The following is a 115,343-nucleotide window of genomic DNA, read 5'->3' as shown; positions in this document are numbered from 1 at the left end:
GAGGACAGGCAGTATCCATAAGTGTCTGTAAACAAGAAATCCGCAGTATAACAGAGCCAGAAACAGAATCTGTCGTCCGGGGACCGCGTGAAGGCTTCGTGGAGGATTGCTGGCGCAATGTTTCGCTCATTCGCAAGCGCCTCAAGAGCGATAAATTGGTGATTGAGGAGATGTTGATTGGCACCGAAACGAATACAACAATTTGCTTCCTCTATATGAGCGGCATTGCTGACCCTGCATTAATTGAGGAATTTCGGAGAAGGCTGATGGCCATCCGAACGGATAGCATTCTCGAAAGTTCCTATGTGGAAGAATTTATTCAGGATAAGACCCTGACTCCTTTTCCTCAATTCATGTCATCAGAAAGGCCAGATGCCATCGTTGCAAGATTGCTCGAGGGACAAGCTGCCATTATTACGGACGGGACACCTAATGTTTTAGCAGGGCCAATTACGTTTTTTCAGTCATTTTCCACGTCAGAGGACTACTACCAACGAGCTGATATTGCAACCTTATTACGCTGGCTCCGTATGTTGGCTTTTGTTATATCTGTTTTTACACCTGCCTTATTTATTTCCCTGGCAAGCTATCATCAAGAAATGCTCCCCTCGTCGATGCTCGCTAACCTGTCCTCGCAAAGGGAAGGAGTGCCCTTCCCAGGTGTAGTAGAAGCTTTCGGGATGATGGTTATATTTGAAGTTCTTCGGGAAGCCGGACTACGCATGCCAAGAATATCCGGTCAAGCGATATCCATTGTGGGCGCATTGGTGCTTGGTCAAGCTGCGGTAGAGGCAGGGATCGTGTCGGCTGCCATGGTCATTGTCGTATCGTTAACCGCTATTGCTAATTTCGTTGCTCCGAATTATGGGTTTGGCATTGCACAGCGGCTCATTCAATTTGTTTTTATGTTTTTAGCCGGCATTTTAGGTTTTTTTGGGATCATGTGCGGCGTGTTTGTCCTGCTCATCCACTTGGTATCCCTTCGCTCCATGGACGTTCCGTATTTTTCGCCGGTTGCACCGCTTAAGTTATCGAATTGGAAAGACACCTTTATCCGTATTAATCGGCCGTTAATGAAACGTCATCGAAGCAAGGGGAATGGGTAAGGTGATTCGATAGGATGAAAAAACTTCTGATTCTTTTATCCGGCTTACTTGTATGTTCAGGCTGCTGGGACATGAAAGAAATTAACCAACTTGCAATCGTAGATATGATCGCTATAGACCAGGATGAGGACGGAATATTCCATGCCTTTTATCAAGTTCTCAATCCACCCAGCATTGAAGCCCGTAGATCTGGGCCGTCTAAAGCAGCTGTATATACCTATGAGACATCATCCCCAATCATGGGGCGTACGCTGGAACAAACTGGCGCGGTCATGTCCAGAAATTTGTATACCTCGCATCTGCAGTGTTATGTCGTATCAGAGCGTATGGCGAGAGAAGGCTTATTTAAAATGGCTAATTATTTGGAAAATTATAAGGAACGCCGAACGAATGTTTATGCGATTGTGTCGGAAGATCCCGTTTCCAAAGTGATTAATACCTTCACCCTTCTAGACAGGGTTCCAGGGAGAAATATCCGTTTATTATTGGATTGGCATGCTAGAAGACTGGGAATTAACAAGCTGCCAACGAGGATGAAGGATATTGTTGCAGGTATCCCATTTAGCAGACCGACCATCATACCCATGATTCAGTATACAGGGGATACTTCAGCTTCATTATCGGATCGTCTGGAAGACATCAATGCTACGAAGCAGAGTTTAAAATTTAGTGGGGGAGCCGTATTTATTGGGGCTAAGATGGTCGGGAAAATCAGCGATGATATCAAAAACCAGTATTATGTTTTAAACGGATATGCGAACCGGAAACAAGAATCGTTTAAAGTAAATGGCGAAACCGTTGCGGTAGAGATCCGTGATATTCAAGTCAAGCGGAAATGGGTAACGAAGGATAAACTTCAAATTCGCATGTATACCAAAATGGGCATGATTAACAATGAGCAGGATAAAAAGTTAACCGTCCAAAACATTAGTGAAATCGAACAAGCATTTAACAGCTCATTCCAAAAGAAGTGCGAAGAGTTCGTAAGTTTCGCTTTGAAGAAAGACTGGGACATGCTTGGAATCGGTGACACGGATCAAGGCCGAAACAGGTGGAAAGATATCCATGTCGAATTTGAAATCCGTTCTAAGCTTACCTTTCTAGGAAACACTATTACACCGTATGAATAGGAGAATTACGTTGGAACAAACTTCATTAAGCCCATTCCAAATGTTTTGTGTGGTGACATGTTTTATCGTGGGGACTACCTTTATCATGCTGCCAAACGCCACGATCGCAGATGCAAAGCAATATGGATGGATTGTTCATTTATGGGGTGCGGCTTTTGGTGTTCTTGTGGGGACTGTATGGATTTACATTTCTGGCAAACATCCGGGTCTTTCTCTTGTGCAAATATTGAACAAACTATTTGGTAAATATGCAGGCGGGTTGATCTCCGTCTGCTATATTATTTTCTTTCTCCAGATTGCTGCGTGGGTAACGAGAAATGTAAGTGATTATTTACATGTGACGATGATGCCTAGGACACCTCAAACGGTATTTCATCTTATGACCCTTGTGGTGTGCGCTTACGCGGTAGTGAAAGGAATAAGATCGATATCACTCGTTAGTATCTTTATCGTACCCTACATATCCATTTCCTTCTGGCTTCCTTATACGGTTATGTTGAACGAATGGGAGTGGCGTAATTTTCATATTCCTACAGACTTTCATTTTTGGCAAACGCTTGTTGAAACCAAATATGCCCTTGGATTTCCTTTCATGGAGACTGTTGCTTGTATGATGATTTTCCCATTGGTTCGATCAAAGTTGAAATTAGCCGTGCTAGGCGGGACGCTCTTTGGAGGCATTCAGATCGCACTCTCTGTTTTTTTCGCGATTGGCATTCTAGGTGTTTACAGGTCATCCCATCTACTTTATCCGAAGTATACGATATTTCGTGAGATGGAGTTTTCCAGCTTTATTGAGCATCTTGAATCCATCATTTCCATGAACATGCTATTAGTTGTATTTGTAAAATTGAGCGCAATTTATTACTTTGCCGTAACGGCTATTTGCCAAGTGTTCACCATCCGAAGTCGTGCAGTCGTTGCTTTCCCTTTGATCGCATTCATCTCCGCTTATTCGCTATTGTTCTCGAACATCGCTGAGAATGCATTGTGGATTCATGACTATTTGTTTATCTATTATATTCCGTTCGGTCTCGGTTTTCCCATTCTAATGCTGGTGTTTACTTGGATGCGTAGAGGAAGAGGTGAAAGTGCTATATGATTGGTCTCGTTGCAACGTTTATTGCCTTTTTGGCTGTCGGATTCCTAATCTTGCGTTATCTGCGCATGCATGCCAGAGAAGTATGGGCATTCGCAATCATTACGTGTATTGGCTTCGTGCTGTGGGCAAGCATTGTTATCCATTCTCCTCTTGATCTGAACAGAGCAATTGGCTGGATGATTGATAGCATACATTAAAAATAAAACCTGCTCCCTTGCGTGAGAGAGTATGAAATTCAACTACGGAGAGGAATGTATCTATTTTGACAAACAACTATGATAAAACAATGACGGGGCTTCTTTTGGTTGACCCTTACAATGATTTCATCGCACCGGGAGGTAAACTTTACTCACGGGCTCAAGAGGTATCTGAGTCCGTAAACTTCCATGGACATTTAAAAGAGATCGTCGCTGAAGCCAGAAAAGCCGGTATTCGAATATTTTTTGTTCCTCATCACAGATCAGAACCGGGTGATTTCGCTACTTGGTTGTATCCCAATCCGAATCAGGTCAAGTCGCAGAAATCACAGGTGTTTGCCAAAGATTCCTGGGGCGGGGAATTTCATGCTGACTTTCAACCTCAAACGGGGGATGTGATTATTAAGGAGCACTGGGCCAGCAGCGGATTTGCCAATACGGACCTTGATCATCAGCTTAAAATGCATGGCGTTCAAAGGATTATCGTTATCGGAGCGTTAGCTAACACCTGCATTGAAGCGACTGCACGCTTCGGTGTGGAGCTTGGTTATCATGTTACCTTAGTAAAAGACGCGACGACAGCTTTTAGTAAGGAGGCCATGCATGCGGCGCATGAAATTAATGGGCCTACGTTTGCTCATGCTATTTTGACTACGGAAGAACTACTTGCGTCCTTGTAATAGGGGATGCAAGTACACGGCTAGACATGTATGGAAAGGGGGGGCTCATAACATAATGGTTGGTGTTAACTCATACTACAGGTGTACGCAAGGAGCAGACGATGAAGCGGCATAATGAACCTGTTAGGGATTCAACTGAGCAAAATAAAGATCCCCGGCGAACGATAGCCGAGGTTTTTAAATTGGCAAGTAAATCCAGTGATTTTCATCAATTTTCCCCGCTTGAAGGCGACTTTGCTGTTCGCATTCAGATCAGTTATTTTAAAACACTTGTGGATTGTCAAAAAATAAACCGTTACATCGTAGCGGAAATCCAAAAAAATATCGCAGAAATTCATAAACTGGTAGATATTCAAAACATCCTTCCGTTTGAAGATGTGAAAGTGACTCTGGATGCGGCTGAGGTGGAGAAAAATTTAATTAAGGGTTACGTGGTTATCCAGTTAAACGATTCCGATCACGAGTTTTTCTTGATAAACGTGAACCATATAGAGCTTGGACATCGCCTAAGTAATGAAACTGAAAATGAATTTAGTGTCGTTGGACCCAAAGTTGGCTTCGTGGAAAACATAGAGCTTAATATACACCTTATGCGGCAGCAAATTGCTGTGCCGGAATTGGTGTTTGAAGAAATAACGGTCGGGTCCATCTCGAGAACGAAAGTGATGATCGTGTATCTTGAGGGTGTGACGAACGACCAGCACGTGCAGACGGCTCGACAGCGGCTTAAAGCGATTGATATGGATATCGTTTTCGACAGTTCGTTTCTAGATCAAATCATTTCGGATCACACGAACACACCTTTCCCATTGTTTTTATCTACGGAAAGAGTTGATCGGGTAGCCTATGCGATCACATCCGGACAAGTCGCTATTTTCGCTGATGGGTCTCCTTATGCGATTACAGGACCTTCTACTTTTCTGGATTTCTTTATGTCGCCAGAGGACTATTACATGCCTTGGATCCTAGGATCTTTCTTTCGAATTATTCGAATAAGCAGTGTAATCTTCTCTATATTCGCCACTCCATTATATGTTGCTGTATTGACTTATCATTACGCAGTGCTGCCGGAGTCCCTGCTTGAGCCGCTAATCATCTCTCGCAGCCACGTGCCATTCCCACCTGTATTTGAAGCCATCTTTCTGGAAATCACGATCGAGCTGCTGCGGGAGGCGGGAGCAAGGCTTCCATCGAAAATCGGCCAAACGCTGGGAATCGTTGGGGGGATTGTAATCGGGCAGGCAACCGTTCACGCGGCGCTGACTAGCAATATTTTGTTGATCATTGTTGCATTAACTGCCTTAGCTTCGTTTACGACTCCGATTTTCAAAATGGCCAATACGATCCGTCTATTACGATTTCCCTTTATCCTGCTAGCGGCTTTATGGGGTGGTTTGGGCATTGCTGGCGGGTTTCTTTTACTCGTAGGACACTTGCTACGACTGAAATCATTAGGGACACCGTATTTGGTTCCGCTATTCCCGTTTCGCACCGGTAACTTCTCAGATAGTTTCATTCGTGCTTCCCTTCAATTTATGACGAGCAGAAGCAAGCATTTAAAGCCGAAAATTGTTGAACGGTTTCATCCGAGGGAAGATAAGGAGGATATTAACAATGAGTAGTGTGAAACGACTTCTATTGCTTCCAGTAATGACCCTATTTGTTCTTACGGGATGCGGGAATGAAGTTGTTGTCAATCATATCCGCAGCTTAACGCTACTCGGCTTCGATAAAAATGAATCTGGCTATCAAGCATCGGCTTTATATACGGACTATGAGGATAAAGGGAAAATAAAAATGCTTCAAGGGAAATCGAAGCAATCAAGGATGATGCTGAAAGAAATCGCGTTCCAATCCGCACAGCCTATTCGGATGGAAAAGCTGAAAATGTTAGCCTTTAGCAAGGAAGTAGCTAGTGAAGGCATCACGCCATTTTTGAAAACCATTTGCCGAGACCCGATCATCAGTTATTACATCATCATGGCTATTTTTGATGACACGATGGCATCCGCATCCAAAAGTTTGGTAGGCAAAAATAGTCTGGAGTTTCCTCATCATCTAATTGAGCAAAATATGAAGCAAGAAATGATGCCTAGAACGAATGTTTCAAGAGTTCTGTTTGAATATTACGGCCTAGGACGTGATATATCGCTGCCTTACCTTAAGTTAAACCAGAAAAAAGAGATTGAAATCGCCGGTTATGGCATATTCAAAGGCGACCGCTTGAAGCTCGTCTTGAGCCCTGAAGAAATGGTTTATTATAAATTGCTGCAAGGTGATGCCTTGCGTGGAGACATTTCCTTTGTCTTAAACAAAGAATCAAAGCAATCACCAGCTACTTTTACCGCTACTTCCGGCAAGATGGATAGGGGTGTATCATTTGAGCAAAATGAGACGAAGGTTACATTTAACTTAGAATTGAGCGGGATGGCTATTGAATATCCAGATTGGTTCTCATTAGATGAGGAGGAAAATACAAGATCGTTCGCTAAGCAACTGAATGAGCAATGTGAAAGTCATCTTAATGCTCTGCTGCGCAAGTTTGTGAAGGAGGGAGTTGATCCGGTCGGAATTGGTGATTTGGTGAGGTCACGCCAAAGAAACTGGACGGAGGAAAAATTCTATGCATCTGACTATGACAACGTGATATTCGATGTTCATATAGAAACACATTTAAGCAAATCCGGGATTGGAGAATAATTCATCAGGGGGATATCAGGTGGGAAATCATGTAAAGGCTAGCTTAACCCTTTCTCCATATCTTCTATGGATACTACTGCACTGCACCCAGATGCGCAGCACCTTAATTACCTTTCAAAACCACATCATTAAAGGGGCTGGGACTGATTCCTTATTTTCTTTGGCGGCTGTGGGAGTAAGCTTGCATGTGATTGTTGTCATGATGTTTTTCTTGCTGGAGAACTCGCCGGATGGCGATATTATGTCACTGCACAGCCTGTTATTCGGCAAATGGTTCGGCAGTCTCCTGACTTTTGTGTTCTATGCCTATATTCTCTTATTCATTGTAAATGAATTAAGATCATACATAGAAGTTGTACATGTTTGGGTTTTTCCTAATACACAGATGTGGAGTTTATCCGTCTTGTTATTACTGTTTGCCGCGTATATTGTTTCTGGAGGTTTACGAGTCATCACAGGGATATCTCTTCTTTGCGTCATCATCCCGACAATGATCATTCCGTCATTAACTTTCCCGCTGATGCATGCACATTGGACGAACTTTCTCCCTTTATTCAATCATAATGTTTATCAATTTGCCACGTCGAGCTATCACTCATTAAGCACATTTTTGGGCATTGAATTTCTACTTCTCGTCTACCCTTTTATTAAAAATCAACCAAAATCTAAGAAGTGGGCACATATCGCCATTGCTCATTCCACTTTAATTGCCTTAACGATAGCATGTATAAGCTTAGCCTATTTTAATATTCAAGAGCTGGAGCATACGACCTGGCCAACGCTTATTTTGTCCAAAATCATACGGTTTCCAATTCTTGAACGTTTTGATTACATTTATATTTTTGTATGGTTTTTCGTTGTTATTTCCGCTTGCTGCGTTGGAATATGGGGAGGTATACGAATATTAGTGAGAACAGTAGGTTTGAGAGCTAGACCTTCCTTATGGATAACCAGCGGTCTTGTATTTATGATTATGCTTCCAATGAAAAGTCCAATGATTATTGACAAGCTGGATTCTTTATTGAATTTATCCGGGTGGATCCTGTTGTATGGTTACATCCCACTATTATGTATATGGATGGGTCTGCGCAAAAAGTTAGTTAAGCGTCAGAGTGTCCAGACGGAGAGTTAGGATACACCATTGACACCTTACCAACTGGTAAGAAAGTATGGATCCAGTGCCTAAACTTATTAATTAGTAAGTAAAGAATGGGGACTGTCATTACTGCTTATGTATGTATGTCTTGTTCAAAGCAGGAGAAAATAATCCAAGCAGGTTAATCCTACACTTTAAGGAGACTAATAATGAGAAAAGAATTTGTATTTCATTTATATAATGTTGAACATGATAATTTTATAAGACTGCTTGAAAGATGCCCGGTGGATCTGCGTAAAGTGGCGCCTAATGGATTTAACACCAGTCTATATTGGCATTTGGGCCATGTCCTTCGGATCACAGAGTTTCATGTATTTGGACTATCGCAGCAGCCTTTGACACTTCCGGAGAATTATACAGAACTATTCCATTATGGAACGAGTGCGAAAGGCTGGACGGATGAGCAATTGGCTGAGCATCCTGAATGGGATTACATGATTTCACAGCTGAAAGAACAACGAGAATATATGTACAAAACATTGAAAGATAGATTGGATGAGCCTGTACCTGAAAACTTCAAAAAAGGTGAGAATTTCGGAGAATTGATTCTTACTACTGCCGCGCACTTATCCAATCATAATGGTGTTGTTGCTGCCATGCTGCAGGTACTTCAACAAAAATAACTCGCGGGGAGAAAGGCACAAGCTCGATTACACGGTAGTAGGCTATTGAATGAAAAAAAGACCGCTGATTGCGGTCTTTTTTCTATTAAGCACTATTTAGCAGGTGAAACATCGAAGGCTAGAAGCTGAGTCACTTGCGATGCGCCGAAATTGTTGTCAGAGACAAGGATAAGGCTGTCGTGCCCATTTTGGAGCTTCGGTCCCCATGCGATGCCTTCCACATTGTCAAGCTTAGGCAGGCTGAGTGTATTCAGATCCAGCACAAGCTTCTTGGTAAGAGGCGTAAATTGGCTGGCTGGTAAAGCTTCAAGATTGTTCACATTGGTCGCTTGAGTGGAGTCCGCTTCATAAATGCGAATATAATTGGAATAATTGCCATCGGCGGCTTGCACGCCAGACCGTTCCAAGATGAGGAACTGGTGATCATTTATCGCAAGCATTTCCGAAACTCCGTTATCGGCGCTTTTGCCTTGTCCGGGCTTAGCTGGGATGGCGTCAACCGGATAAGCATACTGCGCGATGATGTCGCCGCTTCGATTGTACTTCGTTATACGGGAGTAGGAGCCAGCATCAACAGTCGAAATTTCGCCGTCTTGATAGAGCGCGGCTTCCATGGATGTAAAGTAGTATTTGCCATCGGGAGAGAAGCTGCTACCCTCCAGTGCAAGATTGTTGCGGAAGCCTTTCTGCACGCTGCTACCGCTGTTCGCATCCATTTGGAAAGCTTTGGGAGTCAAAATCGAAGATAAGTATTTGCCTTTTAAAGTTGCTTGGCGGATGAAAGGGTTCAAGTTAAGGCTGCGATCGCCTTCGCTCGTATACCAGATCGTTTTGCCGCTAGGATCAAAGCGAATCGATTCCAGATCAGGGACAATGCCTTGCTTGTTAGCTGTGAAATCTTTTTTGTTTGGATACGTTGTGCCATCCTCTTGCTTGAGCTGCGTCATACCCGTAAATTCGACGCCGTAAAAGCTCTTGGTATCGTATTTCAGCTTAGCGCTGTAAAAACGAGCAGGAGCGTTGTCCGAGCGATCATCGCTGATAAGTATCCATTGATGCGTCCTTGGATTGTAGTCAATACCGGATAATCCGCCTACAAGTGTTTCCTCGAACTTTAGATCGTTTGCAATTCGTTGCTCCCCGATAAATGAAAGTTGTCCGACAGTGTGATTTTGAGCATGCTTATCTTGCTTGTGAGGCTTAGCTCCTTTGCGTTGTTGGCCTTCAGCCATTGGAGCTTGTCCATCAGGTTCCGTCGTGGCGGCCGAAGCGGCAGCGAGTGGTACGGAGGCCAGCAATAAACCGGCGACTGCACCTGCGGATATGAGCTTTCTTACCTTCACGTCAACACCTTCTCTCCCAAATTCATCCATCAATAACGATGACACTCTCATTATATAGAAGTGCTTCGGAGCGGGACAATAGGATATGGGAAAATTTACATAAGCTTAACGGGCATACGACAATCATGCTAATAAGTGCAGCTCTAGCGTGGTAAATTGTGGTACGATATATGAAATCAGTTCTATTGTAATCCATGTAAGGAGGCTCGAATCCCCAATGCAAGCCCGTGCATCTACCAAATCAACCCGAACGAGCAGTTCGTCGTTAGATAAGCAATCACATTCATCCAAAAATGCGGAAACGTCTTCACCATCATCAACAATTGGCATGCCGATGAATACTTCATCTGTTCTTCAGCTCCAAAGAACGATTGGCAACAAAGCGGTAACACGTATGATGTCGCAGGGGCAGCAGGCAGCGCCTGTCACGTCGATGGGGCTACCTGTTATTCAACGCAAACTAGTAGCCCAGTTCAGTGACAGTTTGAAACGGAGTGCAACGACAAGCGACTTATTGCAGGCTTTTGAGCTGATTGGGATGAAAAGTCAAATCCTTGCGGCCAGAGCAAATGCAGGCGTGAATCCTATGACGTTTAATGCGGTATTGGAGCAGGAAATCGATGAAGCGGACTTCACCGTGCAATTAGCCAAAGATAAATTCGAACAGTCCAGAGACCAAATTAGCCAAATAGCAAGCAATGTGCTGCAAAAGCTATACCTGGACCCATCTGTCTCTAATGACGATGGTGAGAACGACATCTTCTATGATGCGGTTGAAGATCATCCAAGTAAGGAAGATATGCTGCCTCGCTTGGAAGATCTGAAATCGCACATGCACATTCTTCCCGGAGATATGAAAACGCGGCTGCTCAGTTACTATTCGATGGCTTCTTTATCCAAACCTGAAACGCTTTTGACGATCGATACGGGAGCCATTGACGAGATGGAGCTTTACGTACTGGACTACTCGAAGAGTATTCTTCAAGAGGTACAAAGATTGACCAGCCGAATTGCCCAAGACACGATGCTTGCTGAGCTGGCTCCTCAGCTCCAAGATTTCTTAAATACCTATCTATATGTAAAAGCTGAGGATTTAAGCGTATTTCCACTGAAGGAACTGTCAGACAATTTGGCATTCCTCTCCCGGCGTATTGAAATCTTGGAGGCGGATTTCAACGCTGAACCAAAGCCAGAGGTTTATATTCACAAGGATGCAACAGATGAAGCGCTCGATAAATATGTTTCCATGGTCCACAATAACTGGAATGCCGGGCGCAACAATCCAACCCGTGATACACCAGCCAAGCATACGCATGTTGATGGATATAGCACAAGCATGATTTTTTCCATGCAAAATGGCAGTAAAGATCTATACATCCATGGCGTCGCTGCCTTCCATATGGACAGCAATATGTCTTCTTCTGAAGCAAGAAGCGCATCGGAGATGGAAGACCGCTCTCAGACGTTGGGGGATTTCATTCCCTACATGCCATCCGGAACTTCCTGGATAACGAAGGAACAGTGGTATATCAATAAAATAAAGCAGTATTTTACAGTTGAATTTTTATGATGGCTGTTACTCATATTTCTGTTTATAACCAAGGAGTCTAGCTAGGGGAGAAAGGATAGTAAAGACGATTTTCTGCACGGACCATGGAGGATTTACCACCTGAATTTCGTTCTGATAATTGAGCATAGGAAGAGACATCCGGACCAAGTTAGGCGTGCCTTTCGCGTTAAGCTTACCGTCTCTTGCAAGAGCGAAATAGGTTCGGAAAAATCCTTCAATTTCTAGTGCTGGCGTGAATTTTTGAATCGTATGAGCTTCTGCAGCATCTTCATTCCAGAAATAATGGGGGACTCCTGCAGGAATCTCCAAGATATCTCCCGGTCCTAGAACCCGAGTCTCGCCGTTTATGTAGAAGTGGATTTTGCCAGTAATCACTTCTAATGAACTTACTTGGTTTGGATGAATATGTTCGGGTTCTTTCTCTTTGGAAGAAGGATTAAAGCTTTCAATTTCCAATAGTGCACCGTTTGTCTCTTTCCCGGTTGTACGGAAAATCATCCTCTGTCCGCTGCGGGGATTCGTTATTTGTCTGTCCGTAGTTGTCATGACAGCCTCCTTATTTAATGGTTCAGAGTCAGCTAACGCCGGGAGCCTTTCCGCTACGATTCCAAGAAAAAGAAACATCCCAGCTTCATGGTAGCTTTCCAATTGTCCATCGTCAAGAATGCTGAATCAATTAACAAAATTAAAATAATCGGGGAGATGATTTCATGGAGATCCACAAAAAAATAGAGGCCAAAAAGCCTCTATTAGGTATTTGCTAGGCACATTTAGTTTTCTACCACATCTCCGCTATTTGTGATAATGCATCCAACCGTCAGATCGGTTTCTAATTTCGGATAATAATCTTGCCGCCAATTCACGAGTTGATCGAAGGGCAGCTTGTTTCTAAAATACTGCCCCGTACCTAAAGCATCGGACCCTACCGTCTTTAGCTGACTGAAGAGCTCCTCATACCGGCTTTTCATATCTTGGGCAAAGGCTTCCTCAATTTGTTGTTCGTTTAAATTCCCGTTATTTTCAATAAGATGTAAGGAAAGCTGCATATTCATTTGAAGGACGGGATGCTCATCACGCCAAGTGGTATGTATACGGTTTTTACATTTTACGATAGCCACACTCGCCCGATTCGTAACTTGAACAACGGAGCCTTGAAATAATTCTTCGTATAAATTGATCAACAGAGATTGTTCCTTTTTGATTTCCCCTATCATCTTCCCTTTGGCCATTACTGCGGAACCCAAAAACTCCAGCATGGTAGATTTCCCTGAACGCAGTATGGGGATAGTAACATCTTCCGTGTCGGAGTGCATAGCGCCATAAATTTTCCAAACATAAGCTAAATTAATCTCAGGACTCCATCCGGCATTTTTATTGAAAAAGTTCATAAGTGCGCTTCCATCCGTTTGAATGACACGACCTGTATGGGCTAGAAAAGCTCCAATTTCTTCGGACGTGATGGCCACGAGCGCTTTGGTGGGTATCTGTTGGCTTCTCGCGATGAAGGCTATCGCTTCTTGAATTCCATCTTCAGCAAGATCACGATCAAAAACGATAAATTGCACATGCATAAAATCGATGCCCGCTTCAATATCTGTATCAATATCAGTAAGTGCTTTACTTATTGTGTCGGCTTCTTTGTAGAAAACCTTGGAGGATAATCCTTGCTTTTCTGGTGATGGAATTTGTATGTGAATTCTGTATGTATTGGTTTTACCATAGGAAATGCCCATGACAATGGGAAGAACCCGGTGATTGACATCCTTAATGTCCCAGCAACCGGTTAACAATACCGCACATGTGATTAGTAGAGCTCCAGTCTGAAGCTTACGCATCATTTTTGAAAACCTTCTTTCTGTAAGCTCTTTGAATGAAACCACCACGTAGATAGACAGCAATGGGTATAATCAAGAAGATAGAGAGACGGAACCAAATATCGGTTGTATAGATCTTCACGTAGGAACTCCAATTTGGAATCATCGCGGATGCAACACACACCAATAAGCAAAGGATCGGCCTAATATAAGACTCCTTCCATCCCGGCATCATTTTGTGCACTAACACAGATGAGGCCCAAAGTGCATAAGAGGTGATTAATAATACGAAAGCAAGCAGTGCAACGGCATAGAATAATGAGATTCGGTTAAATATGGACCACGTAAGATTGACAGTGTCAATACTTGTTACCAGTGGAAAATTCATTAATGTTGCCGCATTAACACCAAATATCAGCATTGGAATATAGATGATCACCACATAAAGTAGAGTCAATGGAATCATTGTAATCAGAAGAGGCTTCATCTGCACTTTGATAACGGGAGGCAGCATACCTAGAAGAATAAAAGGGCAAATCGAAAATAAGGGAACGAGGAACTCTAAATGCTGCATAAAGTCAAAGCTTGTATTTACAAGTGGATAAATGTTGGTAAACCTTGCATTAACTGTGCATCCAAGCAAGGCAAATAAAAGGGCAGGGAAATGCAGAAATGACAATAAGGTGCTTGCTCTTAAGATGCCTCGGGGGCCAATGGATGATCCAAGTAATGTGATGAAGCATAGCAATATCAAAATTGAAATTAATGGTGAACGGACTACGAATACGATAATCATGAGTTCAGCAAAGCCGCGAATTGCCATAATCCCGATGAGGAGTATATAGAGAATAAGTGGCAGAAGCAGGGCTGAACTAACCCATCTGCCGAGAGGAAGAAGCAGATCTGCGTAATCCATATTCCCGGCTTTGTTCAAACCTTTTAGCAGAATGACCATGAGGATTAACTCGATAAGCATATACATAATGGCTGGTTCCCAATGTCCATATTTCGTGGTATGTAACACGGCTCTTGGAAAGAGCAGAAATATGATGCTGCAATGAGATCCGATGAAAAATAAGGGGACTGTCAATGTTGAAATCCATCGAGAACTCAAGGCGCCACTCCTTTCCAACGGTTAGGTTTGCTTTAATTTTTTGAAATCGAAAAAGCTCATAAATGGGATACCAAAGTGTTCAATTCTGCACACATAAAAGCAAATGGTTATAAAACCGGCGAACAAACCGAAAACACCAAAAATGCCTGAGAGAACAACGATGGCAGCTCTCGTAATGCGAATATTCAATGTGTTTAAGTAATTAGGAAAAGCAAATGTAGCCGTAACGGAAACGGACAGCACAATGATAACCAAGCTGCTTACCAATTTTGCATCGACAATGGCTGTACCAAGAACGATGCCCCCGATAACGGTAATGGATGCTGCAATGCTTTTGGGTAACCGTTGTGTGGATTCAATACTGATTTCGCTAACAATCAATAAAAAGGCCATTTCTAAAAAGGTAGGGAGCGGGATGCCAATCCGGCTGCTAGCAACTGAGAGCGCGAGTTCGATTCGCAGCGTTTCCGGATTCACCGAGACTAGAGCCACATAAAGTCCGGGTGTTAACAAGGAGATTAACAAGCTCATTAAACGTAAGTATCGAAGTGCAAACATAATGAGCAGGGGAAGCTGTCTATCCCATTGGATAGAAATAAAATCGCCAAATAGCAGAGGAAGCACGTAAGCTACGGGCTCTCCATCTATTAGCAAAATCACCCTTCCTTTCATCATTGACGAGATTGCTTGCATCGGAATTTCTGTTTTATAGAAAGGAGAAAGTAAGTCAAAATGACTGCTGCCGAGTATTTCCATCAAGTCTTGACCCGTTTGTAAATCTCTGTTTGCTGCTTTTTGCAAGTGACTTTTGACTTGATCCAGCAGTTGCGTATTCACTAGTTCTGAATGGTAAACTAAAGTCGCCTCTTTGGTAGCAGCCCCTGTAAATGTAAACCCTTCAGCCATTAAGTATGGCGAATTCATCGATTTTCTTATAAGTCCGATATTTGTAGTTAATGGCTCCATGAATGCAATTGCCGGAGCAAATGGCATGGATTCGTTCTCGGGCTTATCCATAGCTCGGGAAAGAGAAGCGGGCTTACCTTGAAAGCTGAATGCTTGTTCACCATCGGCACTCAATAGAACGACCCGTCCTTGTTGAAGCTCGTTCATATTCTTAGTGCTCCATGCCTTGCCAGCCAATCGTGTGCATATCTCGTCATAGGAAACGGCTGGCGTGATGCCAGATTTCCAAATAAATTCAATAGTTTCTTGCGAATTCACAACGGAGTCATAACAGACGAACCACACTTCTTCTGCTCCGAGCTGCAGGCGTTCGATTTTCAGATCACGATTGAATTCAGTTATTTGTAGGATGACTTCTAAATAATTGCTCATAGCTAACCTCCCAGTGATATTGTTTACTATAAATTGGGAATTATTCAAGTTGACTCCTGCAGGAGATATGCCAAGGATTCTCAGCGGCCAGTAGGAGACTATGGTATTCGTGTGGAAGTTATCAGATATTACTGATGTTCCCAAAGGAGCTATTACATGAAGAAACGTCTTATTTTATTTGATTTCGATGGCACATTGGCGGATACATTGCCTGCCTCATTCGATGCATTTCGAGCTGTTTTCAAGAAATACGATGGCCAAGATGTAACGAATGAACAGCTCGTTGCCATGTTTGGTCCAACAGAAGATGATATTATTGCGCGGAATTTCAACCATCAAGAATTCGTTCATGAAGCTATTAATGAATACTATGATTTGTATGGACGAGGACACTCAGGAAGAAATGACAGTAATTCAATTCTAGAGCTACTCATTTTGCTGAAAGAAAATGGGTTACAGGTTGGGATAATTACCGGCAAGAGTCGAAGAGCATTTCTTATTTCATCCGAAGCTTTGAAGCTATCGCAATACTTCGATTATGTCGTAACGGGAGATGATGTTGCTAAACCGAAGCCCGATCCTGAAGGGATATATGAAGCTATGGAGTACTGTGGAGCACAACCTGAGGAAGTTGTCTTTCTCGGTGATAGCAACGCTGATATTCGTGCGGGGATAGCTGCCGGCGTTCAAACCTACGCAGTCCAGTGGCTGCCAACCTACCAAAGCACAGCGTATGAGGAAAAGCCGGATGCTATTTTCAAACAACCATCAGAATTTATTCATCTTTTAAAAGAGAACGGTACCTTGAGTTAAGCAGTTTAGGGTGAATAACGAGCGGAGCGGAGGACATGATGTCCTTCGCTTTTTATCATTTCTACGCAATGAATGATGGGGGACGAATGTGACAAAGTTACGGTTAGTTGAGGCTGACCCTGATAGTATCGTAAATGTGAGAAGCACAAACAACACGAGCGCAAGAAACCAACATCCAGTAGAAAAGGGGAGATTGTATATGAATTTCAATACAAATCAATCGAATAAACCTGTTATTGTTTTCATTCATGGCGCCTTTATGACACCGGATAGCTGGTCTCCGATGAGGAACTATTTCATTAAGCAAGGTTTTGAGACTATGGCTCCTGCTTGGCCATACCACGACCGTAGTATCGAAGAACTTAAGAATAACCCGGCAAAAGAACTGGGTAAACTTGGGCTTGCTGAAATCGTTGACCATTATGCCAGCCTTATTCAGGCATTACCTGTGAAACCAATCTTAATTGGGCATTCATTTGGCGGTTTGATTACTCAGATCCTGATGGATCGCAATTTAGGTATTGCTGGTATCGCAATTGACCCAGCTGCCTCTAAAGGGATCAACGCTGGAGCCTACAAGACAGCATCCAAATCGGTGGCATCGATCTTATTAAAGCCATGGAAAAACACCGTAAACCTGACGTTTGAACAATTTCAATATGCTTTTGTCAATAACATGCCTTTGAAGGATCAAAGAGAGGCGTATAGCTATTCTGTCCCTGAAACGACTAAACTATTTTTTCAAAGCGCGCTTGCTTCCTTTCATGCCAATAGTCCATTAACGATCAACTTCGAGAATGGCAATCGGGGGCCGCTGCTGATCATTGCAGGCGAAGAAGATCATATCGTGCCTGCCGCTATGGTGAAGAAAAATTTCGAACTTTATAATCAAAATTCCGGTGCGACAACACAATTCACCCAGTTTCCCAATCGGTCACATTGGATCATTGCCGACAGCGGCTACGAAGAAGTTGCCGATAAGATTATAAACTGGCTTCAAGAACAACTATAAAAACTACTAGAATAGAGGGATTGAGCAATGAATCATTTATTTACACCTTTTCATATAAAAAATCTAGAACTGAAAAACCGCGTGGTCATGCCGCCGATGTGCCAATATGCGATTACAACGAATGATGGGATTGTAAACGATTGGCATTATAACCACTATGTAAGTCGTGCAATCGGAGGGGCAGGCCTCATTATTATCGAGATGTCCGATGTTGAGCCGGATGGCCGTATTACGAATAGTGACCTTGGGTTATGGTCTGACGAGCACATTGCTCCTTTAAAGCGAATCGTCGACGCTGTGCACCAATACGGCGCCAAAGTTGGCATTCAGATTGCACATGCGGGACGTAAAGCGGAGGATGCGGAAGTTCCAGTAGCACCATCTGCCATTCCTTTCGATGACAAATCTAAGATGCCGCGCGCTTTAACGACAGACGAAACGAAGCAAATGGTGGACAAATTCCGTTCGGCCGCGGAACGTGCGATTAAAGCTGGCGTAGATACGATCGAAATTCATGGAGCTCATGGCTACTTGATTCATCAATTCCAGTCTAAATATACGAATAAACGTACAGATGAGTATGGTCAAGATTTGACGTTGTTTGGTAAGCAAGTCATCCAAGCAGTCAAAAGTGTAATGCCTGATCAGATGCCGCTCATTATGCGCATTTCTGCTAGAGAATATGTCGATGGCGGTTATGGGTTGGAGCAAAGCATGGCATTTTCCAAAGTATACAAGGAAGCTGGAGTAGACATTTTCCACGTTAGCTCTGGAGGAGAAGGTCCTATTCTAGCACACGGAAGACCAGGCACCCATGTCGCTTATCAAGTGCCAATGGCAAGAGAAATTAAGAAAGCATTGGACATCCCTGTCATTGCAGTTGGGCGATTGGAAGAGCCGGCTTTGGCAAATTCCGTTATCGGGAACGAGGATGCAGATCTCGTGGCAGTAGGTCGCGGTATGTTGCGAAATCCCTACTGGGCTCTGGAGGCAGCGACGAAACTTGGTAAAGAAACTGAAATCCCAGGCGTCTATGGCATTGGTTTTGGCGTGAAATAAATGGAAATGTGAAGCCTATGGACTGAAGGTATTTTTCAGCTATCTAGAGGGGAAATTACATGTAGGGATCTTAACTGAAACTATTGCAACGGAACTATGGTCCTCTATTCGGAGTAAAACGGACTGTTTGCACATCAAGCGAGAACTACAGGGTCTTATTCAGACTCGGTGGCATGTTTCTCTGGTGAAATTGACAAAATAGATGACCGTAGTTCCCCTACAGGTGGAAAATGTAATTTTTCTGCGAAATAGAGGCCTGCAGTTCCCTCCTCAGGGTAACCTTCTACTTCATAAATAAGGCCTACCATCCAAAAGTAACTTTGGATAGTAGGCTTTTTATTAACTGTTCACTTCCCAGATTTTTGCTTCAAATATTGTAAAGCATCTTGAAGTACTTTAGAAGTCGCACTATCCACATACTTACTGTCTTTAATCATAACATCAAAGTTCGTTGGATCCTTAAGCAGACTTGGACCTAGCACTTTCTGAAGCAAAGCAACCACGTTCTGCAAGCCGTTATAGATGTTTTGGTTTTGGAAATAACCCATATTCCATAATAATCGGAGCAGATCATCCAAATGATCAAGATCCATGATGACCTTCAATATAAAGGTACGTACAATCGTGTTGCCTGCGTTGTCCGTTGCTGTTACTTCAATTGTGTGCTGACCTGGCCACATGCTAAGCGGCGGGAGGTTCATATTAGGGCCGGCAACAGTGCCATCCAGTTTAACCTTAGATGAGGCCACTCCACTTAAAGTATCTGTAATCCCAGCATTCAATACAATCGGATCTGTCCAAAAAACAGTTAAAGGGCCGGTCAAATTAATTGCAGGAGCTTGCGGATCAAAGCGTACTACCGCAGAGTGACTACTTTCTTGATTACCAGCCCCATCAATGCTGTAATACTGAATCGTGTTCTCACCGTAAGTGTTTACTGTAACCGACGTTCCAGAAAGGGGAGCCCCTCCATTTAACGTGTAGTAGGTCATCTGAACACCACTCAGAGCGTCATAAGCCGCTAATGTGACGGTTTGTGGTGTACGCTGCCACCCCTCTAAGGAGGTGTGTGTGGTTATTGGAGCGGTTTTGTCGATGCCAATAATCAAATCTTTCGGCAATTCCTCGTTATTCATCGCATCAATTGAGCGGTACTGGATTTGATATATGCCATCCTCTGCGAAGATGACCGGCTGATCTGTGACAGCCTGCCAGGTTTCAGTTCCACCTAGGATGCGGTACTCTGTCCGCTTAATTCCGACGCCAACAGTCGGATGTGTGGCTGTGAACGCAACTTGCACATTGTGCCTGTTGAATGTTCCTGTGCCCGTCGTTCCGTCCGCAGTTGCTGTTGTCACAGGAGGGGAGACCTCCCGCTTAGTCACCTGGAACGTAAACTCCTTGGTGTTGTTCGTACGATCCATCTCCGTGAAACGCCCGATATCGTTGATATTGACGCTTAGTTGGTACGTGGCGTCTCCGTTAGGCACTTCCCAGTATCCATTTTCACCGCCTGCATTCGTATACAACGTAGCACTGCCACCGACTGGGATCGATTGATTATAGGTATCCGTATAGCCGAACGAACCGCCATTTAGTCCGAAAACAGCTCCAGTTATTAGGCCGGCAGGTGTGGGGAGAAGACCGACATTTTTCACTGTGACATAGAAGCGGACGCCTGTTTGGCCGGCATAAGGATTGGCGGGATCCGTTCCAAGGTCGGTTACGATAAGATCAGGGCCAGGTGTTAAGGGCTGGCGTTCCAAACTCAAAAATTCAAACGATTGATGGATAATACGCCCGTTTTTAGCGACAATTTTGATGATATGGTTGGCCAAAGGCAGGCCCGTTTTTTCGAAAACGAGCTTCTTCGCACCTTGTGTGTTTGCCGTTTTCAAATCAACAGTTGCTTGCAGGACATCATCGATATAAACGTCTGCCAACCCTAAAGTTGACTCAATATCGGAGTACCAACGAATTCCTGTACCTTTGAAACCTATAGCGGCATAATCACCAGGTGTTGTCGTTTCATGAAGATCCGCACCATTTGCACCGGGAGCGAAGGTTGCAGCGGAATAATAGGTATTTGTGCTGGAATGAACGACATTGGTCCAAAGGGTTTGAGGTGTTTCATCCAAGAGACCTTCTTTCAGCTCGAACCAATCGAAGTAGCCGAATACGTTATCGCTGCTCTTGACGATGGACAGCACAAGATTGCTTACGTCAGCAGGCATCATGACATTGTATTCGATTGTTGTATAAACATTAGGCTCTGTTCCAGGCAAATCAATAGATCGAATCACCTGATTGTTAACTACGAGATTGACCTTTTTATTCGCTGCTGAACTATATTTGAGTTTAAGAATATAATTGGTATTTGCTTTGACAGGAGGTTTTAGCATATTCATTCGCCCTTGTGTATAATACATCCCAACGAATGTGCCATGATGGGTCACACCCTCCAGCTCCGTTTGTTCCGCTTCAACATGCAAAGCTCCAGTCGACGTAGTGGTAAAAGGGGAGGCAGGCAAAGATAAGGAAGATATGGCTAAAGGGACGCTTGGCAACGATTCGTTACCCGAATCATCGTAAGCGATCAACGTATAGGAGTGTGCACTTTCTGGACTGACATCTTGATGTGAAAAGCGTGTTACTGCTCTAGGAAGCTTCGCAAGGAGTAAGCCGTTATCGTACAGTTTATAACCGGCTACCTCAGCATTATCCGTAGAAGGCTGCCATGTCAGCTTGATATTTTTGTATGAAACGGCACGTGCTTGCAGCGTTGGTGTGCTCGGTACGGAAGTCTCGTACGGTGTCAGAATGTATTGAACGGCTTCACCAGGCTGGATCGTCTCCGATAACTGCGCACCCGAAGCGGCGTCAACAATGGAAAAACTGCGTGCAGCCGCATACGTGTTACCTGCGCCAAAGCGTTCTGCCGCATATTGAATGTTAGCAGGCAGGGTAACATTGACGTTCATCGTGACTGGAGTCGTTTCGAAATTAACGAAGTTGAGCAGGATTTTATTGGATTTGGCACCGGTACTGCTCACACCAAGGCTCGATGTATCCACCGCACGGAAATAAGCTTTTTTCCCGGCAAGCTCATTCTGATTGGTATACACATAAGGGAGTGGTTTCCCATGCGTACTATAGGCAAGCGCTAAACGGCGGAAAACCTTCAAACGCGTTTCGTCGGGATCGCTGGCATTCAACCAGGCTTCAGCATCGTCCGCTGAATTCATCACGATGTCTTCTTTGAGCAAGCTGTACTCTCGGAAGTAAGCGGCATGCTGCATAATATAGTCCAGATAGCCAATCGTACTGCGCGTTTCCCGATCGAAGATGGAGGCGAAGCGGTGGGTGAAGGTGTCATAACGATTATTGTCGGTATGAAAATCATTCGCTCCCGTTTCAGTCATCATCATCGGCCTAGCCAATCCGTCACCCTGATACTCAGGAAAGGTTTTGAGTGTCTCTACAAGCGCGCCGCCTTCACCACTAGATATCCCGCTTAAGGTATAGCTGTGACCATTCGTCATATCGGTATAATCTTCAATCTGTTTCCGGTAGGCAGGATCACGCTCCCAGCCATCAGGAATGCCTTTGGAAGGCCAATAGGCCCAGCCAGGAGAAACCGCTTTCAACCAAGGGTTTAACAATGGTTTTTGCTCACTAACATATTTGGCGAGCGCCAAATCGGCGGCAAAGGCATTGTTGAACACACCAGGTTCATTATCAAGCTCCAGGTATTCAAATAAATCCCCATTTTCAGCAATGAGGTTGTTGTAGTACTCTTTCACTTTCTCTGGGACAACGCCAGACGAGAGCTCAGGGTCCTTGATGTAGGTACCGAATGGCAGCAGCACAGGGGCTAAATTCAAATCGCGCAAGGCCAATAGCCATTCACGCGAGAATTGACTGGAACGAATGACGTTGCCGCTGTAGGCAAGGCCCAGCCACTTGGTTACTTCCATCGTTTGCAAATCGCGGTCTTTCAAAACATGCGAGACTAGCGCCGTTCCCAGATGGATATATCGCCCGTGAATGGGTTCGGTTGCGGGAGCTCCCAGCGCTTCAAGTTTGGCATAATCCCACTCGAACCAATGAAATTCATCGCCTTCAGTTCCTGCATACAAACCTCGATCGAGTGAGAGTTTCAGCTCATTAGGTCCAACCTTCAGCATTTCCTTAGGAATATACAGCTCGTAAGTTTCTTTGAATTTGCGGGTCGTATTTCCGCCGTTAAGGCCAACAATCTGGATTAATCCAGCCATCGTATCATTGGAAAATACAGCTAACTGCGGAACGGAAACATAGGCATCGAGGCTCCTGAAGCTGAATTGTACGCCATAATCCGGAATCGCGGCGAGGTCGTAAGTGATAGACATCGTACCATTACGGCTAAGCTTTAAGCCTTTGGATAAGGAACTCCAATCTGTGCGAGTAGCCCAGTCAGAAGGGAGGGTGAAGGCCTCAAGAGGAGTCGTGTGATAATCGCTAAATTCAGTTGAAAGCTGATCATCAAGTCCAATCCTCCAAAGCGTCGTATACACAGGTGCGGGTTCCACAGCTTTAGTTAACGTGTAAAAAGAAGTTGAAAACAGGGTCTTGCCAACCGGCTGTGCAGACGTTTCTTTCAACCGAACCTGAATTTGTCCCGTGGTGTAATTGAGATTATCCAGCTGAAGCGGGTTTACGGTTACGGTTTGCCAAGTGTATCCGCGATCCGTGCTGTATTCATAGGCTGCCAAATCCGCATAACCGGGAACAGGCGTCCATCCGAATGTATTGGCTGTGTCATCCTGCACGGGATTCGTTGGTGCATCAGGCAGCACATAAGGTGTCAAGTAGGCCCCGGTTATTACTTGCTGGGCAATTCCCGGACCTTGCCAGGAGACAGCCAAGTTGTCATTGGAGGTGTTCTCCTTGTGCAGCGCCTCGATATAATATCTTTTGCCACTTGATAGCGGAATGACCACAGATTTCTGAGTGGGAGACTTGTTCCACTCCCTAGGCTTGGCGAAGACCGTGTTCCACGCTATTTTCTCCTTGTGCGCAGGATCGCCATCTGGACTAAGCCATAATTCGGAGCTGTCATCTGCAGCAATCCAGAAGGTGTAACCACCGCTAACGGGTGGCGACAGAAAACCATAAACGCGAGAACCATAGAGATCCCCCGTATTGTTAGGGGTCTCAAAGCTTGTGAGTACCCTCGAACCCGTAGGAGGAGCCTTTAAAGGGATCTGTTCTACTTTCCCGCCAGGAATATTATTCCAATAGTCCTGGGTAATGCCTGTTCCCGCAGCCAAAGCGCGGTTAGCGGGGAAGATGGGGAGCAGTGAGACAATGATTGCCGACAGAAGGATTGAAACAAGGAGTTTTGACTTGTGTAGGGATCTCATAATTACCTCCAAATGAACGAGATTATCAATAGGATTCCCTAATCCTATCCGGGGTCCACGTCATGTGTAGGCGGTGCTCCGACACAGCTAGCTCTAAGAGCACCGCTCCTCCTTCGTATTATTTCAACTCATTCTGGGACTGCTCTGCGAATTTGTACAAATCATCAATACTAAATATTTTGGTTTTGTTGCTTTCATACCATTTGGCATAATAATCATCGACTTGCTTGCCGCCAGCTTTGTCCCATACATCCTTAGCATCCTTGATGGCTTGTTGTGCCGTATAGCTTGTGCCACCTACCAAAGCTTTCAACCAAATGTCGCCTTTGTCGATATTGTTGGACTTGCTTGTGCTTTTCACAATCGCTTGGAGGTCATCAGGCAAGACTGGTAAGAAGTCATTACCCAGCGAAGGAACAGGACGCTCTTTGTTGATATAGATTTCTTTGGATTTGAGGTTGATATCGAGCAGTTCTTTCTGCGCAGGTACTTCAGGGCGAAGGTTCACCAGATACACTTCCGCGCATTTGCCAAGCAACAAATCGGATCTCATCATGTTCAAATCGTCGGTATAAAGCTCTTTCTTATTCTTCTCCGTGTCGATAGGCTGCAAACAGCCATTCGAACCTTTCTGTGAATGCGTACCTTCGATGCCGTTCTTCAGTAAGCTGGCATGCTCGGGATCTACCATCCAGTCAATATACTGCATAATGGCTTTCGGATCTTTGGCTTTGGCGTTAACGACACCGACCATTTGCACAGGTGTGCTGATAATCGGGCTGAATTGACCGAATTGGCTTTTTGGCAAAGCCATTGGAATGACCTTAGCCGTAGGATTGTTTTTCTTCAATGTTTCATAGTTCGAGATCGTAAACCAGGCACTATCGATCGCGAAAATCCCTAATTTGCCATTCATGAAATCCTGGATGCCTTTTTGTCCGTTTTTATCCGTGAGAAAATCCTTATCGACTAAACCGTTGTCAAACAGGCGCTTCTGGAATTCGACAGATGCCTGAAGGCGCTCCCAATCATGAACAAATGTCCCGTTTTGTTCGGCCCAATCGATCGAACGACCGAAGATATGGCTGATCACGGAGAAGCCGACACCGCTCAGGTTGATACCGAACGTATCCTTTTTACCGTTGCCATCGGGATCTTGATTCACGAAAGCATTGGCCACATTGTACAATTCCTCTGTCGTTGTAGGTACTTGCAGGTTCAGCTTCTGGAGCCAATCCTCACGGATTAGAAGCCGATGATGCGGTGCAACGACATTTAAACGTCCAATTTCATATAATTTACCGTCTTCCTTAGTGCCAATCTTACGCAGCAGGGGGTACTTCTCCAGAATTTGTTTGTAGGTCGTGCTGTATTTGTCAACCATTTCATCAATCGGCATCAACAATTTCTGTGAGTACCAGCTGTTCCTGTAATTGGCATCATACTCGAGAATCAAATCCGGCGCACTTCCTGAGGCAAACAAGGCATTAAATTTCGGGAACGATTCCCAGCGAGGCACGGGTGTATATTTCACATCGACGGGACCATTCTTGTTGATCCAATCGACCCAGCGGTTTTTATCCCAATTGCCTTCCTCTGGAGGAATATTACCCCGATCATACACGGAAACGTTAATCGCTCCTCTTTTGGCAGCTTCGGCTGCCGGGCTTGCATCTGGACTGGTTTTCGTCCCTGGATCCTCGACTTTGGGTGTGGAGCAGCCGGCCAAAACGGCAGCGCAGACGAGTGTGGACAGGATGGCCTTTCGATGGCCCTTAAGTACCTTAAACATGGAAATACCCCCTTAGATATTCGTATTCATGTCTTCCGTCTTATCCTTTAATTGCGCCGATCATAACCCCTTTTACAAAGTACTTCTGTAAGAAAGGGTAGACGATTAACATAGGCACTATGAGTACGATCACACCGGCCGATTTGATGGATTCTGGTGTCATTTGCTGCAAATCATCCGGTCTCACGGAATTAAGTTCTTGAAGAATGGATTGACTGGCGACCATTTGTTGAATCATAACCGCCAAGTTCATCCGAGTGCTGTCATTGATAAACATGAGTACATGCAGAAAGGAGTTCCAATATCCGACGCCATAAAATAAAGTCAATGTGGCCAAGACTGGGAGAGATAGTGGGAGAATAATCCGAGTAAGAAGTCGCCATTCGCCGCAACCATCCATGCGAGCTGCCTCTTCAAGCTCTTCAGGCACATTCATGAAGAAGGTGCGCAGTACAAGCATATTAAAAGCGCTGATCAGCCCTGGCATCCATATGGCGCCGTAAGTGTCCAATAAGCCGAGACTTTTTACAATGAGAAAAAGAGGAATGAGTGGCGTCCCGAACAGCATGGTAAATACGATCGCCAGTGTAAAAAAACGACGTGCGTAGAAGTATTTCTTGGCTAACGGATAAGCTGCCATGATGGTAAACCACATGCTGAGCACAACACCTACAACGGTTATAACGATACTATTGCTGAAAGCTTTAACCATGTTTGTGCCACTATATAAGGCCTTATATGCTTCTATGGTCCAGCCTTGCGGCCAGAGAGTTACATGCCCGGATACAATCGCTTGATAACTGCTCAGAGATAGAGAAATGATGTGCAGCAAAGGAAGGACGCAGCTTAACGCTGCAAGTCCTAGGAACATATAGTTGATTGTATAAAAGATTTTCTCGTCCCACGTTGATTTCATGAGGGGGAGGCTCCTTTCTTACCACAGTCCTTGATCGAATTTACGGGCAAGTTGATTCGCAAGGACGACGAAGAAGAAGCCGACCAGAGATTCAAATAACCCAACTGCCGTAGTCAAACTGAACTGTCCTCCCTGGACACCTACGATAAAGATATAGGTGCTGATGACACTTGAGACATCTGAAACAGCTGCATTTTGAAGTGTGTATACGTGGTCAAATCCGACTTCCATGACATTTCCCATACTCAGAATCAGCATGAGAATAATCGTGCTGCGAATACCAGGCAGCGTGACATGCCAGATCTGCTTCCATTTGGACGCTCCGTCGATACTAGCAGCTTCGTATAGATGTGTGTCGATCGAGGTCAGAGCTGCCAGATAGATGATCGCTCCCCAGCCAGCTTCTTTCCAGATTCCAGAGCCGAGGAAGATCGCTATCCAGCTGTGTTCCTGATACAAGAAGGCAGTGGTGTGTCCTGTCCATAGCTCTAAGAGTTTGTTAATGATACCGGATTGCTGGGAAAATATCGTAACGACAATGCCTCCGACAATTACCCATGAGAAGAAGTGAGGCACATAGATCAGCGTCTGAACAATCCTTTTGAAGCGCATAGCACGAACTTCATTCAAAAGAATGGCAATAATGATTGGGAAAGGGAAGCCAGCAACGATACTTAATAAGCTCAAAGTAACCGTGTTACGGATGATGGTCAGGGTCTGAGGTTGGGTGAAAAGTGCCTTGAAATGTTTGAGGCCAACCCAAGGGCTTCCCCAGATGCCTTCCATCAGGTTGTAGTTCTTGAAGGCAATGACGTTACCTAATATTGGAAAGTATCGGAAAATAATGAAGTAAGCAATGACCGGCACAAACATCATCAATAAAGGCAGGTTTTGTTTGAAACGTCGACGGGGCTGCAGCAACTTGGCCGTATGGCGAGTATATCTTCGAGTCGTCATCATGGGGGCTGATTGCGTACTGTCTAGTGGTGTTTGCGGCACTCAGTGGCACCTCCTTTCGTGGATAGATTGAACCATCTCGTAGCTCCTTTGCCGTCGATGGAATCAATGTACCTCAGAAGGATAACCAATCTCAATATACATGAATTAGGGCATAAACTCTTTTGAAACCCTTGCTGTACAAGGCTTAAGCGAATTCCTGCAGAGATGAATAAACAACAATTAACAATATACTTTTCTTGATGAACGGCATTGTTCGGATTACTTGCGATAATCGCCAGGAGTAACCCCCGTATATTTCTTGAAAGCGCGAATAAACGAGATGGCATTCGTGTATCCAACTTTAACTCCGATGTCCTGAACGGAATATCGACTGCTTTGGAGCAACTGTTGCGCTTGTTCCATTCGGATTTTAACGAGATAATCGACGAATTTTTCCCCGAATTCCTCCTTGAATGCACGGCTGATCTGCGAGGCATGAAGCTGAAATTGTTCACTTAGCGAGGTAAGCGACAACTCAGGATCTGCATAATGCGTCTCCACATAGGAACGAATTAGGCTCATGATGGCATGCGTGGTTCTGACTTCACGAATAACAGCCATCTGCTGAGAGACTTCTTCCAATAAGTGAAAATAATCCGCATATAATTCTTCAATCGTATCGAACTGCTGAGTAGCGTCGTTCAGCTTGGGCAAAGCAATTTGCAAGGATTCTTGCAGTTCAGAAGATAGCTCCATCATTTCTCGGTGTAAATAATAAGCGAAGTAATTCATGAGATTTCGGATCTCTTCGGTGGAGAATAGACCAACTTTTAATTCGGTGAAAATTTGTTCCAAAGCTGGCTTCCAACCCTTGTCCCCCAAGCGAAACGACTGAGCCAGTGATTTGATCAGCGGCAAGTGCTTATACATTTCCTTCTCTTCGGAAGCTTCGGCTTCCCAGTGGTACAGAACTTTATTCGTCCCTAAGGTTGATTTAAACCGAAGTACATGGATCGCAGCCTCATAGGAATGCACCAGCTCTTGGACTTGTCCAACCACGGGTCCGACACCGAGCGTAATGCGGAAATGCAGATGCTGCTCGACCCAGGAGCGAATATTTTCGCACAGATTGGCTGCGTGCTTCTCACTGCTTTTAACATTCTCATCGGCAAATATCACAACACTAAGCCTATGAGTAGCCATCCACTCCGCCCATACGGTGAGGCCAAGCGATTCCGCTGTTTCATATACGACTCGGCTTAGTACAAATTTCAGCAATTCTTGATCCTTCTGAGAGAACATCCGGCATAGTTCCATGTATTTATCCATCTCAATGACTGCAGCGGCTAGCTGACTGAAGCCAGAAGGCAAGTGCAGCCGATTCATCTCGATCTTCCAGTCTTCATAATTGACCGTGCGGCTGCCTTCCAGCCATTCTTTGAAAAAGTGCCTCTGCCTGAACACGATATCTTCCTCATGCTGCTTCTCATAGCGGCTGGATAATTCCATGAGATTGCTAATGGCACGATCAATATAATGGAATTCATCCTTTTTCTTTCCCTCGAAACTCATCGACTGTAGGTCGGAAAAGGAGTGGATACGCGACATAAGCAGCTTAATCGGCCGGTAATTGCGATGTGTCACATAAGTCATCCAGACACCGCCAAGAACAACCATAACTAGTCCCAAACCGATCCATACATAAGAGAAGACAGAGGTGAACGTGTACAAATACTCATCGTTGAGACCACTGCGGTATTCCCAGTTCGTATAGCCGGAGTGAATACGGGCCAGTTCAGACCCTCTTTGTTTAGATCCTGTAGCTGCATGCGTATTTCCGGAAGCCAACAGCTGATTGCCTGCGGGATCATAGACTTGGATGAAGCTGATCTTTGAATTGGTCATATCACGGATCATTCCAACAATCGAATCCATACTGATATTGACGACGATGATGCCTTTTTGCCCGGATAAAAGTGGAAACTTTCGCACTAAAGAAATGACGACCTTATGTCCATCCATCTCTGTAAATTCTTTGAAGAGCCGCTGATTTGTCAGTTGGTATTGAGAAGGGCTCTTCATCATCTCATCTATAAAAGCTCTATCGCCGAAACGATCTGCTGATATCATCGTGTTGGGGCTAATGACCATTTGATCCGAAGCTCGGTAAAAATAAACGGAGTCAATGAACTTGTTGTAGTTCATCATCCCCCGAATTAATTCTGTGATCTCATAGGCAGAGTAATAGGGGTTTCCCTCTAATTTGTTGTCAAAGAACTGGTCAATCCGCTCATTTGTCTGCAACTCCTTAATGACATTTTCGTCAATCGTCTTCAAGGTATAGTCCACCGACTGCATGATATGTAAAGCATAGGTTTTATTTGCATTTTCAGCTTCTCTTTTGGACAATTGGCTGATGGAAAGAATAATGAGCACAATGAGGACGGAAGTAATCATAAAAAAGACAGGCAAATAAGAGAATAGAAGCCGATAAAACCATGGTTTTGTCATAAAAAACGCTCCTCTAAAATAATACATAGGCCATGAAATAAAACTGCTGCAGTGTACGTAATGCGCTTCACTGTCGTACGTTATATGCCAAATATGCATAGATCATGCTTGTATTCGTTAATCCGATAGTTGTCAATCATAGATTGTCGAATGAATGATTTTGAGAAATTAATACAATATTAAACGATGCAGATGATTTACAAACATTGGAGGAGAATCGATGACTAGCCATCAATCCATAGGAATACTCGACAAGAAAGTAGTGCTGATCACTGGCACTGGAGGCGGAATGGGCCGCGTCGCAGCGCAGGTTTTTGCGCGAGAGGGCGCAAAGGTCGTCGGGTGCGACATCAATGTCGATGCCAACAACGAGACAGTAGAACTCGTTCGTCGCTCCGGTGGTGAGATGAAGGGCGTAGCGCCGATTAATCTCACGATCCCTGAACAAGCCGAGCAGCTTGTCCAAGAAGCTGCGGCAGCGTTCGGCGGACTCGACGTGGTCTACAATAATGCAGCCATGCAGCGCTTCGGTCCTATGCCGGATTTCTCTATTGAAGACTGGCGGACGACCATAACTGGTGAACTCGATATCCCTTTCTTCGTGTCCAAGTACGCATGGCCGCATCTGGTTAAGCGGGGTGGGGGAGTCATCATCAACATCGCGTCCGTAGCTGGTATGATCGCTGGCGAAACCCCGCCGATGATCGCGCACTGTGCAGCGAAAGCAGGCGTTATCGGCATGACGCGGCAGCTGGCGCTTGAAGGTGCGCCTCACGGAATCCGCGCAGTAGCGATCAGTTCAGGGCCAGTCTTGACCCCGGCCAGTGACCGCGACCTTGGTGACAATCAAGCGGCCCGGAATGCGATAACGAGTAAGACGCTCCTGAAGCGATTCGGTCAACCCGAAGAGATCGTGGAGCTCGCTGCATTCCTTGCCTCAGACCGCGCGGCCTATATCACAGGTGTCAACTACGCGGTTGACGGTGGCGCTTCAGCTTGGTAAGCGAGTTATAGAAGGTAGTAGTTCGGATACATATTCATATCGGATCTAAGGAGTAGTGAAATGGGAAAACTGGATGGTAAAGTGGCTTTAATCACAGGAGGCAATAGCGGAATTGGTTTGACAACCACCAAGCTCTTCATCTCGGAAGGCGCAAAGGTCGTCATTACGGGCCGGAATCAAGCGACATTAAATGAGGTAGCACATGAACTTGGTCCGAGCGTCCTTGCCTTCCAAGCGGATGCAACCGATCCTGCAAGCATGGATCATGCGTTGTCTCAAGCCGTCGCAACTTTCGGAGGACTTGACATCGTCTACGCGAATGCTGGCATTTCGTCTGCTACGCCATTAGGAGGCACAGAGTTTTCCGTTTTTGAAGAAGTTCTTAGAATAAATGTGACAGGTTCATTCTTCACGGTGCAATGCGCTTTGCCGTATCTGAAGGAAGGGGCTTCTATCATCTTGACCGGTTCAACGCGAGCAACAGATGGTGCGCCTGGAAGATCCGCTTACGCGGCGAGTAAGGGAGCCATAAGCAGCATGGCAAGAGTGTTGGTTACCGAACTGTCGCCGCGAGGTATCCGCGTAAACACTGTTGTGCCTGGGGCAACTCGCACGCCGATTTGGAAAAAATCGACGCCTGAAGAAACCGCGAAGCTTGAGGGTTCACAGGCGCGTACAATACCGCTTAACCGTATGGGCAATCCTGAGGAAATAGCCAATGCGGTATTGTTCCTGGCCTCTGATGAATCATCATTCGTGCAGGGAGCAGAAATTACCGTTGATGGGGGAGCACGCTCAGCGCCTTTAGGAGCTCCTATATATCGAGGTTAGCAGTTTATTGGTAGTAAAACAACGGCAGCGCGTACTTTCGCTGCCGTTGTTTCATTGTTGGCGATTGTTATTGTGTCACACTTTGAAGGCGCCAATTGTCCTATTAGTATCCAAATATATATACGTAGGAGTTTGAACTTAATGAGAGTCATTATGAAGTGGGCTTTACTTAGCCTCTTTACTATAGCAGCCGTATTTCTAATGAGCCATGTTAATAAAGCCTTCATTCATGCGGTTCCTGGCAAGCTGCAGGAATCAGGAATTTCATTTCATACCTATTGGGTTTCCGTCAAGGCCTCCTTACAGAACTACTCACATGGCAATCTAGGGATCATTCGCACCGGAGCCTATGAGATTGCCGTAACAAGTATTCTAAAGAAAACGATCGTCCGCACTTGCACTTACCTAATACCCGGCCTAATCACTGGTGTGTTATTAGCTGTATTGCTGTCCCTTGTAGCTTCAATGTGGCGGACGATAGGGAGATTGATAGATTCGGTTCACGCCGTATTGAGCGGGCTCCCGGATTTTCTGCTGATTGTTCTCATACAGCTCACATCCATTTATTTAACTCGTATGACAGGAAGGAACGTTATTCTGGTTGCGCATTACGGCAATCATGTCCCGTTCCTGATACCGTTTCTTGCGATCGTCCTTATTCCTGGGGTCTTGATTTACGGCACTTTGCGGCTGGCGATCGAACGTGAAATGTCGCAGGAGTACATCACGACAGCGCTTGCCAAAGGATTGACATGGCGGGAAGTTCTTGTCCATCACATTATCCGCAATATTAGGGTCGACCTGCTGACGGTGCTGCCCAAAGCGACGACGTTGGCGCTTGCAAGCATGGCAGTGGCGGAAGCCATGTGTGATATTCTTGGGCTGGGCGGATACATTGTAAGTCCCAGAATGCAAAATATAAGCGCCACCCCGATTTTTTGCATCGTTCTGGCGATTCTGGCCATTCTTTTTCACATCCTGTATGCAATGCTCGGCAAAGTCTTTGTCGTGCGAAACAGGGAGGGGGCATGACCATGAAAAGGAAATCTGCGAAACCGTTCTATTTCGCATGTGCAATCATCGTTGTCATTGTTATATTAGCGGTATTCGGCGGGATGCTGAAGCCACATGGGCTTACGAATGCGGATAAAGTCGTCTTGCATACGGAAATCATCGACGGTCAAATGACTTTCAGCACGCCACCTTTCTCACCGAATGCTACTTATCTCCTTGGGAGTGACCACAGGGGATTTGATATGCTGAGCTTGCTGTTGAATGGCTTGAAATACACATTGGGTTATGCCGCTTTATTAACGGCTTTAAGATTTATGTTTGCTGTACCGCTTGGCATGTGGTCAGGGACGACGGGGCGTGGTGCCGGCGTATTGAGAGCCATGCAATGGGTCATCTCTGCCGTACCGGCATTCTTGTTTCTGTATCCGCCGCTAGCAGGCATGTTCTTCGGACTTGGCTTAAACGAGATAGACAAAGCGAATCCTCACAGCTTTGTGCTGTTTACGATCGTCTTTTTCGTCATGGTCACCATCATTGGCGTCTTTCCTCTAGCTTACCAGATTGCCGAAAGAGCCCGCTTTTACAATCAGAAACCTTATGTCGATGCTTCTCGTTTGATGGGCGGAACACCTCTGCACAGGATCTTAAAGCATATCTTTACTAGCATGCGACTTGAATTGCTTTATATGGCTATCAGCGAATTCATCCTTGTACTTTTTCTTATGGGGCAGTTGGCGATTTTCAATATTATTATCGGAGGTTCAGAAACGTTGGTGATGGTAGATCAGTTAGTGCCAGGGGAAGTGCCGTACCTGGTTTATCAGACGAAGACTGGCGAGTGGACTGCGATGATTGCTTACGGAGCCAAGTATATCCAAATTTATCCCTATATCGTAATAGAAGCGGGCATAGCTTTCGCTTTATTGATTCTTTCCTTGCAGTTTTTCCTGTATCAATTCAAGAAACGTGCTCAATTGTAGTCACAGAGTGGAGAAAGACGCTCTTCCGCTATGGGAAAGGCGTCTTTCACTTGCTTAATAACCTAATGTAACGTTACACCATGCCCGCTGCATGGAGGGAGTAATGAGCTCGATGCTGAAGCTTTGCAAATTTTTCTTCGAATAGTCCATGGACCCATCTGACTTCCGGGCAGCAGGCTCATAATGTAGCCGGAACTGGTCATCAATCCAGATTTTATCCTTTAATGCCTCGTCGCCAACGCTCCATTTAGGTGGAAATTTATTATCGGTATCAATCGTCACTTGAACTTTCAGCCGATCAAGGTTATCTACGAAGTCCGTGACATAACCATCACTGGTGTTCTGATATTTGTAGCCGAATTGGTCGGTTGCCTGAATGAAATATTTAAAAAAGCCACTTTCGGTTTTCACGCTCTGACCATTATTGTCACTAAATTTAAGGAATTCCCACACGTAAGGATTACTCTCAAGGTAGTCGGAGCCTTTTATTTGTTCCGATTTACCGTCCGCCTTAAGGATGGTATAAACGGTGTTTAAGTTGAATTGAAGGGTCGTATTTTTCAACGCTACCGCTTTTGCTATCGGCTCGCCATAGTCGACAGTCACTTGTTGTTTCGTTAATGTTTTTAATCCGCTAGGTGTGTAAAATGTGACGTTGACGTTCAATAATTCCGTCGGTTGGATGCCATACGCTTTGTACACGGGGATGCCCGATGTATTCACGCTTGAGGCGGCCAGAATCGCATCTTTTGTATCTGCTGAGACTTCTTGAATGAGGGAAATCGACTTGCCTTTCGCATCTTTGCGTACTTTCGTTATATCGATTCTTCTGTTCTTGTCATCCGAAGCGATAATGTTGATTTCTTTTCCATAATAATCATATTTCGTATTCATAGTTGCAACATCATCCGCACTGCCGATTACTTTGCGCTCGAACAAATATTTTCCTGCGGCAAAATGATCATCAAGCATATCCAACTCGTACTTCATCAGGGGATCGTAATCCTTCCAGTTGTAAATCTCTAAGTTAGCAGCGACCGAGGTGATCAATTCTGCGGTGTTTTTATTGATTACGGCTGCTGTGATTGTATAATGTGAGCCTTCTGGACTAACTGCTTGCTGGTTCGGTTTAAATATAAATTTATTCAGATCACCGCTTTTGTCTACAGGCATCTGCCAAGTTAGGATGCGCTTGTCCGACTCGGCGGAACTGGCTTCATCCCATGGAGATTCAAAAATCCCTCCGGCGCTTTGCAAACTAGGCCCACCGGAAACCCTTTCGAGCTTATATTCGATCATGTATGGAGTGCTATCAAGAGCGGAGGCTGCATTGAATGCCTTTCCATATTGATCTTTAATGGTAAAAGCGAATCCTTGCGGCTGCTCATTTTCTGCGAGTACAACCATATCTTTGGTATTAACTTCAATGCTCGTGGGAATGCGCATAGGTGTGACTTTATAGGTCTGGCTTGCGGTTGCATCGCCAACATGAGTAAGGCTAGCTGTGATCGAAACGTCATCTTCGGATTTGACCTCCTTGATGACAATTTTGCCCAGTCCAACATAGCTTTGACCGATAACTGGGTTATCGAGTGCAAGGCCTCCGGAAGCGGATATATCCAAATAACCACATCTGTATAGGGTTTCAATTTGGCTCAGGGTAAACTCGTAGTTATCTGGACCCGTCACTTTCAGGCCGATCACTGGCAGCTGTCCAAGTAGAGATATATTTCCATCAGCATCATAATACCTATCTCCGACGCTAAGTTTAACCGATTCATCGAGTTCAATTTTAGTCGGCAGTACGGTTATGCCAGGAGGTAAACTCTGAGTGATAGATGGACTGCCTAAGACAGGGCTCGCATGCGATTGGAAGGCAAGTCTCGCTTCAAAGCTGGCTAGCGCTAGCGTTTTGCGAGTGGAAGGGGCTTTACCTCCGAAGCTTCCGACGGCTACATTCGTCATGAGCTTATTCTGAATCGCCAGGGTGACGTAGCTTTTGGCCCAGTCGTCTACTGTGCTGTCTGGCGTCGGTGTGATCCCGGTAACCTGCCACTTCAGCCCACGAATCAAGAAAGCAGCTAACTCTTGACGGGTTACTTGGCCCGCTGGGTTGTACAGCTTGCCATCCGCGTCGACGCCGTTCGTTAGTCCGGCTAATCGCAACGCTTCGATATAGGGGACGGCATAGCCGTTAGCGGGATCATCAGCATGCACATCGGTAAACGACGATTGTGCAACTGTTGTTGGAATCGGCAGGGCAAAGATAATGGCAGCAACCTTGGCAAACTGAGCTCGATTCATTTTCTCGTTTAATCCAAACGTATGGTCCGAGACGCCATCGAACACATTTTCTCGCATCAACGTGTCAAATTTGTCTTTGATGTCCTTCGGTAAATCCATCAAATCATTAAATTTCTCTGTCTGTTGTACCATTGAAGTTCGGTTATCATGAACGGCGTCATTCTCCGCATGGGTAACCGGGATTAAAGTTAAGATAATGAGGACTAACGACAATAATGATACAAGCCACTTCATTCACAACACCTTCTTATCCCATAATTTCAATACGATTGCAGAACGTTTAACTGAAACAATTCGTTCTTGGTACAGGATCCAATCCGCCCCTTTCTTCTTGTACTTACAAGCTTACGTTAAAAGTATAGTTAGATAGACGAGTAATTTGTAAGCGATTTCAACCAAAACATTAGGCTGAATCAACCTTTTTTGTGGTCTATTTGTGCTGCGCCCGGTAAACCGTAGGGCTTGCCATTTGATGCTAAGCTAATTGCAGATAGGAAATTTTCATTTTATACTAGTAAAATTGAAACCAGACACCAGGGGGAGAACGAGATGAAAAGAATGCTTGTCATTAGCGATATTCATGGGGAGCTCGAGAAATTCGAAGGTTTACTGGAAACGGCGGGGTATCATCCCGAAAACGATCAACTGATTCTACTTGGTGATTATGTGGATCGTGGTCCGAATGCAAGGGGAGTCCTAGATAAGGTGATCACTTTACAAGAAGCAGGAGCGCTCGTTCTCAAAGGCAATCACGAGGATTTAATGATTAAAGCATTAACGACGCAGGAAGAGCGCGCTTGGAAGCGTTGGGCACAAATTAACGGCGGCGATATGACGCTTAGAAGCTATGGGTTTACTGAAGCTGATTTCGCAGTCGATGAGCAGGCAGAAGCGTTCATAAAACCAACGCTGCAATCGGAAATTCTAACGCAGCACTTGGCATTCATAACGAATCTTCAGCACTATATTGAAACGGATGAGTATATCTTTGTGCATGCCGGTGTACAGCCAGGAACTCCTGTTTCTGAAACGGACCCGCATACATTAATGTGGATTCGAGAAGAATTTCATAAGGGATATTCCGGCAAAAAAATCGTGATCTTCGGCCACTCATCCACAGATACGCTGCATGGCGATTCAGACAACTTTCATGTTTACTTTGGTGTGAATCGGATTATCGGTATTGATGGTGGTGCCGTTTACGGAGGGCAATTAAATTGTCTAGAGTTACCAAGCCAAGTGGTCTATTTGTTTAAGTAAGTCTTTCTTGGAAGGAGTTTATGTAACTTATGGAGAATTTATTTTAGCTATAAGTTACTCTAACTGCCGCTATAGGGGGAAGACCATGCAAAGAAAGTGGTTTTACCGTCTGCTGTTATCGTACATGCCGTTTTTCGTTTTTGTCGTATTGATTCTCAGCATGGCGTTTTATTACAGATGGAACGTAGAAACAAGAGAACGGATTCAAAATACGAACGATGTTTTTACCGCACATGTGATGAATGTTGTGGATTCCTCGTTTCAAACCATTGAAAATTATATCGTTCAACAAATGTTGACCGATGAGTGGATTAGAAATTATTATAATTCGCATGAACCAACGTCACCATTCGCTGCTTATGAAATTACGCAGAGGTTAAACGAACTGAAAACACTGTTTCCCTTTGCTGGAGACGTGTACGTATATAATAAAGAAAATAATGAAGTGATTACAGATAATTCCATGTTTAAGCTCAATCAATTTGCGGATGCCGATTTTGTGGAGAAAGCCTTTCAAGGTACTCTGGGCAGCAAGTGGACGTCCCCACGCAGTTACAATCAGTTCCTCGGCGAAGCACGTCCAGGTCAAGTGGTCTCACTCGCTAAGCAAATTCCGATTACTTCATCTATACCGAGCGGTGTAGTCGTCATTAATATTCAAGTAGGTTCCCTGAATAGCATGCTGCAGACGATTAAGGCGAACGCCGCCGACTCCATTCATTTAGCGGGGGCGGATGGTGCTTCGTTCTTCGAACGGAATACGCCAGGAAAAAATACGAAGTCGGATACCTGGGGCACTAGCAGCGTGGAATCTCCCTATACGGGGTGGACACTTGAGGTCAAAGTACCTCCGTTAGAGCAGGCGAGCTTGCTTTCTGTCTTTTTTGAAGCGTGGATGCTGCCTGTTCTCGGGTTGATGCTTCTCGGTATTTTATTTTTAACGTACATTACTCATAGAAACTATAAGCCGATTGAAGAAATCATGATACGGATTGATCGTTATACGCTAAAGAGAAGCTTGTCGATGGGCAGAAAAACGGCGCATGACGAATTTCAGTTCATATCTTCTGCCCTGGATAATTTAGTGGAAAATTCACATCAGTACGAAAAGAGATATCAAGAGGATCTATCGATTCGCAAAAAATATTGGTTCTATGAGCTTCTGGAAGGAAATTTCTCTTTGAGTCCCGACGAATGGATGTTAGAGGCTGATCAATTGAAGCTCCCTGAGACATTTGAGTCGTCCATCGTTATGATTGTCGAAATCGATAATTATCAAGATTTTCGCAGCAGCTACTCCATTAGGGATCAGAAGCTGTTAAAGTTTGTGATTCATGGGGTGATACAAGAAATAGCGCAAGCTGAGCAGGTGCCAATTTGGTTCGAGTGGAAGGAAGCGGACCAGTTGGTTGCAATCCTATACGTCCATCCGGATCAGTCCTATTCCTCCATTGATGCAATCGCTCAAGCTGTGAAAAGTTGGGTTTCATTGAATTTACAGTTTACGGCATCTATTTATGTGGGGACGGAAGCGAATGACGCAGAGGAGATCAGCCATTCGTACCAAGATGCGCTGAGAGCCGGGCAATTCCGGACCGTTCATGGTTATAATAATATTTACTATGCCAGAGAGTCCCAGCAGCATGCTCGCGGTGATTTGTACCGACAGTTGCAATTGGTAAAGTCTTTGGTGAAAGCGGTCAGAGCAGCGGAGCCGGGCTGGCGAGCCGTTCTTGATGACATGTTTGCGGAGATGAAAAATGATCAATTTCCAAGGGAGAAAGTGCTCGATGTCATACAATACATCTTTGATGAACTCGAGAAATTGAAGCAGGATATGCCAGATCGAGGAGAAGGCAACAAGTCGCTGCAGCTTTCAGCAGAGGTGATGTCTGCATTGACGCACTGCGATCTCATCGATGAGATTCAGGAGGGCCTGATCACTTATCTTAATGAGCTAGTTGCATCTATGCAGCAATGGCAAAATACGCAAGATTATCACCGGGTGATCAGTGAGATTAAGTCCTATCTGCTAGAAGCCTATAGTAATCCGGATTTGTCCCTCCATTATTTAAGCGAGAAATTCGAGCTGCCTTCCCGTGTGCTGAGCAAGTTGTTCAAGGCGGAGACTGGTGAGCGCTTCGTCGATTACCTGATTCACATCAGGGTCGAGGAGGCCAAACGCAGGCTGATTCATACTGCCGATTCTGTCCAGTCCATCGCTGAGCATGTGGGGTATCTTCAGGTCATTTCGTTCATTCGGACCTTTAAGAAAAGCGAAGGGGTTACTCCAGGCGAGTTCCGCAAGCTGAATCAGGCCCATTGACAAACATGATTATCGGGGAAAATTGTTTATTGCCTATTGAGTGGAACCGCCCTTCATGCCTAGAAGGGCGGTTTTTACGTCTAAATAACACTTTTGTTTATCGAGGAAAAATGCAAATTGATGCTTCATTGAGCGTTAACGTATAGTGTAAGAGTGCTCAGGAAAGTACCTGCAGGTGATACTGGGGCATCAAGAAAGAAGGAGGTGAGCCTGATTCGCAGCGCCATCTGGAGACGCAATATTCCGTTATATCTCATGTTTGCGCCGATTATTGTTTTTTTTATTACCTTCAAATATGTGCCTATGTTTGGAAGTATTATGGCTTTTAAACATTACAATTTTGGCGATGGTATTTTGCACAGTCCTTGGGTGGGGCTTGAGAACTTCCGTGTGTTATTCAGCACGCCAGCTACCATTCAGATCATTAGAAACACGCTCTTGCTAAGTTTATTAGCGATTTTCATCGGCTTCCCATTTCCCATCCTATTAGCTATCATGCTCAATGAAGTTAGGGCGATGTGGTTTAAAAAGATCGTACAGACGCTTATTTTCTTGCCTCATTTCTTTTCATGGATTATTGTCGCCGGGATTATCGTTACGGTGTTTTCTCAGCAAGCCGGAACGATTAACGTCTTATGGAAGTATCTCTTTGGAGAATCCTACGCGTTTATGTATCATGAAGGGTCATGGCTTTCGATTTTTGTAGGATCTGGCATTTGGAAGGAAGCCGGCTTCAGCGCCATTGTGTATTTAGCAGCACTCAGCTCCATCGATGCAACCTTATATGAAGCTGCAAGCTTGGACGGGGCGAACAAATGGAAGCAGATTTGGCATGTGACACTGCCAGGTATAAGCTCAACTGTCGTTTTAATGTTTATCTTAGCTATGGGACGCGTTATGGAGGTTGGCTTTGACCAGGTCTTTATGCTGCAGAACTCCACGGTTTCCAATATTTCGGAAGTGATCTCCACGTACATTTACAAGATTGGTTTAATGGGTTCTCAGTTTAGTTTATCGGCGGCTATTGGCTTGTTCGAGTCCTTCGTCAGTCTGATTCTTGTCGTCATCACCAACCGGATTGCACGCAAATTCGGCAATGGATTATGGTGAAGGAGGCTTATCATGCAATTATCTGCAAGTGAACGGAGCATGGTCTTCGTATTTTATGTATGCCTGACGATCGCAGCCCTTGCGTGCTTGTTTCCATTGATCCATATCGTTTCTTTATCAATCAGTGATACGCATGCGGTTGCTTCCGGGTGGGTTTCCTTATACCCGATTGGCTTCTCTTTGCAGTCATACAAACAATTGTTCATGGGAACACCGATTGTGCACGCTTTTCTCAACAGTGTTCAGATAACAGGTGTCGGGGTCGTGCTCAGCATGGCATTCACGATTCTGGCAGCCTATCCGCTAACACGCACCTATTTTTATGGACGCAAATTGTATACGTTTGCAATTGTGTTTACGCTGCTTTTTGGCGGAGGACTCATTCCTACGTATCTAACAGTCAAAGAGTTAGGTTTACTAAATACGTATTGGGCGCTCTGGCTCCCAGGATTGGTCAGTACCTTTAACCTGTTAGTACTCAGATCTTTCATGGAAAATATCCCGAGTGAGCTCGATGACGCAGCACGCATAGACGGATGCGGAGATTGGAAGTATTTAACCAAAATTGTGCTTCCGCTGTCCATGCCCGTTTTGACGACCCTCGCGCTATTCTATGGGGTGGGTTACTGGAATTCTTTCTTTAATGTCCTGATTTATATGAATGAAACAACGAAATACAATTTATCGGTATTGGTTCAACAAATGATTCAGAGTCAGACGATGCTTGCCCAAATGAACAGTTCAGATGCAGCGGATCAAATTCGGCTGACACCGGAAGAAATCAATTCGGCTGCGATCATTGTCATGGTAGTGCCGATAATGATCGTGTATCCGTTCTTGCAAAAGCATTTTGTGAAAGGCGTTATGATTGGTGCCATTAAAGGATAATTCAATTTCACGCAGAGGGGTATGGGGGCAATGAAAACTTGGAAAAAAAGAGCAGTAACGACGGCCACTTTGACATTAGCTTGTGGATGTCTACTGGTTGCATGTTCGAATAACAGCAGCAAGAAAGAAGGGGAAACTCCAGCAGCGACCCAGAAGAAAGGGAACATTTCTGTAACCATTTATGACCGTGGCAACATTCCGCAAGGGATGGGGACGATCGACAACAATCGATGGACGAAATGGTTGAATGAAACAGGGCCGGCAACAGCTAAATATGTGCCGATTCCACGAGGCGAATCTGTTCAGAAGCTGAACATTTTGTTCGCATCCGGCAATGCCCCTGACGTTATCGAAGAATTTGACGCGAACTTCAGGGATCAACTTGTTCAGCAGAAACAGATTATGCCAGTTGATGAATTGATTCAGAAATACAGTACGACGTATAAGGATTTAATGCAGAAATACCCGGAACTTAAGAAAGCCAGTACGAAATCAGACGGCAAACAGTACGAATTCGGGCGTGTACAGAAATTAACCGGCTTCCAGGCTTTGTTCATTCGTGAGGACTGGTTAAAGAAGCTGGGATTGAAAGAGCCGGAAACCGTAGAGGACTTGTTTAAAGTAGCTCAAGCATTTACTGAGAATGACCCGGATGGCAATGGTCAAAAGGATACCTACGGGATTGCGCTTAGCGGTGAAACGGGCGGTTCAATTAGCACCATGTTCCAGGATGTCTCATGGGTTGTAGAGGGCGGCAAGCTCGTCCACGATTGGGAAAGAGCCAAAGCAGCAGTAACGTTCAAGAAGCGGTTATTTGATGCTGGGCTGGCGGACAAAGACTTCTTGACAGATAAAAATGGTCAGAAAGCGCTGCAGGATTGGATTAACGGAAAAACGGGCATTTTTGTCGGTCGTACCGTAGATCCGCTTAACTATTCAACCTACTACGAACCGCTGAAAAAAAATGTACCTAGTGCAGAGGTGAAGGCCATTAAGCTGCCGAAATCCTCCTATGGCCGTTTCGCCGTTGGCGTGAACAATCCGGTGCAGATGACAACAGTTGTCAATGCGAAAGCGAAAGACCCGGAAGCTGTGATGAAATATATTGATTTCATGGCGTCGAAATCAACAGGGGAAATGCTTCGCTACGGTACACCAGAGGTAGACTCAGCGAAGAATGCGAATGGCTGTTATGTACCTAAAGATATTCAGCAGTTCAGCAAAGAAGTTTCGTGGAATAATGACTTCCAGCTTTTGCTTCAGCAGATTGAAATGGAACCGTGTGCCAGCGTTGCAAGTCAACTCGATGCGAGCCAACCGCTGCAGAAAGATTTCATCGAGCTTATTAAGCAAAATAATGAAGCGAATCTAAGCTCTGATGTGCAGTATGCCCCAATTACCTATGGTGAGCATATGCCGGCACTGCCAGAGGACCTCAAAGTTGTGAACACGAATGTTTCCAAGATTTCGGATTTCTACAGTAAAGCGATCGTTTCTGGTTCATCCTATGGTGTTGATCAAGCTTTCACGGATGCCAAAGATATGTGGCAGAAATCAGGGGGAGCGAAGCTAGAAGAGTTCTATTTGAAATGGTATGACGAGAAAAAAGATACGGCATTTTTGGCCAAAGATATGTGGAAATTCATCAAAAACTAAGGGGTGAAAGCATTGAAATTCGCAGATTTGACAGCAGGTATCCCATACGCCAAGGATCCCGCGGTAGTTCGTTATCAAGGAAGGTATCTGTTGTATTATTCCAGAGGTCCATTCATTGACGGTCGTTGGGGAATCGGCATAGCGGAGAGTACGGATTTGGAGAATTGGGCCAAAATCGGGGAAGTTCCCATAGAACAAGCGTGTGAAGCGAAAGGTATTTGTGCTCCTGGGGCGATTGTGCTTCAAGAACGTGTTCATTTGTTCTACCAGACATATGGAAACTTCCCTAAAGATGCCATCTGTCACGCTGTATCGGAAGACGGTCAGACATTCACGAAGAATCAGGCGAATCCGATCTTCGCGCCTAGCGGAGATTGGAACAACGGCCGAGCGATTGATGCGGATGTTCTTGTGCATGATCATCAATTATGGCTATACTTCGCCACACGCGATCCGAAGGGCGACATCCAGATGCAGGGCGTTGCGACGGCACCACTGGAATCCGATTACGGTAGAGATTCCTGGACACAAAGGTGTACAGAATCTATTTTGAAACCGGAGCTGGATTGGGAAGGGAAATGCATTGAGGCTGCTGCGATGCACAAGCGGGATGGCAAGCTCTACATGTTCTATGCGGGCGCATATAATAATGAGCCTCAACAAATTGGTTGTGCAATCAGCCAAGATGGCATTCGGTGGGAGCGGATGTTCCAGCAACCCCTTCTTCCGAGTGGACAGCCTGGAAGCTGGAATGAAAGTGAATCAGGGCATCCCTTTTTCTTCGAAGATGAGGATGGTCGAACGTATCTGTTCTTTCAAGGGAATAACGACAGAGGCAAAACGTGGTATCTCTCCAAAGTAGAAATTGGCTGGGCAGAGGGCATTCCTTACTTAGTGGAATAAGCAGCTTGAAGTTCCAGCTTCCGTATGATATCTATGACCCGAGCGCGGGGCTCTTCATGAGCTCCGCGCTTTGTGCGGCTATCAAGGGGAGGGGACTTTAGTTTGTTGGGATCGTTTCATCTTAAGCCGGACGTTCCCTATTATCCAGAGCAGCAGCGGGATAGCGACTAGGAAAATAGGAAATACGACATTTTTCCAGAAGAGCGGTAGCTTCTCTTGGGATTCGTTCACACTTCGTGGGTACAATGCGATGGTAAATACGATCACTCCGACCACCCAAAGAATTTTTCGCCAATTCCGAATTGATACCAATTGAGCCGTTCCGTAGCTGGTCATGAACATGTAGAGGCATAATTTGATGAAAATGCTAAAGATCGTTCCTACAACCATCAATATATCAAGGTTTTGGATAAATTCCATGATGGATATGTATTGAATGACCGAATATACGGGGTATTGAAGTTTCGCCGGAACGGTATTATCCAGTATCATTAATACATTGAGAACACCATACATAAGGACGATGCAGGTAACTCCCACGCCCCATAAACTGGAGGATAACGCCTTTTTCTTATCTGCAAGAAAGGCAACCAGCATGACGGTGAGGAATGATTCGCTCAGAAATGAAGCCGGCGATTCGCCTCCTTTGAACACAGCTATCCACCCCTCAGTTGGAAGCAGGGGAAGCAGTCTCGATGGCCGTAAATTTGGAATGCTTAGGAGCATAATCAAGACGATGCTCAAGAGTAAGAAAGGCCCGATGAGTTCACTGCAACGGCCAACGATATGCAGGCCTCCGTGCACCGCATAGATCACGACTAACACCATACACACAACAAGGACCCATAGCGGAGTTGCCGAGAATAAAGTCATATGGACAAAATCCGCGTATTGACGGAGGATGAAGCCAGCGTGGACAATCCACAGAAGCAGATAAGCAAAGACAATGGTCTTGCCCAACCATTTACCTACAATTCTAGGGACATATGTAACGAATGTCTCCTCTGGATAGAGAAGGCTTAGTTTGACTGCGATCAAGGTAACCAGCACAGACGCGGCACCAGCCAAGCACATCGCGAGTGGTGCTCCTTGTTTGGCATCCTTGAACATCGGCGCAATTGTAAGCAAGTAAGTCAACCCTATCTCTGTCGAGAACAACAACCAAAACAATTGATATTTCGTAAGCTTCATATCAAGCTCCTTGCGGTTTATTGGATATTGGGAGGAGGCCCTTGAAGCCCAATTTGCTTGATTTTCACATGGGAGTGAACGGTAATTTTTGCATTGGAAAAGGCTTGCTCCCATTGGGAATTCAGTTCTTCCCACTTTTCTGGATGCTGCCTGCTGACTGCTTTTCCGAAATGAAAAACATCAACTTTGAATTGCTTCTGCGCTTTCTGAATAACGTCCAAAATGGCAGTTTCGACATGGTTGTTTAACTCTGTTTCGTAGGTCAGCAGATGATCATCGTTTCGAAGATCCAATGCTGTATTGCTTTCCTGAACGATAGCGTTGCCTTTCAAGTTGACATCGATTTCAACTCTCCCGTCATCGACTTCCGTGAGCACTTTGCATGTCGTTCGTTGGACTTCGACACTGAATGTTCCTTTTTGGTTCGACATGCTTACTGAGATCGGCATGCGTTTCGTTTCACCAACGACCCATAACCGGTAAGCGGATTCCATAGCATTGTAATAGCCAGCTAACTGCTGTTTACGGTTAAGAACTGCACGGCCGTATACATGCAGCGTTTTTTTGCGGAGTTTCGAATCATAAATGATTTCAACGGCAGGAAGTGTTGGACCACTTCCTTCAACGTTTTCCTCGATTAATATCTCCAGTACGGAGTTACCAACTCTCTTGCCGATTATTTCTCTTAGTTTAGACAGAGCTATAGCAGGCATTTTCTCAAGTGGAAAGGACATTTGCATAAACTCGAGGGCGGTCGTCCCTTTTACGACCCAGATATCCGATCGAAATCGGCTGTCGGGATCTCGGGTTACTGAATCTAGTAAATTCGAGATGCCGGACATCGCCATCTTTTCTCCGATGTAGATGTTATGGCGATGTCCACGGGTTATTCTTCTTGACAATTTTAACTGCATATCGAAGAGCCCATCGAACGCATCTTTGCCAATTCCCGTCTCAATAAAGTAGGATTGTTTCTCACCGCTGCTGGATTCTCCGGATTTCGTTGGAATCATGAACTGGCCGATCATCAATACTTTTTCGTCTTCGAGTTGGTCGACCCCAGAACCCAATTCGAATAAGCGGTCATTCAATTCACGGCGATCCCAGCATCCGCTTAACGGAAATATAAGAAGAATGACGGCTAGCAAGCGAAGTCGTTTAATCAGCATTTTACCTCCTTGAATGCTTTCCAATAACGGATGCTTTAAGAGAAGCCAATTTCCACCAAGGAGCGCGGATGAGAACGTCTTTGATTTTGTCAGGCTGAAAAGGAGCGATTGGGGATAGAAAGGGAACACCGAACGACTCCAACTTGGTCATGTGGACTAAGAGAACGAGCGTCCCCATGGCGATTCCAAACAAACCAAGAGCTCCTGAAATAAGAAGAAGCGGAAACCGAAGCATACGAAAAGCAATCCCCATGTTGTAACGGGGAATGGCAAAAGACGCGATCCCGGTTAACGAGACGATGATGACCATCGGCGCTGAAACGATTCCGGCCGTGACTGCTGCTTCACCGATAACAAGGGCACCGACGATACTGACGGCGGAACCAATGGCTTTCGGCAGACGAATTCCCGCCTCGCGCAAGCCTTCAAACAGAAATTCCATTAAAAGTGCTTCGATAACGCCTGGAAATGGGACCCCTTCGCGAGCGGAAGTGATACTCAACAAAAAGTTCGTCGGGAGTAGTTGCGGGTGAAAGGTCGTAATCGCCACATACAACGAAGGCAGGTACAAGGAAACAGAGAACAAGATAAACCTTGTCCATCTGATCAGTGTAGCAAATAGAAACCGTTCATAATAATCTTCGACGGCTTGGAATGCCGTCCAGAATGTCATCGGAACGAGCAGCGCTTGAGGCGTTCCGTCGGTCATAATAGCGACTTTCCCTTCCATCAGATTAGCGGCAACAACATCCGGACGCTCGGTATTCATGATTTGAGGGAAAGGGCTGAAAGATTTGTCCTCGATGAATTCTTCGATATAGCCGGAATCCAGAACGAGATCAATTCGGATGTTGGATATTCGTTGTTTAACGAGCTCTACCAAATCCGTTCGTGCATGCCCTTCCATGTAAGCGATGACCACTTTCGTCTTGGAAAACGTGCCAAGTACGACAGAATCGAGCTTTAGTTTAGGCGTTTGAATTCTTCGACGTATGAGCGATGTGTTGATTATTAGTGTCTCGGTAAAGCTCTCTCTTGGTCCGCGAATGGCCATCTCAGAGGCTGGCTCTTCCACTCCCCGATGCTCCCAACCAGACATGTCCAATAGCATCGCTTCCGCTTCGCCATCGACGAATACGACCAAATAAGCTTGCAAAACCGATTCAACGATTTCTTGCAAGCCACTTTCGTAGCGGATGGGTCGAACCACCGCAAAATGCTCTTTTAAGATCGGATAGTCGAGCGTTTCGCTGTCTTTGTGGGTTTTCTCCAACAACCAGGATTGAAACAAGGGTGATTTGAATGCATTCTTATCGATCATTCCGTCGACGTATACCATAAGAATCCCACATTTATCTGACAATACAACCCGTTGAAAGGCGATATCGAAGCAATGCTCGAATAGTTGCCGAAGCAAGGTTTCATTTTCGTCCAGGTTGGTGCTGATCGTTTCTTGGGGATAGGACATTGGATTCTGCGAGGATATCATGATCCAAGCTCCTTTAATTTTTCCCTATTATCCACCAAATATTGGTTTATTATTCAAGTCTCTTGAATGACAAAACAAGACACCTAATCAAATTTGTCAAAATGATCAGCTGTCTTATTTGGGTTATGGTGTGAGAATTCAGGTTGAATCAAGTGAGTGAAGAAGAAACTCGCTCCAGTAGGATGAAGTGGGAAGAAGACAATTCGGGATGGCGCTGCTGAATGATTTCTGTGATTTTATAATCACCGTGCTTGGCTAAATAAGACATAATATCCCGGTCTAGAATAGTAGGTACCTCCTGTGGCTCTAATCCTGTTGTAATTTTGGTATATAAGACGACCCAACGGTTCGAGCTTTGGAATAGATCGTTGAGAGTTGAGCAGAAATCCTGCTCATCCGTAATATGGTAGAGCACATCCAAACAAACAACGAGATCTGCCCTGAAAAATCCGCGGTTAATCAGGTAGCCAGGTGTATAGAGCATGAAGCTTTTGTTCCTGTCATCCTTATAGAGCTCCTTGCACAAGTTTATGGAGGATTGTGCGACATCCAAACCCAAGTAATGGGCATAATTCATGGTCTGCAGTTGATTGCCGTCACCGCACCCAAACTCGATGACGGTGGTGATCGCATGCTTCTGAATCATATCATTGATAATTTGAGATTTGAATTCAGCCAATAAGCCGTAGGAGCCGCTGCCAGAAGTGCCGCCTAAGCTGTAATTCTGGTTCCAAAAGTCAATATAATCAAAACTCATCCCGATTCCCCCTTAAGGCAATACGCTTTTCTTCAGGACAGCACGAAAACAATACAAGCCACCCCATAAATCGGTGTGAAGCGCATTAGGAGGAAGTTCGAAGTTTGTCTCAGAGAGGAAATTCAGACCAGAATTGTGGACGATGCTTTGAAACATTCCTAAGTCAACGGTTGGATAGTCAAGCGTAATAATCAGGGTTCCATCGTCTTTTAAGGTTCTTCTGAATTCCTCCAAGCTCAGCCGCATATCGTCAGGTTTTAAGTGTTCAAGCACCGAAATACAGAAGATTTTATCAAAAAAATCATTCGCATAAGGAAGTTTCGTCAGGCTTGCTTGACTTAGAATTGTTTCCGTGTAATTTCCCTTGCTTACAATTTCTGCTGCTTCTTCATTGATCTCCGAACGGATGGACGCTATTAAGCTTTGCATGGATACCATTCGAGCATCCCAATCACAAGCATACGCTTGCTTGCATCTACGACCAAGTACAAATTTGAACGGATGGGGGAGACCGCAAGCAGCATCCAAAGCGATGTCGGTTTCTTCGATAAAAGAAGCGCACCAAGTGTACTCATAAGGTCGGCTCCACCAAGTCTCAGGTAAATGGTAAAGAAACTCTTGCTCCATGGGATCAGACTGAATAAAAAAGCGGGATTGGAGTAGGGAATCAGGCATGATGAAAGACCTCCTTTTTCCTCAAGCACTTACTACTGCAATGTCATATTTATGCAAAATTGAATGGCGTTAGAAGGTCTTATGCCTGGTTAAATGGCTCTGGCCGCAGTCGTTTGTGTTTTCGCTGATCCACCAATAAGCGTTCCATATAAGACTGGACGTATGCCTTTTGCGAGTTGGACCAAGCAGGGTGAGCGAGATTGCGTGTCTCGAGTGGATCCTCGGTTAAATTGTACAATTCGTATTCTTCAGGAACTGGAACCGTTTTGCATGTAACATGACTCGTTGATGGATTGGAATCTGCACACAAATCCCCAAATAATTGAATCGTGACATCGCGTACACCTGGATCACTCCAGAACTGTTTATTATCAAAGTAGCGAGTAAATTTCCATGTCTGAACTGGTCGTCCCTGCGGCCCTGGTAGATCGGCGATAACGGTTTCGATGTGGTTAGGCTGAATAACAGCATTGTAAGATTGCCCTAATGGATTAAATTGATGTTGGCCACGTGTGATCTCGTCATCTGTCATGAAATAAATCGGCTCCTTCGTGTAGGTGGTTCCACCGCTCGTATCGCGATGAAGTAAGATCGGCGTCAAATCACGGCCAACGAAGGGGCGAACTTCACTGAAGCTGCTTTTCAGCTGGTTTTGAAGGGAAGGAATATCTATACTCGCAAGTCCAAGCATCGTAGGAAGCAAGTCGACATGGGAAGTTAGCTCTGAGAAATTTTGCCTATGAGGGAAGAGGCGCTTATTGTGAATGAGGAAAGGTACATGCAGAACTTCTTCATAGGCGCAGTACATTTTCTGCCGCAAATGGCCGTGGGCACCCAGCAGATCTCCGTGATCTGAAGTGAAAATGACGATCGTATCATCGTTGAAAGATGAACGACTCAGGGCATCTAAGACTTTCGAAATTTGCTGGTCAGCATTTTTTTGCAATTGATAATACAGCTTGCGATAAAAAGGCTCATTGACGATTGGCTGCAAGGCTAACGGATACGTATCCCTGTAGCTGGCCTGACACCTTGGCTTCGTATCTAACGATTCATGAATCGTTGGCGGGGCAGGGACTTCCGGCATTGGATCAACCTGGAAACGGAACATGTTGGGTAGACTGGCGCTGAGCAATCCATATAGGGTAATATCGTGCGGGTTCACGAAGGAGGCGACAATGAGCCATGGCTTCGCATCAGAGTCGGAGCTTCTCTGATGGTCGAGAGCTTCAATCAGCTTCACAGTCTCAGCACCATACGTGACATCCCTGCCGCTCATGCCTGTAGCTGACGATGAAGCGGAATTATGAGGATTGCGGCCATGTGGTTCAGGCCCGATCCAAGAGGAAAAGCCGAAGGGGTCCAGCGGATCTGCGGACAAATAAAGCTGTTCCCGCGTTGAATCCGGCACACCTGTAGCTGGATCATAGCTGGGCATATCATTATGCGTGCCTGGCACCAAAATATCCTCGTACGAGATATGCCATTTTCCTTTGTAATAGGTTTGGTATCCTGCCTCGCGGAAGTAATTGCCCATCGTTGGTACCGTATGCGGCGGCAACCAGAACATATCCGAATCAAAGGCATCCTTCGCAATACCGTTCGTTTGTGAAACACCATGAAGCGAGGGGTAATGACCGGTAAACATCGTAGTTCGGCTCGGACAGCAGGCAGCGCTGCCGATGTAATGACGGTGGAGTTCCATGCTATTCGCGCGCAACCGTTCGTGGGCAGGGAGATTTGTGGTCCGCCAAGCGCGAATCTCAGGGCTTTCGTAGACCGGAGGATACCGCTCTTCATCGACGACAACCAGGAGGAAGTTCGGCTTTTTTATCATATATGCACCCCCAAATTAACCTAATCTAAAGCTAGTTGTATGCGATGAAGGCGCTGCGCATGCTGAATACGATAGGGACGCTTGTTTCGACAAAAGGATTTATTTAGGAAAAAAATGTATTGACTACAGGAAAATAATGGTTTAATCTTTTGTTGACTGACTTAGTCAATCAAATATAGTCGTTGAGGTGAATCCTATGAATGTTATTCAAAAAGAAGGCAAAGCGATCGTGATCGGAAGCAGCATGACAGGTTTAATGACAGCAAGAGTGCTCTCATCGTATTATGAAGAGGTCATCCTTATCGATAAGGACGAATTTCCAAAGCGTCCCGCAGATCGGAATGGCGCTCCGCACGGTTTTCATCCCCATAGGTTCACACAGCGTGGTAAAATGATTACAGAGCAGCTTTTTCCTGGCTATGAGGATGAATTGGTGGCGCTTGGATCACCAAGCTCGCTTAATAAAACGGTTCATATGATGAATCAATATGGAACCGTGTCCGCACCTTACCCAAGGAACGATATTAAGTTCAGCCGTGCCGTGCTGGAATGGGTCATACGTGGGCGTGTAACGAAAATTCCCAATGTACGAGTGCTTGCGGAGCATGATGTCACTACGCTGCATACGACTCCGGATCATACGGCTGTTACAGGCGTTCAAGTCCGTGCTCGGGGTATAGGCGTGAAGCATGATTATATGGCGGATCTTGTGGTTGATGCTAGTGGCCGCTCCTCCAAATTGACACAATGGCTGAAGGAGTTTGGATATGATGTCCCTCGCCCTGATCGGATGAAAGCAGCTATAGGATACAGTACACGCCGGTATAACGTTCCAGCTCATATGAAGCAGCTGATTGAGAAATGGGATGTGATCAACATCATGGGCCAACCGGTGAACGGAACATTCACGGGGGTATTCTCTTTTATTGAGAACCAGGTGGCAGAAGTGTTGCTGTATCGACCAGGTGGGAATTATCCACCAACGGATGCCGATGCGTTCGAACAGGAGGTCGCGCAGCTTCCTACTCCAATGATTGCAGAAATCCTGTGTGAGCTCGAACCCATCGCTCCGCCGAAGGGGTTTCGTGTACCTGAGCTATATCGTCACCATTATGATTCAATGGAAAAATGGCCGGAGGGATTGTTAGTGTTAGGAGATGCCTACTGCATCTATGACCCCATTTTCGGTCAAGGGATGACAGTTGCTGCCATAGAAGTGGATCTACTGAACACCATGCTGCAGGAACGACAAAATAACCCTGTGCCGCATTTCGAGCAAAAGGTTCTGCGTGAAATTCAAGAAAAAGCGATAACACCTGCTTGGTGGTTAAATTGTGCGGCGGATTTGCAGTGGGACGGCGTCGAATATGAGGCGGGCTCAGAACCCCTCAAGGGAGTTGCTTTTGGCAGCAGGTACATGAATTTGATCTTGAGAGAGGGAACGGCGAATCATAACTTCAAACTTTTCGGTTTGTACTGGGGTGTTAATTCGTTATCCTTACCTCTGATTGAATTGTTTCATCCCCAGATGGTCAAATCGGTACTTGAGTCATCGGAGGAAGGACTGCAATTACTCGCAGATCTGCTGAAAGAATACGACCTTCCATTAGAAGAAGCATTGATCAGATTGATTCCAGGTTAGGAGTGAGGGATGTTTTGTCTCCATTAAATGAAGAACAACAGCTTCAGATTCGAGATGAACGCAGAGAGCAGATTATGAGCGCTGCGCTTAAAGTTTTTGCAAGACGCGGGATTATTGGGACGAAAATGAGCATGATCGCTGCTGAGGCACAGATTAGTCATGGACTACTGTATCATTACTTTACGTCGAAAGAAGAGCTTTTCACAACACTTGTTGAAAAAGCGATGATTGCTTCGGATGAAGCCATGGAGACTGTTTACGGGCTTCCGGGCTCGCCGATAGAGAAGATAAGAGCATTAACGCAAGACATGTTGGATGAAGGTGGAACGGACTATTTTCTACTGATTCACCAAGCGAGAACGTCAGATGGTGTGCCTGAGAAGGTTGTGGAGCTAATGGAGCGTTACTCCATGGACAATTACGTCAAGAAATTGAGGCCCTTATTCCGAGAAGGACAGGAGGCTGGTGAGCTTGTGGAGGGAGATTTGGACGAAATGATTTCCTCGTACTTATCGGTCACGTCCGGTCTGATGGTGCTAAATGTGCAAAAGATTGGCGGTTACCAACTGCCGAGAGTTGACGTGCTGTTAAGAATGATTACTCTATAATAGGTAAAAGGATAGGGTAATTAAGGGCTATTTCCGAGTAGATGGATCTACTTAGAGAGAGCCCATTTTTTTATGGAGCCGGTTCCGCATCAAAGAGTGGGAAAAAATCCCTTTATTTCAAGGGGTTATCCGTTAGATAACCCTAATAACTGGAATGAATCCTGTTAATTCTCTCCTTTTCCCCTGATTCCAAGCTCAATCGTCCGCATTAGCAGGAGAAATTCCATATATTCATTCCTGGAGCTGTGTTATTCACAGATTTAGCGGTAGTATTTCCAGTTCATATAAGGAGTCGCTCCCGGCCATTCAATATCTCTCGGGACAGCCTCTTTCGTAAAAATACCCCTTCCACACTTGGTGGAAGGGGTATGATGTTTACTTTCTCGCTTCAAAGGCAAATATCTGCTCCGCATTGGTCGGGGTTTTGTCAGGGACAAAATCAGCTGAAACAACCACATCCGTAAAGCCTATGCTTTCTAAAACGAGCTTAAATTCCTCGATGCCGTACCAACGCAAGGCAAAGCGCTGTAACTCAGTTTGAATCAATGCACCATTGCGCCACTTCTCATATTTGATATAAGAAACTTTATATTGATTGAATAGATCTGCTTCGACTAGTTTGCCTTCCATCGTGATGACGTCTCCACCTGGTAAGCTGAATGTCGATGTGCCATCCCACTGTCCACACTTAAAGTTAGTATCAGGCAGGAAGAGATCAAGCAGCAGGCGGCCGCCTGGCTGAAGATGTTCATAGAGGCGCTTCAAGGCTTTAAGTGATTCTTCTCTTTTTTCAATTAATAAAAATGAACCTGCTGGAATAATAATTGCCTCATATTTATCTGGTAAAGAAAGCTCTTGAAGACTCGACTCATACAAATTGGTGACTAAACCACGTTCCATGCAGCGCTGACGACAAGAATTCAACATATCAGGAGAATAATCGACCCCATCCACAAGAAGACCTGATTCAAGAAGCGGAATGATTACACGCCCGGAGCCGACCATGGCTTCAAGAATACGTCCCTTACAATGTTGGAGCTTAGCCTCATAATAGGTCATATCACCGTCAATAGATTGACCAATTTTCTTGGTATGATTATAGACTTCTGTACAAAGTTCCCCGTAATAACTAAACGACATAGACGATTCCCTCCGTGAATTGAAATGTAATTAGAAGGGCTAGGTAGTCGTTAACCCTTCCGTACCTCCGTAATGGACGAAACAGTTTTGATCATTTGCATGAGAATCACTCGCCTTCGTTTAAGTTAAATCTATTATAATTTTCATGGTAAAATTTGGTCAATGTAAAAGATAATTAAAAACCAACTTTCCGCTGGAGACTTCGATTGTACTTCAACCTACCCCAAAAAAACACATACCATCATAATAATCTCCATTGTCTGATTCCAATATCAGCAATAGAGTGTAGGTGAAAGCAGGTGGCTAACAAACTGCTTTGAAAACAAGTAAGGGGGGATAATTTTCACTGATTGGCCTGCTGGAATTATGTTTTTGAAGCTATCATAAGGAGGCACTAGGATGCTCACGCAACAAGCTTTGAAGAAAGTTGTAAGCGCTATTTTAACGTTGGCTATGATGCTTACGCTATTGAACCCTTTTGGCTTCTCTGCATCGACGGCGCATGCCGCATCGGGAGAGACGTTAAGCCTTTTTGAAGTCCAAGTCAATAAGCCGGCAAATGCTGTAGTTGACATTCCTAATGAAACCATTGGGATCTCCTTGCCATATGGCTCTTCTTACCAAATGCTGAATGTAACGACGAATCCTGGCGTTACTCCAACCTTTTTCAGAAGCGATGAAACAACAGTAATTCCAATTGCAACCAGTGGCATCAACGTAGGCGATGCCAAGCTGGATCAATTTACGCCAGGTGGATCAAACTCGTACTATCTAGTGCTAACGGATAAGACTGACAGCAGCAGCAGTCGTAGATACACCATTAGCGTATCTGTAGAGAAGGAAGTCCCGGCGTCAATAGCAGACTCTATAGGTCCCAATGACAAATATTCTCCACTGAATATTAAAGCGGGCGAACACGCATGGGACGTGCTGGGCGCTTCCAAAATGGGTTTCGGCAGCACAACAGGCTCGATTGAAGGCCCAGGGAAAGCCTCGTCTTACAGCGGAAAAGATTGGTTTGAATCGGTTTATGACCGTTCTGGAAACTACCCAGCGGCTCAGAGTGTTCCCAACTCCTGGCTGGGAGATAACATGTATCTTCAGACGATTGGCAAAACAGATATGAATGCGCTTACGAAGTACGGCATTGAAGCTAGTGCTGGACTAGACAAGCTTAATACGGACATTTTGCGTTATCATGAATTTTTGCCATTCAAAACGCCAGAAGGGGTAAGTCGGGACGACGGTGATCGGGGCGCGGTTAACAGCGACCGTCAGCGGCTCGAGATTAAGAGCAACACCAGCGCATCGAATATCGATGCCAATAGTGTGGGTGGAGACATAATGACCCATCATTGGAAGCTGATGCTCCCTTCGGAAACGATCAAGTATCAGCTGGATGCCGCCGAGAAAGAAGCCGGTGATTTCATTGCTCCTCGACGCTTCTTTCATATTTTTCAATTAAAAGCGATTGAAGGAGATGAGGCCGGGCAGCCGGTGACCACTCTTACACTTGTTTCTGTCAATGGCAAGGGCTACTTGGAATTCAGAAACAATCCAGATGGGCAAGAAGCGCACCGGATCAAGCCGCTGTTTACAATTCCGCTTGAAGAGGTCGCAGATCGTTGGCTGGATATGGAAGTGACGATTCTAAGCGCCGATAGTGGCTATGTTTACGGCAAGCTCGTTGACGTAGCAACCAATAAAGAGCTATGGAAAGGCGGCATGACGGCGGAAACGTTGAGACGTCCTGAAGTTTTGAACCCGGCAACGGGTAAAAAAGAAAGAGTCGATCTGCCGGCAGTACCTGGCCAACAGAACCGTTCCAAATGGGGATTGTACCGGGGGATGTACAACACCGTGAACGAATCGGTCTATGCCGATGAATTCCAGGCTGCAACGATGTATTTGTCCGATATTTACTTAATCAAGAGGGATGAAAATACCTATGTATTCCCTGACGGTTGGGATCCAAAAATCCAATCTAAGGATATCGTGGCCTGGGATAGGCCAAACGTCGTTTCGGCGGCGCCAGGCACAGCTTTCGATAGTTTGGGCTTGCCTGCACAACTGGATGCTACCCTGAGCACGGGTAAGATCGAAAAGGTAAATGTCACGTGGAACCCGGAGGGTTACAATTCCGATGGCACAGGCACGTTCAAAATCAATGGAGAATTTACCGGAGCTGGGATCACGAATACCAAAGGCATTAAGCCTTATGTCGATGTCAATATATCCGGGATTAAGAACTGGGCCGTTACCCCTGGTGCTGAAATCAAGGTCGTTTCACAAAGTGGAGGCACCAAAAATAACTTTATCGACGGCCAGTCGGATACGGCTTGGCAAGCGAACAGTTCGTTAACCAAGACAGAAGGATATCAATACTGGGCTGCCGTCAAACTGGAGAAAAGTATTGAGGTTAGCCAGATCCAGCTGGAATGGACCAGCAACAGTAAGTTCCTGAAAAATTACCAGCTGTATTATACGAATGATGCTGCGGCATATGACGAACTGAAGGAAGGCACCTCCGTCTCGCCAACTTCATCGGCAACCAGGAAGCCGCTCCTAACCGATCATGGGTCCTCTTGGCGCATAATCCCGGGTGCAGGAAAAGCGTCGAATCTGAGCAACAATGAAAAGGCCGATTTGACACTGAGTGAAAAGGTAGATGCTCAATATGTGCTGCTTGTTGCCGATCTCACTCTCGATAACAGTGCCGGCTCCATTAAAAGCAATGTGTTTAACATTATCGGTCAACCTTCCAGCTCCTTAACAGGGCTTGAAGATCTGAAGATGGATGGCATTAGCCTCACTGGTTTCTCACCAAGTCAAACCAGTTATTCCCAGGATCTTCCTAGTGATGCGCAAACTCTGCCTAACGTGACAGCAGTCGCACCTGCCGGAATCGCAGTGAAAGTCGAATATCCGGCTGATTACCGGCTGAGCCCTGTGAAGATTACGGCTTATGATCCTACAGGGAAACTCAAGGAAAAGGTATACACGATTACCTTTAGCGCTACCTCCCAGGATGTAGTTGCGGTAAGCACAATTCAACTCAAAAGCAGTCAAGACCTTGCCCTTGGCAAGAAAACACATCTATTGGCTGATGTTCTGCCCAAGGATGCGACTTACAAGACTGTAACCTGGGAATCCAGCAACCCTGCGGCAGTAACTGTCGATACCAACGGACTGTTAACTGGCGTAAGCAAAGGGACAGCTGTGATCACAGCCAAGATTGGAAGCTTAAGCCAATCCAGTACGGTTACCGTCATGGATGCAGCAGATATGCAAACGGCAACCGGTTCAGTAAATCTTTTGGCACCATCCCGATTCACACCGCATGATGGCGTGAACCTCAAGGTTAGCTCGGAGCAACCGGAACATCCTGGATCAGACGCTCTCAAATCGGGAGGTACGGGGTACTGGCGGAACTCAAGCTCCAACGTGTATAAGGAGAACTACGCGCCATCCTCCTTGGCGTTAACACTTGACTTGGGAACACCAAAGACAGTAGATAAACTGTACCTTGAAATTCCAAATGCCATTGCTAATATTCAAAAGAATGCTAATCGATTCGAAGTCTACTACTCCAATGATCCGCATTCATGGGAAAGCAGCCCAATAGCTTCGGATACGGCTAGCAACTACGATTGGGAAGGCAACGGCTGGAAGCTGGCCGGAGGCACAGAAACCGAAGGTATGTGGTCCTTTGCTACATACAATGGACAGCAGTGGGGCTTCGATACCAAAACGTTTTTATACCCGTTCACAGCGCGGTATGTCATGATCAACACGGTTTTGGTTGGACCACGTGAGCGTCGTACTGATGATAATCTTTCGACTATGGGGTTATCCGGATTGGTCATTTACGGAAAAGATCCGGTAACCAATATAACAGCGTTAACACCTTCGAAGGCTGTCTATAGCACATGGGATCAAAGCAAACCAATTAGCACGACAGTTAGTCTCGTCAGCGGTCAGACAATTACGGGAATAACGAATGCTCAAGGCAAAGAGCTTGTTAACAATACGGATTACAAAGCAATAGGTAATTCCGTTACGTTCCAACCTTCGTACCTAGCTAAGCTTCCGCTGGGCACGAATGAATTCACGTTCCATCTGAGTAGCGGCACGCCATCTATCTTTGCATTGGATGTGACTGCACGCGGTTTTGGAGAAAATAGTAAAACCATCAAGATGAATGCCATTGACGGTGTTTCTCCTTATAATGTTCTAGGCGGTGCGATGGGCACTGATGAGCCCGTTGAAGGGGTTACCAAGCGGATTCGCGATGCCTATCACGCATATTATGGTGATCGTCCTGAAGCGACTCTAGCGGACGACCATGTTCAAAGCGTCTGGGATAGCACTCTTCAGAAGAATGTGTTCAAGGTTGTAGCTCAGGGCAGAGGCTTGAATACGGAATTCGAGGACAAAGTTCGTGATGGCGAATATGCGCACAAAGGTGTTTTTGACTGGGATAAAGGTTATGTAGTCGGCGGTGCAGCCATCAACGACCGACAACGAATTGAAATTCGTCCGAGCGAAGATTCAACCAAAGATTTTACGGCCTATAATGGCGATATCGTTTCCTATCAATGGCTGTGGAACATTCCAGATGGCAATCAGTGGAATCAGCCTAATTTCAGGCATATTTTCCAACTGAAAGCTACGAATGCCCAAGCAGCCGATACATTGGCAGGTGGCAATAGTGCTGGTGAGAATGGAGCCTATATTCTGGCCATGTCGCTGACTGGAAGAGATACCAGAGAGCTAATTGTCAATCATAACCGCTATGACGGCGATAAAACGCTACTGAGAATCCCGTTGAAAGAAATCGGCAGCCATTGGATTAAGGTTGAGGTTAATGCATTAATCTCCGATTCTGGTTGGTTGACGATCAAAATCACGGATACCGTAACAGGAAAAGTGTATACCTTCGACAGTCCGGATGTGTATCAAACGTTTCCGAAACAAGGCGCAGGCGACGGCGTGAAGGACTTGTGGAGAAGGCCGGAAAGAAGTGTCAAGGTTGGAAGCGCAAGTGTCAACTTCGAGACGGAATACCCAGCCACCTTCGACCAATATTTGCGTCCGAAGTGGGGGATTTACCGTAATTCTAACGGTACGACCAACTCTGCATACGACGCCGAGCTGCAGCTTTCTGACATCACGATTACCAAACTTGCAACAGGGGTATCTTCTACCAACCTGGCGCTGAATAAAAAGGTGTACAATGTTGGTTCAACGGCAGGTGCCAACTCGCTCCAACTTGCATCCGCAAATGCAAATGCATACGGAAATGCAAACAAACTTACAAGCGGTGTTCTGGAAGATCCGATTGTTTGGAATGTAAACAACGTTACCAGTCTCGACCAAATCGGAAATTACTCTTGGTTGGGTACGGATGGAGCAAGGAAGGGCAGTTTTGTAATAGACCTTGGTCAGGCTATGGATTTCAGCCAAATCAGGCTATTAGCCAAGTCCAGCAGGTTGAAAGGTGCTACCCTATCTGTATCTGATGATGTAAGTGATCATTCATCGGCTGCTGAATGGGACGCCATGGCTTTCAAACAAGTCGATCTCAAAACCGCAGAAGGTTACACTTATGCTACAGGCAATCAAAACGGAGGGGACGACTCAGTAGATGCATCCTATGCGTTAGATCTTGGCAGGACCTACCATTCCCGCTATATCAAAGTTATGGTAGAGAACGCATCGGGCGGCAACACTGGCACGGATTTAACGGGTCCTCCTCGGCTTACACAGGTTCAAGTCTTTAACGCTCCTACGCCACCACAGAATCTGACAATAGGTACCAGCGGATCGGCTGCGGTTCTAAAGTGGGATTCCAATGTGCAAAGCGAAGGCTTCACGGTGTATAACGGGACGGCGGTTGTTGCCGAATTGCCGGCAGATGCGACTAGCTTTGCTTTACCGGCTAATTTGTCAGACACGTCCGCTATCTCGGTGAGGTCGAAGGGAACGGATCCGTATTCCCGTAAACGTATGATTTCGGCTCCAGCCATCCCGGTAGCTTCAGATGTTAATCCTGTCCTTGTAAGCATTGAACCGGAGAATATCGTGACGCAAGTAGGGACAGCACCGGTCATGCCGTCGGTAGTGAGCGCTGTATACAGCGACAGATCGACCCAAAAGCTGCCAGTAGCATGGGATTCCATCGATCCAACGCAATATGCGGCACCAGGAAACTTTACTGTTGAAGGAACAGTTACTGGCTCTGTGTACAAAGCTTTGGCTAACGTTGCCGTGACCTCAGGTGCGGTAACTTGGCCGGCGCAATCCCTTCTAACTGCATCGGAAGTTGGCAAAACAACAGCAACCTTGCAATGGACTGCGGCGCAAGCTGTGAGAGGTGTTGGTGGATATAAGCTATTCAGCGTAACCGGCAGCACTTACTCTGAAATCGCTACGGTCGGCGATGTTCTTACTTACCGACTGACTGGCCTTACAGCAGGTAGCAATTACACCTTCACGATTCAAGCGGTAGACAAGGATGGTGTTAAAAGCGAGTACGGACCGGTAGCTAGCTTCCGGACAACCAATGAATCGGATGGTTCTTCCGGTTCTGGCTCTGGATCAGGCGCTGGTTCGCAAGGGACACCAAATAACTCTAATACAAATCCAGGCACTATCGATCTTGAGAAATATGCTAAAGTAACACAAGAAACGGCTGCCGATGGAAGTACAGTAACCAAAGTCGCCGTAGATGCTAAAGCTTTGGAGCAAGCATTAGTAAGTCCACTTGTGCTCATTGACGTGAAGAGCAGCGACTCAGCTATTAACGTGGAGCTATCAGGCAATGCCATTCTTGGTGCTGCGGATAAAAAAAGTAAGTTGGTTATTCAATCGAACGGGATTCGTTATGAATTGCCTGTAACGCTGTTTGCGAATATTCAAAAGGATTCAACCGTCGTTGTCTCCATAGCGAAAGTAGCTGGTAAAGCTGGAGACGATGTGAATGCTGCGGTGAATTACCTGAACGCGAAACAAGTGATTACGAACCCGATCGAATTTACGATTACGGTTAACGGTTCAGAAATGACAGACTTCGGCGGAGCCTACGTCGACCGTACCATTAACTTGGGTCAGTTGACCATAAACCCTGCTACATGGACCGCAGTCTGGGTAGACGCGAACAAAGAATTGCATTTTGTTCCGGCTATCGTGACAACCAAGGACGGTTCCACAGAAATAACGATCCGTTCGCCTCATAATAGCGTTTATACCGTCATCCAATTGGAGAAGCTGTTCAATGATTTGCAAGGGCATTGGGCTAAAACAGACATTGAATTGCTTGCAGGTAAAAGGATTCTTACTGGTATGACCGATGAGCAATTTGTGCCTGAAGCTAACGTGACGCGTGCCGAGTTTGCGGCCATGCTGGTTCGTTCACTTGGCTTAGTGGAATCAAACAATAACGTGTTTCAAGATGTTCAATCCACGGATTGGTTTGCTGGAGCCGTAGGCACTGCCTCAAAAGCTGGATTGATTGATGGCTATGAAGACGGTACCTTCCAACCTAACGCTATCATTACTCGTGAGCAAATGGTTGTGATGGTGATACGAGCCATGAAAGTCGGCGGCAAGGAAATTCAAACCGACAGCTCGGTATTGAGCAAGTTCACGGACCAGATGGAAATTGGCGAATGGGCGAAAGCAGCCATTTCGCAAGCATTGAAAGCAGGCCTTATCCAAGGCATGTCGGACACGGTCTTCGCTTCGAAGGAGCATGCTAATCGTGCACAAGCTGCTGTGGTTCTGAAGCGTGTGCTGCAGTTCCTGCAATTTATCAACTAAAGTTCTGATAATTTTCAAACAAACAACCGCCCCCGAATTCTCGAGGGCGGTTGTTTGGATTCTATTGTGAGGACTATGACATAAGTTGACATATTTAAGACCTATAATAGGCTGTAGATCAACGAAAGGAGTTAGCGAATCATGAGCCGCAGAATCATATTAGATTTAGCCGTTACTTTAGATGGTTTTATTGAAGGGAATAACGGGGAAGTGGATTGGTGCGTGATGGACGCTGAGATGGGGTTCATCCAGTTCTTAAAGCAAATTGATACCATTCTATATGGCAGAAAAAGCTATGATTTATGGGGGCAGTATATGCCTGATTCTGAAATTGATGAGACTGAAAAAGAATTATGGGAATTCGTTCATAGTAAAGAGAAATATGTGTTTTCAAGAACCCAAAGAGGGACGGATGATAAAGCTATTTTCATTAATGATCATATTTTTGAAAGAGTAAATAAGTTAAAGAGGATGCCAGGTAAAGACATTTGGCTATATGGTGGGGCCAGTCTTATTACAACTTTCCTCCATTTAGGACTTGTTGATGAGTTTAGATTATCTGTACATCCTGTTGTATTAGGAAAAGGAAAACCGTTGTTTACGGATATCAATCAAAGGTTGAATTTACAATTGGTTACTACCAGATCGTTCTCCTCCGGTGTTGTGCAACTAATCTATCAAACTAGAAGCTTCCTGCAAGAAAGCAGCAGTGGATAAAAAAACCGAGGAACTAAGCATGAATAGGCCACTTAGCTCCTCGGTTTTTTTTGGTTTTTTATCCGTTTACACGTTACTTACGTGCAAGAAGCTTAACATTATCTGCCGCCTTGAATATCGAACGCTGTTTCCCTTCATAAATAACGGCGGACTGCGCCGGGATCGCATCGTTATCTACTTTCACTTCATGTTCCGAGAAGTTGGCAATGACCTTGATATCGCTGCCATACTGAGCGCTTTGAACAAGCCTATCGTCTGTCAACACAGCGAATTTGCTCATTTTTTGAGAGACAGCTTGTTGATGGAAGGGAGACCATACCTTCAAATAATCAAGGATACTGGCTTTCTCTTGTTCCCAAGTTAAACGGTTCAAATGATACAAGGGAGGCACATTGTACAAAAGTCCATATAGCATTTTGTCCGCTTCCTCCCCCTTAATCTTATAGGTACCCCATTCCCAATGATTCGTTGTGATAATGGAGTCATTATAAACAAGCTTGTATAGCGGCAGGGAGTATACAGGGTCATTATAGACTTTTCCATACAGCGGTTTAATCGGCACTGATTTGCCGTAACGTTCTGGTATGCCAGAAGCGGCGTAGTATCCGCCTACGTAGTAGGGGCTGTTTTTATTATCTCGCATATCCGGGTCGCCCCAGGCGATGACCGGGCTCTCAATGCCTTGCGCATAAGCGATAACGCCACTGGCGTAATCGTTGCCACCCTCCGAACCAACCACCATCTGTTTATCCTTGGCAAAATAGTTGAATCGGTCTAAACGAGCCATCATGTCTTGAAGCTGTGTAGTCGGATGATCAGGGGAGTAATCATCATAGATATCCCCAGTCGCGTCCGAGTCGACGAACCATGAGTTGTAACCAATACCGTCTTGAAGAATCCCTTCAACTCGCTGCTTTACACTAGGCATAGCCAAGGTTGGGTTTAATTTTCTCCCTCTCTGAAGAAAGCCAGCAATCTTTGAACCATCTTTTTTGGCGATCGTTGCTTTATCATACAGCGAAGTGTCAGGAAAGAACGCTGTATTCCATGAAGGATCAGGTTTCTCTTGAATGGAATGATAGGAGTCATAAGGTGCTATTAAATATCCCGCCTTATTCGCGGCTTCAACCATCGGGGGATTGCTTAGACCGTCAGCCCAGTTGGGGAGGCCGATCCATGCTTTTTGAATCCCCGACTTATGAATGTCGTTGATTAGGTCGGTTGAATCCGCCTGCCCCCATGTAGAAATATCAGCCGCGGCGTCTTTCAGGACACTTTTGAGAAGAAGCTTGTTTAAGTCATACAGTTTCTGTTCGCTCAGTTTATCGATTCCTTGATCAATAAGCTTCTGCGCTTCGCTTCCCGGATTCGGAAATACGGTCGGAGAATAGAAATCTTTCAGCTTCAACCCCTGATTTAGTGCACTAAGGATAACTCGTTTCTGGTATGCGTCTAAACTGTTCTGTTTGGCAATGTCCTTCAGCACCTGCGCAAACTCATCGCTGCCACCCTCTAAACCTGAGAGAAGCTTGATCAGCCACGGACCAAGAGTACCCGATAGGAGAGGCCTGATTTTCGGCCACTGGACATCTCGATCGGTGATCATCGACTCGCTCCATAAATATATCTGTGGAGCTCCATACAGCTTCTGAATATTGGGATTATCTTTCGATTTGTCCGCAAGGGTCACGTATTTCCCGCTTTCTTCGATATAGCTTTTGTAAGGTTGGACGATCTGCTGTGGATCATTGCCGGTAACATACAGGCGGAATCCATAGCTTTTGTCTTTATTAATGCTTGGAAATGCATGTGTAAATTGTAGCTGAAGCGACGACGATGTATCGAAATGAACCTCATCATTGAATTTGTTTGTAACCACATAAACGATGGAGAAGGGGTCATTTCTCAAAGCAAAAAAGTCCATTGAGAACGACTCACTCCAAGTATAGGTCTGATCATCTAAGAACGTCCGCCAATTCGTATCCTCAGCAGGAATCATCTTTCCCTCGCCTAAGGGAAGTACGTAACTCTGTGCTTTCACCGATGGCCATTGAAACTGCTCCGCGCCAATAGCGTCGAAGTGAATATCGAGATAATTGTTTTTCTTGGCGATACTAACATTCACTTGACCTGGATAGGTCCACTTTATCGAATCCTTCTCTTTCACTACATTGGTAACGGCAGTTTTGGGCAGCGGACTTGAGGCCGGCATCCGAATCCCATCTTTCATAATCGTCAGAGCGAAAGTCTCGGGGTCGACTTCGAAGTCGAAGGGCTCACCTGCCTGTTGAACGGTTGTTGAAATTGTTTGCTGAGAGCTGGCGGGTGTTAGCTCCTTCACCGCTTGATCGCGGCATCCGGTTAGAGCTACAGTAATAAGACTAGCTGCACAAAGCAAAGCGAGTTGTCGCTTTTTCATGAATAATACCTCCTAATATGTTTGATTCGATGTTCAGTATAAGGAGGCAATGTTACAGGAATGTGCCAAATTGAAATCTCGGACATGTCTATGCCTTGAAGCATTTTGCCATACTGGTGTAACAAATGACTTTTATAATAGAAATGCCGTGTGAAAAGGGGGATGAATATGAATTTGTTGTTAGCTGACGATGAACCACTTATGCTGCAAGTGATTAAAGCCTATTTCATGAAAGAAGGCTTCCATACGTTTCTGGCGCAGGATGGCGAAGAAGCGATAAATGTGTTCTATCAGCACAAAATTGACTTAGCCATTCTTGATTGGATGATGCCAAAGCGGAGCGGCATAGAAGTGTGCCGGGAAATTAAGAAAATGGGTCGGACAAAGGTGCTGCTGCTTACCGCGAAGGGGAATGTTGACGATGAATTTCTTGCGTTGCAGTCAGGTGCGGACGATTTTGTTCGTAAGCCGTTTGATCCTCGGATTTTGTTGTTAAGAGCTCAGAAGTTGCTGCAACTTGGAGCGAAAATGACGTTTGGTGATCTAACTGTCGATCTTGATGCTCAGAAAGTATATCGAGATGGCAACGATGTTCAAGCGACACATAAGGAATTTGAATTAGTGAAGTATTTAGCACAGAATAAGGGTCAAATTATTACCCGCAAAATGCTGCTCGATCAAGTGTGGGGACTGGACTACTACGGGGAAGAAAGGACAGTTGACACCCATGTTCGAAGGCTTCGTGAGAAGATAGGGGAGGGACGGATCAAGACTTATCGCGGTATGGGTTACTCGCTAGTGGCGGACGATGAGTAAACTAAGCCGAAAATTAATCATCCGAATAACCGCTGCCCTCTGTGTTGTTTTCGTCCTTTCCTTCGCCGTGAATACTTACTTTTTGCCGAAGTATTTTCTGTATCAGAAAAAGAATAAACTGGCAGAATTGTCTTCTGAACTCGTATCTATCCCTTATAGCTCATTGGTGCAGCAAATTGGGGCAATGGAGGAACAATACCAGGTTACAATCGCGTACACGACACTATCTGAATCAGCCGATGATGTGAATAATAAGCTGCTGCTCCAATTCAATCGGAAAGGCATTGCACTTGGTAAGTTTTGGCTGACAGAGGAAAGTATTGCGAAGCTGCGCGATGGGGGACAGGTGAACAAAATTTATGATCAGTCCAAACTGAAATCTAGCTTTTTGGTCAATTTCCTATCGGTAGGCGGCTCCGTCTTTGCAGTTGGCGAGTCTATGAGTAACTCATCAGAGACCATCGAAATCGTAAATGTGTTCAATATGTATATATGGCTTGGCATGCTTTTGCTTCTTATCGTTCTTTCAGCTTTGTACACAGCCAGAATTGTGAAGCCGCTAGCCAAATTGAATGAGACCGCCGAAGCGATCTCTCATTTGTCTTTTACCAAAGTAGACATCCAAACAGGGGACGAGATAGAGTCGCTCGCACGGAGTATTAATCGAATGAGCGACAATTTGGAAGAGGCGCATAAGTCACTGGAGACAAAGAATGCAAATCTTCAAACTTTTATTGGGGACATTTCACATGAGTTGAAAACACCGCTCTCGCTCATCAGAGTCTATGCCAGCGGCCTTCAGGACGGCTTGGATGATGGCACATATGCGAATGTCATTCAACAGCAGAGTGATGCCATGTCTGCCCTGATCGACCGATTGCTTGAGCTTTCTCGTCTTCAAGAGGAGTTGTACCGTTTTGAAGCTATCAATTTTAAGCAACTGCTTGTTGAGACAATTGAAGCTTATCGAACACCTTACCATCAATGTGGCTTAGAACTGGAAGACAACATTCTTCTCACTACGGAAACATGGGTAATGGCGGACCGGTCAAAGCTGGAGTCCGTTCTTCATAATTGGCTTACGAATGCAATGAAGTATACAAGTGGTGTAAGAGTTGCCGTCACATCAGTAATCAAGGAGGATTCTGTCTGTTTCGAGATTGCCAATTCAACGGAATTAGGTGAGGACATGCCGTGGGATCTTGTATGGGAGCCGTTCTATGTCATGGAAAGCTCTCGGAGCAAAAGATTCAGCGGTACGGGCCTGGGCTTATCCATTTCACGAACGATTTTACAAAAACACAAAGCACAATTCGGACTTAGGGTTCGGGATGGAGTCATCGCATTTCATTTTCAGATTCCACTATTTATAAAGATAGAGAAATAAACTAATACCCTCTTTTTTGATCATGTAGTTCTTAAAAGGGGTTTCTTTCAAAAGTGACTCAAAATTTTCGGCGGAGTAAGCACCTTGTTTCAAGAAAGTTTTAAAAGCAAATTTGACAAAATGTTTATCAAATCCTTTCATTCCAGTCTCACTAATCTCATTGTTAATATCCTCAGGTGTCGCATCATGATTCATGTCGATAATGAGGGATGTTCCACCTTCTTTGAGCACACGATGCATTTCACACAAGGCCTTTACGGGATCCTTGAAGTTCTTGAAGGCAGCACTGCATATAATAAAATCAAAAAAATGATCCTCACATGGCAAGTCATCCGCGTTACCTTCTTTAAAATCAACGGCCACATTGGCTTCGTCGGCATTCTTGTTTTCAATCTTCACGAAGTCGGGGCTTATTTCAACGCCTGTAACGCTAAATCCTTTCTTAGCGAGTTCTATCGCCAAGTAACCAGGTCCAGGTGCAACTTCCAAAACGTTGGCAGAGCCGCTAACGAAAGAAGCAACTTCATTCGCATATCTCTGCATTTGCGTCATTCGGCTTTTGCGGGAATTTTTGTCGTACCATTTGGCTGTGTAGCCATATATGCCGACGTCCTTGTTTTTCCGCACGTTTTTAATCATAAAAAGGTCTCCTTTGAAATGAATGCCATCTGGTTCTAATGCCTTCATTATATGGGATTGAGATGAACGTCTGAACCATCCGGCGGATGAGATGGATCTCCGTCTACAGGAGGAGACGTCGTCAAATTGAAGTAACAAACGCCTATTTCCTACATAGTATGTGGTAAATCAATGCTAGGAGAGGGGCTTTTCCTTTGCAACACTATTTCTATAGACAGTGCCCTGCAGGTCATTATCTTCATACGCTTCAACCGGGTGATACGCTATATCACCTTGCGCAGATCAATCACATTTCAGTGACACTTATTCTACATGCAAATCCGGGAATCGATCCGTACAATCTTCGAGTTGGCCAGCAATTGTGTATTCCGTCTAATACATCTCCATCAAACAATACCTACATGGAAACGATTCAGGCCATGCAGAACGATATTGATATGTTAAAAGCAGAGAGCCAAGCCCAGCAAACACATGAATCGAACTTTGCGGCATCTCAAAAAACAACACGTGTGGTGAAGGTCACTGCCCAGGAGCTGCAGTTCGACGCTGTCCCTGTGACATTCCCAGGTAATTATACAGGGCATTATACGATGGGAAGCAGTTATCCGTACTATTTGGATGCAGCCATGGGAGGAAAGCGCGGCATAACGGCTAAAGATAATTTTGGCGTGTGGCATACGTTCGTATATCAAGAAACAACTCCTTAGAGGAAGAAGAGGAGGATAACATAGCATACTAGAGGCTGTCCCGAAAGTCATTTAATGGCCGAGGGACAGCCTTTTGTGTGATCTTTTGGGAGCGCCTCTTCAGATTAACTGGAAATGCTACCGCTAAATCGTGGCGTAAGTCAGCTACGGTAGGAATAAATGGAATTTCTCCCGCTAATCCGGGCGATTGAGCTTGGAAGCAGGATAAAGGAGAAAATTAACGGGAATTTTTCCAGTTATTAGGTTGTTATAACCGTGATACACTTGAAATAAAGGGAGTTTTTCCAGCTATTCGTCTCAGGTTCAGAAAAGAGCCTATCCCAAAGTCATCCAATGTGTCTCCTAGCATCCGTTCTACTTACTGGCATGGAATAGTGTGGAACTTTTTACCAACTACTTCCGTCAAATTTAAGTAGTCAATACATTTTAGGGGGGCATCATTTTGCCTAAGTTAATTGGTGCAGCAGCTATTATTTTGAATTCTGAGGGAGACGTATTACTGGTTAAGCATAGCTATGGCAAAAACAATTGGGATCTGCCTGGTGGAAAAGGGGAAGAGAATGAATCCGCGGAGGAAACTGCCACAAGAGAAGTTCATGAAGAAGTAGGGATAGTTGTCGGAGTGGGGGAATTAACGGGCATCTATTACGATCCAAACCATGACATCCATCATTTTGTTTTCATAGGGAATAACGATAATAATCAAATCCCTCATCCAAGCTCGCCTGAGATATTGGCATGCAAATTCTGGCCAAGAGATGAACTTCCAAGACCTATTAGTGATTTTACCTGCAAGCGTATTGAAGATGCCTTCAAGCCCGAGAGAAAACAACTTTTCCATACAATTGGGCCAAGACAGTGGATTGAATAGTTAGGTGGAACCATTGATTAAGTAGGCGAATACCCTATCGTACAAAGAAGTTCAGAGGAGTATTCGAGATGATTCCTATGTATCCTTATTTCGGTTATGAAAAACGCTGCCATCTGCAGCCGTTAACCTTTCCGCCTCAACATCAAGACATGCAACCCGGATTACAGTATTTGATGACGCCAACTCCGATTTCTGATAATCCCCATTACAAAGGAAGCGGCAAATTAGCCGGCAAAGTTGCCATCATTACAGGAGGCGACAGTGGAATTGGCCGTGCGGTGGCAATTGGTTTTGCAAAAGAAGGTTCAGATGTTGTAATTGTGTACTTGTACGAGAAGGAAGATGCCATTGAGACTAAGCAGATGGTTGAAAAATATGGCGGACGATGTCTGTTAATTGAATGCGATTTAAGGCAGCCATCAACATCTAAAGCGGTGGTTAAGATGACCTTAGAGCATTATGGAAGGCTGGATACGTTAGTTTTGAATCAAGGCGTTCAATTCCCACAGGAAAGTATCTTGAATATTTCGGATGAACAATTGGAAGACACGTATCGTACAAATATATTTCCCATGTTTGATATGACGAAAGCTGCGCTTCCCTACTTGCAACCAGGCAGTACTATCATCTCCACGGCTTCTGTTACTGCTTATGCTGGGGCACCGTTGCTTGTCGATTACTCTTCGACCAAAGGCGCGATCGTTTCCTTTACTAGATCTTTATCTCTTCAATTAGTGAGTAAAGGAATTCGAGTCAATGCTGTTGCTCCTGGTCCTATCTGGACACCGCTAATTGTTTCTAGCTACTCAGCTGAGTACGTAAAAACATTCGGGATGGAGACACCCATGAAACGAGCTGGTCAGCCTTATGAGCTTGCACCTACCTATATTTATTTAGCTTCAGACGATTCGTCCTTTGTGACTGGTCAAGTACTTCATGTTAATGGCGGGGTTATGACTGAAACGTGAGGTTTGAAATTAAATTGTTAAGAGCCGCGATTATCGCGGCTTTTGTGTTTTTTTCGATCCATCCAATAACAGATGCAGGATATGGGCAAATGTGAAGGAATTATTTGTAAAAGTAATTTTCGTTATGTAGGAGGACCCAAACATGACTATAACAAATCATATTTTCTGCGAAGACATTTCAAATAAAATGAATATGAATAATTATCAATTATATCTGCCGCATGATTTAGAACGAAACCATGACACTAAATACCCGTTAATTCTATTTTTACATGGTGTTAAGAAACGTGGTGAAGATGTTAGTTTGTTAAATAACTATGGTCTTACTTGGTTAGCAGAAAAGCAAACAGATTTCCCATTTATTGTGGTTACACCACAGTGTAAGGCAGACTCTAGTTGGAGCCAAGAACACCACATTGTCAAGGTGCTTGTTGACGAAATCATTAAGAATTATCCAATTGATACGGAGAGAGTGTATGTAACTGGATTTAGTATGGGTGGAAACGGAGCATGGGATTTTGCTTCAAGGTCACCTGAGCTTTTTTCAGCTATCGTGCCAATTTCGGGGTGGTTTGAGCCTGATAAGGCAAATCTTTTTAAGGATATACCCATTTGGGCTTTTCATTGTGTAGACGATGATGTTGTTGGCGTATCAGGGACCGTAGATATGGTTCATTCGATAACAAATATAGGTGGAAACATCAGGGCCACATACTATTCAGAACTAGGTCATAGCCACAGAGTCATGGAAGAGACATATTCTAATCAAGATTTGCTTACCTGGCTTTTGAAACACAAAAAAGGTGATTCTAACTAACGGAGGCGCAGAATAATGACATTTTGCAATAAATCAATAGAAAATGAACGTTTATTACTAAGAAAACTAACATTAAATGATGCGTCAGATATTTACGAGTATGCGTCTGATGTAGAAGTTTCTAAATTCACTACATGGGAAAAACATAGAAGTATTGATGATACGTACACTTTTTTAAATATGGTTCTGCAGAAATATGAGAACGAACAGCCAAGTGACTGGGCGATCGTACATAAGGATACTAACCAAGTAATTGGCACGTGTGGGTGGGTGTATTTGAATGAAGTACATCATCGTGCGGAGATCGGTTATGCCCTTTCTCGCAAATATTGGAATCAAGGATTAATAACAGATGTAGTACGGACCATTCTGAATTTTGGTTTTAATGAATTGGATTTAAATAGAATTGAAGCGAGATGTATAGCTGAAAATGTTGGTTCTGAGAGAGTCATGCAGAAGGTTGGCATGCACTACGAAGGCTTGATCCGTGAGCAGATGTTTGTAAAAGGGAGATATGTTGACCTTAAATTATACGGCATCCTAAAAAGTGATGGTTAATATAGTTTCTTCGAAGAGTTCTCTTCTTAAATTAAAAGATTAACCTCATCGCAAATTGGTTAATAAATTTGGACTACAGTATGAGAGGGTGTTCCAATATGAAGAAGATCGTGCTTGAACAAGCTGCTCAAAAATTTGTAGAAGCAACTGCCAATCCACCATTCCTCTTTGATTTAGGACCAGAAAAAGGCAGAAAAACGGTAGACGAGGTTCAAAACGGACCTATAACCAAGCAGTCTGTAGATGTGGAGAACGTTACGATCCCTGGAGGACCCAATGGCAACATTTCTCTCACTATTCTTCGTCCGCCAAATAATCCAGGGTCATTACCGGTGATACTCTACACCCATGGCGCAGGCTGGGTCTTCGGAAATGAACACACGCATGATCGATTAATTAGAGAATTAGCGGTTGGGTCGCAATCCGCGGTTGTTTTTACAAACTATAGCCTATCACCTGAAGCAAGATATCCCGTTGCGATAGAGGAAGTATTCACTGCTCTACAATGGGTTGCTGAACATGGACGAGCAAACGGATTAAACGCAAGCAACATAACTGTTGCAGGCGATAGTGTCGGCGGCAATATGAGTGCTGCTATTACCTTAATGGCCAAAGAGCGCGGAGGCCCGCATATCTGCAAACAGTTGCTCTTTTATCCAGTAACGGATGCATCCTTTGAGACAGAATCCTACAAGGATTTCTCAATCGGATATTTCCTCCGCAAGGATGCTATGAAATGGTTCTGGGATCAGTACACAACCAACCCTAACGAAAGAGCAGAAATTACAGCTTCACCACTAAGAGCTTCGATCGAACAATTGAAAGGACTTCCAGAAGCTCTAGTAATCACTGCTGAAGCAGACGTGCTAAGGGATGAAGGAGAAGCGTATGCAAATAAATTAAGAGAAGCCGGAGTGCAGGTAACTGCTGTACGCTTCCAAGGTACAATACATGATTTCGTCATGCTCAATGACTTAGCGGATACTGGTGCAGCAAAAGGGGCTATGCTTCTGGCGAATTCTTGGCTTCGTGAATAAAGAATCTCATGGAAAGTAGGCAAGCAGTCAGTCATCATGATTGGCTGCTTTTTCCGTGCTAGTGGACAGGAGAAGTCAACTTTTAAACGAAATTATTAGGGACTAACGAAAAAGGACAAAAGGAGATCCATACGTTATGAAATCTGATCGTATTAAACTTCCGCCAGGATTTTGGACAGGATTGCAACAGTTGGGAATGAACCCACTCGACATAGCTCGCAAAGCACAGTTGCCACTTTCGATTATTACAGAACCTATTCCAGTCACCACTGCGCAATATTTTAAAGTTTGGCAAGCTTACTCCGACCTCGTTGGCGACATTGCCACTGGAGTCATTAATCTTGTAACGGCCTTTGAAACAACACAATACCCTCCGACTGTCTTAGCAACTTACCATGCTCGTGACTACCGCGACGCACTTATGCGTATGGCTAGATACAAACAACTATGCCCTCCGGAAAGCTTGCAAATTACAGAAGCGGGGGAGAGTTGTTCCGTCGAATTAGCGTGGATGGACAGTGAACAACCGGGTCCACCCGTGTTGGTTGGAACCACTTTAGCCTTTCTTATCGAGCTTGGGCGCAGGGGCACGAATCAGCATATCACTGCACGAAGCGTGGAATTCTCCCAATCGATGGGCGATGTAAAAGCTCTTGAAGCTTATTTCGGGTGCCCTATCCGAATGGGTACAACAAGAAACCGTTTGATACTTTCTCGTACAGATCTAGATCGACCCTTTATTTCGTATAACAAAGAACTGCTGGAGATCTTGAGTCCCGTATTGGATCGATCATTGGATGAACAGAGCGGCCGTACGATCTCTGAGATGGTCAAATGGATCTTGAAGCGCAGCCTGACAAGTGGACGCCTCGATATACGTACAGCGGCGAGTGAGCTCAGAATGAGTGATCGTACACTGCAGCGCCGTCTCACTGACGAAGGGACAACTTTCACAAATTTGCTGTCACAAGCTCGGCATGAACAGTCACGAGAATACCTAGCAGACGATAAACTCGATATCAAGGAGGTGGCTTTTCTAGTTGGTTTTGAAGACCAAAATTCATTTTACCGGGCCTTTCGCACTTGGGAAGGCAGTACTCCTTCAAATTGGCGGTCGAAATATGTAAAGACACACTCGACTTCATAGCAAATTGAATCTAGCAGCGTTCTTAAGTTTTCATGATTTGGCGCGTTAAGCTAGAAATATGGCGTTGTATGCTAGTTACCAATCGATGCTGACAAAGTAATATTATCTCTATCCGGAGCACTAAATTTCCAAGAGTACTTCGAATCAGCTTGCTACGAACGACATCAAAGGAGACGACATGTATGGATATGGGATTAAGGAACAAGACAGCTCTAGTAACAGGATCAACGAAAGGTATTGGAAAAGCAATTGCCATAGAACTTGCAAGAGAAGGCGTCAATGTCCTTGTTAATGGGCGGAATCATGAAGAGGTAGATCGAACCGTACAGGAATTGAAGTCGGAGTTTCCGGATACCTCACCTCAGAATGCTGCAGGTGATATTGTGGATAAACAGCAAAGAGAAGCCTTATTTGCCAAATATCCATCTGTCGATATCCTGGTTAACAATATGGGCATTTATGAAATTATGTCGTATGAGGACGTTGAAGATGAAGTATGGGAGAAATATTTTCGCACGAATGTACTTGCCGCTAATGGTTTATCCAGCTATTATTTGCCTAAAATGTTGAAAAATAATGATGGACGAATCCTCTTTATAGCAAGTGAAGAAGCGATTATGCCTTCAGGTCTAATGCCTCAATACGCTATGACCAAATCCATGTTATTATCACTGTCCAAAAGTTTATCTAAACTTACGAAAGGAACGGAAGTTACATCCAATACGATCATGCCGGGCCCAACGCTTTCTGAAAATGTGTATCAAATTATTGAAAGCTTATTTCCCGAGAATATGGCATTTAGTGATAAAGAGAGAAAGTTTATGGCAGCCAACCTGCCTCAATCCGAAATACAGCGATTTATTCAGCCTTTTGAAATAGGTAGGCTTGCTGCATTCATATGCAGTCCTTATGCGTCCGCGTTTAAAGGAGCTCCAATACGGATGGATGGGGGTATGGTGCCTACCATTTTTTGATACCTGCAGAAGGAAGCTATTCCCATATCTTGCTCTTCGTATTATTCTATTTATGTGGGCGAATGCTCATCTTAGCAGATTATGAGGGGGGCACTTTGTATGATTACACTCAGAAAAATCACACTTGAAAACCGGCGTTCCATATTTAACTTGGAAGTTTCAGAAGATCAACGTCAGTTTGTAGCATCCAATCTATCGAGTGTGGCTTCCTGTTATGTGCTAACTACCAATGGAGGACATCCTTTTCCATTTGCCATTTATGCGGATGAGCAGCCGGTTGGATTTGTCATGATTGTTTATGGTGTAACGGGATACGATGAACCGTCACTTGCTCAGGGCAATTATTGCCTCTTACGACTAATGATTGATAAGCGATACCAGAACCAGGGGTATGGCCGGGAAGCTATGAATCACATTTTGGCATTTATCCGTACTTTTCCAGCAGGACCTGCAACTTACTGCTGGATTCCTTATAAGCAAGATAATGTTGCTGCCAAAAAGCTTTATGAAAGCTACGGGTTCCGCGATAACGGGGAAGTTTTCAACAGTGAGTCAATTACTGTCTTATCACTCTGATTTGCGTATACCCATAAATGGATTAGGGAATTATACCTTGTAAAACGAAAGATTCAGTGTTATGAGGTAATCAAATGCTTTTCATTGCGATGGCAATAATAATAATACTTGCAGCATGGCGTTGGGGAGATTGGCGAAATTGGCAAAAATACCATGCTACGATATTGTATTTCTTGCTTGGAGACATATTTTATTTATTGCTTACCTATCAGTATCCGCTATGGCAGCATCAGCCAAAACCGCCAATTCATAGTTATATCGGTACCGAGTTGTGCTGTTTGGTAGCGTTCGCAGCCACGACACTGATATTTCTAGGTAAATATCCGAAAGGAGCCACGAAGTCAACTTTATGGATTGGATTATGGGTGGTCATTTACTCTTTCATTGAGGTCATTTACTTGCTCACAGGAGCGATTCTACATTTTAACGGTTGGACGATGCTTTATTCCGTTCTCTTCAATATCATTACTTTTCCATTGCTTCGGTTACATAATTGCCGACCATTAGTTGCGTACGCGATCTCTATACCACTTGTTATTGCATTATTATTTATATTTAAAGTTCCCATTCGATAAATCAAGGAAAATGGTGCTTTCATCTAGACGACTTTTATTTTTACAAGTATAATAAAAGGGAATTTCTGGTACGCGTAACTGGCGAAACGTAGAGGACTACGGGGGAGCGCGTGTGACGTACAGCCGATCGCCTGGGCAGAGCGTTTGATCCAATGGGTCAGATGCTCTTTTTATTTCTAGGGAGATGATGACGATGAAGAGGGCAAGGAATGTCGGAGTTCTGTTGTATGAAAAGGTAGATACGTTGGATTTTACTGGACCACATGATGTGTTTGGGGTGGCTGGGTACTTAGGTAGCGGATTCCAGGTCTTTACAGTTGCCGAAAAGGAAATCCCGGTGACAACCGTTAGCGGCATCACGATTACGCCACGGTATAGCTTTGACGACTGCCCAACGATTGATATTCTCATCGTGCCCGGTGGGTTTGGAGCTCGTACAGAAATAACTAACTCAAGACTGATCACCTGGATTCGCGACGTGGCGAGTCAAGCCACAATTGTGCTTTCGGTATGTACCGGAGCTCTGTTGCTGGCGAAAGCTGATTTGTTGAAGGGGCTTCGAGTGACAACGAATCGGAAGGCATACGACCTTTTACGGGGCATGGTGTCTCCAGATACAACAGTTGTTGAAAATGTCCGGTATGTCGATAATGGCAAAATTGTCATGTCCGGCGGCGTAACAACAGGGTTCGACGCTGCGCTACATGTTGTGGCTCGGATGTCTAGCGAAGAATTGGCGCAGGAAACGGCTGCGATGTTAGAATACATCTGGCATGGTAAGTTGGACATCCGAAGAGCGGTGATAGAAGATGGCGAAGCGGTGCGTGGACTATTGGTTAATGCGGCACGTTGGATTGAGCGGACCCAGGGTCTTGTGCAGTGGCGCGAAGAAAGGTTTACGCAGGACTATGTGTCAGGATTAATCGAGCAGTATGAGTTATTTGTGGCGCATATGGATGATGTACCTGTCGGCTGCCTATCCGTCCATTGGAAAGATGAAGAGTTTTGGGGAGAACAGTTTCACGAAGATGCTGGGTATGTACATCGACTGGCAGTTTCCCGGGACTACCTTGGTATGGGAATCGGTACACGACTGCTCAATTGGGCAGAGGGCTATGCCAGAGAACACGGCAAATCTTGGCTGCGTCTAGATTGCATGGCTGGTAACGCCGCGCTCAATCGGTATTACACCCGTGAAGGATTCACGTTTTGTGGTCGTTATGAAGCTCAAGGCTGGGCCGCAAGCTTGTATGAACGGCGTATCGGAGAGAACCGTACACTTGGTTGAGCATGAAAAAAAGCTGTCCCTAAAGTCATCAAATGACCCAGGGGCAGCTTTACTTTTGATTAATTTGGCAGCCTTCTCAAATTTACAGGGAATTACTACCGCTATTTATTGGAGTAACGCAGCAAAAAGGTGAGTAACTGGAATTCCTCCTGTTAATGGGACGATTGAGCTAGGAAGGTGCGGTATTATAGGTTGATTAGCGGGATTTTTTCCAGTTAAAGGGTGAATTACTCCAGTATCTATTAGAAATAACTGGAGGCTTTCCAGTTATATGTTGGACTGGCATAATCGCGGCGATGCGGTAGAAGAATCTCGCTTGATTGCTTCAGCTAATCCGTAGATGCCTTTGTATCACGTTCAAATAATTTTTTCTAATAAATAAGTAATAAACGACCTGAAGGACTAAGAAGATGGCCATGATGATAACTGCGGCCGCGCCGACATCCAATTTAAATATCCTTTGCAGAGCTGCAAGAGCTACAACGGAATGGATAGTTGCCACGAAATACGGAAGCAGGAACAATACACCAATTTCGATCGAAACAACTTTTTTCATTTCTTTAAAAGTGACACCGATGTTATGCAATTGCTTATATTTCTGTTTATCACTTTCTTGATCCATGTAAAACTTGTTGTAAACAAAACTTCCTGAAGCTACGAAGAAGATGACGCCTAAGAATATCGACAAGAACATAATCGTGCCATACGCTCTTTTCTCAGTTTCATAGATATGGGACTTGGATAAAAATAGCGCAGTTTGATTATCGCCGTATTTCTTCTCGTATTCATCAAAAACAACGTACGTATCAGACCAATCCTCGACATTGAACGCATACCGGGGTTGGGCTTGTTCCGCATCTGCCAAGCGATCGAATACTTGATCGGCAACGACATAAATCGCTTGAAATTGATCTTGTAATAACTTCACTCGTATTTCGCCCGTTACTTGGATATTATTTCCTTCCAATGTTAAATGATTTACAAAATCGTTTTCTTCGGGAGGGACGATTTTAATTGCTTCTTGCTCTTGCAGAGAAACGGATTTCAAGTTTAATTGCTTCGCGAATTGATTATAAAGACTTGCTTTTATAACGGGAAAAGAAGATGCGTCCTCTTGAGTAAGATATTTCATAGTTACAGTTATTTTTTCATACTGAAAATGGTGATTATTTAGCTGATCTTCAATAAATCTGATCTCGTCTGCTGTGGATGGATGATGACCGAGTGATTGATAAGTAAAAGCCAGCGGATATCGAGTATCAATAGTATTCAGTGTGTTCGCCCAATAGGCATAAGAGGCGCCGCTCAAAACCACCGCTGCTGTGGATGTGATGGTAATAATGAAGAACATTCTGGCATTGTCCCTTATGCGATAGAACAAATTAGATACCCAGATTAGATTGGTGCTTTTTAAATAATAAAGCCTGTTCTTTTTTAATAAAGCAATTGCAAAAACGCTAATCTGTGAAAATAATAGATAAGTGGCAATGACGATGATGCCAATTATCATTAAAATGAATTTCTCAAGATTCTCCTTTATTGGAGCAAAAGATAAGACATATCCAGCTACAAGTAAAAGAAAACCGACGATAGCAATCATTTTTGAGAATTTAGGAGCAGGCGTAGGTGCATTCGTCGCTTTAAGCAGACGTAAGATATCCTTCTCCTTTACGATCCATGATGTGAATAATGAAACAAGCATCCCTAGCAGCAGGAAGCAGCCAAGTGTGATAAGAATTGCTTTTAACGGAAAATAAAACGGCAAGGACTGAAGCCTCAACAGTTTCTCGATGATGATCAGAAATAACTTGGAGAACACTAGGCCCGTAATGATGCCGCCGATTGTTGCCGCGACACTGATGATCGTATTTTCAATGGTGATCATTTTGAGAAGTTGACTTCTTGTAATGCCGAGAATATATAGAATACCGATTTCTTTATAACGCTTTTTTAGTAATACACTGATTGAATAAAAAACAAAGAAAAACAGAAATAAATAAGCAATGATTTCAGCACCGAATAGAGATATTTTGATGTAGGATTTGAATGTTCCTTTATCTGGATGAAGGATAAACATGGTCAAAGAGAAGAATAAGGTAACGGATATCAGCATACTTAAGAAATACGCGAAGTAGGCTTTTCCATTGCGCAGGACATTTCTTGTTGCAAACTGCTTAAAATCCATGAGTTGCTCCTCCCAAAAGTGAAAGCACATCGATGATCTGTTGATAAAATTGCGGTTTGCTGCCTCCACTATGAATTTCATTAAAGATGGTGCCATCTTTGATGAAAATGATCCTGCCGCAGTAACTGGCAGCAACAGGGTCATGCGTCACCATAATCGTGGTAAGTTGTTGTTCTTTGTTAATCTTCTCAAATAGCTCCATGACCGTTCTTGCTGCTTTGGAGTCCAAATTTCCCGTTGGTTCATCAGCCAATAGGAGAGATGGATTGTGAATAATAGCTCTGGCAATAGCTGTTCTTTGAGCTTCGCCTCCTGAGACTTCGTAAGTTCTTTTGTCAAGAAGATGCTCTATACGCAGAGTTTTGGCGATATTTTGCAATCTTTTATCCTGCTCCATCACAGAAATTCGGTCTAAGGTAAGAGGTAAAACCACATTCTCCCCAACGGTTAAGGTATCAAGTAAATTAAAATCCTGAAATACAAAGCCAAGTTTTCTGCGTCGAAAGAGTGCTAACTCATCTCCCTTCAAATCCATTGGATTGAGGTCATGAATTAAAATATCCCCTGTTGTGGGTTGATCTACCGTAGAAATCATGTTTAGTAACGTAGTCTTGCCGCTGCCGGATGGTCCCATAACCCCTACAAATTCTCCGGGTTCAACGGATATGCTAATTTGATTTAAAGCATGATACATGACATCTTTGCCGTATGTTTTACTTAAATGACTGACTTTTAAGATTTCCATTCACAATCGACTCCTTTATATTTGTCTTCCGTATATAGACTACTTCGTCTTGTCATTAGAAGCGATTCACCTTTCTTACTAGAACCTTACATTGTTGTAAGGTTGGGAATAAGTAAAAAAACATGCACCAGGGTATTAGGCATGTTCTTCTAGTAGTAGTTATGATCTGTTTGGCTATGATCAAATAGAATGCTAACTTTTGTACCTTGGTTCACTTCGGATTGAATAGAAATCTTATGATTTAAGTTTTCGCATATCTTTTTTGCCAGATACAGCCCCATTCCCGTAGATTCTCCCAAAATCCTTCCGTTATCACCGGTAAAGAAGGGTTCAAATACCCTCCTGATATCTTTAGGATGTATGCCAATGCCCTCATCCTTAACTTCCAGCACGGTATGATCTTTCGTTTGAAAGGCGGATACAGTCAAATATTTCCCTTTGCCCTTAGTATATTTGATACCGTTTGATATCAATTGCTCGATTACAAATTTAAGCCATTTGACATCGGTGTAAACCTCAATGGTGTCGTTAACATCTACTTTAGGCAACATATTATTTTTAATAAACAGCTTTTTATCTTGGTTGATACTATCCAAAATTAACGGCTTCAGATGTGATTTTTCAATAACAAAGTCTCTTTCAAAAGCATCGATCCGAGCATAATATAACGCCATATTCAGACCCTTTTCTAATTTATAAACTTCTTCGCTCATACCATGTGCGTATGGTTCGCCTGCATGTGCTTCAAGCTGAAGCCGGATCACCGAAAGTGGTGTTTTCATTTGGTGTACCCATTGATTAATAAAGGTTAAGTGCTCTTGATGGTTTTTGTTGATTTGGTGGATGTTCTTCTCATATAAGCGGTATTGCTGTTTTAATAAAAATGAAATATGGTGCCCCCAAAAGGAGTCGCCTTGTTCCAAGGAGATTTCTTCGATGGCATTGAATTTACGAGATAGTAATCTATAGACTTCCTTAGTCATTACATATTTCCAACTGAGAAACACAAGCAGAATAAAAGAATTGAATAAAAACACATATAGAACATCTATCCATGTAAAATCACTCGCAAGAACACAATAGAAAGTAGATAAAATAACGGAAAAATAAAAAACAACGAGATAACTCGTTTGCTCTTTTATAAATAAACGCATATGAGATCAGCTCCTACCAGCTTTTGTTTAATTTGTAGCCCAATCCTCTTATTGTTTCGATGCCGTTCTCAATATTAAGGTCTTGTAATTTTTTTCTTACCCTGGTGATGTTAACGTTGAGTGTGTTTTCTTCAACAAAATCGGAGTGATCCCACATTTGCTCCAAAAGATAATTTCGGTTAACGACCTTAGGATAGGTCTGGATTAAGCTTTCGAGCAGTATTGCTTCTTTCTTAGTCAATATGGCGGTTTTTCCTTGACATTCCAGCTCTAATCTTTCGGGGTATAATCTTAAACCTTCCAGTTCAATCACCCGTTCATTTAGAGATGGGGCATAATCCCCGAAGACTCGTCTGATATGACTATTTATTTTGGCCATCACGACTTCGTAGGAGAAAGGTTTCGTAATATAATCATCCGCACCGTTCTCAAGAGCTCTCACTTGATCTAATCCGCTCTCCCTCGCGGATATAAAGAGAATAGGCACTTTCGATATTTCTCTTATTCTTCTACACCAATAAAATCCATCGAATTTAGGGAGATTAACATCTAGCAGGACGAGATGAGGAGTGAGAAGTTGAAATTCTTCAATGATGCTTTCAAAGTTTGTCACAACAGTTGCAGCAAGACCATATTTTTCAATATGTTCTTTCATTAGGCGACTTATTGAGATATCATCTTCTACAATATAAATCGTATAATTCATAATAAAGGCCACCTCCAAGTTTAGATCCGCAAATGTTTAATTTTTTGCCAAACAATGTTACGCTCATAGTATCATTTTAACCAATAGATTTAACAATCATAAGATCTAGCCTATTCGGTATCCTAACAGAAGCGAGGGAATAAATATGTCATTAATCGAATTCGGTATTGTTGGTAGAGGGTGGAGAGCTGATTTCTATTTACGTATTGCTAAGGCGCTGCCGCAGCATTTCGCTGTCCGGGCAATGCTAGTCCGTGACGAGGAGCGCGGTAAAGAGATTGAGGATGAGTGGGGCGTGAAAACCTACCGTGATATGGCATCTTTCGCTTCAAGCGGGCCACTCATGTTCGCGGTCGTTTCTGTCCCATGGGATGCTGCGCCTTCCTGTACATTGGAGCTGGCAGAGAGGGGAATTCCGGTATTGACAGAGACACCACCGGCCAGAGACATCCCGGGCATGATTGCCCTGTATGAATCGCTGCGCAAAGTGAAAGGTCGCGTCCAAGTAGCCGAACAGTATTTATATCAACCGATGCATGCTGCGCGTATTGCTTTTACGAGATCGGGTAAACTAGGTGACGTTTCACAAGTTCAAGTTTCGGCCGCTCATGGCTACCATGGCATCAGCCTAATCCGAAAATTGCTTGGCATCGATTTCGAGAACGCTGTCATCAAGGGACAGAGGTTCACGTCTAAGCTAGTCAAGGGCCCTGGGCGTTATGGGCCTCCGGAAAGCGAAGAAATTGGCAATTCCGTGCAGGATATCGCAACACTTTGCTTCGGAGATAAGCTGGCACTGTTTGATTTTACAGGTGATCAGTATTTTTCATGGATTCGCAAGAATCGCATTCTTGTTCGAGGTAGCCACGGAGAATTAACGGACGAATCGTTCCGGTATTTGCAGGACTTCCAGACACCTATATACGGAGAGCTCCGAAGAGTTGATACGGGGCACAACGGTAACTTGGAAGGGTATTATCACCGAGGGATTACTGCTAATCATGAATGGGTGTATGTAAATCCGTTCGTTCTTGGCCGTTTATCTGACGATGAAATCGCCATTGCTTCAAGTTTGGCTAAGATGGCGGACTACGTTCAGGGCGGGCCTGCATGTTACGGATTGGAAGAAGCCATGCAGGATCATTATTTGTCGATTATGATGCAAGCGGCAATCGAGTCGGGTGAAGAGTTGACGACGACAACTCAGCCTTGGGCATATGGAAGTGAACAAGCATCTTCATAATTGAAGAGGGGAGCGATTCATCCATGACCGATTATACGGAACAGAACCGCATACACTGGAACGCCCGTACTGCCATCAATGCCGTCAGTGCGGATCGATATGATATCGCCGGGTTCAAGGCGGGGAAATCTAGCCTTGGCCCGATTGAGCGCGAGGAACTGAGCGATGTGGCAGGGAAGTCATTGCTTCACCTACAGTGTCACTTTGGTTTGGATACTCTCTCCTGGGCTCGTCTCGGCGCAGTCGTTACTGGGGTAGATTTATCCGATGAAGCTATTGCACTCGCTGAACGTTTGAGTCAAGAAACTGGGCTAGACGCGCGATTTCTTTGTACGGACATTTACGAACTGCCACAGGTACTCGATGATAAGTTCGATATCATTTATACAGCAGGCGGCGTTTTGTTTTGGCTTTCTGATCTTGATCGGTGGGCGAAGATCATCGCGCATTTCCTCAAACCTGGCGGCATCTTCTATCTACAGGAGGAGCATCCGTTTCTCAATGTCTTTGATGATGCTGCCGATGTGACCGATTTGCTCACTCGCTATCCATATTGTCATACAAAGGAACCGATTCAGATTGAGGGCCTTCTGCCACATTCAGATCCAGCAGACAATCAGCGCGGCACCGAGTATGTCTGGAGCTACAGTTTCAGCGATATATTGAACGCCTTAATAGCCGCAGGACTTCGCTTGGATTATCTCCATGAGTTCTCCTATGGCAGTAACCGACGATTCCCATTCATGACGCAAGGCGAAGACGGGCAGTGGCGATGGAAGGACTCCGCTAACCAGATTCCACTTACATTTTCGCTGCAGGCCTCTAAAGGTTGATGAGGGCTGCATGACGAAAGAGAATAGAAACTACAAGCCTTTCCCCAATACGAGGAAATAACTTATTTCTATTAAAATAGAAGACCACAGTTCCACAGTAACCTTCAGGATTCCCTGAAGGTTTTTTTGTTTCCATTTAGCGTCATTTCCGTGGAGTCTTCCAACATCATGAGTCAAATCCTATCCAGTAGTGTAAAGATAATGTAACAAACCTTGGGTCGTTCATATAATCTTTAGCTGCGCCAAATCCCCATCTTACATTCACACGGTATGGTAATGCATATCGGATTTCATATTGGAAGGAAATGGAGTGTGGTAAGAGTGAAAGTAGGTTTATTGAGAGTTGGATTGTCGCTAGCATTATTCACTGTTCCCCTCAATGCGATGGCAGAGGAGAAGCCTGAACTGTCCTTCCCCGTTATTAGTGATATTCATGTGCAGTCTTGGGATAAGCAGTCCCAGCATAAGTTCGCTGCCGCACTGCGTGACTTAAACGAGGTGAGTCCGAGCTCCGATGTCCTCATTATCAATGGGGATTTAACGAACGGAATGTCATCCGACTATGACAAATTAAATGAACTACTGAAGTCAAATCCACATCCGAAGAACATGGCGATGACGATGGGGAATCATGAGTTCTATCAAGCGTGGTTCGATACAAACAAAGTATGGAATGCGAATACGTTCCCCAACAAGGAGTCGGAGCAAGCCTCCATACACCGTTTCCTACAGCTCACGGGAGAAAAGCAAGTCTACTATGACCGAAGCATTAAGGGGTATCATTTTATTTTTCTTGGATCCGAGCAATATCGTCAATCCAATGAGACTAACCTAGAAGATGCCTACCTATCACAGACGCAATTAGACTGGTTGAGTGCGAAGCTGAAGGAAGATGTCGATGCAACAAAGCCAGTTTTCGTGTTCTTACATCAACCCTTGCCCTATACGGTTGCGGGCACACATTTCTGCTGTACGAATAACAGAGCAATCGTTCAACATGAAGAATTGAAAAAAATATTATCAGATCACCCGCAAGTAATCTTCTTTTCCGGCCACACCCATTGGGAATTGAAGTTGCCCAATACGATCGTGCGGGATAAATTTACAATGGTCAATTCATCGTCCGTGCAACAGCCCTGGACAGACGACGGACATGGCGGGGAAAAGGCATTAGGGCCAGATGAAAGTGAAGGCCTGTATGTTGAGGTATACAAGGATAAGCTGACAATTAAAGGACGCGATTTTTTCCGACACCGTTTTATTCAAGAAACACAATACTCAGTGGCATTGGGGGGAAATGATAAAGAAACAGAACGCTTTCACAATGTGGAACAATTACCTGTAACGGAGCTGTTTCGTTGGCTAATTTTAGCTGGAAAAGATTGGTTTAGAGGTAGTTAATCCGTGACATATAAATGAGGGAAATGCCGCCAATTTATTGGCGGCTTTTTATTTGAGCGCAAGTGTCGAGTAGATCTATGAGCTTGAAGAGGCATATGATTACTTGAACACATATTGCCCTTATCTAAGACATCTGATAAGATGAACTAAACTTATTAAATCATTTTAATAAGTGGAATAGGTTCTTTTATATGAAAGGTTCTGATCGAAATGACGAACGTCTTTAAAACACCGAAAGAGTTAAGGGAGCCGTTAATTTATCGCATCCGCGCAGGGCTCATTATGTTAGGAAGCGCGACTAAAGCGGAGCTCAGTCAGAGACTCGGGATAAGCTTTCCGACGATCAGTAAATTTATAGCTCAAATGGAGAAGGACGGAGAAATCCGCTATACCGGTGATGATGATTCCAGCGGGGGCAGAAGGGCAAAGAGGTATACCTATGATCCTGAGTACATGCTGGGTTTAGCTATATTTGTGGAAAAGAATGAAACAAGTTATTCGATATTTAACTGCCTTGGGGAGGTCAAAGAGCAGGGGACCAAACCAAGCGTAATCCAACAAGATGCGCAAATGCTGGGAGACCTAATTGAAGCGTTGATCGAGAAATATCCAAGACTTCGTTCCCTTGCAATAGGAGTTCCTGGTGCCGTTAATAATGGCAAAATCATTTTTATCCCCCCGTATCAGCAGTTCTTTAATTATGATCTAAAAGGGGAATTCGAATCCAAATTTCAAATATCGGTTGTTGTTGAAAATGATATGAATGCCTCGGTGCTTGGCTATGCGTCCAACTACGAGATTGAGAACGAATCTCTGATCTATCTGTATTTCGGCCAGAATGGGCCGGGCTCTGGGATTATGATCAATGGCGATGTTGTGCGAGGCAGCACCTTTTTCTCAGGTGAGATTTCATTCGTACCTCAGTATGATCATCATACGTTCCTGGAAGCGCTGCAGAGAGGGGACCGCGATCATCGAATGGCTTTAGGAGAAGAGAGTCAGATCGATGCGGTCGCTCGTTTGATCGCTACTTTTACAGCTATTATTAACCCTCGAACAGTTGTGTTCTGTGATGATGAAGTAGACGAGGAGCTTTTGGATAAAATCACAGCTAGAAGCTCGGCTTATATCCCGCAAGAACATTTGCCTAACCTCCTGGTGAGCAATTGGAGGCATGATTACTTAACAGGACTGCAGCTTTTGGCGCTAAATTCAATGATTACGGATAATTGATTGAAATAGGTGGCTGCCCAGCGACGGTTATCAAGCGAATCATCTACGAAAAGAGGAGTATGCCGCGGCAGCTGCTCTTTTTTGCATAATGTGATTAAGTCACAGACAGATCATTATGGAACTGGTAGTATTTCATGTGAACAAAGAATAATGTTGAGGCGGTTATTGAGTTTTTCGCATTATTTTGGGAATCATTTTATTATTAGTTCATGTAAGCTTCGTCAAGAAGCTAAGCTAAGGGGGAGAACGCATTGGTTGCATCCGTGCAGGCAGAACTGCCTCGTATCCTAGAATTGTACCCAAGCTTAACGGATATTGCTAAGACAGATTGGGAAAAAGATGGCGTTCAATTGGTTGAGCTAGAGCCCAATTTTATGATCGAAGAGGGGCAATTTCTAGAACATGCGGTTCTGCTTTTGGAGGGGACGGTTCGTATGTTCAAAATAAGCCAGAGTGGCAGAGAAGTTACCTTGTATCGGATTAATGGAGGGGAATGTTGTCCTCTTATGATGACAAGTATCTTGGGAGAGACAGAATATGAGGCAACAGCATGTGTCGAAATTACGTGCTTAGCTTTGGTTATCCCTGCAAGCATGTTCAGGCAATGGATGGATCACTACAGTTCTTTCCGGCAATTTATATTTAAAATGGTTGCAAAACGCTTAATCTTAATGTCAAATCTCTTAGATAGTATTAGTTTCAAAAGTATTCCAGGCAGAGTCGCGGAATACTTATATCAAATGACTTCAGACGATAATGATTCTCTCTTGGTTACCCATGATGTAATTTCTACAGAACTTGGAACGGCTAGAGAAGTCATTAGTCGTGCATTGAAATCTTTTGAAAACGAAGGAATTGTTAAATTGTCACGGGGAAAAATAACACAAATTAATCGGCAAAAGCTTGAAGGCTACTTGGAGTACTAAAGTAAATTCGAATAAATGGCAGTAAGTCGGTGGATTCTGAAAATGCATCGTAAAGATAGTTGGCAGCAAAGTCAACGATCTTTACGATGCATTTTTTTTGTCATGCTGCCGACTGGATACCACATCATAAGTTTGATTATTTTAACAAATAATTGGAAATATTATTCATGGCTTGCAAATGCATGACTGAGAATAAATGGCGAAAGGAGGGAATTAAGGTGGAGAAAAGTATGTCAGTGGATGTGCATGAAAAAGTACAGATGAATCATGATGCCTTACAACAAATTTTTAATAACTGTGCGGATATCGTATTTAGACCGTTAAAACTTATGGACCAATCGGAAATTCTTCTTGTTTACATTGATGAGATGACAGACTCCGATCGATTGGAGCAGATCATTTCTGCTTGTATGATTAGTCGTGATTCGGATCGATTGACACAGTATCAAACCGTTTGTCAATTATCGGAAGTTGTAGCAAAGGTTTTGAAAGGCTGTACGGCTATTTTTCTAGACGGTAAGCCATTCGCATATTTAGCAGACCTGGCTTCTATTAAACAACGTGCCATTGATGAACCATCGAATGAAGCCTCTATTCGTGGTCCACGCGAAGGATTTACTGAAGACCTCAGAACAAATTTAAGCATGATACGTAGAAAAATAAGTCATCAAACATTGAAGTTTGAAATGCACCAAGCAGGAGATCTGACGAATACGGATTTTGTCGTTGCCTATGTCGAAGAGCAGGTCAAACCAGAATTGCTCCTCGAAGTCAGGAGAAGGCTTCAATCTTTTCAGACGAATCAACTGCTTGACTCTGGATATATTGAAGAATTTATCGAGGACAAGTCCTTATCCCTTTTCCCGCAAATCCAAAACACAGAACGTCCAGACACCGTAGCATCCAGTCTATTGGCCGGCCGAGTAGCCATTATCGTCGATGGCTCACCGAATGCTTTATTGCTGCCTATGACATTCTGGTCAGGATTTCAAGCCGCTGAAGATCATTATGAACGCTTCTTGTATGTGTCGGCTGTCCGAATTATTCGGTTCTTGTTAGCCCTCATGTCCTGCTTACTTCCTTCCGTCTATGTTGCGCTTACGACGTTCCATCCACAGATGATTCCGCTTGCTTTAATGCTTAGTGTTTCGGTATCTAGAGAGGGCATTCCGTTTCCAACCGTGATTGAAACCTTGTTGATGGAATTGATGTTCGAAGGTTTGCGGGAAGCCGGTCTTCGGCTGCCGAAAGCCATCGGCTCAGCCGTGAGTATCGTAGGGGCGCTAGTAATTGGGGAAGCAGCCGTTCAAGCTGGATTTATCTCTGCTCCAATTGTGATGATCGTTGCGGGGACGGGGATCGCTTCCTTTGCTTTTCCAAGCTATAGCTTGGCTTTGCCATATCGAATTCTACGATTTCCACTGCTGATATTAGGCGGCTTCTTAGGTCTGTACGGTGTCGCCATTGGTGTCATGTTCGTCATGATTCATCTTGTATCACTGAAATCATTTGGTGTTCCTTATTTGAGCCCAGCAACGCCTATTGGACAAAAATTCTGGAAGGATACGCTTATACGCATGAATAAAAAATACGTATCGGCGGGTCGAAAATAATGAAAAAATTGTGGTTAATTCTATGGACGATAGTTACCTTATTCATTTCCGGTTGTTGGGACAGGAATGAAATCAATGACTACGCTTTCTGGATTGGAACTGCCCTAGACTTATCAGAGAACGGAAAAATTACCAAAAGCGCTCAGGTCGCCGTTCCCGCTGATTTCAAAAGCAGCAAAGGGGGAGGAGGCAGCGAACAAAGGGCCAACATTGTCCTTACAGCGACAGGAACTACTATCGTTGATTTGACGCAACAAATTCAAGACAAGCTTCCCCGGAGGGTGTTTCTTGGACACCGCAGGTCCATTTTCATAGGTGAAAAGCTTGCGGAAAAAGGGATCGTTGACATTATGGATCAATTTACCCGAAATACGGATACACGTATGCGCACGGATATTTTCGTTGTAAATAATGGCGAAGGTAAGGATGTATTAAAAATTAACAGTCCGTTTAATCAATTTTCAGCGATTGTGGCTGTCGATCAAGACCGATTTTGCCGTTTAGGGGATACGGCTTTACGAGATGTTCTGCTGGATATAGGAAGGGACGGCATCCGGCCATGCATGCCAATGGTAGAAATTTCACCGAATAATGAACAAGAGAAAAATGAAACCATTGAAGTGAAATCAGTAGCCATTTTTAACAAAAAATTGCAAATGGTTGGCAAAGTGACGGGGACAGAATCGCTGGAAATGTTCTGGGTTAAAGGGGTACTCAAAGATCAATTTTTAACAGAAGAAACGGAGGAAGGCAGCATATCTCTATACGAATCCAACCTTAAGAGATCCATTCGAACCGAAATAAATGGAAATACGATTAAAGCTTACGTGGTGCTAGAAGGAACAGGGAGAGTCGTTGAAAACAACACAGATATTGATGTTTCTGTCACGTCAGAACGTGCTCCATTAGAAAAAAAGCTTAATGAAAATAAAGCAAAGAAAGTAGAAGAAAGCATTCAAAAAATTCAGCTTGAATTTGGTCAGGATGTGTTTGGAATCGGAGAAGAAGTGCATAAAGAGCATCCTTACGAGTGGAAGGAGCTTAAGGACAGATGGGATCAAATATTTCCGACGGTCGAGGTGTCAGTGAAGGTTAAATTGAAAATTCAGAATACGGGAGACATCGGCAAACGCATCCCTGGAATAGGAGGAAGAAAGTGAAAATCACGCCTTGGCAGTTGTTTTGGATGTTTACAACGCTAGAAATTTCAATGAGTATTTGGCTCACGGTATCTCCTACGATCGAGATAGCTAGACAAGATGCATGGATCTCCCTACTTGTAGCAGGTATTATTGGGCTCGTTATAACATTGATTTTAGTTCGCGTGAGCCAGCGGCACTCTGCATACACCCTAGTGGAGTTTGCGCAGAAGCTTTGTGGGAAGTGGGTGGGAAAGTTAATAGCTGCCTTGTATATACTCGTGTGGTTTTCAGTATCTGCAGATATTCTGCGAATATTCTCCTTATTTATAAAGCAATTTCTATTCCACGACACACCAATCTGGGTCATAGCAGCGCTTATGGTTGCCGCAATGGTTTATATCAACTACGCGGGAAGCATCGAAGCGATTGCTCGCTTCAGTGAATTGGCGGGTCCTTTGCTTTTGGTCGGTATTCTTATTACCTTTGGATTAAATGTAACGAATTTGCAGCCAGATTTAATTTTGCCTGTGTTTGCAGACTCTGGTGTCATACCTATTCTAAAAGGTTCCTTCGTGAATGCATCATTTCTAGGCGAGTCCATGATGATTATGATGTTAACACCTTTTATTGCGAACTCGAAAAAGATGCTTAAACCCGCTCTGCTTGCGATTTGCATCCCATCGTTGATTGGTGTAATTACGGCAATTTTTGTAATTATGACGTTTGGAACGAATATCGGATCAACTTTAATCTATCCGTATTTTAGCATGGTTCGATTTATTAACTATTTAGAGTTTATTCAAAATATGGATGTCTGGATCATGTTTATCTGGATTTTTAGCGTGTTCGTAAAGTTAGCCAGCTACTTGTTTATCAACAGCTACGGAACTGCACAATTGTTAGGTGTTAAGAACTGGAAGGTACTTATAGGATTTGCAGCGGTAATCATTTATACGATTTCCTTATTTCCTGCTAATATTATTGGTCTTTTGGATTTTGCGAAAATGGTATGGATTATTTACATATTCCCCATTTTCATCGTAGGAATACCGATTATTTTGTTGCTTCTTTCCTTACTGAGGGGGCGCTCACTTGCCATGAACAGAAATAAATGATGATCTACGCAAGTTACTTGGTCGATTTTTCAATTTGACAGAATCTTTATTTCGAGTGATAATTAGAATGAACGTTCGATCTGGTGGCGATCGCAGTCAGAGAGGAACGTTACATATAACTTAGGAGGCTTTATCATGAGTAAAACAGTTTTTATTACAGGAACAAGTTCAGGTTTGGGTAAACTAACAGCAATTCGATTTGCTCAACTGGGCTGGAACGTAGCGGCTACCATGCGTACACCTGAGTCAGAGACGGAGCTAACGGCTTATGAAAATATAAAAATTTTCAAACTGGATGTCACCAAAGTGGACCAAGTAAAATCCGCGGTTGAACAAGCGATTGCTGCATTCGGGAAGATTGATGTGGTCGTTAATAATGCTGGCATGGGCACTTACGGTCCGCTCGAATTGGCCAAGGAGGAATCTATTGATTGGCAGTTTGCCGTGAATGCTCGCGGTCCAATTAATGTGATTCGTGGCTTTTTACCACATTTCAGAAGCAATGGCGGAGGCATGTTTATCAACATTAGTTCGTTCATGGGAGTTACAACTGCTGTGCCGCTCGGTTCACTTTATAACATGTCCAAGTTCGCTTTGGAAGGGTTGACGGAAGGTCTCTACTACGAGCTGAAGCCGCTCAATATCGAACTTAGATTAATTGAACAAGGTGGTTCAACAGGTAATAATTTCACAGGAAACATCACATGGAACAAAGAAGAAACGATTAAAGATTATGATAGCTTGATGACAACAGTAGAAGCGCTTATGGCTAACCCTAACGCTAGCCAATTAGATGATCCTCAGACGATTGTGGATGCCATTGTAGCTCAAGCGACAGGGGAAAGCACGAAATTCCGTACCGTTATTGGGGCATCAGGCAAGAATCTGTTAGCGCTGAGAAACTCCGTGCCGATTGAAGAATATTTGGAAACAATAGCTAAGAATTATAGGTAACTTCGGGCAACAGAAGAGTTGACTAATGGAAATAGGAAGTGTATTTTAAAATAGATTGATCGTTCAATTCATTCATGGGGAAGGGAGGGGCAGAATGTTTGGTGAATATAATAAGGTGCAGCAGGCCGTTCTAGAAACGACGCTTAACGTCATCATTCAGAAGGAGCTACAGGCAACTTCAATGGCGTTAATTGCCAAAGAATCTGGTGTATCGACGGGCAACATCTATCATTATTTTAAAAGCAAAGAAGATATTGTTAACGAACTATATAAAGCTATTATCACGTTTAATGGAAATTATGTGCGCGAAGGCTTACAACAAGGCGAAACAATCCGTGAAAAATTTGAGCTGGGCTGGCATCGAGTCATTGACTTGGGTAAAAAATATCCGCAGGGTTTTCAATTTATTGAGCAGTATTCCTTCTCGCCATACATCTATGATGAGGTGAAACGAGAGGTTTATACGGGTGGCTGGTGTAAACCCATGAACCAATTATACGAAGAAGCTGTTAAACAGAAGATGTTTATCCCAATGGATGCGAAGATAGTCGTTCAGATGCATTATGGATCGTTCGTCTACATGTTGAAAGGTCAATTGTACGGGATTTTCGAGTTAACCAATGACAGTATTAACGAAGCAATCTGTTCCTGCTGGAATGCCGTTTCTCTTAAGGCGGATACGGTAGTAGATAATTGATAGGTTCGATTCGTCGAGCCTGATTATCGCTCCTCCATTAGAATGAATGTTCGATCTATAATTTTGAGTGCATTAGGAGATTCTCCATCTAATAAGATTACTATTTCACAAATAGCCGCGTATCGCGGCTATTTGCTTTATTAATATTCTAGAATTTTGCTAGCAAGCTCAGCCATTTGTGAGCGTTCTGATGGGGAAAGAACGGTGGTCATTTCATTTATTTGACTATAAATCTCATGACCAACAACTTGAATTAGCTGTATTCCGTCAGGAGTCACTTTAACATTGAATCCGCGACGGTCCTTAGGAGAAACTGTTCGTTGGACGAGCCCGCGTCGTTCTGCTCGATCAATTAAACCGGTAATACTGGATTTATCAAGATTCAGGTATTGCGCTAGCTCTAACATACTTGGTTCCCGATCCCTTAGGATTCCGAGTAAGCGAATTTGAATGATTGAAAGATCATGACCTGCACCAACGCGGCCGAAAATAGAGTGAATGGTGAAAGAGAGTTGCACTAAGGCATCTAGGAGCGATCGATCATTCTGATTGGTTGATTGTTCGGTATTCATTATTTTCACTCCTGAGATGTGAAGTTACATGTGTATTTTAACATAAAGGATATTGATTTTATAAGTCATACAAGTTATATTGTTTGTGTAACAAACTAAATTTACGTGAAGCGTTAATGGAGGTCATACTATGTACGCTGCTATTGTCCGTTCGTTCGATACAACTCCGAAATATGAAATTTTCGATACACCTACACCTTTGAATGAAAAAGAGGTTCTTGTTGATGTCATTGCAGCAGGACTACACCCCCGTGTGCGTTCTCAGGCTAATGGGTCCCACTATACAAGTTCGGATAAATTACCACTAATTCCTGGTATCGACGGCGTTGGACGTATGCCTGATGGGCAGCTAGTCTATTTTGTTGCACCGGACTCATCAATGGGGACTTTCGCTGAGAAGGCAGTCATTGATTTGCGCCGGAGCGTACTTTTGCCTGACGGTGTCGATCCAATTCAAATCGCTGCTGCTATGAATCCGGCTATGTCATCATGGGTTGCTATTCGGCGTCGAATTGATTTACAGCAGGGACACAAGGTCCTTGTTCTTGGTGCAACAGGTAATTCTGGGCAAATGGCTGTCCAGATCTCCAAGTTACTTGGCGCAAGTCAGGTTATTGCTGCTGGTCGTGATGAGAATCGGCTGACTTCCCTAAGGGATTTGGGAGCAGATGTCACTGTTTCTCTTGCGGGCAACCCGGAAGAAGCGGCTAAGATACTAGGAGAGGTTGCCTCAGAAGTCGATGTCGTGCTCGATTATTTGTGGGGGAAACCAGCTGAACTCGCGATGCTACCGTTGTTGACGAAAAGATCCGATCGGAGCAGGGCTCTGTCATGGATCCAGATTGGTTCCGTTACAGGACCAACAGCTGCTGTGCCTTCCGTCGCGCTTCGATCTGCTAACTTTCGACTGCTAGGCAGCGGTCAAGGCTCAGTCTCGGCGTCTGGTTATGTAGCGGAGCTTCCCGCTCTAATCGATGTTATTGCAGAAGGGAAGCTTAAAGTGAATTCAGTATCTATCCCGCTCTCTAGAATAGAAGAGGCATGGAATGACTCCACCTATTCGGGTCAACGGGTTGTTTTTGTCCCGAGCGGCGAATAGGATAGTATTATTAACTAATCAATCATATGGAATCAAAAAAGAACCTGGATAATAATCTCAGGTTCTTCTATATTGCATATAAACAAACGCGATGATATAATCAGTTCACGACTGATTATATGTATGTAGACATAAGTGATTCATCTTACACTTTAATCTTAACATGTCGTTATTCTCTTGTCAAATGTTTTCTCAATTCATCAGTTAGGAGAGATGTTGAATGCGTTCTTTGGTTCTCGGTTTTCAGGAAATGGAGAAAACACAGCTTTCACTCGTTGGCGGAAAAGGGTTGAATTTAGGGGAATTAACAAAAATTCAAGGTATACAAGTACCAGAAGGATTTTGTGTTACGACTGTGGGGTATCAACAAGCCGTCGAGCAAAACGATACGTATCTTGGATTGTTAGAGCGGTTAACCACACTGAAAGTTGAAGAACGGGATCAAATTAGTGAAATCAGCAGCAAAATTCGGCAGCTGATCATGGAAGTCGAAATTCCCACCGATGTTGCCAAAGAAGTGGTACATTATCTTGCCAAGTTTGGCGATGAGCATGCGTATGCCGTGCGTTCCAGTGCGACTGCAGAAGATTTGCCACATGCATCCTTTGCAGGTCAGCAAGACACCTATTTAAATATCATAGGAAAAGACTCAATTTTAGAGCATATAAGCAAATGTTGGGCATCCTTGTTTACGGATCGTGCGGTGATCTACCGGATGCAAAATGGTTTTGACCACAGCCAAGTTTATTTATCCGTTATCGTGCAAAAAATGGTCTTCCCACAGGCTTCAGGGATATTATTTACAGCAGATCCGATTACATCTAATCGCAAGGTGCTCTCGATCGATGCCAGTTTCGGACTTGGAGAAGCGCTAGTTTCTGGATTGGTATCTGCCGATAGTTATAAAGTACAAGATGATGAAATTGTTGATAAGAGGATATCTATCAAGAAATTGGCTATCTATGGGCGTAAAGAAGGCGGAACAGAGACACGACAGATCGAACCCGATCAGCAAAAGTTACAAACACTTACGGAGCAACAAATCTTGCAACTCGCACGCATTGGAAGACAAATTGAAGCTTATTTCGGTTTCCCACAAGATATTGAATGGTGTTTGCTTGATGATACGTTTTATATTGTCCAGAGTCGACCAATCACAACCTTATTCCCGATCCCTGAAGCAAATGACGAAGAAAATCACGTCTATATATCTGTCGGACATCATCAAATGATGACCGATCCCATCAAACCTTTGGGGTTGTCTTTTTACTTACTAACGACGCCGGCACCCATGCGCAGAGCTGGTGGGAGGTTGTTTGTTGATGTCTCCAAGCACCTGTCAACATCCGCGGGTAGAGAACAACTGCTTAATGGGGCGGGACAATCCGATCCGCTCATTAAAGACGCACTTATGAACATCATCAATCGTGGAAATTTCATCCAATCGTCTTCAGATGATGAAAACAATCAGAATCTCCAAAACAGCAACAAAGATGCTCCGTCTACGCCACAGATCGAACCCGATCCGTCAATCGTTTCAGAATTGATTAAGAAGAACCAAACGTCAGTAGAAATATTAAAACAAAACATCCAAACGAAATCAGGAGTAGACTTATTTGATTTCATTTTAGAAGATTTTCAGGAATTAAAGAGGCTATTATTTGATCCGCAAAGTACGGCCGTATTTATGGCTGCAATGAATGCGACATCATGGATCAACGAGAAAATGAAAGAGTGGTTGGGCGAAATAAACGTTGCAGACACGCTCACTCAATCGGTCTCAAACAATATTACTTCGGAAATGGGTCTTGCGCTCATGGATGTGGCGGATGTGATTCGGCCTTATCCAGAAGTAATTGATTATTTACGACACGTTAAAAATGATAACTTTATGGATGAGCTCGCTAAATTGGAGGGTGGACAGGAAACCAGTGACGCTATTTATGCTTATCTTAACAAGTATGGGATGCGCTGCGCGGGCGAAATCGATGTGACGAAAACTCGTTGGAGTGAGAAACCTCTGACACTTGTCCCAATGATTCTCGGTAACATCAAAATTTTTGAGGCTAATGCTGGCAAAAAGAGATTCGAGCAAGGGCGACAGGAAGCCTTGGCAAAGGAACAAGAACTGCTTGACCGATTAGAACCATTACCTGAGGGTAATGAAAAAGTCGAAGAGACCAAGCGAATGATCAGCCTTGTCCGGCATTTCATCGGTTATCGCGAGTATCCCAAATACGGTATGATTAGTCGCTACTTCGTATATAAACTGGCTTTACTGAAAGAAGCCGAAATGCTTGTGCAGGCTAATCTTATTCGTGAGAAAGAGGATATCTATTATCTCAGTTTTCAAGAACTTCACGATGTTGTTCGCACTAGCAAACTGGATTATGAGATCATCAGGAAACGAAAAGAAGATTATAGATTTTTTGAAAAACTAACTCCCCCGCGTGTCATCACTTCAGATGGTGAAATCATAGTTGGTGAGTACAAACGAGAGAATCTGCCTGCCAACGCAATTGTTGGCTTAGCCGTTTCTTCCGGAGTTGTAGAAGGCAGAGCACGTGTCATTTTAAACATGGAAGAGGCTAATCTAGAAGATGGTGATATACTGGTCACTTCCTTTACGGATCCTGGCTGGACACCTTTATTTGTATCTTTAAAAGGCTTAGTCACGGAGGTGGGTGGACTGATGACTCATGGCGCTGTTATCGCGCGAGAATATGGCTTGCCGGCAGTCGTTGGCGTAGAAGATGCTACGAAACTGATAAAAGATGGGCAACGTATTCGTGTGCATGGAACAGAAGGGTATATTGAAATATTGATTCAACCTTAAAAGGAGGGGAAACGTGAAGGTTTCGAAATACGTGGGTGTACTCTCGTCATTAGCATCGATAACGCTATGGTTAATTCTTAACTTCTACAACCCCTACAATCCTGATTCGGTGAGTAATGACCTTATATTGAGAACGGGCTTGTTTCTATTGGCACCAGCATGTGTAGCATTGCTAGGTTCAATTTTTAATAAGCGTCATATCATGATCATAGCATTCATCTGGTCATTTCCTCTAAGCTTATATTTAGCTATGACACCCAGTGTCTTTAAATTGTACATTGTCACTTCCATCTGTTACCTTCTTACCGGAATCATGATAAGGAAACGACAAAGAAGGCAGCTGAGCTAAACGGCTGCCTAAACTCATCATTGAATCAGCGTCAGCATCTGATACACTTGGCGTTGATCTCCTTTTAGCTGGACATAGCGGCACTGCATTTGGGAGGAACCATCGCCATCTAAATAGATGCCGTCGACTAACTTCCGGTCCCCTAGCTTTTCGAGAATAGCTGCTCGGAACTCTGCTATCGTACAGTTTGTAGGTGTAACAATCATATATATGTTCTCATGGTTGTCATAAACAATCGCCGTACGCATACGACTTTCGTCATAAGCAGGCATCTGCTCTAGAATCATATCATTTTCCCATCCAAAGCTATCGTTAAGCCTCATACTAACACCACCCTGAGCCCAGTAATGCTGCTTATCAGTGACATTCAACTCTCCTGCGTGTGTGACTACTTGAATCGAAAAGTGTTTCGTGATGTCATCCCAAACGAGTGTCCCACGTCTTAAGTTGGTGTCAACGCCTGTGTTGTACCAGCCTGAACCGTAATCACCAGGCAAGCCTTTCAGAGGATGATCGTTGATAACCGCAATGCTCAGTAGAGCTCCCTCCCAGAAGAACCCACCGTTAATGCCGTAGTATGGCGTTTGGGTTACATTGGTATCGATGGCTTGAAGCCGGATATTATCCGGGGTTGTCTGAATTGTATGTAATACGACACCGTTAGAGGCCTTCTGCTTTGTAAAATGATAATGATGGGGACGTGCAAAATCACTCTGATAGTAACTAATTATTGAAATAAGCAATAGTACAAAGGCAATGAGAATAAGATGGTTACGATTAAATTTGGTAAGTAACAGTTGAGATAATCTTGAATTGTACACTTGTTACTCCTTAATAGATTGACAGTATTTGTTCCAAGAATATCATGAATTAGCGATAAATGTATATAAAAAGGAAGAGAAGGCTGCCGATCCCGCATCGGCAGCCTTCTTCATATTCTACTTCTTCTCGAAAGAGTAACTCTCCAGAACGAATGACTTGAACATTTGAGCTGGGTAATTTAGTTCCCTATCTTTATTTACAATAATGCCATGGGTGGAAAAAATACCTGAGGACAGCGGCAGCGATTGGAAGTCTCCTTCTTCCAACTCTGTTTCAGCTGCGATCTTTGGAATGAGTGCGAAACCAATACCGCATTGGACAGCTTTTTTAATCATTTCGATACTTGGATATTGAATCGCATGGCTGGTTTCAACCCCAGTCTCCTCTAATATCATGTTAGCGTGCGTATGATACAAACAACTGTTACCAAAGCTGAGCACGGATTCATTGTTGAGTACTTTCAGACCATTTGTGTCGACTTTGCTAGCCAATTCATGTGAGGCAATGAAGATCAATTCTTCCGTCAGCATAGGGTAAAAAATAATGTCATCCCGCTCAGGATTTCGAGGGACAATTCCAAAATCAACAACATGCTGCGAAACATCATCAATAACATCTTGATGATACCCCGTTTCCAGCTTGAATTTGACCATCGGATGTTCAAGACGAAACTTCTGAATGAGCGAAGACATTCTCGTCACAAAAAAGGACTCATGCATACTGAGGTGAATGGTTCCTTTTGGCTGATTGGACTCATTCATGGCTTCTTCCAAAGTTAGCCCTAAATGCACAAATTGATGGGCGAATTTAGCAAGCTTCAGGCCTGCTTCCGTCGGCTTTACGCCTCTTGATAGACGGTAAAAGAGCTTCTGGCCACAAGCCCGTTCCAGTTGTTGAATATGGTTAGTAACGGTAGATTGCACATATCCTAATTTTTCTGATGCGCGATTAAAGCTCTTTTCCTCCATCACGGCAATGAATGTCTTGAAAAATCTCCCCTCTAACAGGTCAATCATAATGGTAGGCATCCCCTTAGCTATTTGGTTTCGCAATAACAGATATTGAATCTTTCCATAACTGAAATAGATGACCATATGATAACATAACGTCTAAGCAAATAAGAAATTTGTAAATTATTGCTTGTAATGTGGGTAGAAAACGTAAATTTTCCAGTGAATTTAAGTGGTTTCACCAAATGCTCCTTTAGTCCTTAATTGCTGTATAACAACGCAACCGGATTGAAAGGAGTTTTATTTTTTGGAGGAAATGGGAGGGAGACAGAATGAAAACGATTGAGGGGCTGCACGCAGAGAAAGAATGGTTCAATAAGGTTATGAAGAACGATAGGGTAACAGGGTCGGAGGCAATTGTTAGAAGTTTGCTAATTGAAGGTGTGGAGTGTGTCTTTGGGATTCCAGGTGGAAGTGTCCTGAATATTTACGATGCCATTCATGATTTGCCAGAGCTGAAACATATTCTGGCACGTCATGAACAGGGGGCGATTCATGCTGCAGACGGCTATGCACGAGCAACAGGAAAAGTTGGGGTTTGTTTTGCAACGTCAGGACCTGGGGCTACTAATCTCGTTACGGGAATCGCCACTGCTAACATGGATTCTGTACCATTAGTTGTGATTACAGGTAATGTTTCGACAGCATTACTCGGTACAGATGCGTTTCAGGAAGCGGATATTACGGGCATCACGATGCCGATTTCCAAGCATAACTTCTTAGTTCGTGATGTTAATGAGCTGCCGAAGATCATTCATGAAGCCTTTTATATAGCTTCCACTGGACGAAAAGGGCCAGTTTTGATCGATATTCCCAAGGATGTAACGAGCCAAGAGATGATCTTTCACTATCCGATAGATAAGCCTGAGATTCGGGGCTACCACCCTGATATCGTTCCCGATTTAACGCAAATCGATAAATTACTCATGGCGATCGAAAAAGCTGAACGTCCTGTTATTTTGGCTGGCGGAGGTGTGATCTATTCAGATGCATCCAAGGAATTACTCGAGTTTGTAGAAAAAACACGTATACCAGTTACGACGACTTTGCTGGGGTTGGGAGCATTTCCAAGTGCACATGAGCTATGGATGGGTATGCCGGGCATGCATGGCACATACACAGCGAATAAAGCTTTACAAAATTGTGATCTTCTTATAAGTATTGGAGCACGTTTTGATGACCGAGTAACGATGAAAACTAGCGGTTTTGCACCAAAAGCGAAAACGATCGCGCATATTGATATTGACCCTGCAGAAATTGGGAAAATCGTACAAACGGCGATCCCTTGTATTGGCGATGTGAAATCGGTCCTTCGGAAGGCCAACGTTCAAGCGAAGCCGGCAAAATCAGAGGCATGGTTAACCGAAATTCAAGCAAGTAAAAGGGAGAATCCTCTTCGTTATACAGATTCCGAAACGGCATTAAAGCCGCAATTCGTCATTGAGATGATTAGCGAAACAAGCAATGGTGAAGCGATTGTTACTACGGACGTTGGCCAGAATCAAATGTGGGCCGCTCAGTTTTATAAGTTTAGACATCCGCGTTCGTTAATTACCTCAGGTGGACTTGGAACAATGGGCTTTGGCCTACCTTCCGCGATAGGGGCACAAGTAGGTAATCCGGACAGACTCGTGGTGTCTGTCAATGGCGACGGGGGGATTCAAATGTGTACGCAGGAGCTTGCGATTTGCGCCATTCATAACATACCCGTTAAGATCGTTATTCTGAATAATCAGGTTCTAGGCATGATTCGGCAATGGCAAGAAATTATTTATGATAATCGTTTTAGTCATATGGAGCTCTCCGGCAGTCCCGATTTCGTAAAGTTAGCAGAAGCCTATGGTGTTACAGGGTTAAGAGCTACGAATAAAGAAGAGGCTTGTGAAGTGTGGAAAAAAGCGATGGACATACAGGGACCTGTACTTATTGATTTTGTCATCAGCCAAGATGAGAATGTGTATCCAATGGTTGCCCCGGGCGGCACGATCGACGAAATGATAATGGGGGATGAAAAATGAAACGTCACACGATATCTGTGCTTGTAAACAATCATCCGGGTGTTCTACAGAGAGTTGCAGGGTTATTCGGACGTCGCGGTTTCAATATTGACAGTATCACCGTAGGCCAATCAGAAGATCCTGAACTGTCCCGTATGATCATTGCGACGTCCGGGGATGATAACATGCTTGAACAAGTGCACAAACAGCTTAATAAACTAATTGATGTCATACAAATAGTTGAATTAACCGCGTATCCACTGGTTCATAGGGAGCTTGCGCTTATTAAAGTAAGTGCAGTATCCAATGTGAAACAGGCTATTTTAGCTTTGGTTGAACCCTTCCGTGCCTCCATTATCGATGAAGGATCGGAAAGTATGATGGTTCAAATTGTTGGAGATCAAGATAAAATTCATTCATTGATTGAGCTGCTGAGACCCTATGGCATCCTAGAACTTACCCGTACGGGTTTGACGGCAATGACTCGCGGAAGCCGCATAGATGAGGCAAGGGAGGTAGAGATATCATGACAACACTTCATCATGATACGGAGTTAGACAATGCTATTTTATTTTATCAATACGTAATGGTCATGAAGGATGGGAAAATGATCGGAGGAGGGCTTATTGAAGGCTACAATGAGTTTGAAATACAGGTGGGCAAAAAATTATATTCACGTGAAGAATCAAGCTTTATTGCTGCACCAGCTCCTCAAGCCACCATTCATTTGTGATGCGTGTCATTAATAGGTCAATCTTTGGTCAAACTGAAATAAGGAACCACCAAAAGGTGGATCCTTATTCAGCAATCCGCTAACTCTCAACAGCAGCTTTTTCCGCCAACTGTAATTCAACAATATGATTGGATAATAAGTCCATAAATAGTCGGGTGGCTTGGCTTATATATTTATCTTTATGATGGATGATGGCTATTTCCCTGCTAAGTGTTGGTTTCACGATCTTTATTGCTTTTAACTGGGGATCGTTGTACAAATTCAAGTAAGTTCTGGATAGCGCAGTAACCCCGGCTCCAGCTTTTACAAGGCCAATAATGGTCTCGATCGCGGTCGTTTCGATGATCGGTTCAATATTAAAGCCAGAGGTGCTGCTGGTTAAATCAATAATTTGCCGGCATTTATGAGATTGTGGAAACATGATGAAGGGATATTTGCTGATTTCGTCAAAATCAAAGCTTTCTCGATCGGCCAAAGGATGGTCCTTAGAAACCGTCAAATAAATATCTTCCTTGTACAAGGGATATTTGACAATCCGATCATCTTCGACAGGAAGAATGGTGATGGCCAGATCGATCTGATTTTGAATGACTCTTTCCACAATATCGTCGAAATTCACGATTTTAATTTGGACTTCCGGATAAATCGTGTGAAAATCGATCAACAGCGACGAAACGAGCTGCGTTAGCTCTCCTGGGAGTGCACCTATGGATAAGGTTCCTCGTGTAACCTTCTGGAGCTCCAAAATTTGCACTTTGACATTTTTCAAAGAAGAAAAAATCAATTTGCATTCGTTTAATAGGATGTGACCTGCTTCAGTGATTGCAATTTTCTTGCCGATTCGGTCAAATAATGGAACACCAAGCTCATCCTCTAGCAGCTTAATTTGATGACTTAGGGTCGGCTGGCTCATTCCCAATTTCTCTGAAGCCCTAGTGAAATGCAATTCTTCACAGATTGCCGTAAAATATTCTAATTGCCGAAATTCCATAGGTATACCTCGCTTTGTATGTTCATCTAGACAAATATTAGTATGTACGATGTGAAATTGATTCATTTCATGAATGATAACAATAGAATATTGAATATTGATACTTTTCATCAATTCATCAATAATGAAACCTATGTTGGCGGAAGGAGTGATTTTATCATTTATACAACCTTTACCTTTGAAATGCAAGATCAACTAAATATTTCTCATATTATCTACCTTTTAATAGGTAAACTCGCAATTGAGATACAACAATAATTTGAATAGAAAGTAGTGACCATCATTTATGCAAACCATAACTGCCGTACAGAAACAAAAAGGCTTAGGTTCCATTCAATTCTTACCCGTTAATCTATTTGCGTCGGTTATGGGAATTTCAGGACTGGCATTGGCTTGGAGACAAGCAAGTAAGCTATTCGGTACTTCACACGTAGTCGCTGATATCATTGGGATTGTTGCCATTGTAGCATTTATCATTTTAGGTTTAGCTTATATATCAAAATGGATTCTATACCCGCAGAAAGTCAAAGCCGAATTTATGCATCCCATCTCGGGCAACTTTTTCGGAACAATAACGATTGCAATTCTATTACTATCGTCCGTAATAGGTACTTATAGTCAAGTAGCTGCAGAAGTGATTTGGATAATCGGAGCCGTAACGACTTTATCACTTTGTTTTATCATTGTAGCACGCTTGTTGAATGGGAATATTGAGCACGGTCATGCGGTTCCTGCTTGGTTGATTCCTGGGGTTGGGACTCTTGATATAGCTGTAGCTGGAGGATCTATGCCGTTCCCGTGGGCACATGAAATTAACATGCTGTCGCTCGCGATCGGCGGAATTGTTGCATTAATTTTTCTAACCTTGATCTTGTCTAGATTGATTCATCATGATCCAATGCATACAGGATTAACGCCCTCTATGATTATTATGATTGCGCCGTTCGAGGTTGGTTTTCTTGGATATGCGAATTTCGAGCACCGCATTGATCAGTTCGCTGCCATCCTGTTTTACTTTGGTTTGTTCTTGTTCATTGTGTTGTTTTTCAAAGTATTCAAGAAATCGATCCCATTTGGAGCATCATGGTGGGGGGTAAGCTTTCCACTTGCTGCTCTCAGCAATGCTGCTTTGCAATATGCGATGTTCATTAATTCATGGCCATTAATCGCTGTTTCTGCCATCATTCTAGTTTTGCTAAATATCGTTTTGGTTGTTCTCTTTATTCGCACACTAAAGGCGTTATTTAATGGGACTTTGCTAAGAGGATAATGGAATGACGACCATAGAAATTCTGCATCATTACGATAGAAAATAGGACATTGATGGTTGGGGAATGGCTTCTTATAATTAGAATACATCGCGCGCAGAAGTCGACTAAGAAGGGGAAAAGAGAGAGAGTGATATGAACGTTGCGGTTTTAAAGAAAATAACAAACAGTTCAAAAAGGAAATCCTTATTCCATTTCACCCGCGTGCGCAACTTAGGTTCAATGGCTCATCTTGATGCGTTGTACGCATGCCTTACAGTTGATCCTAGTTTATCCAACGAAAGACGGGTTGTCCGCAAAGAAATTCAATTTCACGGTCATGTTTTTGTAGCCAACGCTCATCTTCGAATTGCGGATCAAGTGATGAATCCACAAACTACTCATCTAGAGTTTCATCATTATCTGGATCAGCACGTATTTTTTTGGCCGACACAAAGAGATTGCCTGAAGATGCTGCAGATTTATTCAAAAAGAGAGCCGGATGAAGCCTTTGCTATCCTGCAGTTGGATGCGGAAGCCTTGCTCAGTGACTTTTATGATGCTGTTAAGTTGAGTAAGTACGATTCGGGAAGTTCGCCGCGTTACCCCAATCGTTGTTCCTATAAAAAAAGTTTGCAAATGTTTTTGCCACTACACCAATTTGAGATTGCGCGGGAAAATGATGTGCCAACCAAACCTTCAGAGATACGCGAGGTCCTTGTGGAAGAAAAAGTGACGAACTTGTCGCAATATGTAGAGGTTATTTATTGTGAAAGCAGTCAAGGAATTGCGGAAAGATGGTTGAAATATATCCGACCTTTACAGGAATTTTAAGAAAGCCTTCATAATATCGGGTTCATAATTAGCCGAGTATTTTATTGAGTCCGATTGGAAGAATAATAAAAATACGGTAGATGAACGGACTTGTATCGAAAGGGGAATGATAATAATGATTTGGAATACCCTGCTATCTAAAAGGTTCTTGTCAGCATACCTATTAGTTATTCTCATGCTGGTTGCTGCCGTAGTTCTACAACAAAAAGATATTCTCTTCCCTGAAATAGCTGGTATGGTGGTGGGGGTTCTGGTGTTTCCAGTAGCCCATTGGATAAAAAAGCCCGTTCACCTATGGCTTGCTCCCACAATAGGTGCGTTTATTGGGACTGCTTTGAACGGTCTTTCTTTGTCGGCCCAGCCGAAAATACTGCTTGGTCTTGTGATTATTGTCATTTTGATGCATATATTTCGCGTCAATTTTGGACCAACAATTCCAGCGACACTACTGCCCATTTTTTTAGGCTTGCATGACTATGTTTTTGCAACAACAACGGCTATCTTTACGTTTGTGATTATGTTAGCCGCTTTTAGAATGAGAAATTCAGAAAAGTTGCCAGATGGCCCAGAAAAGTTCCGTAAAAAAACGGATACCGTGCTCATAACGATTATTCTAGCTCTTTGGATTGGACTGGCATTCGCAACAAATCTAGAAGTTATCGTGGTTCCTCCTGTATTTGCCCTTATTTTTGAGCTGTTTCATACGGAAGGTTTTAAATGGAAATTAATTCCGGCCCGTGTAGGTGTACTGACGATAACAGCCATCCTTTCCGTTGGGGTCCTTCACTTATTGGCTGGTTCAATCATTTGGGTTGGTGCCATCAACGTATTGATTACACTCATTCTATGTAAATTGTTTAAAGCACCTGTTCCTGTTGCCTTCGGTGTCTCATTGATGCCGCTTATATTCCCAGCATGGGGGACTTGGGCTTTTCCAGTCGGTGTATTTGTCACAACAGGCGTTCTGATGTGCATCTGTGCCGCATATCGTCAGTTTAGAAGTAGACAAGGGGCAGTTTGAAACAAACCTAACTAGAAGAGAAGTGTCGTGTTATGAAAAATGAAGAAATGCTTGCCGTGCTGAAAGCTTTATCCAATGAGACGCGGCTCAATATCCTTCTTTGGCTGAGCGATCCGGATCTCATGAATAAGGAATTGCCGAATACCATCAAAGTTGAATTTCCTGGGGGAGTTTGCGTGGCAAGTATTCAGGAAAAAGCCGGATTGGCACAATCCGTTATTTCTACGTACTTGTCTTCCATGCAGAAAATTGGACTGCTGGAGTCCCGTCGTTATGGCCAATGGACGTATTACAGGCGTAATGAGCAGGCTATTGAGCATTTTTTGGCGGACTTTGCCGCGGGTATGCAGGCTAGGAAGATATAGAGTTATATACTTAAAAGAGAAGGCAGCCGATCAATTCCTGACGACTGCCTTTGTCATATAGGCAGCATAGTTGTGTAAAACCAAACATTATCTTGTAACCCTCATCGAAACAACCCTATTATTGGTGCGAGGGGGAATGAAAAATGTTAGAAAAAATTATGAATACGCTAATTGAAGAAGGCATTATCGATAACAATGCTATTGCAACTTTGAATAAGAGTGGAACTACGGATGGAATTGTTTATGTTCTTTCGGAAGGAGAAGAAGATAAATATGTTCTAAAAATTGATCATCCGGATCAAATTGCTTTGACAGACAATTTTCTTGGAGCTTATAAGCCGATTAAACTTTTTCCAGAAGTTGTTTATACAGATCCCGCAGAAACCTATATCGTGTATGCGTACATAAAAGGTACAACTCACTTTAATCGAGGTTCAAAGATCAATTGGATGACAATTTTGGTAAAAGAACTCTTTAATAAGTACGAAAATGTTGCGGATACGGACAATTGGGGAAGGTTAGGATCACCGATACAGTCTTGGCGCGAGTGGAATTACCGGAGTTTGGTGGGTACGAGAAACGACTGGGGAAGCCTTTTAACCACTCAGGATTATCTTTGGGTAGAATCCATATGTGAGAATATATCGAAAAATGAAGATCAGAAAGTAAGATATTTACTGCATGGGGATATGGGTGTACATAATTTTGTGTATAATGATTGTTCTTTGGTCGGTGTTATTGACCCGTCTCCGATGATTGGTCCTAAATTATATGATTTTACTTATGCTTTTTGCTCATCTCCAGATGATTTGAATTTAGAAACATTAACGGCAGCCTTTGCATTGCTTGATCATGAGCCGATTGAACGATCAAGGTTAATTGAAGAAGTCATTTTCCAACTGTACTGTCGGATTGGGATCTGTATCCGATTACACCCACATGATTTGGAGGATTACTTAATAGCATGGGACTATTGGAAGTCGTTATAGCTTAAAACTATAACAGGGTATAGGAATTAAAAGTTACCTTAGAACTGTTGGTCAATGTTATCATTACTCTTATAAGAAAGATGAGTCATGGGGTACCATAGTTCTGGAGGGTAAAGTTGATATGCTAAAAGATAAAATACTAGGTAAAGAGGCAGGCATTTTGACCTATGGGATGACGCCTCCGAAAATTACAAATAGCTCGGATAAGGTAGCTGAGATTGCACGTAAGCAAGTTGAAAGAATAAATGATCTCGATATCGATGCCTTAATTCTTTATGATGTTCAGGAAGAAACGGATCGTGTTGAACAGGAAAGGCCATTTCCCTACTTGCCGACTATGGATCCTGCAACCTATAGCGATGAATATTTAAATCATTTACGAGTTCCCACAATTATTTATCGTTGCGTGGGGCGGTATAGTGAAGATCAGTTCGTTAACTGGGTACAAGCGGATATGGTTAGAGATAGATATTCCGTATACGTAGGTGCCTCTTCAAGTAAGCAGGAGATCAACTTGGATCTTTCTGATGCTTATAGTCTAAGCAAGAAATTAAGTAATAATTTGACTTTTGGCGGAGTTGTCATCCCTGAACGACATATGAAGAAGAATGATGAACACATCCGAGTTAATAGTAAGACCCAGAGTGGATGCTCCTTTTTCGTATCACAAGCCACATATAATGTGGAAGCTTCGAAAAATTTCTTATCCGACTACTATTACTACTATACGAGTAATGGACTAGAAATGGTGCCTATCTTATTCAATCTTGCACCATGCGGCTCCGAAAAAACGTTAGAATTCATGAAATGGTTAGGCATAAGTATTCCGACATGGCTTGAGAATGAATTGAAATATTCAAAAGATGTTCTGGAGAAATCGCTAAGATTGTCTCTGGGGATCTTTGAAGAGATATTAGATTTCGCATTGGAAAAAGGAATTCCTATTGGTTGCAGCGTTGAAAGTGTCTCAACAAGAAAAGTAGAAATTGAGGCATCTGTTCAACTCGTTAGAGACATCAGAACCATGATGGATAAGAAACTGCAAAGAAACGTGATTAGCTCATTTCAGTAAGGTTTACTGAGTGGTGGTTAATGATAGTAAACGCAATTAGGAGCAGTTCTGCGCGGCAGGAATGCTCTTTTTGCTTTTTCAAAAATTAATGAGAAAGACCAATTGACATTTCCAGGATGTGGGAGTACCATGAAATTAACAGTTGAATGAATGGTTCATTCATTTCGAAAGGAGACAGATTATGGTGGGGAAATTGAAAAGGGAACCGTGGAGTGCGATGGGGAAATATGTGCTCATAACGGGAGCAACCAGCGGCATCGGGCTTGCCGCGGCCAAAGAACTGGCGGTTCGAGGAGCTGACTTGGGGATCGTGGCGAGGAACCAGACCAAGGCGAAGGAGACTGTCGCACAGATCAATGCGCTGACTGGCGGCCAAACAAAAGTGGACGTCTTCCTGGCAGACCTAACCGATCAGCAGTCGATTCGTGGTGTTGCGTCCGAGATTTTGACACGGTGCGCTCGGATTGACGTACTGATTAACAACGCCGGTGCGATGTTCGTGAAGCGGATCTTGACCAGAGACGGTATTGAGAAAACTTGGGCCGTTAACCATCTCGCGCCGTTTCTACTTACAACGCTGCTCCTTGAGCGGATCAAGATGAGCGGCGAAGCCCGGATTATCACCACTTCTTCCCACGGTCACAAGATGGCGAAAAAAGGCATCGCTTTCGATGATCTGTCCGCGGAGAAGCGCTATAGTTTCCTGCAAGCACTAATGGGCGGTGCGAACTTCCGGTACGGGGAAACGAAGTTGGCGAACATTTTGTTCACCACGGAGCTAGCACGTCTCCTTGAGGGAACCGGAGTTGCCGCGAACTGTTATGACCCTGGACTCGTCGTTACCAATTTCAATCAGGACAACGGGACGCTGGCCCGGATGACAATGGCGGTCATGAAACGATTCTCTCGGCCTGTGGAAAAGGGAGCAGAGACGCTCGTCTGGCTTGCGGATTCCAACGAAATTAGTGGCGAAAGCGGGAAGTATTATGCCGATAGGAAGGAAGCGATTCCTACGGCTGCTGCCTGCAGTGAGGAGTTTGCACGGAAGCTATGGGAAGTCAGCGAGAGTCAAATTCGAAATTCGGAAATATCATAGAGGAGAGTAACGACGATGTCGCAAACGAATATCCCGCCTGATCGCAATCAAGATGAACGAAGAGAGCAAATCAAAAAGGCTGCCCGCAAAGTGTTCGCAACCAAAGGAATCGCTGGCACCAAGATAAGTATGATTGCCGCGGAAGCCGGTATCAGTCAAGGACTTACTTACCGTTATTTTCAGTCCAAGGAAGAACTGTTCTCGCTGCTTGTTCATGAGGCCATAGAAGAGGCGCAAGCCTCGATACGGAATGTTCCTTTGTTACCCGGAACTCCGCTTGAACAATTCAAAGCATTAACATGGAACATGTTAGACGATACACACAAGCACCACTTTTTACTCATTCAGCAGGCTCAAACTGCGGAAGGAGTGCCAGAACAAGCCAAGTTAGCAATCTCGCGGTATGAACCGCAGGATACGATGGATATGCTTGTTCCTATTTTTGTAAAAGGGCAGGAACTCGGTGAATTCGGAGAAGGTGATCCGCGGCAGCTGCTCTTCCTATATTTTTCTGTCGTCACTGGGTTAATGATTCAAGAAACGCATGCGGGTACGGGGTATTGGCAGCGGGAAGTGGACCGGTTGATCAAGCTCTTGACTTGACTGTTCGAAAAGGCTGTCCCCAAAGTCATCATAATGACCGAGGGGAGTCTTTTTTTTGATTTGTGGACTGCGCCTCTTCAAATAACTGGAAATACTCCCGTTATTATGGGGAATAATACGGCGAAATCAGAAATAACTGGAATTTCTCCAGTTAATGGGGACGATTAAACCGAAATGGAGGCTTATCGGAGCGAATTAACAGTAGTTTTTCCTGTAGCTAGTTCCCGAAGCCAGGATTAGTTTGAAATAACTGGAGGATTTCCAGTTAAACATTGTAGCAATGAACGTTTCCAAGTGAATAATTGCGCACTTCTTTTTGAAACGAAAAGGAATCACTGCGTCGGGATTGGCCAAGAATTGCGGCTTAAATCACAGCTTATTTGCTGCCACATCGAATCTCTAATTTGGTATATAATGGATGAGATGAAAGAAATCACATGCCCAATTAGGTAAGGCTTGAACATGTAATCCTAAGTAAAGAGGAGGTCGCAATGCTAAGTATTACCTTAGTAGGTTTAATCGTCCTGACTCTGTTAGTTATTGCAATTTTTTATTTATTTATCGTATTGGAATTTATTAATCCAAGTTCTCTTCAAGTTCAACTTCTTGGAGGACATATTCTCCTGTTTGGAGTTGTTGTTTTGTTGGCTTTTGAAGATTCATCTTGGTATGGGTTTACTTTTGGGTTAATTGGTTTTTTTGTTGGTATTTTTGGTTCTTTTAGAGAATCGCCAAAAACTCAGAAAGACCATGTTGATTGAGTAATCGGATTAGATCGGGGGAACTATGTCAACAGTAGGAATTTTAGGAGTACTTCATGACGATGAATTACGAAACAAGTTTGATTTATCTTTGGAAGTAATTAAGAAATTAATTATAGAATTTAATCCAGATGTCATATGCGGTGAAGTGCTTCCCAGCAGCTGGGAGAAATTTAAAGCTGATCCCATACTTCGAGGATACTTCGGAGAACCTCCAAGTGAGTACTGGGATTTAATTTTCCCCTTGTGTGCAGAGCTGAAATTCGATTTTGTCCCGATTGATTGGGTGGAACTGGATGTTTGGAAAGATTTTGATCCATTCAAACCTTACAGTGAGGAACAAAGGAGCTCATTAAATGCAGAATTAGAGCAATGGTTCCAGAGACAACTTTCAACGTGGAATTCAAGCGTTATTCCTTTTAATTCATTAGAATATGACCATATCACAAAGCAGAAATACGCTTGGCTAGAACAAATTAACCCGGAATCACATGTGTTTCGATGGACATGTAGACATCAAATAATGATTCAACGGATTAAGAATGCCATCGATAGACATCAAGGAAAACGTATTTTATGTATAGTTGGTGCAGACCACAATCATGAGATATATGAAGGTTTGGTTAAAACTAAAGGTATACAACTTGTATACCCGTTAAAATAGTCAGATCTCCACTTAAAAACAAACTGAAAGAGTAAAAGTTTACAATTGCCAAGAGCGAATCATTTATCCAATTGCAAATAACCTTAAAAGTCGCATAGATGCGGCTTTTTTTGTACTTAAAAAAATCAATTTTCCAAATAAAATATTCCATTGAGTTTTAAACTCATTTTTCCTAGAATTGGTTAAAACAGACGCCAAACGTTAGCGAAGGGACAGAACGGGAGGGAAGGGGAAGGGGAAGGAGACTATTCCGATATAGAAGCGATTAGTTGTTGATGATTAATCGGGACAACTTAGGGTGGACATTTTTTAGTTGAGTGGACTATTTGAAGTTATGATAAGAAAAGTCCACAAAACCAAAATCTTTTGAATTTTATAATGTAAGCGCATTCTATATACTACGGGTATTAAGAGATTGGAGGTACAGCATGTAAAATATCCATATTTTAAAACGATAATCCTCAAACCTTCTACAGAGAACCTTCTATGTATTCGATCCATTACCTCAAAGAGTCAACATGACCTTGGATTGCTGTCCCTAAGCATTGACCAAACACTTACGTTGGCAAACTGCACCTGTATAAACTTCCATTGAATCACCAGATTACTAAAGGAGAGGAGGTTCTGCTCTCGAGAAAGGGGAATTTACTTTGGCTGCTACCAAGAAAGAAATCCAGCATGTAGCGCTGTGGAAAGGTTTATCGATCGTATCGTTTGTTTTGTTGATTGCAACGTTATTGATTGTCTTTCTATATAAAGGGCGTGACATTCCTGTTGCCACAGTAGATGGAGTGAAGATTAGCCAAGATCAGCTGTATAAAGCACTTGTCGATTATGAAGGTCCGAAAATACTGGAGAAACTCATTTTAGAGGATTTAATAATGAAAGAGTCCAAAGCGGCAGGGGTGAGTGTGACCGAAAGCGAGTTTCAAGCCTCATTTGATAAAGTCCGAACGGCTTATGCCACGGAAGACGAATTTCTGGAAAACCTAAAGAAAGACGGGTATACGGAACAATCGCTGCGTACAGAGCTCAGAACTCAGCTGTATATTCGTAAACTGCTCGAGCCTCGCATAACGGTTGATGACAATGAGGTGAAAGCGCATTATGCGGAACACATGTCACATGATACGGCTGCTAATACAAAAAGTGAGGCACAAGTGATTGCAGAAATTCGAGATGAACTGGTGAATAAAGAAATCCTTGATCTCATGGAACCATGGTTTGAAGAACTTCGTTCCCGAGCTAATATTGCGGTATCGTTACCGGGGATCCAAATGATTTCCCCAAAAGGAGGAAGCTAAACAACAATGATAACCTACTCATTGAAGAGAGCTGTTTCTATTGTTAATATTCTTGTTATTTTTGCTGTGAATTTGCTGCTTGGTTTCACGGATATCACGCCTCATGCACACGCTGCAGGAACTACGGATGGATTAATTGCGTGGTATAAGTTTGATGATGTGAGCGGAAATGTGATTAAGGATGCTTCAGGAAATGGCAATAATGCAACGGCGTCAGGAGAAACGTATAGCTTTACAGATTGGGAGCAGGGAAAAGCGATTAGTTTGAGCGGCGGTCCGAGTGCAACGGGGGCTAATGTCAAACTGCCAAACGGAATATTTAATGGCGTTAACAATTTTACAATATCTACATGGGTGAATATGCGTGCGACGACGAGTTACATGCGTATTTTCGATTTTGGTGTAGGGAATACGACCAGCTATATGTATTTAACACCTACTGGGAATAACGATGGTGCAAAAGGATTAGCTTTCGGGATTACGACGAGTGGCTGGTCAAATGAAGAGAAAGCGCAAAAAGGTACAGCGCTTACGACTAACATTTGGAAGCATGTGACCGTCGTTTTAAATGGACATACGGTGACGCTTTATGAAAATGGGTTGAAAGTCGG

General features: G+C 43.9%; 95 protein-coding genes and 1 riboswitch (2 of these 96 cut by a window edge). Of the genes, 67 read left to right on the top strand and 28 right to left on the bottom strand.

Annotation, left to right across the window (positions count from 1 at the left end; genetic code table 11):
* From GQF01_RS04450 to GQF01_RS04410, 9 genes are all read left to right on the top strand, one after another.
* On the top strand, positions 1-1,106 hold the 3' portion of the coding sequence (locus GQF01_RS04450; protein WP_161405660.1) for a spore germination protein. Its footprint begins 319 nt before the window's first position; the window shows 1,106 of its 1,425 coding nt (coding positions 320-1,425); its start codon lies off the left edge, out of view; the stop codon is at positions 1,104-1,106.
* A 14-nt stretch (positions 1,107-1,120) separates the two neighbouring features.
* On the top strand, positions 1,121-2,236 hold the full coding sequence (locus GQF01_RS04445; protein WP_161405659.1) for a Ger(x)C family spore germination protein: 1,116 nt from the start codon (positions 1,121-1,123) through the stop codon (positions 2,234-2,236).
* Between the two features lie 10 nt (positions 2,237-2,246).
* Positions 2,247-3,338 (top strand): GerAB/ArcD/ProY family transporter, encoded by a 1,092-nt coding sequence (locus tag GQF01_RS04440; protein WP_161405658.1) that lies wholly within the window; start codon positions 2,247-2,249, stop codon positions 3,336-3,338.
* The gene (locus GQF01_RS04435) at positions 3,335-3,535 is read left to right on the top strand and encodes a hypothetical protein (RefSeq protein ID WP_161405657.1); all 201 of its coding nucleotides are present in this window, start codon (positions 3,335-3,337) and stop codon (positions 3,533-3,535) included. Before GQF01_RS04440 ends, GQF01_RS04435 begins: the two co-directional genes overlap by 4 nt.
* 65 nt (positions 3,536-3,600) lie before the next feature.
* Positions 3,601-4,215, top strand: a complete 615-nt coding sequence (locus tag GQF01_RS04430; protein WP_202556077.1) for an isochorismatase family cysteine hydrolase — start codon at positions 3,601-3,603, stop codon at positions 4,213-4,215.
* Positions 4,216-4,316: 101 nt separating this feature from the next.
* Positions 4,317-5,837 carry a spore germination protein gene (locus GQF01_RS04425; protein ID WP_161406427.1) on the top strand — a complete coding sequence of 507 codons (1,521 nt, stop codon included), beginning with the start codon at positions 4,317-4,319 and terminating at the stop codon, positions 5,835-5,837.
* The gene (locus GQF01_RS04420; protein ID WP_161405656.1) at positions 5,830-6,915 is read left to right on the top strand and encodes a Ger(x)C family spore germination protein; all 1,086 of its coding nucleotides are present in this window, start codon (positions 5,830-5,832) and stop codon (positions 6,913-6,915) included. The genes GQF01_RS04425 and GQF01_RS04420 overlap by 8 nt, the downstream gene beginning before the upstream one ends.
* A 19-nt stretch (positions 6,916-6,934) precedes the next feature.
* Positions 6,935-8,047 carry a GerAB/ArcD/ProY family transporter gene (locus tag GQF01_RS04415; protein ID WP_161405655.1) on the top strand — a complete coding sequence of 371 codons (1,113 nt, stop codon included), beginning with the start codon at positions 6,935-6,937 and terminating at the stop codon, positions 8,045-8,047.
* Positions 8,048-8,220: 173 nt separating this feature from the next.
* Complete coding sequence (locus GQF01_RS04410; protein ID WP_161405654.1) at positions 8,221-8,694, top strand: DinB family protein; 474 nt, start codon at positions 8,221-8,223, stop codon at positions 8,692-8,694.
* A gap of 92 nt (positions 8,695-8,786) precedes the next feature.
* On the opposite strand, the gene GQF01_RS04405 is transcribed toward GQF01_RS04410, so the two are convergent.
* The gene (locus tag GQF01_RS04405) at positions 8,787-10,037 is read right to left on the bottom strand and encodes an esterase-like activity of phytase family protein (RefSeq protein ID WP_161405653.1); all 1,251 of its coding nucleotides are present in this window, start codon (positions 10,035-10,037) and stop codon (positions 8,787-8,789) included.
* A gap of 217 nt (positions 10,038-10,254) precedes the next feature.
* On the opposite strand from GQF01_RS04405, the gene GQF01_RS04400 reads away from it, so the two are divergent.
* The gene (locus GQF01_RS04400; protein WP_161405652.1) at positions 10,255-11,607 is read left to right on the top strand and encodes a hypothetical protein; all 1,353 of its coding nucleotides are present in this window, start codon (positions 10,255-10,257) and stop codon (positions 11,605-11,607) included.
* A 6-nt stretch (positions 11,608-11,613) separates the two neighbouring features.
* On the opposite strand, the gene GQF01_RS04395 is transcribed toward GQF01_RS04400, so the two are convergent.
* The 4 genes from GQF01_RS04395 to GQF01_RS04380 form a co-directional block, all read right to left on the bottom strand.
* Complete coding sequence (locus tag GQF01_RS04395; protein ID WP_161405651.1) at positions 11,614-12,153, bottom strand: cupin domain-containing protein; 540 nt, start codon at positions 12,151-12,153, stop codon at positions 11,614-11,616.
* A gap of 224 nt (positions 12,154-12,377) precedes the next feature.
* Positions 12,378-13,445, bottom strand: coding sequence for a Ger(x)C family spore germination protein (locus GQF01_RS04390; RefSeq protein ID WP_161405650.1), 1,068 nt, complete (start codon positions 13,443-13,445; stop codon positions 12,378-12,380).
* A complete protein-coding gene (locus GQF01_RS04385) occupies positions 13,435-14,535 on the bottom strand; it encodes a GerAB/ArcD/ProY family transporter (protein WP_161405649.1) in 1,101 nt (366 codons plus the stop codon). Before GQF01_RS04385 ends, GQF01_RS04390 begins: the two co-directional genes overlap by 11 nt.
* Before the next feature lie 21 nt (positions 14,536-14,556).
* The gene (locus GQF01_RS04380; RefSeq protein ID WP_161405648.1) at positions 14,557-15,873 is read right to left on the bottom strand and encodes a spore germination protein; all 1,317 of its coding nucleotides are present in this window, start codon (positions 15,871-15,873) and stop codon (positions 14,557-14,559) included.
* Positions 15,874-16,029: 156 nt separating this feature from the next.
* Between GQF01_RS04380 and GQF01_RS04375 the strand changes: the two genes are divergently transcribed.
* From GQF01_RS04375 to GQF01_RS04365, 3 genes are all read left to right on the top strand, one after another.
* Positions 16,030-16,686 (top strand): HAD family hydrolase, encoded by a 657-nt coding sequence (locus GQF01_RS04375; RefSeq protein ID WP_161405647.1) that lies wholly within the window; start codon positions 16,030-16,032, stop codon positions 16,684-16,686.
* Between the two features lie 199 nt (positions 16,687-16,885).
* The gene (locus GQF01_RS04370) at positions 16,886-17,698 is read left to right on the top strand and encodes an alpha/beta hydrolase (protein WP_161405646.1); all 813 of its coding nucleotides are present in this window, start codon (positions 16,886-16,888) and stop codon (positions 17,696-17,698) included.
* 27 nt (positions 17,699-17,725) lie between these two features.
* Complete coding sequence (locus tag GQF01_RS04365) at positions 17,726-18,757, top strand: NADH:flavin oxidoreductase/NADH oxidase (protein ID WP_161405645.1); 1,032 nt, start codon at positions 17,726-17,728, stop codon at positions 18,755-18,757.
* 347 nt (positions 18,758-19,104) lie between these two features.
* On the opposite strand, the gene GQF01_RS04360 is transcribed toward GQF01_RS04365, so the two are convergent.
* The 5 genes from GQF01_RS04360 to GQF01_RS04340 form a co-directional block, all read right to left on the bottom strand.
* Positions 19,105-24,162 (bottom strand): OmpL47-type beta-barrel domain-containing protein, encoded by a 5,058-nt coding sequence (locus GQF01_RS04360; protein WP_161405644.1) that lies wholly within the window; start codon positions 24,160-24,162, stop codon positions 19,105-19,107.
* A 118-nt stretch (positions 24,163-24,280) separates the two neighbouring features.
* The gene (locus tag GQF01_RS04355; protein ID WP_161405643.1) at positions 24,281-25,954 is read right to left on the bottom strand and encodes an extracellular solute-binding protein; all 1,674 of its coding nucleotides are present in this window, start codon (positions 25,952-25,954) and stop codon (positions 24,281-24,283) included.
* A gap of 40 nt (positions 25,955-25,994) precedes the next feature.
* Positions 25,995-26,870, bottom strand: a complete 876-nt coding sequence (locus GQF01_RS04350) for a carbohydrate ABC transporter permease (RefSeq protein WP_161405642.1) — start codon at positions 26,868-26,870, stop codon at positions 25,995-25,997.
* A gap of 18 nt (positions 26,871-26,888) precedes the next feature.
* Positions 26,889-27,830: an ABC transporter permease gene (locus GQF01_RS04345; RefSeq protein WP_161406426.1), complete on the bottom strand. Its 942-nt coding sequence runs from the start codon at positions 27,828-27,830 to the stop codon at positions 26,889-26,891.
* Between the two features lie 258 nt (positions 27,831-28,088).
* Complete coding sequence (locus GQF01_RS04340) at positions 28,089-30,320, bottom strand: helix-turn-helix domain-containing protein (protein WP_161405641.1); 2,232 nt, start codon at positions 30,318-30,320, stop codon at positions 28,089-28,091.
* A gap of 220 nt (positions 30,321-30,540) precedes the next feature.
* Here GQF01_RS04340 and GQF01_RS04335 point away from each other — a divergent pair, with 220 nt between their 5' ends.
* The 4 genes from GQF01_RS04335 to GQF01_RS04320 all read left to right on the top strand — a co-directional run bounded on the left by GQF01_RS04335 (position 30,541) and on the right by GQF01_RS04320 (position 34,148).
* Complete coding sequence (locus GQF01_RS04335; protein ID WP_202556075.1) at positions 30,541-31,323, top strand: SDR family NAD(P)-dependent oxidoreductase; 783 nt, start codon at positions 30,541-30,543, stop codon at positions 31,321-31,323.
* Positions 31,324-31,383: 60 nt separating this feature from the next.
* Positions 31,384-32,154 carry an SDR family NAD(P)-dependent oxidoreductase gene (locus GQF01_RS04330; RefSeq protein WP_161405640.1) on the top strand — a complete coding sequence of 257 codons (771 nt, stop codon included), beginning with the start codon at positions 31,384-31,386 and terminating at the stop codon, positions 32,152-32,154.
* A gap of 141 nt (positions 32,155-32,295) precedes the next feature.
* On the top strand, positions 32,296-33,186 hold the full coding sequence (locus tag GQF01_RS04325) for an ABC transporter permease subunit (protein ID WP_161405639.1): 891 nt from the start codon (positions 32,296-32,298) through the stop codon (positions 33,184-33,186).
* A 2-nt stretch (positions 33,187-33,188) separates the two neighbouring features.
* Positions 33,189-34,148, top strand: coding sequence for a hypothetical protein (locus GQF01_RS04320; RefSeq protein WP_161405638.1), 960 nt, complete (start codon positions 33,189-33,191; stop codon positions 34,146-34,148).
* A gap of 54 nt (positions 34,149-34,202) precedes the next feature.
* Here the strand turns inward: GQF01_RS04320 and GQF01_RS04315 are convergent, their stop codons facing one another.
* A complete protein-coding gene (locus tag GQF01_RS04315; RefSeq protein ID WP_161405637.1) occupies positions 34,203-36,686 on the bottom strand; it encodes an S-layer homology domain-containing protein in 2,484 nt (827 codons plus the stop codon).
* 315 nt (positions 36,687-37,001) lie between these two features.
* On the opposite strand from GQF01_RS04315, the gene GQF01_RS04310 reads away from it, so the two are divergent.
* The 6 genes from GQF01_RS04310 to GQF01_RS04285 all read left to right on the top strand — a co-directional run bounded on the left by GQF01_RS04310 (position 37,002) and on the right by GQF01_RS04285 (position 44,595).
* Complete coding sequence (locus tag GQF01_RS04310; protein ID WP_161405636.1) at positions 37,002-37,712, top strand: metallophosphoesterase family protein; 711 nt, start codon at positions 37,002-37,004, stop codon at positions 37,710-37,712.
* An 85-nt stretch (positions 37,713-37,797) separates the two neighbouring features.
* Complete coding sequence (locus tag GQF01_RS04305; protein ID WP_161405635.1) at positions 37,798-40,038, top strand: helix-turn-helix domain-containing protein; 2,241 nt, start codon at positions 37,798-37,800, stop codon at positions 40,036-40,038.
* 204 nt (positions 40,039-40,242) lie between these two features.
* Positions 40,243-41,148 (top strand): ABC transporter permease, encoded by a 906-nt coding sequence (locus GQF01_RS04300; RefSeq protein WP_161405634.1) that lies wholly within the window; start codon positions 40,243-40,245, stop codon positions 41,146-41,148.
* Positions 41,149-41,160: 12 nt separating this feature from the next.
* A complete protein-coding gene (locus GQF01_RS04295) occupies positions 41,161-42,036 on the top strand; it encodes a carbohydrate ABC transporter permease (RefSeq protein ID WP_161405633.1) in 876 nt (291 codons plus the stop codon).
* 30 nt (positions 42,037-42,066) lie between these two features.
* Positions 42,067-43,692, top strand: coding sequence for an extracellular solute-binding protein (locus GQF01_RS04290; RefSeq protein WP_161405632.1), 1,626 nt, complete (start codon positions 42,067-42,069; stop codon positions 43,690-43,692).
* A 3-nt stretch (positions 43,693-43,695) separates the two neighbouring features.
* Positions 43,696-44,595 carry a family 43 glycosylhydrolase gene (locus GQF01_RS04285; RefSeq protein WP_328803392.1) on the top strand — a complete coding sequence of 300 codons (900 nt, stop codon included), beginning with the start codon at positions 43,696-43,698 and terminating at the stop codon, positions 44,593-44,595.
* An 81-nt stretch (positions 44,596-44,676) separates the two neighbouring features.
* Here GQF01_RS04285 and GQF01_RS04280 read toward each other — a convergent pair whose 3' ends face one another.
* The 6 genes from GQF01_RS04280 to GQF01_RS04255 all read right to left on the bottom strand — a co-directional run bounded on the left by GQF01_RS04280 (position 44,677) and on the right by GQF01_RS04255 (position 51,713).
* Positions 44,677-45,786, bottom strand: a complete 1,110-nt coding sequence (locus GQF01_RS04280) for a GerAB/ArcD/ProY family transporter (protein WP_161405630.1) — start codon at positions 45,784-45,786, stop codon at positions 44,677-44,679.
* 17 nt (positions 45,787-45,803) lie between these two features.
* A complete protein-coding gene (locus GQF01_RS04275; RefSeq protein WP_161405629.1) occupies positions 45,804-46,955 on the bottom strand; it encodes a Ger(x)C family spore germination protein in 1,152 nt (383 codons plus the stop codon).
* Position 46,956: 1 nt separating this feature from the next.
* Complete coding sequence (locus GQF01_RS04270) at positions 46,957-48,444, bottom strand: spore germination protein (RefSeq protein ID WP_161405628.1); 1,488 nt, start codon at positions 48,442-48,444, stop codon at positions 46,957-46,959.
* Between the two features lie 148 nt (positions 48,445-48,592).
* On the bottom strand, positions 48,593-49,201 hold the full coding sequence (locus GQF01_RS04265; protein WP_161405627.1) for a class I SAM-dependent methyltransferase: 609 nt from the start codon (positions 49,199-49,201) through the stop codon (positions 48,593-48,595).
* A gap of 12 nt (positions 49,202-49,213) precedes the next feature.
* Positions 49,214-49,876: a class I SAM-dependent methyltransferase gene (locus tag GQF01_RS04260; RefSeq protein ID WP_161405626.1), complete on the bottom strand. Its 663-nt coding sequence runs from the start codon at positions 49,874-49,876 to the stop codon at positions 49,214-49,216.
* Positions 49,877-49,955: 79 nt separating this feature from the next.
* A complete protein-coding gene (locus GQF01_RS04255; RefSeq protein ID WP_161405625.1) occupies positions 49,956-51,713 on the bottom strand; it encodes a sulfatase-like hydrolase/transferase in 1,758 nt (585 codons plus the stop codon).
* A 196-nt stretch (positions 51,714-51,909) separates the two neighbouring features.
* On the opposite strand from GQF01_RS04255, the gene GQF01_RS04250 reads away from it, so the two are divergent.
* On the top strand, positions 51,910-53,355 hold the full coding sequence (locus GQF01_RS04250; protein WP_161405624.1) for an FAD-dependent oxidoreductase: 1,446 nt from the start codon (positions 51,910-51,912) through the stop codon (positions 53,353-53,355).
* Positions 53,356-53,369: 14 nt separating this feature from the next.
* Positions 53,370-53,963, top strand: a complete 594-nt coding sequence (locus GQF01_RS04245) for a TetR/AcrR family transcriptional regulator (protein ID WP_161405623.1) — start codon at positions 53,370-53,372, stop codon at positions 53,961-53,963.
* A 375-nt stretch (positions 53,964-54,338) separates the two neighbouring features.
* On the opposite strand, the gene GQF01_RS04240 is transcribed toward GQF01_RS04245, so the two are convergent.
* Positions 54,339-55,103, bottom strand: a complete 765-nt coding sequence (locus tag GQF01_RS04240; RefSeq protein ID WP_161405622.1) for a class I SAM-dependent methyltransferase — start codon at positions 55,101-55,103, stop codon at positions 54,339-54,341.
* Positions 55,104-55,502: 399 nt separating this feature from the next.
* On the opposite strand from GQF01_RS04240, the gene GQF01_RS04235 reads away from it, so the two are divergent.
* The gene (locus GQF01_RS04235) at positions 55,503-62,924 is read left to right on the top strand and encodes an S-layer homology domain-containing protein (protein WP_161405621.1); all 7,422 of its coding nucleotides are present in this window, start codon (positions 55,503-55,505) and stop codon (positions 62,922-62,924) included.
* Positions 62,925-63,065: 141 nt separating this feature from the next.
* The gene (locus tag GQF01_RS04230; RefSeq protein ID WP_161405620.1) at positions 63,066-63,641 is read left to right on the top strand and encodes a dihydrofolate reductase family protein; all 576 of its coding nucleotides are present in this window, start codon (positions 63,066-63,068) and stop codon (positions 63,639-63,641) included.
* Between the two features lie 73 nt (positions 63,642-63,714).
* Here the strand turns inward: GQF01_RS04230 and GQF01_RS04225 are convergent, their stop codons facing one another.
* The gene (locus GQF01_RS04225) at positions 63,715-66,060 is read right to left on the bottom strand and encodes a glycoside hydrolase (RefSeq protein WP_161405619.1); all 2,346 of its coding nucleotides are present in this window, start codon (positions 66,058-66,060) and stop codon (positions 63,715-63,717) included.
* A 168-nt stretch (positions 66,061-66,228) separates the two neighbouring features.
* Here GQF01_RS04225 and GQF01_RS04220 point away from each other — a divergent pair, with 168 nt between their 5' ends.
* Together GQF01_RS04220 and GQF01_RS04215 are read left to right on the top strand one after the other, a co-directional pair.
* Positions 66,229-66,876 (top strand): response regulator transcription factor, encoded by a 648-nt coding sequence (locus GQF01_RS04220; protein ID WP_161405618.1) that lies wholly within the window; start codon positions 66,229-66,231, stop codon positions 66,874-66,876.
* Positions 66,869-68,263 carry a sensor histidine kinase gene (locus GQF01_RS04215; RefSeq protein ID WP_161405617.1) on the top strand — a complete coding sequence of 465 codons (1,395 nt, stop codon included), beginning with the start codon at positions 66,869-66,871 and terminating at the stop codon, positions 68,261-68,263. Before GQF01_RS04220 ends, GQF01_RS04215 begins: the two co-directional genes overlap by 8 nt.
* Here the strand turns inward: GQF01_RS04215 and GQF01_RS04210 are convergent.
* Positions 68,240-68,902 carry a class I SAM-dependent methyltransferase gene (locus tag GQF01_RS04210; protein ID WP_161405616.1) on the bottom strand — a complete coding sequence of 221 codons (663 nt, stop codon included), beginning with the start codon at positions 68,900-68,902 and terminating at the stop codon, positions 68,240-68,242. The two genes, GQF01_RS04215 and GQF01_RS04210, sit on opposite strands and share 24 nt — an antisense overlap.
* A gap of 194 nt (positions 68,903-69,096) precedes the next feature.
* On the opposite strand from GQF01_RS04210, the gene GQF01_RS04205 reads away from it, so the two are divergent.
* The 11 genes from GQF01_RS04205 to GQF01_RS04155 all read left to right on the top strand — a co-directional run bounded on the left by GQF01_RS04205 (position 69,097) and on the right by GQF01_RS04155 (position 78,420).
* Positions 69,097-69,609: a LysM peptidoglycan-binding domain-containing protein gene (locus GQF01_RS04205; protein ID WP_202556073.1), complete on the top strand. Its 513-nt coding sequence runs from the start codon at positions 69,097-69,099 to the stop codon at positions 69,607-69,609.
* A gap of 442 nt (positions 69,610-70,051) precedes the next feature.
* The gene (locus GQF01_RS04200) at positions 70,052-70,480 is read left to right on the top strand and encodes an NUDIX hydrolase (RefSeq protein ID WP_161405615.1); all 429 of its coding nucleotides are present in this window, start codon (positions 70,052-70,054) and stop codon (positions 70,478-70,480) included.
* Positions 70,481-70,548: 68 nt separating this feature from the next.
* Positions 70,549-71,448 (top strand): SDR family oxidoreductase, encoded by a 900-nt coding sequence (locus GQF01_RS04195; protein WP_161405614.1) that lies wholly within the window; start codon positions 70,549-70,551, stop codon positions 71,446-71,448.
* 142 nt (positions 71,449-71,590) lie between these two features.
* Positions 71,591-72,265 carry a carboxylesterase family protein gene (locus GQF01_RS04190; protein WP_161405613.1) on the top strand — a complete coding sequence of 225 codons (675 nt, stop codon included), beginning with the start codon at positions 71,591-71,593 and terminating at the stop codon, positions 72,263-72,265.
* Between the two features lie 15 nt (positions 72,266-72,280).
* Positions 72,281-72,823, top strand: coding sequence for a GNAT family N-acetyltransferase (locus GQF01_RS04185; RefSeq protein WP_161405612.1), 543 nt, complete (start codon positions 72,281-72,283; stop codon positions 72,821-72,823).
* Positions 72,824-72,921: 98 nt separating this feature from the next.
* On the top strand, positions 72,922-73,860 hold the full coding sequence (locus tag GQF01_RS04180; protein ID WP_161405611.1) for an alpha/beta hydrolase: 939 nt from the start codon (positions 72,922-72,924) through the stop codon (positions 73,858-73,860).
* Positions 73,861-73,996: 136 nt separating this feature from the next.
* The gene (locus GQF01_RS04175; RefSeq protein ID WP_161405610.1) at positions 73,997-75,007 is read left to right on the top strand and encodes an AraC family transcriptional regulator; all 1,011 of its coding nucleotides are present in this window, start codon (positions 73,997-73,999) and stop codon (positions 75,005-75,007) included.
* A 182-nt stretch (positions 75,008-75,189) separates the two neighbouring features.
* A complete protein-coding gene (locus GQF01_RS04170) occupies positions 75,190-75,981 on the top strand; it encodes an SDR family NAD(P)-dependent oxidoreductase (protein ID WP_161405609.1) in 792 nt (263 codons plus the stop codon).
* A gap of 99 nt (positions 75,982-76,080) precedes the next feature.
* Positions 76,081-76,557 (top strand): GNAT family N-acetyltransferase, encoded by a 477-nt coding sequence (locus tag GQF01_RS04165; protein ID WP_161405608.1) that lies wholly within the window; start codon positions 76,081-76,083, stop codon positions 76,555-76,557.
* 74 nt (positions 76,558-76,631) lie between these two features.
* Positions 76,632-77,132, top strand: a complete 501-nt coding sequence (locus GQF01_RS04160) for a CBO0543 family protein (protein ID WP_161405607.1) — start codon at positions 76,632-76,634, stop codon at positions 77,130-77,132.
* 64 nt (positions 77,133-77,196) lie between these two features.
* Positions 77,197-77,276: riboswitch (ZMP/ZTP riboswitch) on the top strand.
* 49 nt (positions 77,277-77,325) lie between these two features.
* The gene (locus GQF01_RS04155) at positions 77,326-78,420 is read left to right on the top strand and encodes a GNAT family N-acetyltransferase (protein WP_202556071.1); all 1,095 of its coding nucleotides are present in this window, start codon (positions 77,326-77,328) and stop codon (positions 78,418-78,420) included.
* A gap of 325 nt (positions 78,421-78,745) precedes the next feature.
* On the opposite strand, the gene GQF01_RS04150 is transcribed toward GQF01_RS04155, so the two are convergent.
* The 4 genes from GQF01_RS04150 to GQF01_RS04135 all read right to left on the bottom strand — a co-directional run bounded on the left by GQF01_RS04150 (position 78,746) and on the right by GQF01_RS04135 (position 83,210).
* Positions 78,746-80,605, bottom strand: a complete 1,860-nt coding sequence (locus GQF01_RS04150) for an ABC transporter permease (protein ID WP_161405605.1) — start codon at positions 80,603-80,605, stop codon at positions 78,746-78,748.
* Positions 80,595-81,350 carry an ABC transporter ATP-binding protein gene (locus tag GQF01_RS04145; RefSeq protein ID WP_161405604.1) on the bottom strand — a complete coding sequence of 252 codons (756 nt, stop codon included), beginning with the start codon at positions 81,348-81,350 and terminating at the stop codon, positions 80,595-80,597. The genes GQF01_RS04150 and GQF01_RS04145 overlap by 11 nt, the downstream gene beginning before the upstream one ends.
* Positions 81,351-81,499: 149 nt before the next feature.
* A complete protein-coding gene (locus GQF01_RS04140; RefSeq protein WP_161405603.1) occupies positions 81,500-82,504 on the bottom strand; it encodes a sensor histidine kinase in 1,005 nt (334 codons plus the stop codon).
* A gap of 13 nt (positions 82,505-82,517) precedes the next feature.
* Positions 82,518-83,210 (bottom strand): response regulator transcription factor, encoded by a 693-nt coding sequence (locus GQF01_RS04135; protein WP_161405602.1) that lies wholly within the window; start codon positions 83,208-83,210, stop codon positions 82,518-82,520.
* 145 nt (positions 83,211-83,355) lie between these two features.
* On the opposite strand from GQF01_RS04135, the gene GQF01_RS04130 reads away from it, so the two are divergent.
* The 10 genes from GQF01_RS04130 to GQF01_RS04085 all read left to right on the top strand — a co-directional run bounded on the left by GQF01_RS04130 (position 83,356) and on the right by GQF01_RS04085 (position 94,367).
* The gene (locus tag GQF01_RS04130; RefSeq protein ID WP_161405601.1) at positions 83,356-84,453 is read left to right on the top strand and encodes a Gfo/Idh/MocA family protein; all 1,098 of its coding nucleotides are present in this window, start codon (positions 83,356-83,358) and stop codon (positions 84,451-84,453) included.
* 23 nt (positions 84,454-84,476) lie between these two features.
* On the top strand, positions 84,477-85,286 hold the full coding sequence (locus tag GQF01_RS04125) for a class I SAM-dependent methyltransferase (RefSeq protein ID WP_161405600.1): 810 nt from the start codon (positions 84,477-84,479) through the stop codon (positions 85,284-85,286).
* A 321-nt stretch (positions 85,287-85,607) separates the two neighbouring features.
* The gene (locus tag GQF01_RS04120) at positions 85,608-86,687 is read left to right on the top strand and encodes a metallophosphoesterase family protein (RefSeq protein ID WP_328803391.1); all 1,080 of its coding nucleotides are present in this window, start codon (positions 85,608-85,610) and stop codon (positions 86,685-86,687) included.
* A gap of 210 nt (positions 86,688-86,897) precedes the next feature.
* Positions 86,898-87,920 carry an ROK family transcriptional regulator gene (locus tag GQF01_RS04115; RefSeq protein ID WP_161405598.1) on the top strand — a complete coding sequence of 341 codons (1,023 nt, stop codon included), beginning with the start codon at positions 86,898-86,900 and terminating at the stop codon, positions 87,918-87,920.
* A 251-nt stretch (positions 87,921-88,171) separates the two neighbouring features.
* Positions 88,172-88,846 (top strand): Crp/Fnr family transcriptional regulator, encoded by a 675-nt coding sequence (locus tag GQF01_RS04110; RefSeq protein WP_202556067.1) that lies wholly within the window; start codon positions 88,172-88,174, stop codon positions 88,844-88,846.
* Positions 88,847-89,064: 218 nt separating this feature from the next.
* The gene (locus tag GQF01_RS04105) at positions 89,065-90,459 is read left to right on the top strand and encodes a spore germination protein (RefSeq protein ID WP_328803390.1); all 1,395 of its coding nucleotides are present in this window, start codon (positions 89,065-89,067) and stop codon (positions 90,457-90,459) included.
* Positions 90,459-91,619 (top strand): Ger(x)C family spore germination protein, encoded by a 1,161-nt coding sequence (locus GQF01_RS04100; protein WP_161405597.1) that lies wholly within the window; start codon positions 90,459-90,461, stop codon positions 91,617-91,619. Before GQF01_RS04105 ends, GQF01_RS04100 begins: the two co-directional genes overlap by 1 nt.
* Positions 91,616-92,716: a GerAB/ArcD/ProY family transporter gene (locus GQF01_RS04095; RefSeq protein WP_161405596.1), complete on the top strand. Its 1,101-nt coding sequence runs from the start codon at positions 91,616-91,618 to the stop codon at positions 92,714-92,716. The genes GQF01_RS04100 and GQF01_RS04095 overlap by 4 nt, the downstream gene beginning before the upstream one ends.
* Positions 92,717-92,851: 135 nt before the next feature.
* Positions 92,852-93,670 carry an SDR family oxidoreductase gene (locus GQF01_RS04090; RefSeq protein ID WP_161405595.1) on the top strand — a complete coding sequence of 273 codons (819 nt, stop codon included), beginning with the start codon at positions 92,852-92,854 and terminating at the stop codon, positions 93,668-93,670.
* Between the two features lie 94 nt (positions 93,671-93,764).
* Positions 93,765-94,367 carry a TetR/AcrR family transcriptional regulator gene (locus tag GQF01_RS04085; RefSeq protein ID WP_161405594.1) on the top strand — a complete coding sequence of 201 codons (603 nt, stop codon included), beginning with the start codon at positions 93,765-93,767 and terminating at the stop codon, positions 94,365-94,367.
* Between the two features lie 140 nt (positions 94,368-94,507).
* On the opposite strand, the gene GQF01_RS04080 is transcribed toward GQF01_RS04085, so the two are convergent.
* Positions 94,508-94,939, bottom strand: a complete 432-nt coding sequence (locus tag GQF01_RS04080) for a MarR family winged helix-turn-helix transcriptional regulator (protein WP_161405593.1) — start codon at positions 94,937-94,939, stop codon at positions 94,508-94,510.
* Positions 94,940-95,069: 130 nt separating this feature from the next.
* Here GQF01_RS04080 and GQF01_RS04075 point away from each other — a divergent pair, with 130 nt between their 5' ends.
* Complete coding sequence (locus tag GQF01_RS04075; protein ID WP_161405592.1) at positions 95,070-96,038, top strand: quinone oxidoreductase family protein; 969 nt, start codon at positions 95,070-95,072, stop codon at positions 96,036-96,038.
* 220 nt (positions 96,039-96,258) lie between these two features.
* The gene (gene ppsA, locus GQF01_RS04070; RefSeq protein WP_161405591.1) at positions 96,259-98,874 is read left to right on the top strand and encodes a phosphoenolpyruvate synthase; all 2,616 of its coding nucleotides are present in this window, start codon (positions 96,259-96,261) and stop codon (positions 98,872-98,874) included.
* A 366-nt stretch (positions 98,875-99,240) separates the two neighbouring features.
* Here the strand turns inward: ppsA and GQF01_RS04065 are convergent, their stop codons facing one another.
* Both GQF01_RS04065 and GQF01_RS04060 read right to left on the bottom strand, forming a co-directional pair.
* Positions 99,241-100,044 carry a phosphodiester glycosidase family protein gene (locus GQF01_RS04065; protein ID WP_161405590.1) on the bottom strand — a complete coding sequence of 268 codons (804 nt, stop codon included), beginning with the start codon at positions 100,042-100,044 and terminating at the stop codon, positions 99,241-99,243.
* A 117-nt stretch (positions 100,045-100,161) separates the two neighbouring features.
* Positions 100,162-101,061, bottom strand: a complete 900-nt coding sequence (locus GQF01_RS04060; RefSeq protein ID WP_161405589.1) for a LysR family transcriptional regulator — start codon at positions 101,059-101,061, stop codon at positions 100,162-100,164.
* Positions 101,062-101,327: 266 nt separating this feature from the next.
* Here GQF01_RS04060 and ilvB point away from each other — a divergent pair, with 266 nt between their 5' ends.
* From ilvB to GQF01_RS04045, 3 genes are read left to right on the top strand one after another with little or no spacing between them, the layout of a single operon-like run.
* A complete protein-coding gene (ilvB, locus tag GQF01_RS04055) occupies positions 101,328-103,073 on the top strand; it encodes a biosynthetic-type acetolactate synthase large subunit (RefSeq protein WP_161405588.1) in 1,746 nt (581 codons plus the stop codon).
* Complete coding sequence (ilvN, locus tag GQF01_RS04050; RefSeq protein WP_161405587.1) at positions 103,070-103,582, top strand: acetolactate synthase small subunit; 513 nt, start codon at positions 103,070-103,072, stop codon at positions 103,580-103,582. The genes ilvB and ilvN overlap by 4 nt, the downstream gene beginning before the upstream one ends.
* Entirely contained in the window at positions 103,579-103,785 is a 207-nt protein-coding gene (locus tag GQF01_RS04045) for a hypothetical protein (protein WP_161405586.1), read from the top strand. The genes ilvN and GQF01_RS04045 overlap by 4 nt, the downstream gene beginning before the upstream one ends.
* A gap of 79 nt (positions 103,786-103,864) precedes the next feature.
* On the opposite strand, the gene GQF01_RS04040 is transcribed toward GQF01_RS04045, so the two are convergent.
* Positions 103,865-104,776 (bottom strand): LysR family transcriptional regulator, encoded by a 912-nt coding sequence (locus GQF01_RS04040; protein WP_161405585.1) that lies wholly within the window; start codon positions 104,774-104,776, stop codon positions 103,865-103,867.
* Positions 104,777-105,062: 286 nt separating this feature from the next.
* Between GQF01_RS04040 and GQF01_RS04035 the strand changes: the two genes are divergently transcribed.
* From GQF01_RS04035 to GQF01_RS03980, 12 genes are all read left to right on the top strand, one after another.
* A complete protein-coding gene (locus tag GQF01_RS04035; protein WP_161405584.1) occupies positions 105,063-106,046 on the top strand; it encodes an SLAC1 anion channel family protein in 984 nt (327 codons plus the stop codon).
* 133 nt (positions 106,047-106,179) lie between these two features.
* Positions 106,180-106,857 (top strand): DUF7002 family protein, encoded by a 678-nt coding sequence (locus GQF01_RS04030; RefSeq protein WP_161405583.1) that lies wholly within the window; start codon positions 106,180-106,182, stop codon positions 106,855-106,857.
* Positions 106,858-106,972: 115 nt separating this feature from the next.
* Entirely contained in the window at positions 106,973-107,878 is a 906-nt protein-coding gene (locus GQF01_RS04025; protein WP_161405582.1) for a hypothetical protein, read from the top strand.
* A gap of 32 nt (positions 107,879-107,910) precedes the next feature.
* Positions 107,911-108,243, top strand: a complete 333-nt coding sequence (locus GQF01_RS04020) for an ArsR/SmtB family transcription factor (protein WP_161405581.1) — start codon at positions 107,911-107,913, stop codon at positions 108,241-108,243.
* A gap of 143 nt (positions 108,244-108,386) precedes the next feature.
* Positions 108,387-109,232, top strand: coding sequence for a protein kinase family protein (locus GQF01_RS04015; RefSeq protein WP_161405580.1), 846 nt, complete (start codon positions 108,387-108,389; stop codon positions 109,230-109,232).
* Positions 109,233-109,353: 121 nt separating this feature from the next.
* Complete coding sequence (locus GQF01_RS04010; protein ID WP_161405579.1) at positions 109,354-110,304, top strand: methylenetetrahydrofolate reductase; 951 nt, start codon at positions 109,354-109,356, stop codon at positions 110,302-110,304.
* 181 nt (positions 110,305-110,485) lie between these two features.
* A complete protein-coding gene (locus GQF01_RS04005; RefSeq protein ID WP_161405578.1) occupies positions 110,486-111,400 on the top strand; it encodes an SDR family oxidoreductase in 915 nt (304 codons plus the stop codon).
* Positions 111,401-111,415: 15 nt separating this feature from the next.
* A complete protein-coding gene (locus GQF01_RS04000) occupies positions 111,416-112,003 on the top strand; it encodes a TetR/AcrR family transcriptional regulator (protein ID WP_161405577.1) in 588 nt (195 codons plus the stop codon).
* Between the two features lie 491 nt (positions 112,004-112,494).
* Positions 112,495-112,764: a hypothetical protein gene (locus GQF01_RS03995; RefSeq protein ID WP_161405576.1), complete on the top strand. Its 270-nt coding sequence runs from the start codon at positions 112,495-112,497 to the stop codon at positions 112,762-112,764.
* Positions 112,765-112,789: 25 nt separating this feature from the next.
* The gene (locus GQF01_RS03990) at positions 112,790-113,428 is read left to right on the top strand and encodes a hypothetical protein (protein WP_161405575.1); all 639 of its coding nucleotides are present in this window, start codon (positions 112,790-112,792) and stop codon (positions 113,426-113,428) included.
* Between the two features lie 650 nt (positions 113,429-114,078).
* Positions 114,079-114,732 carry a peptidylprolyl isomerase gene (locus GQF01_RS03985; protein WP_161405574.1) on the top strand — a complete coding sequence of 218 codons (654 nt, stop codon included), beginning with the start codon at positions 114,079-114,081 and terminating at the stop codon, positions 114,730-114,732.
* A 6-nt stretch (positions 114,733-114,738) separates the two neighbouring features.
* On the top strand, positions 114,739-115,343 hold the 5' end (the start) of the coding sequence (locus GQF01_RS03980) for a beta-L-arabinofuranosidase domain-containing protein (RefSeq protein WP_161405573.1). The gene runs 3,370 nt beyond the window's last position; 605 of the gene's 3,975 nt are visible here — the first part of the coding sequence; its start codon is at positions 114,739-114,741; its stop codon lies off the right edge, out of view.

The sequence above is a fragment of the Paenibacillus silvestris genome (genome assembly GCF_009882985.1).
GTDB lineage: Bacteria > Bacillota > Bacilli > Paenibacillales > NBRC-103111 > Paenibacillus_E > Paenibacillus_E silvestris.
Note: the sequence above shows the minus strand (reverse complement) of the source record. Positions and strands in the feature narration are given on the sequence as shown.

Bases quoted from the DNA above. Each gene is read 5' to 3' on its own strand.
- GQF01_RS04445 (WP_161405659.1), top strand. From the start codon at position 1,121: ATGAAAAAACTTCTGATTCTTTTATCCGGCTTACTTGTATGTTCAGGC.
- GQF01_RS04435 (WP_161405657.1), top strand. From the start codon at position 3,335: ATGATTGGTCTCGTTGCAACGTTTATTGCCTTTTTGGCTGTCGGATTC.
- GQF01_RS04425 (WP_161406427.1), top strand. From the start codon at position 4,317: ATGAAGCGGCATAATGAACCTGTTAGGGATTCAACTGAGCAAAATAAA.
- GQF01_RS04420 (WP_161405656.1), top strand. From the start codon at position 5,830: ATGAGTAGTGTGAAACGACTTCTATTGCTTCCAGTAATGACCCTATTT.
- GQF01_RS04410 (WP_161405654.1), top strand. From the start codon at position 8,221: ATGAGAAAAGAATTTGTATTTCATTTATATAATGTTGAACATGATAAT.
- GQF01_RS04400 (WP_161405652.1), top strand. From the start codon at position 10,255: ATGCAAGCCCGTGCATCTACCAAATCAACCCGAACGAGCAGTTCGTCG.
- GQF01_RS04395 (WP_161405651.1), bottom strand. From the start codon at position 12,153: ATGACAACTACGGACAGACAAATAACGAATCCCCGCAGCGGACAGAGG.
- GQF01_RS04390 (WP_161405650.1), bottom strand. From the start codon at position 13,445: ATGATGCGTAAGCTTCAGACTGGAGCTCTACTAATCACATGTGCGGTA.
- GQF01_RS04380 (WP_161405648.1), bottom strand. From the start codon at position 15,873: ATGAGCAATTATTTAGAAGTCATCCTACAAATAACTGAATTCAATCGT.
- GQF01_RS04375 (WP_161405647.1), top strand. From the start codon at position 16,030: ATGAAGAAACGTCTTATTTTATTTGATTTCGATGGCACATTGGCGGAT.
- GQF01_RS04370 (WP_161405646.1), top strand. From the start codon at position 16,886: ATGAATTTCAATACAAATCAATCGAATAAACCTGTTATTGTTTTCATT.
- GQF01_RS04365 (WP_161405645.1), top strand. From the start codon at position 17,726: ATGAATCATTTATTTACACCTTTTCATATAAAAAATCTAGAACTGAAA.
- GQF01_RS04360 (WP_161405644.1), bottom strand. From the start codon at position 24,162: ATGAGATCCCTACACAAGTCAAAACTCCTTGTTTCAATCCTTCTGTCG.
- GQF01_RS04355 (WP_161405643.1), bottom strand. From the start codon at position 25,954: ATGTTTAAGGTACTTAAGGGCCATCGAAAGGCCATCCTGTCCACACTC.
- GQF01_RS04350 (WP_161405642.1), bottom strand. From the start codon at position 26,870: ATGAAATCAACGTGGGACGAGAAAATCTTTTATACAATCAACTATATG.
- GQF01_RS04345 (WP_161406426.1), bottom strand. From the start codon at position 27,830: ATGATGACGACTCGAAGATATACTCGCCATACGGCCAAGTTGCTGCAG.
- GQF01_RS04340 (WP_161405641.1), bottom strand. From the start codon at position 30,320: ATGACAAAACCATGGTTTTATCGGCTTCTATTCTCTTATTTGCCTGTC.
- GQF01_RS04335 (WP_202556075.1), top strand. From the start codon at position 30,541: ATGACTAGCCATCAATCCATAGGAATACTCGACAAGAAAGTAGTGCTG.
- GQF01_RS04330 (WP_161405640.1), top strand. From the start codon at position 31,384: ATGGGAAAACTGGATGGTAAAGTGGCTTTAATCACAGGAGGCAATAGC.
- GQF01_RS04325 (WP_161405639.1), top strand. From the start codon at position 32,296: ATGAGAGTCATTATGAAGTGGGCTTTACTTAGCCTCTTTACTATAGCA.
- GQF01_RS04320 (WP_161405638.1), top strand. From the start codon at position 33,189: ATGAAAAGGAAATCTGCGAAACCGTTCTATTTCGCATGTGCAATCATC.
- GQF01_RS04315 (WP_161405637.1), bottom strand. From the start codon at position 36,686: ATGAAGTGGCTTGTATCATTATTGTCGTTAGTCCTCATTATCTTAACT.
- GQF01_RS04310 (WP_161405636.1), top strand. From the start codon at position 37,002: ATGAAAAGAATGCTTGTCATTAGCGATATTCATGGGGAGCTCGAGAAA.
- GQF01_RS04305 (WP_161405635.1), top strand. From the start codon at position 37,798: ATGCAAAGAAAGTGGTTTTACCGTCTGCTGTTATCGTACATGCCGTTT.
- GQF01_RS04295 (WP_161405633.1), top strand. From the start codon at position 41,161: ATGCAATTATCTGCAAGTGAACGGAGCATGGTCTTCGTATTTTATGTA.
- GQF01_RS04290 (WP_161405632.1), top strand. From the start codon at position 42,067: ATGAAAACTTGGAAAAAAAGAGCAGTAACGACGGCCACTTTGACATTA.
- GQF01_RS04280 (WP_161405630.1), bottom strand. From the start codon at position 45,786: ATGAAGCTTACGAAATATCAATTGTTTTGGTTGTTGTTCTCGACAGAG.
- GQF01_RS04275 (WP_161405629.1), bottom strand. From the start codon at position 46,955: ATGCTGATTAAACGACTTCGCTTGCTAGCCGTCATTCTTCTTATATTT.
- GQF01_RS04270 (WP_161405628.1), bottom strand. From the start codon at position 48,444: ATGATATCCTCGCAGAATCCAATGTCCTATCCCCAAGAAACGATCAGC.
- GQF01_RS04265 (WP_161405627.1), bottom strand. From the start codon at position 49,201: ATGAGTTTTGATTATATTGACTTTTGGAACCAGAATTACAGCTTAGGC.
- GQF01_RS04260 (WP_161405626.1), bottom strand. From the start codon at position 49,876: ATGCCTGATTCCCTACTCCAATCCCGCTTTTTTATTCAGTCTGATCCC.
- GQF01_RS04255 (WP_161405625.1), bottom strand. From the start codon at position 51,713: ATGATAAAAAAGCCGAACTTCCTCCTGGTTGTCGTCGATGAAGAGCGG.
- GQF01_RS04250 (WP_161405624.1), top strand. From the start codon at position 51,910: ATGAATGTTATTCAAAAAGAAGGCAAAGCGATCGTGATCGGAAGCAGC.
- GQF01_RS04240 (WP_161405622.1), bottom strand. From the start codon at position 55,103: ATGTCGTTTAGTTATTACGGGGAACTTTGTACAGAAGTCTATAATCAT.
- GQF01_RS04235 (WP_161405621.1), top strand. From the start codon at position 55,503: ATGCTCACGCAACAAGCTTTGAAGAAAGTTGTAAGCGCTATTTTAACG.
- GQF01_RS04230 (WP_161405620.1), top strand. From the start codon at position 63,066: ATGAGCCGCAGAATCATATTAGATTTAGCCGTTACTTTAGATGGTTTT.
- GQF01_RS04225 (WP_161405619.1), bottom strand. From the start codon at position 66,060: ATGAAAAAGCGACAACTCGCTTTGCTTTGTGCAGCTAGTCTTATTACT.
- GQF01_RS04220 (WP_161405618.1), top strand. From the start codon at position 66,229: ATGAATTTGTTGTTAGCTGACGATGAACCACTTATGCTGCAAGTGATT.
- GQF01_RS04215 (WP_161405617.1), top strand. From the start codon at position 66,869: ATGAGTAAACTAAGCCGAAAATTAATCATCCGAATAACCGCTGCCCTC.
- GQF01_RS04210 (WP_161405616.1), bottom strand. From the start codon at position 68,902: ATGATTAAAAACGTGCGGAAAAACAAGGACGTCGGCATATATGGCTAC.
- GQF01_RS04195 (WP_161405614.1), top strand. From the start codon at position 70,549: ATGATTCCTATGTATCCTTATTTCGGTTATGAAAAACGCTGCCATCTG.
- GQF01_RS04190 (WP_161405613.1), top strand. From the start codon at position 71,591: ATGACTATAACAAATCATATTTTCTGCGAAGACATTTCAAATAAAATG.
- GQF01_RS04185 (WP_161405612.1), top strand. From the start codon at position 72,281: ATGACATTTTGCAATAAATCAATAGAAAATGAACGTTTATTACTAAGA.
- GQF01_RS04180 (WP_161405611.1), top strand. From the start codon at position 72,922: ATGAAGAAGATCGTGCTTGAACAAGCTGCTCAAAAATTTGTAGAAGCA.
- GQF01_RS04175 (WP_161405610.1), top strand. From the start codon at position 73,997: ATGAAATCTGATCGTATTAAACTTCCGCCAGGATTTTGGACAGGATTG.
- GQF01_RS04170 (WP_161405609.1), top strand. From the start codon at position 75,190: ATGGATATGGGATTAAGGAACAAGACAGCTCTAGTAACAGGATCAACG.
- GQF01_RS04165 (WP_161405608.1), top strand. From the start codon at position 76,081: ATGATTACACTCAGAAAAATCACACTTGAAAACCGGCGTTCCATATTT.
- GQF01_RS04160 (WP_161405607.1), top strand. From the start codon at position 76,632: ATGCTTTTCATTGCGATGGCAATAATAATAATACTTGCAGCATGGCGT.
- GQF01_RS04155 (WP_202556071.1), top strand. From the start codon at position 77,326: ATGAAGAGGGCAAGGAATGTCGGAGTTCTGTTGTATGAAAAGGTAGAT.
- GQF01_RS04150 (WP_161405605.1), bottom strand. From the start codon at position 80,605: ATGGATTTTAAGCAGTTTGCAACAAGAAATGTCCTGCGCAATGGAAAA.
- GQF01_RS04145 (WP_161405604.1), bottom strand. From the start codon at position 81,350: ATGGAAATCTTAAAAGTCAGTCATTTAAGTAAAACATACGGCAAAGAT.
- GQF01_RS04140 (WP_161405603.1), bottom strand. From the start codon at position 82,504: ATGCGTTTATTTATAAAAGAGCAAACGAGTTATCTCGTTGTTTTTTAT.
- GQF01_RS04135 (WP_161405602.1), bottom strand. From the start codon at position 83,210: ATGAATTATACGATTTATATTGTAGAAGATGATATCTCAATAAGTCGC.
- GQF01_RS04130 (WP_161405601.1), top strand. From the start codon at position 83,356: ATGTCATTAATCGAATTCGGTATTGTTGGTAGAGGGTGGAGAGCTGAT.
- GQF01_RS04125 (WP_161405600.1), top strand. From the start codon at position 84,477: ATGACCGATTATACGGAACAGAACCGCATACACTGGAACGCCCGTACT.
- GQF01_RS04115 (WP_161405598.1), top strand. From the start codon at position 86,898: ATGACGAACGTCTTTAAAACACCGAAAGAGTTAAGGGAGCCGTTAATT.
- GQF01_RS04100 (WP_161405597.1), top strand. From the start codon at position 90,459: ATGAAAAAATTGTGGTTAATTCTATGGACGATAGTTACCTTATTCATT.
- GQF01_RS04090 (WP_161405595.1), top strand. From the start codon at position 92,852: ATGAGTAAAACAGTTTTTATTACAGGAACAAGTTCAGGTTTGGGTAAA.
- GQF01_RS04085 (WP_161405594.1), top strand. From the start codon at position 93,765: ATGTTTGGTGAATATAATAAGGTGCAGCAGGCCGTTCTAGAAACGACG.
- GQF01_RS04080 (WP_161405593.1), bottom strand. From the start codon at position 94,939: ATGAATACCGAACAATCAACCAATCAGAATGATCGATCGCTCCTAGAT.
- GQF01_RS04075 (WP_161405592.1), top strand. From the start codon at position 95,070: ATGTACGCTGCTATTGTCCGTTCGTTCGATACAACTCCGAAATATGAA.
- ppsA (WP_161405591.1), top strand. From the start codon at position 96,259: ATGCGTTCTTTGGTTCTCGGTTTTCAGGAAATGGAGAAAACACAGCTT.
- GQF01_RS04060 (WP_161405589.1), bottom strand. From the start codon at position 101,061: ATGATTGACCTGTTAGAGGGGAGATTTTTCAAGACATTCATTGCCGTG.
- ilvB (WP_161405588.1), top strand. From the start codon at position 101,328: ATGAAAACGATTGAGGGGCTGCACGCAGAGAAAGAATGGTTCAATAAG.
- ilvN (WP_161405587.1), top strand. From the start codon at position 103,070: ATGAAACGTCACACGATATCTGTGCTTGTAAACAATCATCCGGGTGTT.
- GQF01_RS04045 (WP_161405586.1), top strand. From the start codon at position 103,579: ATGACAACACTTCATCATGATACGGAGTTAGACAATGCTATTTTATTT.
- GQF01_RS04040 (WP_161405585.1), bottom strand. From the start codon at position 104,776: ATGGAATTTCGGCAATTAGAATATTTTACGGCAATCTGTGAAGAATTG.
- GQF01_RS04035 (WP_161405584.1), top strand. From the start codon at position 105,063: ATGCAAACCATAACTGCCGTACAGAAACAAAAAGGCTTAGGTTCCATT.
- GQF01_RS04030 (WP_161405583.1), top strand. From the start codon at position 106,180: ATGAACGTTGCGGTTTTAAAGAAAATAACAAACAGTTCAAAAAGGAAA.
- GQF01_RS04025 (WP_161405582.1), top strand. From the start codon at position 106,973: ATGATTTGGAATACCCTGCTATCTAAAAGGTTCTTGTCAGCATACCTA.
- GQF01_RS04020 (WP_161405581.1), top strand. From the start codon at position 107,911: ATGAAAAATGAAGAAATGCTTGCCGTGCTGAAAGCTTTATCCAATGAG.
- GQF01_RS04015 (WP_161405580.1), top strand. From the start codon at position 108,387: ATGTTAGAAAAAATTATGAATACGCTAATTGAAGAAGGCATTATCGAT.
- GQF01_RS04010 (WP_161405579.1), top strand. From the start codon at position 109,354: ATGCTAAAAGATAAAATACTAGGTAAAGAGGCAGGCATTTTGACCTAT.
- GQF01_RS04005 (WP_161405578.1), top strand. From the start codon at position 110,486: ATGGTGGGGAAATTGAAAAGGGAACCGTGGAGTGCGATGGGGAAATAT.
- GQF01_RS04000 (WP_161405577.1), top strand. From the start codon at position 111,416: ATGTCGCAAACGAATATCCCGCCTGATCGCAATCAAGATGAACGAAGA.
- GQF01_RS03995 (WP_161405576.1), top strand. From the start codon at position 112,495: ATGCTAAGTATTACCTTAGTAGGTTTAATCGTCCTGACTCTGTTAGTT.
- GQF01_RS03990 (WP_161405575.1), top strand. From the start codon at position 112,790: ATGTCAACAGTAGGAATTTTAGGAGTACTTCATGACGATGAATTACGA.